Source organism: Gilliamella sp. B2923, assembly GCF_026536565.1.
Classification (GTDB): domain Bacteria; phylum Pseudomonadota; class Gammaproteobacteria; order Enterobacterales; family Orbaceae; genus Gilliamella.
This window is the reverse complement of record NZ_JAFNNZ010000001.1, coordinates 461,372-576,714: the sequence shown is the minus strand read 5'-3', so window position 1 is coordinate 576,714 and position 115,343 is coordinate 461,372. Positions and strand designations below refer to the sequence as shown.

Annotated in this window: 89 protein-coding genes and 2 pseudogenes (2 of these 91 running past the window's edge); 51 read left to right on the top strand and 40 right to left on the bottom strand. The window is 36.9% G+C overall.

Annotated features, from left to right (window positions below; all coding sequences use genetic code 11):
- The 6 genes from gapA to J3U42_RS02445 all read right to left on the bottom strand — a co-directional run.
- Positions 1–717 carry the 5' portion of a glyceraldehyde-3-phosphate dehydrogenase gene (gene gapA / locus J3U42_RS02470; protein ID WP_220217714.1) on the bottom strand. The gene continues 279 nt to the left of window position 1, outside the view, so the window shows 717 of its 996 coding nt (coding positions 1–717); the start codon lies at positions 715–717; the stop codon falls past the left edge of the window.
- A gap of 621 nt (positions 718–1,338) precedes the next feature.
- Positions 1,339–2,724 (bottom strand): hypothetical protein, encoded by a 1,386-nt coding sequence (locus tag J3U42_RS02465; protein WP_220217715.1) that lies wholly within the window; start codon positions 2,722–2,724, stop codon positions 1,339–1,341.
- A gap of 747 nt (positions 2,725–3,471) precedes the next feature.
- A complete protein-coding gene (locus J3U42_RS02460; protein WP_267335332.1) occupies positions 3,472–3,882 on the bottom strand; it encodes a hypothetical protein in 411 nt (136 codons plus the stop codon).
- Between the two features lie 505 nt (positions 3,883–4,387).
- Entirely contained in the window at positions 4,388–5,050 is a 663-nt protein-coding gene (locus tag J3U42_RS02455; RefSeq protein WP_267335330.1) for a hypothetical protein, read from the bottom strand.
- Positions 5,007–11,312, bottom strand: coding sequence for a hypothetical protein (locus J3U42_RS02450; RefSeq protein WP_267335328.1), 6,306 nt, complete (start codon positions 11,310–11,312; stop codon positions 5,007–5,009). Before J3U42_RS02450 ends, J3U42_RS02455 begins: the two co-directional genes overlap by 44 nt.
- Positions 11,313–11,442: 130 nt before the next feature.
- Entirely contained in the window at positions 11,443–12,015 is a 573-nt protein-coding gene (locus tag J3U42_RS02445) for a hypothetical protein (RefSeq protein ID WP_267335326.1), read from the bottom strand.
- A 217-nt stretch (positions 12,016–12,232) separates the two neighbouring features.
- Between J3U42_RS02445 and mutS the strand changes: the two genes are divergently transcribed.
- The gene (gene mutS / locus J3U42_RS02440; protein WP_267335324.1) at positions 12,233–14,791 is read left to right on the top strand and encodes a DNA mismatch repair protein MutS; all 2,559 of its coding nucleotides are present in this window, start codon (positions 12,233–12,235) and stop codon (positions 14,789–14,791) included.
- A gap of 98 nt (positions 14,792–14,889) precedes the next feature.
- Here the strand turns inward: mutS and dld are convergent, their stop codons facing one another.
- From dld to proP, 3 genes are all read right to left on the bottom strand, one after another.
- A complete protein-coding gene (gene dld / locus J3U42_RS02435; RefSeq protein WP_267335322.1) occupies positions 14,890–16,584 on the bottom strand; it encodes a D-lactate dehydrogenase in 1,695 nt (564 codons plus the stop codon).
- A gap of 1,194 nt (positions 16,585–17,778) precedes the next feature.
- Positions 17,779–18,744, bottom strand: coding sequence for a 23S rRNA (adenine(1618)-N(6))-methyltransferase RlmF (gene rlmF, locus J3U42_RS02430; RefSeq protein ID WP_267335320.1), 966 nt, complete (start codon positions 18,742–18,744; stop codon positions 17,779–17,781).
- A 242-nt stretch (positions 18,745–18,986) separates the two neighbouring features.
- Positions 18,987–20,492 carry a glycine betaine/L-proline transporter ProP gene (gene proP / locus J3U42_RS02425; protein ID WP_267335318.1) on the bottom strand — a complete coding sequence of 502 codons (1,506 nt, stop codon included), beginning with the start codon at positions 20,490–20,492 and terminating at the stop codon, positions 18,987–18,989.
- A 534-nt stretch (positions 20,493–21,026) separates the two neighbouring features.
- Between proP and J3U42_RS02420 the strand changes: the two genes are divergently transcribed.
- Positions 21,027–21,893, top strand: a complete 867-nt coding sequence (locus J3U42_RS02420; RefSeq protein ID WP_267335316.1) for a neutral zinc metallopeptidase — start codon at positions 21,027–21,029, stop codon at positions 21,891–21,893.
- Positions 21,894–21,904: 11 nt separating this feature from the next.
- Complete coding sequence (gene surE / locus J3U42_RS02415; RefSeq protein WP_267335314.1) at positions 21,905–22,687, top strand: 5'/3'-nucleotidase SurE; 783 nt, start codon at positions 21,905–21,907, stop codon at positions 22,685–22,687.
- 43 nt (positions 22,688–22,730) lie between these two features.
- Here the strand turns inward: surE and J3U42_RS02410 are convergent, their stop codons facing one another.
- Complete coding sequence (locus J3U42_RS02410; RefSeq protein WP_267335312.1) at positions 22,731–23,939, bottom strand: MFS transporter; 1,209 nt, start codon at positions 23,937–23,939, stop codon at positions 22,731–22,733.
- A gap of 142 nt (positions 23,940–24,081) precedes the next feature.
- Here J3U42_RS02410 and J3U42_RS02405 point away from each other — a divergent pair, with 142 nt between their 5' ends.
- Positions 24,082–26,409 (top strand): zinc/cadmium/mercury/lead-transporting ATPase, encoded by a 2,328-nt coding sequence (locus tag J3U42_RS02405; protein ID WP_267335310.1) that lies wholly within the window; start codon positions 24,082–24,084, stop codon positions 26,407–26,409.
- An 859-nt stretch (positions 26,410–27,268) separates the two neighbouring features.
- On the opposite strand, the gene J3U42_RS02400 is transcribed toward J3U42_RS02405, so the two are convergent.
- Positions 27,269–27,571 carry an addiction module antidote protein gene (locus J3U42_RS02400; protein ID WP_267335308.1) on the bottom strand — a complete coding sequence of 101 codons (303 nt, stop codon included), beginning with the start codon at positions 27,569–27,571 and terminating at the stop codon, positions 27,269–27,271.
- Positions 27,568–27,867 (bottom strand): annotated as a pseudogene (locus J3U42_RS02395) (type II toxin-antitoxin system RelE/ParE family toxin). Before J3U42_RS02395 ends, J3U42_RS02400 begins: the two are co-directional and overlap by 4 nt.
- Before the next feature lie 331 nt (positions 27,868–28,198).
- Between J3U42_RS02395 and J3U42_RS02390 the strand changes: the two are divergent.
- Genes J3U42_RS02390 through J3U42_RS02370 form a run of 5 tightly spaced genes read left to right on the top strand, consistent with a single transcriptional unit; the run spans position 28,199 to position 33,692 of the window.
- Positions 28,199–28,693, top strand: coding sequence for a MarR family transcriptional regulator (locus J3U42_RS02390; protein WP_267335304.1), 495 nt, complete (start codon positions 28,199–28,201; stop codon positions 28,691–28,693).
- 17 nt (positions 28,694–28,710) lie between these two features.
- Positions 28,711–29,700 carry a secretion protein HlyD gene (gene hlyD / locus J3U42_RS02385; RefSeq protein ID WP_267335302.1) on the top strand — a complete coding sequence of 330 codons (990 nt, stop codon included), beginning with the start codon at positions 28,711–28,713 and terminating at the stop codon, positions 29,698–29,700.
- A gap of 11 nt (positions 29,701–29,711) precedes the next feature.
- Entirely contained in the window at positions 29,712–31,442 is a 1,731-nt protein-coding gene (locus J3U42_RS02380; RefSeq protein WP_267335300.1) for an ATP-binding cassette domain-containing protein, read from the top strand.
- A complete protein-coding gene (locus J3U42_RS02375; RefSeq protein ID WP_267335298.1) occupies positions 31,439–32,557 on the top strand; it encodes an ABC transporter permease in 1,119 nt (372 codons plus the stop codon). The genes J3U42_RS02380 and J3U42_RS02375 overlap by 4 nt, the downstream gene beginning before the upstream one ends.
- Before the next feature lie 19 nt (positions 32,558–32,576).
- Entirely contained in the window at positions 32,577–33,692 is a 1,116-nt protein-coding gene (locus J3U42_RS02370; protein WP_267335296.1) for an ABC transporter permease, read from the top strand.
- Between the two features lie 75 nt (positions 33,693–33,767).
- Here the strand turns inward: J3U42_RS02370 and birA are convergent, their stop codons facing one another.
- From birA to murB, 3 genes are read right to left on the bottom strand one after another with little or no spacing between them, the layout of a single operon-like run.
- Complete coding sequence (gene birA, locus J3U42_RS02365; protein ID WP_267335294.1) at positions 33,768–34,721, bottom strand: bifunctional biotin--[acetyl-CoA-carboxylase] ligase/biotin operon repressor BirA; 954 nt, start codon at positions 34,719–34,721, stop codon at positions 33,768–33,770.
- Positions 34,714–35,838: an MFS transporter gene (locus J3U42_RS02360; RefSeq protein WP_267335292.1), complete on the bottom strand. Its 1,125-nt coding sequence runs from the start codon at positions 35,836–35,838 to the stop codon at positions 34,714–34,716. The genes birA and J3U42_RS02360 overlap by 8 nt, the downstream gene beginning before the upstream one ends.
- Before the next feature lie 30 nt (positions 35,839–35,868).
- Positions 35,869–36,879, bottom strand: a complete 1,011-nt coding sequence (gene murB, locus J3U42_RS02355; RefSeq protein ID WP_267335290.1) for a UDP-N-acetylmuramate dehydrogenase — start codon at positions 36,877–36,879, stop codon at positions 35,869–35,871.
- 586 nt (positions 36,880–37,465) lie between these two features.
- Here murB and J3U42_RS02350 point away from each other — a divergent pair.
- From J3U42_RS02350 to J3U42_RS02305, 10 genes are all read left to right on the top strand, one after another.
- On the top strand, positions 37,466–38,695 hold the full coding sequence (locus J3U42_RS02350) for a phosphopentomutase (protein WP_267335288.1): 1,230 nt from the start codon (positions 37,466–37,468) through the stop codon (positions 38,693–38,695).
- A 55-nt stretch (positions 38,696–38,750) separates the two neighbouring features.
- Entirely contained in the window at positions 38,751–39,467 is a 717-nt protein-coding gene (gene deoD, locus J3U42_RS02345) for a purine-nucleoside phosphorylase (protein WP_220217735.1), read from the top strand.
- A 239-nt stretch (positions 39,468–39,706) separates the two neighbouring features.
- A complete protein-coding gene (locus J3U42_RS02340) occupies positions 39,707–40,951 on the top strand; it encodes a nucleoside permease (protein WP_220217736.1) in 1,245 nt (414 codons plus the stop codon).
- A gap of 365 nt (positions 40,952–41,316) precedes the next feature.
- Positions 41,317–42,486: an adenosine deaminase gene (gene add, locus J3U42_RS02335; RefSeq protein WP_267335286.1), complete on the top strand. Its 1,170-nt coding sequence runs from the start codon at positions 41,317–41,319 to the stop codon at positions 42,484–42,486.
- 24 nt (positions 42,487–42,510) lie between these two features.
- Positions 42,511–44,487 (top strand): bifunctional 2',3'-cyclic-nucleotide 2'-phosphodiesterase/3'-nucleotidase, encoded by a 1,977-nt coding sequence (locus J3U42_RS02330; RefSeq protein WP_267335284.1) that lies wholly within the window; start codon positions 42,511–42,513, stop codon positions 44,485–44,487.
- Positions 44,488–44,516: 29 nt separating this feature from the next.
- Positions 44,517–44,912: a cytidine deaminase gene (locus J3U42_RS02325; protein WP_267335282.1), complete on the top strand. Its 396-nt coding sequence runs from the start codon at positions 44,517–44,519 to the stop codon at positions 44,910–44,912.
- Positions 44,913–45,079: 167 nt separating this feature from the next.
- Positions 45,080–46,381 carry a pyrimidine-nucleoside phosphorylase gene (locus tag J3U42_RS02320; RefSeq protein ID WP_267335280.1) on the top strand — a complete coding sequence of 434 codons (1,302 nt, stop codon included), beginning with the start codon at positions 45,080–45,082 and terminating at the stop codon, positions 46,379–46,381.
- Positions 46,382–46,412: 31 nt separating this feature from the next.
- Entirely contained in the window at positions 46,413–48,098 is a 1,686-nt protein-coding gene (ushA, locus tag J3U42_RS02315) for a bifunctional UDP-sugar hydrolase/5'-nucleotidase UshA (protein WP_267335278.1), read from the top strand.
- A gap of 144 nt (positions 48,099–48,242) precedes the next feature.
- Positions 48,243–49,790, top strand: coding sequence for a YjjI family glycine radical enzyme (locus tag J3U42_RS02310; protein WP_416380427.1), 1,548 nt, complete (start codon positions 48,243–48,245; stop codon positions 49,788–49,790).
- Positions 49,765–50,634, top strand: a complete 870-nt coding sequence (locus J3U42_RS02305) for a YjjW family glycine radical enzyme activase (RefSeq protein ID WP_267335274.1) — start codon at positions 49,765–49,767, stop codon at positions 50,632–50,634. The genes J3U42_RS02310 and J3U42_RS02305 overlap by 26 nt, the downstream gene beginning before the upstream one ends.
- A 217-nt stretch (positions 50,635–50,851) precedes the next feature.
- Here the strand turns inward: J3U42_RS02305 and J3U42_RS02300 are convergent, their stop codons facing one another.
- Positions 50,852–52,321 carry a hypothetical protein gene (locus J3U42_RS02300; protein ID WP_267335272.1) on the bottom strand — a complete coding sequence of 490 codons (1,470 nt, stop codon included), beginning with the start codon at positions 52,319–52,321 and terminating at the stop codon, positions 50,852–50,854.
- 702 nt (positions 52,322–53,023) lie between these two features.
- Positions 53,024–55,192, bottom strand: a pseudogene (locus J3U42_RS02295) (Tex family protein); the annotation flags it as partial.
- Between the two features lie 44 nt (positions 55,193–55,236).
- Between J3U42_RS02295 and greB the strand changes: the two are divergent.
- From greB to J3U42_RS02280, 3 genes are all read left to right on the top strand, one after another.
- On the top strand, positions 55,237–55,719 hold the full coding sequence (gene greB, locus J3U42_RS02290; RefSeq protein ID WP_267335269.1) for a transcription elongation factor GreB: 483 nt from the start codon (positions 55,237–55,239) through the stop codon (positions 55,717–55,719).
- Between the two features lie 156 nt (positions 55,720–55,875).
- Positions 55,876–56,967: a YcbX family protein gene (locus tag J3U42_RS02285; RefSeq protein ID WP_267335267.1), complete on the top strand. Its 1,092-nt coding sequence runs from the start codon at positions 55,876–55,878 to the stop codon at positions 56,965–56,967.
- A 12-nt stretch (positions 56,968–56,979) separates the two neighbouring features.
- Positions 56,980–57,138, top strand: a complete 159-nt coding sequence (locus J3U42_RS02280; protein ID WP_267329823.1) for a hypothetical protein — start codon at positions 56,980–56,982, stop codon at positions 57,136–57,138.
- A gap of 63 nt (positions 57,139–57,201) precedes the next feature.
- On the opposite strand, the gene J3U42_RS02275 is transcribed toward J3U42_RS02280, so the two are convergent.
- The gene (locus J3U42_RS02275; RefSeq protein WP_220217749.1) at positions 57,202–57,783 is read right to left on the bottom strand and encodes a cell division protein ZapC; all 582 of its coding nucleotides are present in this window, start codon (positions 57,781–57,783) and stop codon (positions 57,202–57,204) included.
- Between the two features lie 295 nt (positions 57,784–58,078).
- Entirely contained in the window at positions 58,079–59,557 is a 1,479-nt protein-coding gene (ilvC, locus tag J3U42_RS02270; protein ID WP_220217750.1) for a ketol-acid reductoisomerase, read from the bottom strand.
- 177 nt (positions 59,558–59,734) lie between these two features.
- Here ilvC and J3U42_RS02265 point away from each other — a divergent pair, with 177 nt between their 5' ends.
- Genes J3U42_RS02265 through fis form a run of 5 tightly spaced genes read left to right on the top strand, consistent with a single transcriptional unit; the run spans position 59,735 to position 63,619 of the window.
- Complete coding sequence (locus J3U42_RS02265; protein WP_220217751.1) at positions 59,735–59,971, top strand: YhdT family protein; 237 nt, start codon at positions 59,735–59,737, stop codon at positions 59,969–59,971.
- A gap of 7 nt (positions 59,972–59,978) precedes the next feature.
- Positions 59,979–61,430 carry a sodium/pantothenate symporter gene (panF, locus tag J3U42_RS02260; RefSeq protein WP_267335263.1) on the top strand — a complete coding sequence of 484 codons (1,452 nt, stop codon included), beginning with the start codon at positions 59,979–59,981 and terminating at the stop codon, positions 61,428–61,430.
- Complete coding sequence (gene prmA / locus J3U42_RS02255; protein WP_220217753.1) at positions 61,405–62,271, top strand: 50S ribosomal protein L11 methyltransferase; 867 nt, start codon at positions 61,405–61,407, stop codon at positions 62,269–62,271. Before panF ends, prmA begins: the two co-directional genes overlap by 26 nt.
- Before the next feature lie 36 nt (positions 62,272–62,307).
- Entirely contained in the window at positions 62,308–63,315 is a 1,008-nt protein-coding gene (gene dusB / locus J3U42_RS02250; RefSeq protein ID WP_220217754.1) for a tRNA dihydrouridine synthase DusB, read from the top strand.
- 7 nt (positions 63,316–63,322) lie between these two features.
- Complete coding sequence (gene fis, locus J3U42_RS02245; RefSeq protein ID WP_034883623.1) at positions 63,323–63,619, top strand: DNA-binding transcriptional regulator Fis; 297 nt, start codon at positions 63,323–63,325, stop codon at positions 63,617–63,619.
- Between the two features lie 122 nt (positions 63,620–63,741).
- Here the strand turns inward: fis and rbsR are convergent, their stop codons facing one another.
- From rbsR to rbsD, 6 genes are read right to left on the bottom strand one after another with little or no spacing between them, the layout of a single operon-like run.
- Positions 63,742–64,725 carry a ribose operon transcriptional repressor RbsR gene (gene rbsR, locus J3U42_RS02240; protein ID WP_220217755.1) on the bottom strand — a complete coding sequence of 328 codons (984 nt, stop codon included), beginning with the start codon at positions 64,723–64,725 and terminating at the stop codon, positions 63,742–63,744.
- 26 nt (positions 64,726–64,751) lie between these two features.
- Positions 64,752–65,681, bottom strand: a complete 930-nt coding sequence (gene rbsK / locus J3U42_RS02235) for a ribokinase (protein ID WP_267335259.1) — start codon at positions 65,679–65,681, stop codon at positions 64,752–64,754.
- Between the two features lie 46 nt (positions 65,682–65,727).
- Positions 65,728–66,624 (bottom strand): ribose ABC transporter substrate-binding protein RbsB, encoded by an 897-nt coding sequence (rbsB, locus tag J3U42_RS02230; RefSeq protein WP_267335257.1) that lies wholly within the window; start codon positions 66,622–66,624, stop codon positions 65,728–65,730.
- A gap of 35 nt (positions 66,625–66,659) precedes the next feature.
- Positions 66,660–67,610: a ribose ABC transporter permease gene (rbsC, locus tag J3U42_RS02225; RefSeq protein ID WP_220217758.1), complete on the bottom strand. Its 951-nt coding sequence runs from the start codon at positions 67,608–67,610 to the stop codon at positions 66,660–66,662.
- On the bottom strand, positions 67,610–69,112 hold the full coding sequence (rbsA, locus tag J3U42_RS02220; RefSeq protein ID WP_267335256.1) for a ribose ABC transporter ATP-binding protein RbsA: 1,503 nt from the start codon (positions 69,110–69,112) through the stop codon (positions 67,610–67,612). The genes rbsC and rbsA overlap by 1 nt, the downstream gene beginning before the upstream one ends.
- 31 nt (positions 69,113–69,143) lie before the next feature.
- The gene (gene rbsD / locus J3U42_RS02215) at positions 69,144–69,563 is read right to left on the bottom strand and encodes a D-ribose pyranase (RefSeq protein WP_267335255.1); all 420 of its coding nucleotides are present in this window, start codon (positions 69,561–69,563) and stop codon (positions 69,144–69,146) included.
- Positions 69,564–69,931: 368 nt separating this feature from the next.
- On the opposite strand from rbsD, the gene J3U42_RS02210 reads away from it, so the two are divergent.
- Positions 69,932–70,675, top strand: a complete 744-nt coding sequence (locus J3U42_RS02210; RefSeq protein ID WP_220217761.1) for a YebC/PmpR family DNA-binding transcriptional regulator — start codon at positions 69,932–69,934, stop codon at positions 70,673–70,675.
- The gene (gene ruvC, locus J3U42_RS02205) at positions 70,675–71,163 is read left to right on the top strand and encodes a crossover junction endodeoxyribonuclease RuvC (RefSeq protein ID WP_220217762.1); all 489 of its coding nucleotides are present in this window, start codon (positions 70,675–70,677) and stop codon (positions 71,161–71,163) included. The genes J3U42_RS02210 and ruvC overlap by 1 nt, the downstream gene beginning before the upstream one ends.
- 299 nt (positions 71,164–71,462) lie before the next feature.
- Here the strand turns inward: ruvC and J3U42_RS02200 are convergent, their stop codons facing one another.
- Together J3U42_RS02200 and J3U42_RS02195 are read right to left on the bottom strand one after the other, a co-directional pair.
- Positions 71,463–74,678, bottom strand: a complete 3,216-nt coding sequence (locus J3U42_RS02200) for an efflux RND transporter permease subunit (protein ID WP_267335254.1) — start codon at positions 74,676–74,678, stop codon at positions 71,463–71,465.
- Positions 74,679–74,697: 19 nt separating this feature from the next.
- Positions 74,698–75,894 (bottom strand): efflux RND transporter periplasmic adaptor subunit, encoded by a 1,197-nt coding sequence (locus J3U42_RS02195; RefSeq protein WP_220217764.1) that lies wholly within the window; start codon positions 75,892–75,894, stop codon positions 74,698–74,700.
- 404 nt (positions 75,895–76,298) lie between these two features.
- Here J3U42_RS02195 and zipA point away from each other — a divergent pair, with 404 nt between their 5' ends.
- The 4 genes from zipA (at position 76,299) to J3U42_RS02175 (ending at position 80,272) form a co-directional block, all read left to right on the top strand.
- Positions 76,299–77,216, top strand: coding sequence for a cell division protein ZipA (gene zipA / locus J3U42_RS02190; protein WP_416380433.1), 918 nt, complete (start codon positions 76,299–76,301; stop codon positions 77,214–77,216).
- Positions 77,217–77,407: 191 nt separating this feature from the next.
- Positions 77,408–79,492, top strand: coding sequence for an NAD-dependent DNA ligase LigA (ligA, locus tag J3U42_RS02185; protein WP_267335251.1), 2,085 nt, complete (start codon positions 77,408–77,410; stop codon positions 79,490–79,492).
- A 66-nt stretch (positions 79,493–79,558) separates the two neighbouring features.
- Entirely contained in the window at positions 79,559–80,074 is a 516-nt protein-coding gene (gene luxS, locus J3U42_RS02180) for an S-ribosylhomocysteine lyase (RefSeq protein WP_267335249.1), read from the top strand.
- Between the two features lie 9 nt (positions 80,075–80,083).
- Positions 80,084–80,272: a 4-oxalocrotonate tautomerase gene (locus J3U42_RS02175; RefSeq protein WP_220217768.1), complete on the top strand. Its 189-nt coding sequence runs from the start codon at positions 80,084–80,086 to the stop codon at positions 80,270–80,272.
- 190 nt (positions 80,273–80,462) lie between these two features.
- Here the strand turns inward: J3U42_RS02175 and ribA are convergent, their stop codons facing one another.
- Positions 80,463–81,068 (bottom strand): GTP cyclohydrolase II, encoded by a 606-nt coding sequence (gene ribA / locus J3U42_RS02170; RefSeq protein ID WP_267335247.1) that lies wholly within the window; start codon positions 81,066–81,068, stop codon positions 80,463–80,465.
- A 98-nt stretch (positions 81,069–81,166) separates the two neighbouring features.
- On the opposite strand from ribA, the gene pgpB reads away from it, so the two are divergent.
- The 6 genes from pgpB (at position 81,167) to J3U42_RS02140 (ending at position 86,898) form a co-directional block, all read left to right on the top strand.
- Positions 81,167–81,886 (top strand): phosphatidylglycerophosphatase B, encoded by a 720-nt coding sequence (gene pgpB, locus J3U42_RS02165; RefSeq protein ID WP_267335245.1) that lies wholly within the window; start codon positions 81,167–81,169, stop codon positions 81,884–81,886.
- 82 nt (positions 81,887–81,968) lie between these two features.
- A complete protein-coding gene (locus J3U42_RS02160) occupies positions 81,969–82,274 on the top strand; it encodes a LapA family protein (protein ID WP_220217771.1) in 306 nt (101 codons plus the stop codon).
- An 11-nt stretch (positions 82,275–82,285) separates the two neighbouring features.
- Positions 82,286–83,464: a lipopolysaccharide assembly protein LapB gene (gene lapB, locus J3U42_RS02155; RefSeq protein WP_220217772.1), complete on the top strand. Its 1,179-nt coding sequence runs from the start codon at positions 82,286–82,288 to the stop codon at positions 83,462–83,464.
- Positions 83,465–83,476: 12 nt separating this feature from the next.
- On the top strand, positions 83,477–84,259 hold the full coding sequence (locus J3U42_RS02150) for a YchF/TatD family DNA exonuclease (RefSeq protein WP_267329809.1): 783 nt from the start codon (positions 83,477–83,479) through the stop codon (positions 84,257–84,259).
- Positions 84,252–85,367, top strand: a complete 1,116-nt coding sequence (locus J3U42_RS02145; protein WP_220217774.1) for a cupin domain-containing protein — start codon at positions 84,252–84,254, stop codon at positions 85,365–85,367. The genes J3U42_RS02150 and J3U42_RS02145 overlap by 8 nt, the downstream gene beginning before the upstream one ends.
- A gap of 289 nt (positions 85,368–85,656) precedes the next feature.
- Positions 85,657–86,898 (top strand): MFS transporter, encoded by a 1,242-nt coding sequence (locus J3U42_RS02140; RefSeq protein ID WP_267335244.1) that lies wholly within the window; start codon positions 85,657–85,659, stop codon positions 86,896–86,898.
- A gap of 104 nt (positions 86,899–87,002) precedes the next feature.
- Here the strand turns inward: J3U42_RS02140 and J3U42_RS02135 are convergent, their stop codons facing one another.
- The 4 genes from J3U42_RS02135 to J3U42_RS02120 form a co-directional block, all read right to left on the bottom strand.
- Positions 87,003–87,401: a hypothetical protein gene (locus tag J3U42_RS02135; protein WP_267329807.1), complete on the bottom strand. Its 399-nt coding sequence runs from the start codon at positions 87,399–87,401 to the stop codon at positions 87,003–87,005.
- 396 nt (positions 87,402–87,797) lie between these two features.
- Entirely contained in the window at positions 87,798–88,325 is a 528-nt protein-coding gene (locus J3U42_RS02130) for a hypothetical protein (protein ID WP_267335242.1), read from the bottom strand.
- Positions 88,326–88,462: 137 nt separating this feature from the next.
- The gene (locus J3U42_RS02125; RefSeq protein ID WP_220217778.1) at positions 88,463–89,350 is read right to left on the bottom strand and encodes an SDR family oxidoreductase; all 888 of its coding nucleotides are present in this window, start codon (positions 89,348–89,350) and stop codon (positions 88,463–88,465) included.
- A 367-nt stretch (positions 89,351–89,717) separates the two neighbouring features.
- Positions 89,718–90,149 carry a hypothetical protein gene (locus J3U42_RS02120; RefSeq protein WP_267335240.1) on the bottom strand — a complete coding sequence of 144 codons (432 nt, stop codon included), beginning with the start codon at positions 90,147–90,149 and terminating at the stop codon, positions 89,718–89,720.
- A gap of 485 nt (positions 90,150–90,634) precedes the next feature.
- Here J3U42_RS02120 and ilvG point away from each other — a divergent pair, with 485 nt between their 5' ends.
- The 6 genes from ilvG (at position 90,635) to J3U42_RS02090 (ending at position 98,245) form a co-directional block, all read left to right on the top strand.
- Positions 90,635–92,311 carry an acetolactate synthase 2 catalytic subunit gene (gene ilvG, locus J3U42_RS02115; RefSeq protein ID WP_267329850.1) on the top strand — a complete coding sequence of 559 codons (1,677 nt, stop codon included), beginning with the start codon at positions 90,635–90,637 and terminating at the stop codon, positions 92,309–92,311.
- A gap of 3 nt (positions 92,312–92,314) precedes the next feature.
- Positions 92,315–92,545, top strand: a complete 231-nt coding sequence (gene ilvM / locus J3U42_RS02110) for an acetolactate synthase 2 small subunit (protein WP_220217780.1) — start codon at positions 92,315–92,317, stop codon at positions 92,543–92,545.
- Positions 92,546–92,711: 166 nt separating this feature from the next.
- Positions 92,712–93,641 (top strand): branched-chain amino acid transaminase, encoded by a 930-nt coding sequence (locus J3U42_RS02105; protein ID WP_220217781.1) that lies wholly within the window; start codon positions 92,712–92,714, stop codon positions 93,639–93,641.
- 122 nt (positions 93,642–93,763) lie between these two features.
- Positions 93,764–95,614: a dihydroxy-acid dehydratase gene (gene ilvD, locus J3U42_RS02100; protein WP_267335237.1), complete on the top strand. Its 1,851-nt coding sequence runs from the start codon at positions 93,764–93,766 to the stop codon at positions 95,612–95,614.
- A gap of 1 nt (position 95,615) precedes the next feature.
- Positions 95,616–97,151 (top strand): threonine ammonia-lyase, biosynthetic, encoded by a 1,536-nt coding sequence (gene ilvA, locus J3U42_RS02095; protein ID WP_267335235.1) that lies wholly within the window; start codon positions 95,616–95,618, stop codon positions 97,149–97,151.
- A gap of 104 nt (positions 97,152–97,255) precedes the next feature.
- Positions 97,256–98,245, top strand: coding sequence for a Gfo/Idh/MocA family protein (locus J3U42_RS02090; protein WP_267335233.1), 990 nt, complete (start codon positions 97,256–97,258; stop codon positions 98,243–98,245).
- A gap of 292 nt (positions 98,246–98,537) precedes the next feature.
- Here the strand turns inward: J3U42_RS02090 and J3U42_RS02085 are convergent, their stop codons facing one another.
- Positions 98,538–99,458: an L-lactate dehydrogenase gene (locus J3U42_RS02085; RefSeq protein WP_267335231.1), complete on the bottom strand. Its 921-nt coding sequence runs from the start codon at positions 99,456–99,458 to the stop codon at positions 98,538–98,540.
- Between the two features lie 215 nt (positions 99,459–99,673).
- On the opposite strand from J3U42_RS02085, the gene J3U42_RS02080 reads away from it, so the two are divergent.
- The 5 genes from J3U42_RS02080 (at position 99,674) to J3U42_RS02060 (ending at position 105,683) form a co-directional block, all read left to right on the top strand.
- Positions 99,674–101,800: an autotransporter outer membrane beta-barrel domain-containing protein gene (locus J3U42_RS02080; protein WP_267335229.1), complete on the top strand. Its 2,127-nt coding sequence runs from the start codon at positions 99,674–99,676 to the stop codon at positions 101,798–101,800.
- Positions 101,801–102,205: 405 nt separating this feature from the next.
- Complete coding sequence (locus J3U42_RS02075; protein ID WP_255556233.1) at positions 102,206–103,084, top strand: metal ABC transporter substrate-binding protein; 879 nt, start codon at positions 102,206–102,208, stop codon at positions 103,082–103,084.
- A complete protein-coding gene (locus J3U42_RS02070; RefSeq protein WP_267329799.1) occupies positions 103,084–103,980 on the top strand; it encodes a manganese/iron ABC transporter ATP-binding protein in 897 nt (298 codons plus the stop codon). Before J3U42_RS02075 ends, J3U42_RS02070 begins: the two co-directional genes overlap by 1 nt.
- A complete protein-coding gene (locus tag J3U42_RS02065; RefSeq protein WP_267335227.1) occupies positions 103,981–104,847 on the top strand; it encodes a metal ABC transporter permease in 867 nt (288 codons plus the stop codon).
- Entirely contained in the window at positions 104,844–105,683 is an 840-nt protein-coding gene (locus J3U42_RS02060) for a metal ABC transporter permease (protein ID WP_267335225.1), read from the top strand. The genes J3U42_RS02065 and J3U42_RS02060 overlap by 4 nt, the downstream gene beginning before the upstream one ends.
- 72 nt (positions 105,684–105,755) lie before the next feature.
- On the opposite strand, the gene dnaB is transcribed toward J3U42_RS02060, so the two are convergent.
- The 3 genes from dnaB to J3U42_RS02045 are packed head-to-tail and all read right to left on the bottom strand — an operon-like array spanning position 105,756 to position 109,025.
- On the bottom strand, positions 105,756–107,180 hold the full coding sequence (gene dnaB / locus J3U42_RS02055) for a replicative DNA helicase (RefSeq protein ID WP_267329797.1): 1,425 nt from the start codon (positions 107,178–107,180) through the stop codon (positions 105,756–105,758).
- A 47-nt stretch (positions 107,181–107,227) separates the two neighbouring features.
- Positions 107,228–108,019: a tRNA pseudouridine(38-40) synthase TruA gene (gene truA, locus J3U42_RS02050; protein ID WP_267329796.1), complete on the bottom strand. Its 792-nt coding sequence runs from the start codon at positions 108,017–108,019 to the stop codon at positions 107,228–107,230.
- Positions 108,006–109,025, bottom strand: coding sequence for an aspartate-semialdehyde dehydrogenase (locus tag J3U42_RS02045; protein ID WP_220217793.1), 1,020 nt, complete (start codon positions 109,023–109,025; stop codon positions 108,006–108,008). The genes truA and J3U42_RS02045 overlap by 14 nt, the downstream gene beginning before the upstream one ends.
- A gap of 187 nt (positions 109,026–109,212) precedes the next feature.
- Between J3U42_RS02045 and J3U42_RS02040 the strand changes: the two genes are divergently transcribed.
- Positions 109,213–110,262, top strand: a complete 1,050-nt coding sequence (locus J3U42_RS02040) for a LacI family DNA-binding transcriptional regulator (RefSeq protein ID WP_267335223.1) — start codon at positions 109,213–109,215, stop codon at positions 110,260–110,262.
- 40 nt (positions 110,263–110,302) lie between these two features.
- On the opposite strand, the gene truB is transcribed toward J3U42_RS02040, so the two are convergent.
- From truB to nusA, 4 genes are all read right to left on the bottom strand, one after another.
- Entirely contained in the window at positions 110,303–111,205 is a 903-nt protein-coding gene (gene truB, locus J3U42_RS02035) for a tRNA pseudouridine(55) synthase TruB (RefSeq protein ID WP_267329794.1), read from the bottom strand.
- 71 nt (positions 111,206–111,276) lie between these two features.
- Positions 111,277–111,654 carry a 30S ribosome-binding factor RbfA gene (rbfA, locus tag J3U42_RS02030; protein WP_220217796.1) on the bottom strand — a complete coding sequence of 126 codons (378 nt, stop codon included), beginning with the start codon at positions 111,652–111,654 and terminating at the stop codon, positions 111,277–111,279.
- 66 nt (positions 111,655–111,720) lie between these two features.
- Complete coding sequence (gene infB / locus J3U42_RS02025) at positions 111,721–114,381, bottom strand: translation initiation factor IF-2 (RefSeq protein WP_220217797.1); 2,661 nt, start codon at positions 114,379–114,381, stop codon at positions 111,721–111,723.
- A gap of 17 nt (positions 114,382–114,398) precedes the next feature.
- Positions 114,399–115,343, bottom strand: the 3' portion of a protein-coding gene (nusA, locus tag J3U42_RS02020; RefSeq protein ID WP_267329793.1) for a transcription termination factor NusA. 531 nt of this gene lie beyond the right edge of the window; only the last 945 of its 1,476 coding nucleotides appear in the window; its start codon lies off the right edge, out of view — the gene reads right to left on this strand; the stop codon is at positions 114,399–114,401.

Sequence of the window (115,343 nt, the reverse complement as noted above, 5' to 3'; positions counted from 1 at the left end):
TGAAACGTCTGGAGTTGGTACACGGAAAGCCATACCCGTTAATTTACCGTTTAATTCAGGGATAACTTTACCTACAGCTTTAGCCGCACCAGTTGATGAAGGGATGATGTTTTGAGCAGCACCACGACCACCACGCCAATCTTTGTGAGAAGGACCGTCAACAGTTTTTTGAGTAGCTGTTGTTGCGTGAACAGTTGTCATTAAACCTTCAACAATACCGAAGTTATCGTTGATAACTTTAGCTAAAGGCGCTAAACAGTTAGTTGTACATGAAGCGTTAGATACGATATCTTGACCAGCGTAATCTTTATCATTAACACCCATTACAAACATTGGGGTACTATCTTTTGAAGGACCAGTTAAAACAACTTTTTTAGCACCAGCTTGAATGTGTTTACGTGCAGTTGCGTCATCAAGGAATAAACCTGTAGCTTCAGCAACAACATCAACACCAACTTCGTTCCATTTTAAATTTGCAGGATCTCTTTCAGCAGTAACACGGATTGTTTTACCGTTAACGACTAATTTGCCATCTTTAACTTCAACTGTACCGTCAAAACGACCGTGAGTTGAATCATATTTAAGCATATAAGCCATGTACTCAACGTCTAATAAATCATTGATAGCAACGATTTCGATGTCAGAACGTTGTTGTGCAGCACGGAATACAATACGACCAATACGGCCAAAACCATTAATACCTACTTTGATTGTCATAACAATTACCTTCTTTATTTGTGTTAAATGATAAAATAATTAGCAGTTAAACTACCAAATTTTTAAGGTTTATTCAAGCTGATTCAGAATAATTGGTAAGAATAAATTAAACAGAAAATTATCTTAATAATCATACGATATAGGTTACTGATATTTTAGATAAGATTGCGATTGGATTGGACAATAACTATGATAATTCTTAACGAAATTGCGCGATTTTAATTCATCATAATCAGACAACTTAACATCCCCTACCCGATTATGAGATAGTCAGGCTAATTTGTGATATACATCTACATAAACTTATGTTTTTATGGTTTGGCTAAATTTTGCAAATTCACATTGGTATTAATCTCTGACACTCAATTCAACGATATAAAAAGATTAAACCGTCATGCTTTAAGCTATATATAAGATATATTCGCCACGCATAATCAACCAGATAAAAGCGAAAGTTAAGATAATGGCAGTTATTATCACCATAACACCATTAGATTTGATAAGTTAAGAGCGTTTGAAAGAGCCTTTAATGATCTTTTGCTTACCCTTAGGCGATTACAATCAACAATCCCACAAGCTTCAATTTATGGGATTGTATTTAAAATAATTGTTGTGAAGTGATTATATCGAAGAAAGTCTGTCAACAAATCGACTTAAAAACTGTCTAATATCCGCACCTTGTTCACTCTCTGCTTCGTATTTTAATGTTGATTTAGATTTCGATTCACCCTCAGAGGAGTTACGATATTTGCTTGGCACATTTCCCGAATAGATATAATCGGTTTTTGTAGAAATTGCCTCACTACTAAATCGACTGGAATAATTTATATCACCACTTATATCAACTCGAGTGGTTATAGAATATTTCTTAGCATAGGTTATGGTCTTTAAATTGAAATGTTGCTCTTTATAAACCGGCACTTTAACCTTATTACCTTTATCATCGGTTTTTTCGGTCATTCGCTCTACGTACCTTTCTGTTTTAGCTTCATTGGTTTCATACGGTTTCATATGAATATAGTCAGATGTGGCATTAATATCTATGATGACATTAGCTTGAGAACTACGATCAACAAAGTATATATAATCCTCTTTAAAAACTTGTTTTACCCAATAAAGATAATCGGAATCTTTAACATACACATTAACACGTCCCTGTAATTTACAACGACTCGCTCTAGCACTGGCATCACGATATTGGCCAAAATGTTGATATGCCAAATTGGCTGCCTCATAATTTTTAGCCGCTTCACGATAAGTCTCTCGTTTATAGGCTGTTTTTTCCAGTAGCGACGCTCTTTCATAGTACTCTTTTGCTAGCGCAGTAACATGTTTTCTTTTATTATCCTCATAGAGTTTATAACTATCTTTATATTCGCCTAATGGCTTATAAACCTCCCAAGCTTTAAGATATTCTAAGGATGCTTCATTATAATTTCCTTGTTGCGAAAACGTTTTACCTAAATCATAGTGATGTTTTGCTTCAATATCTAATTGTTGCTTTTTAGCATTTTTATATAAAGTAAAAATATCTTTGTATTTATACCGTTCTGACCCTTTTAAATATAGGTTAGCTTTTATTTTGTAACTGTCACTATCGGTACCTTTTATCGAATTACCATAATCGTAATACTCTTTAGCGATAAGTTGATCTAATTTACTCGCTGCATATTTATCGTTAAAGAAAGCGACGGTTTGACTATAAAATCGATTAACTAACAATAAATTAATTTTTCTTAAAGATTCATAACTATCAATTCGTGCTTGATAATCGGTACTCACACTACTATTAATGATTGTTTCGTAATGTGCCATTACATTACTAACCAAAACGCGTAACTTTTCGGCACTTTCATCATTAAATTTTGCTTCACCTTTTTCATTAATGTTCGATGTTAATAAACTAATACTTTCTACATATTGCCCTTGTTGGTAAGCTTTATCAGCCGTACGAACATGACAAGCGTTTAAACAAAATACTAACAAAATCGCTAAAACTATCCGCATATTAATTCCTTTCAAATTTAATTAATTATCAATCAAACATTTAGACTAGAAATCGTTTGATTGAGCGATTGTATGAAATCACACCCCGTTGTTTTTTTCATTTAATGCTAAATTTTTAAAGTGGATTTTTGGATTAGGGGGGATATATGGTTTCGTATATAAATGAATTAAAAATAAATAAAGGATTTTCTGCGCAGAAACATGAAGTTTTGCGATATTGGCATAAGTTGTATTAACTATACATCATTTTATGTAAGAATAAATATCTTAATAATTTTAACCAGATATTTTGACATTAAAAAAATTTCTATTTATTTAGTTATGCTTAATAAATTGTATGAACAGCACTATGCAATATAGTTAATGCCAAATAGGAATAAAATTTTACCATTCACTCCACATTCAATTTCCACTATAACTCGCTACTCCAAAATCCTGTAAATGCCAGCTACCACAAATTAGCCTCTATTGAATGATAGCGCTTAGTGGCTTTTGGTTATTGTTATCACTAAAAGGAAGCGTAATTACACTATTGTTAATCGATAATTATCTTTATTTAATTCATTGAAAATAAAAGTTGAAATATCACCATGATCGATCAAGAAAATTTAACCGACCACACGCCAATGATGCGTTTGTGTGGTTGAATTGATTTTTAATGATTTTTATTTAATTAAAATTGTTTGTTATATTTTTTGTTACACTAGCTAATTAATACTTATACGGTTACTTTAAATTTGATAATGATTACCAAGTAATATCAATAGGTTCTTTTCCCTTTACTTTTGCTTTTTTAAAAGCCCCAACTATACAGTTTTTTAATTCTCGAGTTAGTTCATTATGTATTTTATAAGTCATATAGTTATCTTTATTATCACCAACTACAAGATAAAACACAAAGTTATTAATTAAAAACATACAACTTTCATTTTTAAGTGGTACTACAAACATCAAGCTATAGCACAAATCAAAGATAGGTATAATAATGATATGAAAAGATTGTGGTTTTTTCTGTGGAACTATAAGATATTCTTTCATTTCCTTAATAACCTTTTCAGGGAATTCTATTTTTTTAGCTTCATTCCATTTAAATGATGAGCGCCAGAAAATGCTAACAATAAAATAATGTAACAAGTCGTTATCTATATTAGCAAGCATATTGCTAGCACTTAAATCATTATTCGTTTTATAAAATTCCTCAAATGACTTTAATAAAATAGGTTGGGTCTTATCTAATAGTTTGTAAGCTTCAGAATATTTAAAGGCTATTTTTGTTATTTCTTCATCCGAGATATCTTCTTTTTTTAGTTCAGGATTGGAATTTAAAATAACTTTATAAAGTTTTTCTATATTTTCTTGATGCTTTTTTTATTATTAAGATTCGATATTTCAAGAAAATAATCCTCTCCACGCTTAAGTCTATTCTCACATGTTTTACAGAGCAAATATTGTTTTAACTGAACTGATAATTTTCGTTTAGTATTCTCTTTAACAAGAACTATACCCGAATCGTTTTAGCTAGTGAATTATATTTTTTATAAATTGCTTTTGGAAAATAGTGACTTTCTTGAAGTTCAACATTTGATTCGTCACACATTAGAACCCCTTCTTAGTTTAATAAAAATACCATTATGCATATTGTAATAAAATATTCATTTAATGATCATATATCATAAGATTTCTTTAAGATTTTTAACTCTTCATCTAATTTTTCTCTCACAGGCAAGCATAATTCTTCAAAGAACTTCAATTGATTAATCCTATTTTCTAATTTCTGCATTCTTTCTTTTTTTTCATTAGTTTCTTTAGAATGAATATGGCTAAAAATGATTTCTAGCTCAATAGACTTAACAGTACCTGAAACTGCTTCAAGCCATTCTTTTGTTTCTTCATTTGTTATATCTTCAATAGCTCGTTCAAACATAAACGTGATTAATGTTCTTGTAGCTGAGTCAAGATTTTTGATCAATTCAAGCCAACCCACTGACTCATCTAGTTTTTTATCACTTTCGTCATCATATAAATTTTTAAAATAGCGAGGTATGACTGATTCAGGATTAAGTGATTCTAGCGCTTGAAATATAGGCTCAAAACTTTCAAATGGTCGAGTACCATCTGGCAGTAACTTGCGATTCTCCCAAAGCTTTAGAATGGTATTAAAACAGTTGGTTTTATCAGCCTCATTGCCACTCTCAGCTTTAATCATCAGTTCTGCAATATAGTTGACCATCCAAGCTGTAATTTCATCAGCATTGTTGTCTTTTAAGTTAGAAAGCAGCTTTTTACCTAAGTTGATAACTTTTTCTTGTATCTCTAAGTTTTCCATCTCCAGACAAGATGAAGGTTTTACTGTATCTAGGGATGTATCCGAGTTCATCTTCATTTTTCCTCACTCTGTAAGTATCTTTAAGCGTTCGACTAATATTTACTTGAATTGCTATATCGACATTCAAAACATTGCAAACTAATTTTAAAAAATCGAGTGATGCTAGTGCCAAATGACCAGAACTGATGTATGATTCCGAGTTATTAGGCTTATCTTCACTCCAGTACATATTTTTGAAGCATTGGCTATCATTAGACAACAAGCTATAGGTTTTATAATTCTTGCTATGCTTGACTTTGATTTGCTCCGCTATAAATTGTTTTAACTTATATGGCTGAGCAGATATTATGCCAACAAAAGGATCTTTTGATTCAATATAATTGTTTTCACCTTCTTTCATCAACCATGCTTCACATTTAAAATCATTTCTCTTTTCATCGTCATAATCGTCATCGCAAAAATTAGTTAAATAACATTCATATAAATGATTTTCAAAATTTACTATAGTGTACATTAGTGATTTACTTAGATGCTTGGGTACTAAAACACTTGAAAATGAAATATGTTCATTCTTTGAATTTTTATAATTATCAAAACCTCCGCTAACTTTTAGCCAGGTAGAAAAATCATCATTAGTAATTAACTGGTCAATAAAGTCTGTTTCAATAATCTGCCATTGCCAATTCTCATCGTTTTTAATGTTTAACCATTTTGGCATTTCAAGTGGCATAGGATCTCTAAGTTCTGCTAGTAGGGTATCATTTTTATTGAGAATTAGATGACCACTTAGCCAATCCTCCCAACAATCAATATCATAATCGTCATTTTTAATAACTGGCATTGAACTTAATAACATTGATGCGACTTCAAGCATTAGATGATAAGAAATGTAAAAAGCATAGTTATCAATCTGAGGGTAACTTGAATGCGAATGAAATGTATCTCTAAAGTTTCTTCTTTGTCTCCAAAGTTCAGATCTTGAATCTGTTATATATGATGACTCAACACTCATCTGCCATCGATTCTGTAAGACATATTTTGCAAGATCTTCAACCTGCTGTCCTGAGACACCAAATACTCGACCTAATGGTTTAAACCAATATCTATCAAAATCATAACCAAAGTTAATTTTGGGCAACTTACCTAAAGTATTTGCTTTATGCCAAGGAGTATCAATATGATATCGATACTTATCTCTATTTATAGTTGGATACGGAGTTGTACATGCCTGTGTGATTTTTACCCATAAAATATCATCAAAAATGTCTGAACAGTAACTTTTTAATATTAAACATATTTGTTTGGCATAATATTGAAACAATATTCCTTGTTCGTTATTAATGGCTATTGTTGAAAATAAGTCCTTATTTCCCATTAATAACACAGGGGATTTATGAACACATCGTGTCAAAGCCACAAGCAAATACAATTTGGCATGTAAATCATAAAATTCATATTTTGTTGGGATGTATGACTGGGGTAGTCCTTTTGTATAACAATCTAACAGTAAATTGACCTCATTTAGGCAATTAAGATCATATAATCTCGTTACTGCATGAATAGCTCTCCACCGTTCTTCTGCATGAGGTGAACCTAAATTTGCATATATATAACAAATAACTGCATGAGGAAGGCTGATTGGTAATTTTTTATGTTCATTCCAACAACCATCGGCATAATCAGCATCAAGAAATGATTCAAGTCTTGCAAGCCCAAAATCAATCATTTTTTGAGCTTGTTCCACTGTTAGCTTGTTAGCACTGTAATGTGCGAAACTGAATAAAGCGCTAGGTGATTCTATATCGACCGAATTTGAAAGCCCTATATTAACGCCATTTTCTATAGCTCCATTGGTTGCTTCATTCAATAAAAAAGATTCTAATATATATTGTCTTTCATATATCTCTGTAAATCTACTTGGAAATCGAGAAGCAATATGTTTTATAGCAGTATTCCATTGTTTTTGAACAGAAGCTTTGTTTTTCCAATCGATAGGTATTTGTTCAAATGCCCATTTAATATTCCAAAAATCCAATTTTTCTGAATAAGCAATAATATTTAAGAACGCACCTAATCCCCTAGAGGTGACTTTCTGAAAGCAGCCTTTCCAAAACTCATCCGTGTTTCTTGGATAACCTTGATTTTCAAAACATTGATAGGCATTCATAAAACCATTATCAGTTAATAAATCAAATTGCCCATAAAGCGTACTCCAAGGATACGTTTTCTTTTCAGTTTCTCCTGTATGGTTTATTGAATAACTTGAGTTATCTTGCTTATCATTAACTCTTAAGTACTTGAGTTCTTTTTCAGGTAAACAGTTAAGAGAATATTTATTAGCCAGCGCTTCAAGTTTTACCCATTCATCACCAAAATATCCACTTATTCTCAAATCACGAATGTAGTGATTAAGCATTCGTTGCTGGTTTGCCTTTTTCGGTTCATTTGCAATACACTTTTCCAAGAACTCCTCTAGACCATATTCCCAAGAAAATGCCGACAATGACCACAAGACACTTGATGAAGCAAGTTTTGAATCGATTGCACTATATGCGAGAGCATTCATTTGCCTCCCATGCCAGCCAACGTCTCTATCTTTCCAACGATGTAGGATAGGAAAAGCTGACTCTGCTGATAATTGGAAACAGGTTGAAACCGCATCATTTCTATCCCAGTATTTTTCTTGAGCGACAGAATCTCCTATCATTTCTGCACATCTCATATATCGATGGGAGAGTTCGGGGTTGCCTATATTAGTCTGTGAACTTTGTTTAGCAATTGAGGTTAAGGCTTCCCAACGTATAATACCTTCTTCACCAAATTCAGAGGCTTTACTTAGTGCTTGATCAAAGTAGACCGCTGCATCATCTTTACCCGCAGCAAGCACTGCTCTAGATAATTTAATAAAATTTTCCGAGCGTGTTTCAGGTGATTCATCGTAGTCGTAATTATTTAAGCGTGAACGACAACCCTCTTCAATAAAATCGCTTAGATCAAAAAACTTATCACTTCGACAACTTACTCGAAGAAAATAAAAATCATCAAGAAAAGATATCTTCAAATGATTACTTTGATATTTTTCAGAAAATAATTTCAGTTCGGTCAAATAGTCTGATGTACAAAATAAAATATTTTGGAATTTTGCCTTGGTAATTTCAAAGGATAATGGATCATATTCACGGTATGAGCTATGTCCTACTTTTGACGATAATAATTCCGCATTTTTATGTTCTTCTTTTAAATCGACTTTCATTCCGGATAAAACTTTAGCTCTTACCATATACCAAGGCAAAAGCTTACCAACTAACTCTTTTAATTTTTCGAGCTCTTGCCTTCCCTCGTATGTATCATTTTTGTTTTGCCAATCATTGGGAATGAAATCATCAAGGCGAAGATTAAAATTGCTTTTCAATGCTGCTTGAAGTGACAAATAACGTAAAAAGCTCTCCCTTGCATTACCAAATTGGTGATCATTTGTTATTCGATAAAGAGAAAGAGAGTTATAGTAATAATTTAATCCTCTTCTAACATTCGCTATAGGCAAACGATGAATAACACAGGCTTCAAAAAATGATAAATAAGCGTCATTTGAAAATCCAGTATTATGAATATCATCGCCCGCTTTATCTAACCTAGCTTTAGGTTGAATAATTTGGTTAAGACAACGGATTAAACAGCCCCTCGGGGGCGTATTTCCTACCTTCATTAACTCCGAGGTAATAGCTATGATAAAACTTGGATTATCTTTTCCATAACTGGCCATTAATTCAATGTCTTCAAAATTACCAATATCTATTAATCTTTCAATTAAGTCAGATGTAACTCTGTAGATACAGCAGGGAGGTTTCCATGAAAGAAGGAAATCAACACATTTTTTATAGCCATTCATTCGATATAAAGTAAAGGCTAATTCTAAAATTTCGATATCTTCCAGCTTCTCATCGAAGTGTTCATGTTCATCTTTAGCTTTAACTTCTTCTCGTTTTTGGAAGTAGCGGTAAAGCCAATGATGAGCAGACCGAAAATAGTTGTGCGCTTCACCTTTTAATAAAGGGATAGTGGACAATAATGACGCAGCGTACACCATTTCTGAACCCTCCCAGTTACCTCTAAGTACTTTTCTATGCGCTAACTCTTGTATGCGTTCTGTTGTCAAAAAAATTGCTACTAAATCTATATTGTGAGCCAATATACTTATTTGACGCTTATTGCCAGCAATTTCTTCACCAGCTAGCAGTGCCAATTTTATTGCTTCGTAGATTTTATTCGCCTTAAGTGCAGCCTTAAAAGCGTATTGTAATCTTTGTACTTTAACCAAATTATCATCGTATTTACTGATCGAAGGCAGATAATCATCAGATAATGCCAGTCCTACAAGTTCATCTAACTGGTTGGCTTTAAGCAATAAAAAGGGGAGCACTTCTGAGACATAAGTGAATTGTGGAGCCAATGGTTTAATAGCTTGAATAAAAGAATAGATTTTTTCAGGTGTTGGAGAATAATTATCCTGAAACCACTTTTCGGTTGGCTCATCCCTGAATTGAACCATATCATCTATTTGCCATAAAGGTCGCCCCAAATCAGCAATAAAGCTTGTGACAGAATCCTTTGATACATTAGCGGCGCTTGCCAAAACACTTATTGGAACAAATGGTGGTAGTGCTGCAAGTCCTGTACAAATATTATCTATACTATTTCTATAGTTTCTGGGAAATTCATCTTTTATTCTTTCGATCGATTGCTCTAATTGTCTTTCAATCAAATCTTCAACAGTAACTATTTGAGAACCAAAAGACAATAGCAATTCGCTTAACGAAGATGCTTTCAGTGACAGTGCATTAGCCTGAACGCGAGGATTTCCACCAGTCAGCCGATTAAATTCAATCGCTTGTTCTTGGCTTGCCTCAGGGAACTTTGTATGTAGGTTCGACAAGGTTTCTTCATCAGAAAAAGTAGACAACTGTAATCTATTAATTGTGCTGGGAGGATCAAGAAGGCTTAATCTCTCAGGTCGACAAGTAAATACTAATCTACAATTTTCAGGCACAATTTCCCTTATAAGACTGCTTACAAAACATGTAGAACCTTGTTCTTCAGCAGCCATTTCAGCATTATCTGCCGCATCAAAAATTATGACTAAAAGAGCATTCAAATCTTGTGACTTAAGTAAGTTACAGGCTTCGCGAAGCCTACCTAAAAAGATTTTTGTCCAATATTCATCTGGTTCATTTCTTGTAGGTATAACCTGATCACACAATCCATCTTTAGCCAAAGTATTTATTATTTGAGTATAGGCATGTTTAGTCTCATGACGTTTCGCACTAGTTCTTCGATAACTACCATTTCCATAACAGTCATATGCAATAACCACTGACGTTTCGTCAAATTCTTTAGAAATATTATTGCTTAATATTGATTTTCCAACACCCCCGCTTGCGGTAATGATAGTATGAGTTATTGCTTCTTTTATTGATTTAACAATGTTAGTTTGTTGCTCTCTTGGAATATAGTTTTCAATGGGTTCAAATAACGGAGGAGCAGGAAAAAAATCATCCATACTAATAGCATCGAATGCTTCCAATATGTCCTCTCGTTTTATCACATTAGATTTACCTGGTTCAATTTTTTCCCAAATTTTAGCCACTAACAGTTTTTCACGGTCATGAATATTTCTTGAAACAGTTAATTTATATAGTTCTTTATGAATATCAAATTTTTGCTCGTCATAGTTACCTTCCGAATCATCTAGGCTTAAACATTGACAGAACTGTTTTAATTTAACATCTTTGAGATTCGTATATTTTTCGATAGTAGCTATGAAACTTTTAGGTACTTTTCCGCTGTTAGCCAACTTCTTAATATTCGTCTTAAAGGAATCTGAAATTAAACGATTCGTTAGAATTGTTAACTTTATACTGATGAATTTACTTTCAGATTGTTCTAGATCTATAAAACGCTTTGCAAAGCCTTCTATAGTTTCCCTTAAATCAGATAAACTAAAACTATCACTTGCCCTTACAGTTGAGTGTTTTAACTGAAAATACTCTACAGATTTGCTTCCATCATCAGATTGGCGATATTCAGCTAAATCTATAACACACTCCCCAGCTAATTTAGACTCTTTAGAGCCTTCAATCGTTATTTGGATTAGGTCGGTATTGAAGTCTAAAAGCTTGAGACAGCGTTTAACAGCCCATCTATAATGGAAAATATCACCTGCTCTAGAAAAATTAATTGATGTGTTGTTGCTATAATTTTTCATAATATAATGTTTCTGGTTAATGAATCAGTTAAGAATATTACTTTGATATAACATATAGATTTCTTTTTATTTGTACACATAAGCATAAAAATTAATCACTAATTTAGGCTTAATCTTGAGTTAAATAATGCTATAAGCTATATTTTATTTCATGTTTCAATTTAATCTTCAAATAAGGATGCACCCACTTAATAGGCTCACTTGATACTAATCCATCATGCTCTATTGAACCGCAGACACTCGGATTATTCAAAATTGTGTCATAAATAGCTCTACTTTCGATACCCTGAATCATGTGAGCTAATATTTTCCCTTTACTCTTAATAGTTACTTTTGAATCTCTAATCAAATAGGTATGTTTAACTGCATTACGAATAGAAATACCACAATCTAGCCTTTTTGTTGCTCTAGAGATGTAAATATCAACCAATTGATTGAGTGAGTCCTTAATTGGTCTCACATATTTTTTCCATTTTTTAAGTAATCTTACTATATCTCTATAAGTATAGTACTTTGATAGCCCTTTAAAAACTTCACTTTTTCTCGTTAAACGAACACGCCCCATAGAGAAAATCAAGGAATATATCAATATTTTTGCTACTTTATCACTAATATTAAATCGCTCCATAACCTTTTTTTTGGTTATTGCTTTTAGTCGTTTACATTTAATATTATTCTCTTTAAATTCATGTTTTAAAATCATTAATTGACTACTGCCATAAAATAGCCCTCTGCTATGAACTAATAATCAGTTATAATAAACGAATAGTGATTAATATTTTACAACTGAATTATAACATACATAATAGTTATACTAATGATTAAGAATTAGCGATATTTTATGGGTCCAAGTGGTACTTAATGAGACTAATAAAAACAACTAATAAATTGAAATATAAACATAAATAAAAAATAAAGCCATGAATGAAAATGAAAATTTAACCGACCACACGCCAATGATGCGGCAATACCTTAGACTGAAAGCGGAAAATCCTGATATTTTGCTGTTTTATCGAATGGGTGATTTTTATGAGATGTTTTATGATGATGCTAAGCGTGCTTCGCAGTTGTTAGATATCTCGTTGACTAAACGTGGTTCGTCCAATGGTCAGCCTATTCCTATGGCGGGTGTTCCTTATCATGCGGTTGAAAGTTATCTTGCTAAACTTATTTCACTCGGCGAGTCGGTTGCCATTTGTGAGCAAATTGGTGATCCGGCGACGTCGAAAGGTCCGGTTGAACGTAAAATTGTGCGAATTGTTACGCCAGGCACCGTAAGTGATGAATTGCTTCTTGAAGATCGCAAAGATAATCTGCTGGCTGCCATTTGGCAAAAACAAGCGCATTACGGTTATGCCACGCTGGATATTAGTTCGGGGCGATTTTTTATTTTTGAATGTGATAATCTTGAAGCGATGCAAGCGGAGTTACAGCGCACAAGTCCGGTTGAGTTACTTTATCCGGAAGATTTCGCCACCATGTCTTTAATCGAAAATCGAACGGGGTTAAGGCGTCGTCCGATTTGGGACTTTGATCTTGAGACCGCTAAACAGCAACTCAATTTGCAGTTTGGTACAAATGATTTGATCGGTTTTGGCGTTAATGATTGCTGTTATGCCCTTTGTGCGGCGGGTTGTTTACTTCAATATGTTAAAGATACCCAACGCACTGCCCTGCCGCATATTCGTTCTATTATTAAAGAGTCTGCCCTTGATTTTGTGGTGCTTGATGCTGCAACGCGTCGTAATCTTGAAATCACTGAAAATCTTTCCGGTGGTACCCAACATACTGTTGCCGACATTCTGGATAAAACCCAAACGCCAATGGGTAGCCGGATGCTCAAGCGTTGGCTTCATTCGCCTATTCGTAATGTCACGATTTTAGAAAATCGCCAAACTGCAATTAGTCAATTGCAAGATGATTTTGATCAGATTCAACCGGTATTGAAGCAAATTGGCGATCTTGAACGTATTTTAGCTAGACTGGCTTTGCGCACTGCTCGCCCTCGTGACTTTGCTCGCTTGCGAGATGCTTACAATCTTTTGCCAGAATTACAAGCATTGCTGTCTCATCATAGCTCACCTTATGTTGTTGCTTTGCGCGCCAAAATTAATCAGTTTGATCAAATTGCCGATTTATTAAATCGAGCAGTTGTCGATGCGCCGCCGGTTATTATTCGGGACGGTGGTGTGATTGCCAGTGGTTACAGTGCAGAGCTCGACGAGTTACGAGCGCTTGCTGACGGTGCAACTAACTATCTTGAACAATTAGAGATTCGAGAACGTGAAACGCTAGGCATTGATACCCTAAAAGTAGGATTTAATGCGGTGCATGGTTACTATATCCAAATTAGTCGAGGGCAAAGCCACTTAGCGCCGATCCATTATACTCGCCGGCAAACACTGAAAAATGTTGAGCGCTATATTATTCCTGAACTCAAAGAGTATGAAGATAAAGTATTAACCTCAAAAGGGCGTGCCTTAGCGCTGGAAAAACAGCTTTATGAACAGCTTTTTGATCAGTTAATGCCCGATCTTGCCAATATGCAAATGAGCGCTGATGCGTTGGCCGAACTCGATGTACTAACCAATTTAGCGGAAAGAGCGTTAACACTCAATTATCATCGTCCAACGATTTCGGATAAAACCGGAATTGAGATCAATCAGGGTCGCCATGTGGTTATTGAGCAGGTGATACAAAATCCTTTTATAGCTAACTCACTAACGCTATCACCTGATAGAAGACTATTAATTATTACCGGTCCGAATATGGGCGGTAAAAGTACCTATATGCGACAAGCAGCATTAATTGTTCTGCTCACTTATATTGGTAGTTTTGTGCCGGCATCAAAAGCAGTTATCGGGCCAGTGGATCGAATTTTTACCCGTATTGGAGCGTCAGATGATTTAGCCTCCGGACGTTCAACGTTTATGGTTGAAATGACCGAAACCGCCAATATTATGCACAACGCAACTAAGCAGAGTTTAGTGTTAATGGATGAGATTGGACGAGGCACATCGACCTATGATGGTCTGTCATTAGCTTGGGCATGTGCTGAAAATCTGGCTAACGAAATCAAATCCATGACGCTATTTGCCACCCACTACTTTGAGTTAACCCAACTGCCGGAACATATGCAAGGCGTGTACAATATCCATTTTGATGCCATTGAACATGACAATACCGTCGCTTTTATTCACGAAGTGTCCGAAGGCGCTGCCAGTAAAAGTTTTGGTCTTGCGGTTGCCGGATTAGCCGGCGTGCCTAAAGTGATATTAAAACGAGCGAAGCAGAAGTTGAAAGAGTTAGAAATGATTTCCAAACAAACGGCGCATAGTCATGTTGATCAATCTCAACTCTCTTTTGTCACCGAACCGGAATCATCAGAAGTTGAACTAGCGCTGGTAAAAATCGATCCGGATGCGTTGTCCCCTAAACAAGCCTTAGAGGTTTTATATCAACTTAAAAAATTACTTTAAACACTTTACCTTGATTAAACGTTTATCAAGGTAGGATGATTAAAATTAGCAGATTGCAAATAATTATCGCCTAATTAAGTTTAATTAGGCGGTTAATTTTATTGCCAGTTTTTCTTTTTAGAGGTTTTACCAATACCCGGATTAAAGCTATTGGTAGGATCGAGCTGATGATAAAAGTTTTTCAGATCATCATTTGCATGGTAAAGATGACCAACATTATGTTCAGCTGGATACTGCGCTCCACGCTGATCGAGTATGGCTAACATCTCTTGTTCAATCTGATTGCAATCTGTGCCTTTTTTCGCCAGATAGTCTTGATGAAATACTGAACAGAAGAAATGACCATAATACAATTTATGGATAAAGTGTTGGCTGATACTCTCCGGCAGGGTTTCGAACCACTGTTTATCATTACGGCGCAAAGCGATATCTAAGGCAACTAAATCTTCGACCGTTTTAGTATGCACATTTCGATAAATGGTTGCTGCACCGGCTGTGGCAAAACGATGAAGCATGGCAGCTTCGGCCTCTTTTTTATTACAGGTGAAATAACTACCGTTTCTGTTTTGGAAATATTGTTGTAAAAAAGCGGCGGCTTCAGCAATGCCGTTATCTGACATTTTTAATATCAAATGATGTTCATATTTATCACGATAAGCACGAATCGATTTCGGTAAATGATTAGGCAGAATTTTACAAACCGTCACAGCAAAGCGATCGGTAAAATTATTCGGGAAGAAAGGAATTTTACTGGTGATACGATCCACCCAATTTTTAAAAGCGTATAAGCGAGGAATAGTATCGGTACCCAATTTTTGTATCGCCAGAAAAATATGTTTACCGTAGACAGCGGCAATATCAAAGGCATCACGATGAATATACTCGCCTGAAACCGGTAAATTTTCAAAATTGCCTAAGATATGGCGTCGAATATCATCAAGCTCATTGGTGTCGTTGGTGCCAATATAAAAGACGGCGGTATCGTCTTCTAGTGGGAAGGTATCTAATCGCACAGCGAAAACCATTAATCGGCCTGCACTACCAGAGGCTTCGTAATGACGAGCCGGATCAGCATTAAAACGAGCTGGAGTATCGGCATCAATTTGGCGCACATGTTCTCGATAATCGTGATCATGTCCTGCGCCGGCATTATGTTCAATATCATCAGCGCTGTAGTTATGATTTTGCAGATTTTGTAAAATCGTTTCCGGATCATCGCCCAATTTAATACCTAAATGGTTGACCAAATGCAATTGGCCATTTTCATCCAATTGAGCAAAGACAGCCATTTGCGTATAGGCCGGACCGTGCTGAATTAAAGCGCCACCGGAGTTATTACACACGCCGCCCATTACCGAAGCACCAATACAAGATGAGCCAATAACAGAATGCGGGCCCCGATGATATTTTTTTAACTCTTTTTCTAACCGGAACAAAGTACTACCAGGCAAGCACACCACTTGTTCACCGTTTTCAATTACTTGAATACCGTCCAAACGACGTGTACTGACAATCACTATCGGTCTATCATAATCGTTTCCATCCGGGGTTGATCCACCGGTTAAACCGGTATTAGCTGATTGAGTAATAACAATGACATCGGCTTGAACACAAGCTTTTAAAACTTGCCATTGTTCAACTAGCGTTCCGGGCAACACAACGGCAATGGCATCGCCTTCACCAAAACGAATACCTTTGCGATAGGGTAAGGTGCGAGCGGGTTCGGTTAAGGTATGTTTTTCACCAACAATACGTTTTAACTGATCGATAAGGGCTGATGTATTTTGACTCATTTTTTTTATCCTTTTAAGTTGCAATATCACATCAAATATAGTTGTCTATATTATAACCATTAATAATGAAAGCAAAGCTATTTTGTGCGTTAACAAGCATAATTTACACTTCACAAAATTTTTATATTAATCATATATTTAATCCTTAAAATTAGTGTGGGATTATCTGTCAAAATTCAAAGAACAATAAGCTTTTGTTTGCTTAAATCAAGGTGTAACAAAGCACAAAAAATGGGTGAGCAAATATCCTTAGTTAATTTTAAAAGATGACATAATTAGCGTTTTACGCTAAGTACACTTGTCAGTTATTTTATACTTAAACGTATATATTTTCTGAAACTTCTTGACAGAAATAGGCAACTGGTTAAACGCTAAAAATTGGAATGAAGTATCCTTACTTCATCTTAAAAATAACTGATTCTGCGTTTCTCGCTTAATACACTAATCAGTTATTTTTATACTTAAACATATATATTTTCTGAAACTTCTTGACAAAAATAAGCAACATATTAAACGCTAAAAGTTGAAATGAAGTATCCTTACTTCATCTTAAAAATAACTGATTCTGCGTTTCTCGCTTAATACACTAATCAGTTATTTTTATACTTAAACGTATATATTTTCTGAAACTTCTTGACAGAAATGGGCAACTGGTTAAACGCTAAAAATTGGAATGAAGTATCCTTATTTCATCTTAAAATAACTGATTCTGCGTTTCTCGCTTAATACACTAATCAGTTATTTTTATACTTAAACATATATATTTTCTGAAACTTATTGACAAAAATAAGCAACAGACTAAACGCTAAAAATTGAAGTGAAGTATCCTTATTTCATTTTGAAAATAACAGAATCGGTGTTTTTCGCTTAATATACTTGGCAGTTATTTTATACTAAAACGTATATATTTTCTGAAACTTCTTGACAAAAATGGGCAACTGGTTAAACGCTAAAAATTGGAATGAAGTATCCTTATTTCATCTTAAAATAACTGATTCTGCGTTTCTCGCTTAATACACTAATCAGTTATTTTTATACTAAAACGTATATATTTTCTGAAACTTCTTGACAAAAATGGGCAACAAATTAAACCCTAAAAATTGAAATGAAGTATCCTTATTTCATCTTGAAAATAACAGAATCGGTGTTTTTCGCTTAATACACTAGTCAGTTACTTTTATACTAAAACATAGGTTATTTCTGAAACTTCTTAACAAGCTGCTGCCGTTCTGTTGGGGTGTAAAAAGTCCATGCGACAAAGCGACTCACTTTTTGACCTTGTGCCATAGGGACAATTTTGCTATCAATTGCGCCAACTTGCTTTAAATGTTTTTTGATTATCGGCAATGACTCTTTTTTGGATACCAAAGAAGTAAACCATAAACACTGTTTTTTATAGTGCACACTTTCTTGAATCATTTTAGTAATAAAAGCCGCTTCGCCACCTTGGCAGTAAAGTTCAGCATGTTGACCACCAAAATTAAGTATCGTTTTTTGCTTCGGATCGGTAAGTTTACCTAAATTTTTAAGCTTGCGTTGCGTTGCAGCTAATGCTGCTTGTGCCGAGGCATGGAATGGCGGGTTACAGAGCGTTAATAGATAAAATTCGTTCGGTTTAATGATTTGCTTAAACATCGCCGATCGGTCTTTTTGCAATCGGCACGCTACTGCACCGTTTAGAATAGGATTAGCTTTGACAATAAGTGATGCCACTTTAATCGCAGTAGGATTAATATCACTTGCCACAAACGACCAACCATACTCCGCACAGCCAATAATCGGATAAATGACATTAGCACCCGTACCAATATCGAGCACATGCACCTGATGACCAGTTGGAATATGGTTAGCATTATCGCTAGCTAATAGATCCGCCAAATAGTGAATATAATCGGCTCGACCGGGGATCGGCGGGCAAAGGAATTGATCCGGAATATCCCAATAACTTAAATGATAATATTGCATTAATAACGCTTTATTTAGCATTTTAACGGCTATCGGATCGGCAAAATCAATCGATAAATTGCCATATTGATTGGGTTTGACAAAAGGGGCAAATTCCGGCAATTTTTGGATCAGCGTTTTAAAATCATAACCATGATTATGCTTATTTCGATGATGTAAAGGTGATGATTTAGGTGATGTAGATGATTTTTGCATGTCAAATCCAATGATAAAAAACACGCTATTATATCGGCTTTCAACCGAATAAGTAAAAAAAGTAATGCAATAATTATTTGCCGGTAACAAAAAAGCATAACGCCCAGCAAATCAATCTCTATTTGTCGGCGAGATTGGCTGCTCAGAGCAAAAGCCGGAAAATGCGCTTAGCCTGTCAGCAGCCGATAAAGGTCACTTTTCCGCTAAGATAACTCACTATTAACGGAAAAGGTTAATGCGCCCTAATCTAATTTAGGATGCTGATCAACTAGATCCTGACGTTGCTCTTGTAGGTTTTCAATCTGTTCATCAATATCTTCAACTTTTTGTTCAATGGAATCAAAGTGGTCAGATAAGATCGCTTTTGCCTCACTGCGATCTGATGCCGCCGGTGTGGCGCCTCGTAGGGGTTGATTGGCCGTTTCATTCATTTTTAATCCGGTTATCAATCCAATAATAGCCACCACCATTAAATAGTAAGCAGGCATATATAAGTTGCCACTTTCTTCAACCAACCAAGCGGCAACAGTTGGCGTCGCCCCGGCGATAAGTACGGAAATATTAAATGCGATTGCCAGTGCACTGTAACGAATGCTGGTAGGGAAAATGGCCGGCAAAATTGAAGCCATTACCCCGGTAAAACAGTTTAATAGCACAGCTAAAATCAATAATCCCAAAAAGATAAGACCGATGATATCACTGTTTATCATGGCAAAAGCCGGATAGGCCAATATAAGTAAGCCTAAACTTCCACCGACAATAAAAGGTTTGCGTCCAATTTTATCGCTGATTAAACCAATCATCGGTTGGACAAATAGCATGCCTATCATGATAGCAATAATAATCAATACCCCATGATCGGTGTGATAATTTAAATTGTGCGATAAATAACTCGGCATATAGGTTAAAAGCATATAATAAGTCACATTTGTCACCATGACTAATCCTACACAGACTAAAAGACTCTTCCAGTACTGTTTAATGATTGTTTTTAGTGTCATTTTTGGAGGATTGGCAATGTGATTTTGAGCGTTGTTATCCATTTTATCGGTATGCTGTTGAAACGCCGGTGTTTCTTCGAGGGCGTGGCGTAGATAGAGACCAATTAAGCCAAGCGGCAGCGCAAATAAAAATGGAATGCGCCAGCCCCACGCTTGAAATTTGGCATCACCCATAATTGAGGAGAGCAGTACAACTAAACCTGCACCAACTAAGAAGCCGGCAATCGATCCAAAATCAAGCCAGCTTCCCATAAAACCCCGTTTGCGATCCGGCGAGTATTCCGCAACAAAGATAGCTGCCCCCGAATATTCACCGCCAATTGAAAATCCTTGTGCTAATTTCGCCAAAAGTAGTAACAGTGGCGCAAAAATACCGATCGAAGCATAAGAAGGAATCAGTCCAATACAAAAAGTACTTAATGACATAATGATGATTGTGACCGATAAGACTTTTTGCCGACCAAATTTATCACCAAGAATACCAAAGACTAATCCGCCTAATGGGCGCACCAAAAACGGTACCGAAAACGTTGCTAAAGCAGCCACAACTTGTACGCTAGGTGAAGCGTCGGGAAAAAACACCTGACCTAAAACATAAGCCAAAAAGCCGTAAACACCAAAATCAAACCACTCCATAGCGTTACCCAGCGCAGCAGCGGTTATTGCTTTTTTTAATTTACTGTCGTCAATAATGGTAATATCGTTAATATTTAAGGGTTTATTTTTTGAACTTCGTATGCTTTTCATAAATACCGCCTGTTTTGATGCAAATAAAAGAAAATTTATGCAATAAGGTGAATCGGTTACTTAATGATACAAACCAGTACAATATAAATTCACATTGTTCATGTGTTTTCAGACATTAAATTGGGAAAATTCCCAAAAATAAAAAGAGGAAAATAACTAGCAAAACGACGGTTTTATCATCACTATTCGATAATTTATCGAATGATAAAACGTGACGTTTAAGGGAAATTAGCCGTTGATTATAGCGACTTAATCCCATTTTGTAAAATTCATGCACAGCAAAAAAGTGGGCAATTTTGGTTTTGTGGCGGTAAGCTTTTACAGAAGTGAAATATCACTTATTCCCCCATTTCGCCAGTCATGATCGTGCAAACCCGGCAAGTTATTGATAGATTTAGTTGTCACTATCGGTCATTTTTAGCCATTCACTGCGCCCTTTTCTAAGCTTGCGTCGTTTAATAATATTATCTTAATGTAGAATCCTTGTTAGTTATCCTTTACAATGATTTCACTTAAACTGATGAGGTAATCCCTATGCGTTGGAGAGACCAAAGAGAGAGTGATAATATTGAAGATCGCCGCTCACAGTCAGGAAGTGGAACGGGAATTAATATCCCAATTGGAGGTAAAGGTAAAATCGTACTGTTTTTGGTTGTTATCGTTGCCGGTTATTATGGCATCGATTTATCCGGTTTACTCAATTCCGGTATCATTGATATTAACGACAACCAACAGTCCTCAGCTGCATATATGCAACCCGATCCCGATGCCGCAAAATTTACATCGGTTATTCTAGCCAGTACAGAAGATTATTGGCGACAAGAGTTTCAACATTTAGGTAAAACGTATATCCCACCGAAACTTGTTCTTTATACCGGCTCGACCCAAACTTCATGTGGCGCCGGCCAAACCTTAATGGGGCCTTTTTATTGTAGTTTAGATAAAACCGTCTATTTAGATCTCTCTTTTTATCAAGAGATGAAACAGCGTCTTGGCGGTGGTGGCGACTTTGCTCAAGGTTATGTCATCGCTCACGAAATTGGGCATCATGTGCAAAATCTGCTTGGTACCTTTAATAAAGTTGAACAATTAAAGCAGTCACAATCTGAAATTACCAGAAATCAATTATCAGTTAAACTTGAACTACAAGCCGATTGTTATGCCGGTTTATGGGGTAATTCGATTAAACAACAAAATCTGTTAGAAGTAGGCGATATTGAGCAAGCATTACAGACAGCACAAGCGATTGGCGATGATCGGCTTGAGCAACAAAGTACCGGCTATGTAGTACCTGATAGCTTTACTCACGGCACATCGCAACAACGTTATACATGGTTTAAACGAGGATTTGATAGTGGTTTGATTAATCAGTGTAATACCTTCACACTGCAAGGAAATTAAAAGGAAAGAAGATGTTTAATAAATTAGTAAATCGTATTTTATTAGTCAACGATGACGGTATCGATGCCAAAGGCATTAATATTTTAAAAGAAGCTGCCGAAAAAATTGCCCATGAAGTTTGGGTAGTTGCGCCGGCGCTTGATCAAAGCGGTGTTTCATGTGCCGTTAGCTTAAAATCACCCTTTCGGGTTGCTCAGCGGGGTGATAGAGAGTATGCCGTTTATGGTACGCCCGCAGATTGTGCTTTGTATGCGCTTAAATATTTAATGGTAGACAATCTGCCCGATTTAGTTTTGTCGGGAATCAATAATGGCACTAATGTCGGGTTTGAAACCATTTTATCCGGCACAGTCGGTGCCGCCATGATGTCAATGACACTCGGTGTGCCGGCAATGGCATTAAGCCAATCAACCACCGAAGATAATCAGCCAACCGATTGGGATTGTGCAATACATCATACCGAATCAGTTATTCGGCAACTGTTGGCGTTATCGGCACCTAAAAATATCTGCTTTAATATCAATTTTCCAGCTTGTAAAGCTGACAATATAAATGGCGTGAAGATAACCAAACAAGGGGCAGCAGATGTAAGCAAATTTATTGTTGCGCCAACAACCGATCCTGAAGGAAACGATTATTTTTGGTTTAGAGCAAAACGTAATCAACAAATTATTGACGAAAGTAAAGAGCTCGATGCCACCAATGGCGGCTTTATTGCAATTACGCCTTTAAGTTATGAGCGAACAGATAATGCATTTTATGAAGTCTTAAAGGAAAATTTTGTGGCGAAATAGCGTATTGTTACGTCTTCCTTTTAGGAAGACGTATTATTCAGTATTAATCGACTTTTGTTCTCACCTCTTTTACCAGCGCACAAAATATCAATGATATAGCGACCATAATTAAGGCGATCGAATAGATAATTTCATGCCCGTAAGATTCAGATACAAACCCTTGAAGCATACCGGCTATAATAATGCTACAGATGATACCATTATTAAACAAGGTTGATGCAACGCCCATTCGGGTTGGTAGCAGATCTTGAAAGTAGATAATTCCAATATTTGCCACAATGCCAATAAAAAGTGCATTAAATAGCTGTAACACAAATAAGATCCACTCATCGGTAAATAAAATCATACCGATATAAAAGATCAATCCGCAGATAATAGCGATAAAAAATAGATTTCTTTTGCCTAACATCGGCACTAAGTAGCCCGCAATGATCATAACCGGTATTTCAATCCCGGCAGCCAATCCCATTAGATATCCCGGTAAAGAATCAGAAAGATGTAATACCGATTGTACGTACAGAGGCATATCAATGATATACATCATATTTGCTGTCCACATAAAGACCGTTGATAGCAATAAAAACACTACATTTTTATTTTTAAATAAAGGTTGATTTGCCGCTTGTAAATCAACGTTATTAGGTAGCTCTGATGTCGGATTTTTTTCAACGGAAGGTAAAAAAATGGCAACAAAGATCATCGCGACAATAAACATCGACATGGCGCTCAGATACATGGTGGTAAAACCATACTCAATCGCTAATCCGAACGATAAAGGTGGTCCAATGACCCAAGCAAGTGACAGTTGTGCCCGTATCAACGAATTGAAGGCGACAACATTTCGTCCGCTTTTCACGGCATATTCACGAGCTAAAGCAAAAATTTGCGGCATCGCAGCGGACGAGAGCGCAGCAAATAGTACGCCGAGCGTAATTAAAAGGTAATAGTTACGGGAAAAGGCAAAAATAAGGCTATTGGTAACCCCCATTAAACAACAAAATATGACAATATTGCGCCTGTCGCCCCTTTTATCAGAATATTTTGCCAATAAAAAGCTACCAATAATGCTGGCAAAAGCATTTACCGAGAAAAAGAGACCGACTAAGCGAGGATCAACATTAACGTCAACCGATAAAAATCGACTTAAGGTTGGTGACTGTAATGCACCGGCTACCCCAATGACAAAGGTTGCAAATAAAAAAGCCGAAAAAATAACGCCTTGCCGTTGGCGAAACGAAGGAATACTAGACATATCTTATCTCAATCATGAAAGTGTCATTAATTATATACTTAAAACATACGCTTAGGTATTGAAAAAATAATAGCTTAAAAAATGATTTATTTTTCTACAATTAAGCGTACAATCAAAATCATCAACAAGACGAGGTAACGTTATGTTATATAATAACAAATCTACGCAGCAACATCATGATAGTCATCATCATTGCCAAGGTGAATGTCATAATATTGCGCATAATCATCATCAACAATCAGCACAGAGTGCCGATACTCATCAAACGCAAAACAGCGTGGCGAGTGTTGGGCGACAAGAACAAGATAGTAGCGCCAAAAATGACATTAGTGATCCACCCGAAGATCCCGAAAGGCAAAGCCAAGACATTAAGCTTATCTGGAAAATTCAAGGTATGGATTGCGCCCATTGCGCTAAAAAAATTGAAAATGGCATTAAAACTCTTCCGAATATTACTCACTCAAAAATCACATTTTCAACTGAAAAGTTGGTTGTGTTAGTTCCGCAAAAAGATCAAAAAATAATTAAACAGATTGAAGATAAAGTTGTCGAACTAGGCTATACCCCTATTTTCCAATCATCGGACAATCATGCTGATCAACATGAACACTCCCATATAATCGATAAAAAAGCGTTATTACCTTTAGCCATATTGGGCGTGTTAATTGTTATCAGTTATCTTATTACGCTGTTTAATCATCAAGCCGGTCAATACGCCTTTATTGCCACCGCTATTATCGGGCTGATACCGATATTAAAAGAGGCGATTTTATTGACTCGCAGTGGCACACCCTTTGCGATTGAATCGTTAATGAGTATATCGGCAATTGGCGCACTATTTATTGGCGCAGCCGAAGAAGCCACTATGGTGATTTTTCTGTTTATGATAGGTGAAATGCTTGAAGGGATCGCAACAAATAAAGCCAAGAAAGGCATTTCATCCCTTGCTAAGCTCATGCCTGAAGAGACTGTTATTATTATCGACGGTAAGCGTAAAACCGTTGCCAGCCACAGTTTGAAACCAGACGATATTATCGAAATTTCATCCGGCGGACGATTACCGGCTGATGTTATCTTAGTGAGTGAACAAGCCAATATTGACGAAAGCGCCTTAACCGGCGAATCGATCCCGGTCAACTACTTATATGGCGATAAGATTTTAGCCGGATCACTGGTGGTTGATAATACCATTCAACTCAAAGTGATTTCGCAAGCAGGGCAAAACGCTGTTGATCGGATCTTGCAATTGATCGAAGATGCCGAAGAGCGCAAAGCGCCAATTGAGCGTTTTATCGATAAATTTAGCCGTTATTATACGCCGGCTATTGCGCTGTTTGCTTTGTTGGTTATCCTTATACCACCACTGCTTTTGGGCGAAGATTGGTATACGTGGATCTATCGAGGATTAACACTATTATTAATTGGCTGCCCTTGTGCGTTGGTGATCTCAACCCCTGCCGTCATCACTTCAGCATTATCGAGTGCCGCCAAATTAGGAGTATTGATTAAAGGTGGCGCCGCGCTGGAACACATTGGATCGCTAAAAATGATTGCCTTTGATAAAACCGGCACACTAACGGAAGGAAAACCGCAAGTGACCGATATTATCAATCGAGGCTTAGCGGTCAATGACTTGCTTGCTATAGTTGCATCAATTGAAAGCGGCTCACATCATCCTTTAGCTATAGCTATTGTGGATTACACCAAACAACAAGATATCACGTTTAGTGAAGCGACAAATCGTAAAGCCATTGCTGGTATTGGTATTCAAGGCGAGTTAAACCAAAAAATCTATTATGTTGTTTCACCCAATAAAATTGACACTGTCTCAGTCCCTTTGTTAAACGACGATGCCAAGCTCATCGAACGACTGGAAAATGCCGGCAAAACCGTCGTGGTCGCCGTCACAGATCAAGCATTACTGGGGATTATCGCGCTGCAAGATGTCTTGCGAACAGATGCAAAACCAGCCATTAAGGCACTCCACCAACTCGGTCTTAAAACCTTGATGCTCACAGGTGACAATCAACGAGCCGCTAAAGCGATTGCCGGACAATTAGGGATGGATTACCGTGCTCAGTTATTACCTGCTGACAAACTGGTCGAGATTGAAAAAATCGGCAAAACTACCACCATTGCCATGGTCGGGGACGGAATCAATGATTCACCGGCAATGAAAGCCGCAACAATCGGCATTGCAATGGGAAGCGGTACCGATGTTGCCCTTGAAACAGCCGAGGTCGCCCTCAGCAAAAATAGTCTATCGAGTTTACCAACGTTAATTCGCTTAGCACGTTTTGCCAATCGAAATATTAAACAAAATATCACCATAGCATTAGGGATAAAGTTGATATTTTTAATTACCAGTCTATTTGGCTTAACCGGGCTTTGGTTGGCGGTATTAGCTGATTCGGGTACCACAGCGATTGTGACAGCCAATGCTTTAAGATTGCTAAAGGTTAAAAAATAAGGGTGAACAGCGAATTTTAACTTTTTTAAAGGATAAGTTTTCGACTTTACATAATGGCATAATCTATCTTTTATTGTTACACCTATTAAAGAAGGGATATTGTATGCAATCCCTTCTAGTAACTTATTCTTTAAACGGAACTATTTTAAGTTAGCCTCTGCCGTTCATATATAAACAGGTTATCAATGTATCGGCAAGTTTTCACGATTATAAAAACAGTAAAAAAGCTGATTTACCCGCCTTTTTATTTATCTTATTATTTGTAATTCGTCGGAGTTTTTGGGCTTGTGATAAAACAATGGGTAAGTATGAATAACAGATTTTCCATTTTCTATCATTTCACCTTTTAAACATGTCACCTTTTAAACATGATTTACCATTACTATCTTCAAATCTAACCAATTTGTCATAGAGCCTCATTTCACAATTCGTAAATGGTAATATCTTTTCTTTTTCTTTCGAGAACGCGGTTATATGTTCATCTTGCTTTTCATATAATAACTGTACTTTCGCCTAAAAGGATAAATTAATTTGAGTATAATATTAATTAAGTTTATCTGTTTATAATGTTGGTTTTATGCTTGTGAATACTGAGAACTCTTTCTTCTGCTTTTTCGTTTTACTATCTCGATTTCCTTCTATCCTCATCTTTTTTGTTTATATGTAAAACGTTTATCGCTGCTTATAGAGAATACTCGTCTAATTTTTTACTTGCTCCATCGACGCTTTGCACATCAATTTTCAGTTTTAGCGATGTCATTTCTGCAACCATAATTTCTCCAGACATAAAAAAGCCCGCAATTGCGAGCTTTAGGTTTGATTTGATTTTGTCTATCTACATTAGATTTTCCATGCTCAGTTAACAACAATCTGCATGTTTTTGTGAGGAAAACTGCATTTGCAAACCTAATGCTTGAACAATTTTAAAGATTGTATTAAAAGTAGGATTCCCCTCACCTGATAATGCTTTATAAATACCCTCACGGCTTATACCTGTATCACGTGAAAGCTGACTGATGTTTTTAGCTCTAGCTATATCACCAAGTGCAATAAATAAAAATTTAGGGTCTCCTTCTTCTATTGCGGCATTTAAATATTCTTGCATCTCTTCATCAGTATTTAATAAATCAACTACGTCAAAAGTTTTTAGTTTTGTAGTCATAATAAACCCCATTTATTTGCTAATTCTTTAGCAATTTTAATGTCTGTTTGTTGTGTATCCTTGTCACCACCACACTATAAAATAACAATTTCATTATTGCGGTTAGCAAAATAAACCCTGTATCCTTTTCCACAGTGAATGCGCATTTCTGATACACCGCTACCTACAGATTTAACGTCACCAAAATTACCTTCTTGCATACGACGAATTCGAACTTTAATTTTAGCTGCTGCAGTTTTATCCTTAAGCGACTTCAACCATTTTTCCATTTGCGGTGTATAACTTACAGTAATCATGCTTTATTCCTGTTTTAATTTAAAACTATTTTATCTTACACAACCAACATGTCAACTGTAGTTGTCAATTTTAATTATTTATATTGTTACCAAAACTTATCTAATGCTTATATTGATGTTAATCATAAAAATAATAATGAATAAAACAATCGATGTTGAAACAGGTATACCAAACGATGTCGTGAAATAGCCACAAAAGATAAGGAAAGATTAGCACAAACGTTAGCTGAATTTTTAATTGGGTATTTAACTGATGAATCGATTAACTGGTTGCGAAATATAATTTCATTTGATATAGTTTCAAATGAAATTATATTGAAAAGGTGATATTATGGCAATTCCTATTACAACGGTTGAACAACTGATTGAAAAATTTAAATCTCGTGGAATGTCTTCAAATTATGATGAGATCTTCTTAAGTCGTTTATTGCAGTTTAGCACTGAAGCACTTTTAGAAAACCTAAATCAAGCCTACCGACAATACCAGCTGGACGATAAATTATTTGCTGTTTTATTAGTCATAAACACCTTTCACCCTGAAGGAGTCAAACCGTCGCAACTCAGTGAATTAACCCATTTTTCTCGGGTGCAAGTGACACGATGTGTAGAAACATTAGTAAAAAATGAGTTAGTTATACGACAAGCTGATCCGCATGATCGCCGCTCACACTGTTTAATTTTAAGCAACAAAGGGATCAATTTTTTTAAAAATGAAATCCCCCCTATCGAAAAAAGGGTTGTTCAAGCCTGGCAAATTATCAGCCAAGAGGAGCGTCAACAATTGCGCTCAATCTTACTGAAACTTTTAAAACACCTTGAGCAGTAAACTGAACGAGAATATCGATGACAAAAAAACGACTTATCCCGCTATTATTGTTAATAATAATTCTAATCAGCGGTGCAATTTGGTTTATTAACAAAAGCCCTTCTTCATTAGTTTTATATGGTAATGTTGATATCCGCACAGTAAACAGTAGCTTTCGTGTGTCAGGGCGTTTGATGCAATTGAATTATGAAGAAGGTGATCCTATTAAACAAGGCGATCTATTAGCCAAACTCGATGCTAAACCTTATCAAAACGCCGTTAATCAAGCTAAAGCAAATTTAATGGTTAAGCAAGCGCAACTTGATTTAATGATAAACGGATATCGCAAAGAAGAAGTGGCTCAAGCCGCTGCACAAGTTTTACAGTATCAGGCAAGTTATGATTATGCTGAAAATAACTATCAGCGTATGGCGAAATTAATCAAATCATCTTCAATATCTAAAGATCAATTCGATAACAGTTTAACTTTACGTGATCAAGCCAAAGCTAATTTACAGACCGCTAAACAAAAGCTTGAAAAGCTTACTAATGGTTATCGTAAAGAAGAGATTGAATCAGCACAAGCCACCGTGCAAGCTGCGCAAGCGGAGCTAGCCCAAGCTGAGCTTAATTTATCAGATACCGAACTTTATGCACCTTCCCAAGGCACAATTTTAACCCGAGCAGTTGAATCCGGCACCATGTTGACTGCCGGCTCTCCGATCTATGCCATTTCATTAGATCGGCCGGTTTGGGTACGAGCCTATATCGACGAAATTAATTTACATCAAGCCATACCCGGAAGAAAGGTTTATGTCTTTACCGATTCTCAGCCGGATAAACCTTATGTTGGACAAATTGGCTTTGTGTCTCCCACGGCCGAATTTACACCGAAAACAGTTGAAACCCCAGTACTTCGCACTGATTTAGTTTACCGTTTACGTATTCAAATCAATGAAACCGGTCAAGGTCAAGCTGATGATATGTTGCGCCAAGGCATGCCGGTAACAATAAAATTTGCCCAATAACGAGCGAATCTATGCAAAACCGTCAGCAAATAGTACTCGATAAGGTAACAAAACAGTTTGAGCATAAAGATCATCAAGTCAATACTGCACTAAAACCTTTATCAACCACAATTTCTGCCCATGGTGTAACAGGTTTAGTTGGACCAGACGGTGCCGGTAAAACAACGTTATTACGAATGCTAGCAGGCTTGCTTACGCCAAGTTCAGGTCAAATTAAAGTTGCGCAATACAATCCGATTGATAATCGTGATCAATTGCGAGCAATGCTAGGTTATATGCCACAAAAATTTGGGCTGTACGAAGATTTGACCGTTATTGAAAATCTTAATTTATTTGCTGATCTGCGCCATATCAAAAAAGATGAGCGTCAACAAATGTTTGACAAATTACTAACATTCACTGATTTGGCAAGGTTTACCCAGCGACTTGCGGGTAAGTTATCGGGTGGAATGAAGCAAAAACTAGGATTAGCATGTACTTTGCTCGGTGATCCACAAATATTATTACTTGATGAGCCCGGAGTTGGGGTAGATCCTATTTCACGACAGGAACTTTGGCATATGGTTCATCAATTAGCGAACGAAGGAATGTTAATTATCTGGAGCACCTCTTATCTTGATGAAGCCGAACAGTGTGAAACAATTTTACTTATGAATCAGGGAGAATTGCTTTTTCAAGGTGCACCAAAATGTTTGACTCAACGTGTTAAAGATCGGGTTTATCTACTTTCTTCGCCAATTTCACATCGTCAATTATTGCGAGCGGCATTAAAACTACCACAAATTAGTGACGGTGTGATTGAAGGTGATCGTATTCGTTTAATACTCAAACCTAATGAGTCTATTGATCAAGTTATAGCAAACCTTAAAATAGCTAATATTAGCTATCAACCCACCGCAGGGCGTTTTGAAGATGCTTTTATTGATCGTTTGGGCGGCATATCTAATAAAGAATCAATATTAACTAAAATTATGCCGAATGTTGCCGGTTTGCCTGATGATATTGTCATTGAAGCAAAGGATTTGACCCGCACTTTTGGTGATTTCATTGCAACTGATCATGTCAATTTTACTATTAAGCGTGGTGAAATTTTTGGTTTATTAGGTCCCAATGGTGCGGGCAAATCCACTACATTTAAAATGATGTGCGGTTTATTACCGATTAGTAGTGGGCAGGCATTAGTATTGGGATTTGACCTCAAAAAAAGTGCTACTCAAGTGCGAGAGCGCATTGGCTATATGGCTCAACGGTTTTCTTTATACGACAAATTAACCGTACAGCAAAATTTAAACTTCTTTTCGGGCATCTATGGCTTAATGGGTAGCGAACAAACACAGCGCATTAATGAGATGATAACGGCATTTAGCTTTGAGCCAATTTTAGACCAAACTCCGCAATCACTTCCTTTAGGATTTAAACAGCGATTAGCGTTAGCCTGCGCTTTAATGCATAAACCCGATATTGTGTTTCTCGATGAGCCAACATCAGGCGTCGACCCTATCACTCGCCGTGAATTTTGGATCCATATTAACAGTTTAGTCGAAAAAGGTGTTACGGTTATGGTCACCACACACTTTATGGATGAAGCGGAATATTGTGATCGTATTGCATTAATTAATGGCGGTAAGTTAATTGCTTTAGGCTCGCCTAACCAACTTAAGCAATCGGTCGCAAGCAATGCCACTATGGAGCAAGCTTTTATTAAATTGGTGAACGATGCTAACTTGAGGGCGTCAAAATGAGTTTTTCACTCTGCCGAACAGTAACACTTTGTCAAAAAGAGATGAAACAGATTATCCGTGACCCCAGCAGTTGGATTATGGCTATCATCATTCCATTGATATTACTGTTTTTATTTGGTTATGGCATTAGTTTAGACGCCAATAAAGTGCGTATTGGCGTGCTGGTTGAGCAAACTAGCCAACCTGCTCATGATTTTGTTCAGGTCTTAAATGGCTCCCCATATATTGAACCCATATTTTCGGATAATCGTTCGCAATTGTCAGCAAAATTAAATGCCGGGCAAATTCGAGGCATGCTGATTATTCCGGTTAATTTTGCTCAACAAGTACAAAATCGACAAGCAACAATTCAATTAATTACCGACGGCAGTGAACCGAATACCGCTAATTTTGTACAAGGTTATCTAACCGGCATTTGGCAAATTTGGTTACAGCAACAAAGTCAACAGCAATTAATTAACAGTAAGCCAATGATTGATATCACTTCCCATGTCTGGTTTAACTCAGCTGCGATTAGCAAGAATTTTATTTTACCCGGTGCAATAACCATAATTATGACTATTATTGGATCAATCTTGACTTCGTTAGTCGTTGCTCGTGAATGGGAACGTGGCACGATGGAAGCATTGCTATCAACACCGATGACCAAGTTGGAGTTTTTATTATCTAAACTGATCCCTTATTATTTCATTGGGTTACTTGCTTTAATTATCTGTTTTCTGGTAACAGTTGGTATTATGCATGTGCCTTTCCGAGGATCATTTTGGCTATTATTAATGCTAAGCAGCCTATATTTATGGGTTATTTTGCAACTGGGATTATTAATATCTACCGTTACTCGAAATCAATTTAATGCAGCGATGATAGCGTTAAATGTTGCATTTTTACCCGCGGTCATGCTTTCAGGTTTTGTATTTGAGATTAATAGTATGCCAGCTATCATCCAAATTATTACTTATATCATTCCTGCACGTTACTACGTCAACATCTTACAAACACTATTTTTAGCTGGCGATATTTTTTCAGTCATGTTGATTAATGTTGGATTTTTACTGATGTGTTTGTTGCTGTTATTTATGGTGATCTTCAAAAAAACTCATATGCAATTAGATTGAGGTTACAGGAATAAAGACCATGCTAAGATTTATCAACAATATGACTTTCTACCGAACTGTAACATTAATTAAAAAGGAGCTAGCCCTACTTTGGCAAGACAAGCAAACTCGCACTATCTTAATCATACCAGTCCTTTTGCAAATTTTTATTTTTCCATTCGCAGCGACGTTGAATGTTAATAATGCAACGATTGCAATTTATCGACCAACGGTAGATCAACCCACCACGGAGTTAATTGATCGGCTAGCTAATGCCAGTAGTTTTTCTAAAGTGATTATATTAGATTCGAAGCAAGCAGTAACCGACATCATTAATCACCAAAAAGCCTTAGTGGTTGTGCAATTACCTGTTGATTTTTCCCGTAAGTTACTCAGCGGGCAATCGCCACAAATCGAAATTATTTTAGACGGTCGTAAATCAAATAGTGCACAAATTGCTGCCAACTATATTCAGCAAATTATTATGCAATATCAACAACAAAATAATGTGCAAGATAATACCGGATTAATTGTCCGTCACCGTTATAACAGTAATTTAGACTATAAAAATTTCATCTTACCGTCACTGGTTGCCTTAATTACGACGATAGGTGTAATGATTGTCACCTCACTATCGGTGGCACGTGAACGTGAACAAGGCACACTTGACCAATTACGTATTTCCCCCTTAATGACTTGGCAAATTTTTATAGGTAAAGCGATCCCTGCAATTATCGTTGCCACATTACAAGGTACTATGGTGTTAACCGCCAGTGTTTTGATCTATCACATCCCTTTTCAAGGCTCACTGCCTTATTACTATTTATGTATGATAACTTATGGATTATCTTTGGTTGGATTTGGATTATTTATTTCAGCGCTTTGCTCAACGCAACAACAAGCTTTTATTGGCATTATTACCTTTATGGTGCCTGCGATTTTACTCTCGGGTTTTATTGCGCCAATTGAGAACATGCCACAATGTTTACAGTATTTAACTGAAATAAACCCGGTTCGTCACTTTATCGAATTAACTAAACAGATTTATTTAAAAGATGTCAGTTTTACAATCATCTGGCAAAGTTTATGGAAGCTATATGCAATCACCCTCTCATTAGGGGGAATTGCATATTATCTTTTTAAAAAGTATGTGTAGAACTAATCGGTATTGAGTCGTAAGGTGTTTAAATCGATTCAATGCTGGTCTCCCTGTAGAAACAGGCAGATCCCGTTACTCATCACTGCGTAATGAGATTTCGCCACCGATGTAGGCGTTGATTGTGCCATTTTGTTCAAGCAATAAAGCACCTTGATTGTTTATGCCTTTGGCAATACCTCGAATGATATTTTCACCTATTAATAATTTAACCGGTCGATTAATAAAATTATCCAAACGATTCCAATCAGTCATAAAAGCGGTTAATCCTTGTTGCTCAAATTTAATCAGATTCACTTTTAGCGCTTTAATCACTTTGGCAACCAGCAAATTGCGATCAACCTGCCCTAAATTAGCCCACGCTTGATTAACAATGTCGGTATCGGGATTGGTCATGTTCAGATTGACACCTATACCGATAACAGCATGAGCATAATCACCCGTTTTTCCGGCAAGTTCGATTAAAATGCCGGCGAGCTTTTGATCATTAAGATAAAGATCATTTGGCCATTTTACTTTAATATCTTGCCCGGATAATTCCCGTAACGTATCGGCTATCACTATGCCAACAACTAAACTGAGCCCCATTGCCGCTGCAATGCCCTGCTCTAATCGCCAATACATGGAAAAATAGAGGTTACTGCCAAACGGAGCAAACCATTTGCGCCCTCTTCGCCCTCGGGCTTTAGACTGAAATTCAGCCACACAGCTATGACCCGATTGTAACGTGTCAATCCTATCGAGTAGATATTGATTAGTTGAATCAATGATCGGTAAAATTTCAACATCACTATCAGCGCCATAATAGTGGTCAATTTTAGCTTTATTAAATAGATCCAATGGTGAGGTTAAACAGTAACCTTTACCTTGAATAGAGTTTAAAGTAATACCCCACTCACGCAGGAGTTTAATGTATTTATTAATTCCGGCACGAGTAATACCAAATACAGCGGCAAGCTCTTCGCCGGAATGAGACTTACCGTCTGCCAATATTTCAATTAATTTAAGCGGATTTTGTTGGCTACGCATCAGTGGCTCGCTCTCTTAGTAATAAAACGACAAAATAGAGTGAGATTATAGCAAAACTGACAAATAAATAGGTATTATTGGTCATATCCATAATAAAAGCGATAATAGCCGGTGCAATTAAACTACCAATGGTATTGGTTAATAACATCGCTTGATTCATCGTCACAATCTCTTGTTTTCGAACACACGAACATGCCCAAGCCATCGAGATTGGATAGATCGTATAAATGGTGGTGCCTAATAAAATAATTGCGAGCACAGAATAAAAATTAAACACCAACATCAAGCAAGCTACCACCGTTAGCAACGATTCAATCAGTAGTACAATTCGTCGACCATATTTATCGGCACAGTAGTTTGCTGGCATTTGCGCTATCACGCCGGATAAGATTAATAAAATCATCCAATTTGCCACTTGATTATCGCTATAGCCCAAATGAGAGTAATAAGCCGGCATTAACGAATAGAGCGAACCAATTAGCATACCGGCTATCATACAACCAATCAGACCGAGTCGAGACGGTTTATATAAAATCATCGGTATAATATTGAAACTGTTTTGCTTTCTTTTCGGTAATTTGTAATGAGTTAGTAAAATAAATAAAATCGCTAATCCCATTAACACCGCAATCACTAAACCAAAATAGAGCACATCTTGAGGAAAATACTGTAATAGCGCTTGCCCCAATACTGTTCCTAAATAGTAAGTGGTGAGATAGATAGCTAGCATTTTGCCACGTGTGCGCACTGAACCGGTCACTAATATACAGCTTTCAATGACGACCCAAGTGACAGCGCAAGCAATACCGATAAAAAATCGCCAGATCGCCCAACTGTAAAAATCCATTGAAAAACTTAGCCCAATGGTTGCTACAGCAAAAATAAGGCAACTATAGGTGTAAGTATATCTGGCATTAAATCGGCTAATAAACCAATTTGCCATAATAGTACCCACCAAATTGCCAGTAAAATAGCTTGATCCAACTAAGCCAATTTGCCCTAGCGAAAAATCTTCACGTACCAACCAAAGTGGTACTTGAGTATTTAAAGCTGATAAGGCGATGGTGACAAATAATAAACTGGTTAATAAAATAGGAAATGAATACGAATGTCTCATAATTTTATTGATTATAAATAGTTTTATTGATTATAAATAATTATCCACATCAATTTCACCTGTTGCACCAATAAATCGAATTTCTGGCGACAGGTGCACCGAAAATTTTTGATAAACTGCGTTTTTGATATAGCGAGCTAAAGCAATGACATCTTGCGCCGTTGCGTTATTTTTATTAACTAATACCAATGCTTGTTGCTGATGTACAGCTGCACCGCCAATTTGATAGCCTTTTAGACCACACTGATCAATTAACCAACCTGCGGCTAATTTAACTTGATTGTTTACCTGTGGATATATAGGCATAGTTGGGTAAATTTCAAGTAGCTTATCGGCCACCATTTTATCGACTACCGGATTTTTAAAAAAACTACCGCCATTACCTAACACTTTCGGATCGGGCAATTTGCTACGGCGAATTTCACACACTTTATCGAAGATCATTTTGGCGGTAACAGTTTGCGGATCAAAATTTCTTAATTCCCCATAACTCAATACCGGTTGCCAGTTTTTGGCAAGTTTAATGCCGACAGCAATTACCGCATAACCTACGTCATATTGGTGTTTAAAAATGCTTTCCCGATAGCCATACTGCCCGTCAGTGACAGTAATTATTTTACCTGTAGCCAGTTCCAGTAACTCTACATAATCCGCCACTTTTTGGAACTCTACCCCATATGCACCAATATTTTGAATCGGTGCGGAACCTACACAACCTGGAATTAATGCTAAATTTTCCAGCCCCGGAATATTTTTTTCAACAGTTTGCGAAACAAGATCATGCCATATCTCCCCAGCGCCAACCCGTAAAAGCCAATGTGTGTCGTTTTCGGTAATGGTGATTCCTTTAATACGGTTAACCACAATAGTGCCAGCAAAATCGGTTGTGAAAAGCGTATTACTACCCTCTCCAATTATCATGATAGGTTGATTTGGTGCATTATTTTCCCATATTTGCTTAAGCTGTAAAATGGTGGTTGCAGTTACAACATTGTCAGCACAAACATCAAGCGCAAAAGTATTAGGAATTTTTTGTTTCATTAATAATGACCTTATTTTTATCTATACACGCAAAACGTGTTAAATCTACCGATTTATATAACAACTTATATAACAACTAAGGTTAAACTTTATAAAATTAAGTGAGATAGGCTTTAGATTTTACAAGCTGTCTTAAGTTAATTTGTCAAAAGGCGTAAATTAATCTCTAGCGATAAATTTTTATCTACAATTTAGATCGACTATTTTATCACAACGAGGCAAGATATTTTATCAATTGTTAAACCATTTTCACTTGATCGGCTTATACCAATAGGTATCATAATGTTTTTTTTGAACTACGCACTATAAACTATTGAATTTAAATAATATTTATTTAAAGATTGATGTCGCCTATATATTCAATTAAACAAAGGCGCAAATCTTTTTTGTTTTTTTTTATCATGTATTATAACTATTCGAACGATCTTTTTTATAAATTAGGCTAAAATGAGCATCAATAGCTCTGAAAGTCTCGCTATGTTGGCAATGGTTTTAATAAAATAGACAAATGGGCGTTAGATCACGGTTTTAGGTGACATATTTCTTTAATATGTTACCAAGTGGTAGTTAAGATTTAGAGGAAATTATGAAAAGAGTATTTATTATGATCCTAGATTCTTTTGGGATCGGTGGCGCAGAAGATGCAAAAAAATATGGGGATGAAGGTTCAGATACATTAGGTCATATCGCTCAAGAGTGTGCCTTAGGTAATGCCGATGAAGGTCGTAAAGGTGCATTACATTTACCTAATTTAGGCAAATTAGGCTTAATTGAAGCTGCATATGAATCGACCGGATCTTATCCGCAAGGCATGGCTACCGAAGGCGAAATAATCGGATCATATGGTTATGCTAGTGAAATTTCTTCCGGTAAAGATACCCCTTCTGGCCACTGGGAAATAGCCGGTGTACCGGTACTTTTTGATTGGGGATATTTTACCAACACCACCAACAGTTTTCCGCAAGAACTATTAGATAATATTGTCACTCGTGCTAAATTGCCCGGTTACCTTGGCAATTGTCACTCTTCGGGTACCATTATTCTTGATGATCTTGGTGAAGAGCACATGAAAAGTGGCAAACCTATTTTTTACACCTCTGCCGATTCGGTATTTCAAATCGCTTGTCACGAAGAAACTTTCGGATTAGATAGACTCTATGAAATTTGTGAAATCGCTCGTGATGAACTCAATAAAGGTGATTACAACATTGGGCGTGTTATTGCCAGACCTTTTGTCGGTCAAAAAGCTGGCGAATTTGTTCGTACCGGTAACCGTCATGATTTAGCAGTAGAGCCACCTGCTCCAACCATGATAAAAAAACTGGTTGATGAAAAACAAGGTACCGTGGTTTCAATCGGTAAAATCGCCGATATTTATGCGCAAGTTGGTATCACTAAAAAAGTTAAAGCAACCGGTATCGAAGCTCTATTTGATGCCTCACTTAACGAAATTAAACAAGCCAAAGATAATACCATTGTGTTCACAAATTTTGTCGACTTTGACTCATCTTATGGGCATAGACGTGACGTTGCCGGTTATGCAGCAGCGTTAGAATATTTTGATAAACGCTTACCGGAAATGCTTGCACTCATCGAGCCGGGTGATCTATTGATTATCAGTGCTGACCACGGCTGCGATCCAACTTGGCCAGGAACGGATCACACTCGTGAGCATATTCCTGTTCTTGTTTATGGTGACAGTGTGCCAGTTGGTTCTTTAGGTCATCGCAAAACCTTTGCTGATATCGGGCAAAGTGTTGCTGATTATTTTGATTTATCACCAATGGAATATGGTGAATCATTTATCGGCAAATAAGTAACCAGTTTTATTTTATTAATACATTTTTTAGATATATCATCAGGAGAATTTGATGCCAACCCCACATATTAATGCTGCTGAAAATGATTTTGCGCAAACTGTTTTAATGCCGGGCGATCCGCTTCGTGCTAAATTTATTGCGCAAACATTTTTACAAGATGCAAAGGAAGTCACCAACGTCAGATCTATGTTAGGTTTTACCGGTTACTATAAAGGAAAAAAAGTGTCTGTTATGGGGCATGGAATGGGCATTCCGTCTTGTTCTATTTATGCTACCGAGCTGGTAAAGTTTTACGGCGTAAAAAATATCATTCGCATCGGATCTTGCGGGGCAATTAGCCCGGATGTTAAGTTGGGCGATGTTATTATCGGTATGGGCGCTTGTACTGACTCAAAAGTAAACCGATTACGTTTTAAAGATCACGATTTTGCAGCGATTGCCGATTTCGATCTCATCTGTCATGCAGTCAATGCAGCTAAAAGCTTAGATGTAAATGTTAAAATTGGTAATCTTTTTTCAGCCGACCTTTTTTATAGCGTTGAGCCGGAACTTTTTGATGTCATGGAAAAATATAATATTTTAGGTGTCGAAATGGAAGCCGCTGGTATTTATGGTGTAGCAGCAGAGTATGGCGCAAAAGCTTTGGCAATTTGCACCGTATCGGATCATATTCGTAAAGGTGAAGCCATGTCAGCTGAACAACGTCAGCTTGGCTTTAAAGAGATGATAACTGTTGCGCTCGAATCAGTATTGTTAAACCAAAATTAACAAAAATGGCAGATTTCTGCCATTTTTTTTTGATTAATTACAAGGTGTTAAAATTATCACTTTGGATACTATTGGTTAATCAACTTTTATCGAGTTAAGTGCTTATAAAATTTTAGTCACTCAAGCTTATTGTGTTATCACCAGTAAATCGGGATTGATTCTGTGGTAACAAGTTTTAAATTTATTCATTAATAGTTAATAGATAGGTTATAAAAGATCTCATTTAATAAGGAATCGAAATGAATACCAAGTTACAACTTAAAGTTATATTTTTCTTTCAATTTTTCATCTGGGGGAGCTGGTTAATTACTTTAGGCTCTTATATGATGCGTAAATTGGAATTTACCGGCATTGAAGTTGGCTCTGTATATGGGACTATGGGAATTGCCTCATTATTTATGCCAAGTTTACTCGGCATAGTAGCCGACCGCTGGATCCCGGCTAACCGCCTTTATGTTTTATGCCACTTAATCGGCGCGATAACACTATTTTTAGCTGCTTCAATCACTTCACCATTTTTAATGATGATTGTGATGCTTATTCACTGCTTAGCATTTATGCCAACTATCGCTATTTCAAATTCGATTTCTTACTCTTGTTTAGAGTCTCAAGGACTGGATGTTATTACACAATTTCCGGGTATAAGAATTTATGGAACAATAGGCTTTATTGTCGCCATGTGGTTAGTTAGCTTCTTACAATTAGAATTGAGCAACATGCAACTTTATATTGCTGCTGGCAGCTCTATTTTACTTAGCCTTTACTCATTAACATTGCCTTTAATCCAAACCACCAAAAATGAGACCAAAGAAAAATCATTATTAAGTTCTTTGGGGCTAGATGCTTTTGTATTATTTAAACAACCTAAAATGGCGATCTTTTTTCTGTTCGCCGTACTCCTTGGTGGCATTTTACAAATAACCAATACTTTCGGTAATCCATTTTTACACGATTTTGAGAAGATCCCTGAATATGCTGATAGTTTAGTGGTCAAGTATCCTTCAGTACTGCTCTCTATTTCGCAAATTTCTGAAGTGGTATTTATCTTATTTGTCCCGTTTTTTATGAAACGTTTAGGCATTAAATATGTGATGCTAATTAGTATGTTAGCTTGGGTTGCACGATTTGGCTTATTTGCCTACGGTGATCCGTCGCCATTTGGCTTTATTTTATTGCTTTTATCGATGATAGTTTATGGTTGTGCTTTCGATTTTTATAATATTTCTGGCTCAATGTATGTTGAAAAAACCGTTTCAACCAGTATCCGCAATAGTGCGCAAGGCTTATTTATGACCATGACCAATGGTTTAGGCGCTTATTTAGGTTCGATGATTAGTGGTATTGTTGTTGACCGTTTTACGTCAAGTGAAAATATCATCGATTGGCATAATGTGTGGTTAGTATTTGCTGGCTATTCTTTAGTTTTAGCCATTATATTTATGTTAATATTTAAAAATGACAGTGCAGAGCAAAAAACCGCTTAAGCTGCTAATTAATATAGTGAGGTAAGCCTAAAAACTTACGTATGCTTATACAGCGTTAGCCATTTCATTGTTAAACCAATGTAACAAAAAAAATGGCTAGCTAATGTATAAAATATTGAGATACAACTAAACTTAGTACCAATATGCTGGCAGCAATCATGATTGTTGCCAGCTCTCAAAAAAACCAACCTGCTTCACAAAAATAGCGTTAAGTCACACAAAATGTATGGAAAAGATACCCCATATCAAGGTAAAATATCACAAGATTGCAATTAGCGATTAATCGTGACAAAAGCCACTTAGTTAGTACTTAATTTTCACTATTCTAAGTACTTAAGAAGTTTACTTAAATAGATAAATACTCGATGAATAAGCAAATAGTTCCTAAAGTCATACTCCACGAACATGTCGAAGGTAGCATTACCCCTTTTATGGCTAAAAAATTAGCCGATAAAAATCATCTCCCTTTTCCCCAATCTTTATGTTATCAACCCGGCCAATACGATAAAAATGAATATACAAATGGTCGCTATCAATATGATGAAACTGATTTTGTTCAATTTATTCAAACCTACGACACTGTTTCAAATTTCGTCAAAACGCCCGAAGATTACTACCTCATTACTTATGATTTTCTAAGCAGAAATGCTAAACAAGGTCTAATATACTGCGAACTGTTTTTGTCACCCTATCATATCTGCGCAACGCACACCGATAATCAAGTCATTTGGAATCAACAAAGATTTCATCAAACACTAAAACAAATGGATAAGGCGATTATTGATGTTCAAAAAGAACATAATATCACTGTCAGATACCATGTAATTGGCGTACGTCATCTAGGTGTTGATGTGGTGTACGATACACTACAATTTATTGAAAATAATCCTCATCCATTTATTACCGGATTTAATATCGCTGGTAATGAGAAAGCCGGCCATTTTGATGATTTTGAAAAGGCTCATCAACTTGCGTCTAAATTGAATTTAAAAAAATCTTATCATGCTGGTGAGATTGATTGTGCTGAAAGTATTATTCAAGCGCTTAAACATGGTGCAGACCGAATCGGGCATGGTATTCGTGCCATTGAAGATCAAAAGCTCATTGATGAGTTAGTCAGCAAAAAAATCACACTCGAAATCGCCCTTACCAGTAACCGAATTTTAGTCAATGAATTACATGGTGATATCCACAATCATCCGGTACGACAACTTTATGATAAAGGCGTGCCCATTACCTTAAATACTGATGATGCCGGCATTTTTGGTACTGATATTGAAAAAGAGTACCATTTGGCGCAATCGATTTTTAACTTTACTCGATTGGAATTACTCGATATTACGCTATGCGGTATCGATGCCGCTTTTGTTGAAGATGCGGAAAAAATGCGATTAACCGATTTAGCACTGTCATTTTTTACCGAAAATGATAAGCATTGTTTACAATTGGCAATCAACAATCATCAATATCACCCTGCCATAATTGAGCGATTTATCAAATATCAAAATAGATTATTAGTACTTGTTAATGAATAACAATATTGCGAAAAGGAGATGTACATGACCAAAAACAAATTAACTTTAACCTTACTAACACTATTCGTTTCTGGCGCTCTCCATGCCGCAACGGTTGATTTAAGAATTATTGAAACAACCGATCTGCACGGCAACATGATGAATTATGATTATTTTAAAGACCAATCTATTGATACCTTTGGATTAGCTAAAACCGCTAATTTGATTCATCAAGCTCGAAGTGAAGTAAAAAACAGCGTATTGGTTGATAACGGTGATTTAATTCAAGGCAGTCCTATGGCTGATTATGCAGTCAAAAAAGGACTGAAAGACGGCGAGATACACCCAGTTTATAAAGCGATGAACACGCTGGATTATGTTGTTGGAAACATTGGTAATCACGAGTTTAATTTCGGCTTAGATTTTTTACAAAAAAGCCTAGCCGGCGCTAAATTCCCTTATATTAACGCCAATGTCTATGATGCCAAAACCGGTAAACCGTTTTTTAAACAATATATCATTATCCCAACGTCTGTTATTGACAGAGAAGGGAATAAACATACCGTCAACATTGGATATATTGGCTTTGTTCCGCCCCAAATTATACAGTGGGATAAGTTAAATTTAGAAGGTAAAGTCGAGGTTAAAGATATTACCGAAACGGCTAAAAAATTAGTTCCTGAAATGAAAAAACAAGGTGCTGATGTCATTATCGCCATTCCACATTCCGGCGTTTCGTCTGAACCTTATAAAGCCTTAGCTGAAAACTCTGTATACTATTTAAGCCAAGTTGAAGGCATCAATGCAATTATGTTCGGTCATGCTCATGGCGTTTTCCCAAGCGAGGATTTTAGCTCACTGCCAAATACCGACATTAAAACAGGCAACATTAACAATGTGCCGGCAGTAATGCCCGGACAATGGGGCAGCCATTTAGGGGTCGTTGATTTAGTGCTTGAAGGTGATCAAGCAAAATGGCAAGTCACGGCTGGTCAATCTCAAGCCCGTCCAATTTATGATGTCAAAACTAAACAAGCGCTGGTTGATGTTGATACAACAATTATCAATGCACTTAAAGAAGATCATCAAGGTACCCGTGAATTTGTCGGCAAACCGATTGGTAAAGTATCAACTGATATCAATAGCTATCTAGCTTTAGTTGAAGATACCTCAGCACTACAAATTATTAGTGATGCGCAAATTGCTTATGTAAAACAATTTATTCAAGGTGATCCGGATCTGGATAATCTCCCTGTTTTATCTGCTATTGCACCGTTTAAAGCTGGAGGGCGAAAAAACGATCCAACTGCCTTTGTGGATGTTAAAAAAGGCGATCTGACGTTTAGAAATGCCGCTGATATTTATCTCTATCCTAATTTATTGTCAGCGGTAAAAATTACCGGCCAAGAGGTGAAAGAGTGGCTTGAGTGTTCAGCTGGCGTTTATAATCAAATTGACACTGAATCGACCAAACCACAATACTTAATAAATTGGGATCATTTCAGAACTTATAATTTCGATACGATCGATGGCGTTAGTTACGAAATCGACATTACTAAACCCGCTCGTTATGACGGTAATTGTCAGTTAATTAATGCCGATTCTGAGCGAATCAAAAACTTGACTTATAAGCAAAAACCGATTGATCCTAAACAAGCATTTTTGATTGCGACCAATAATTATCGAGCCTATACCGGTGCATTCCCGGGCACTGGCGGTAAAAATGTTAAATTTAATTCACCTGATGACTTAAGAGTTATTCTTTCTGCTTATATTAGCAACACCACCAAAAAAGACGGGGTGGTTAATGTGACAGTTGATAATAATTGGCGAATTTCTCCAATAAAGAGTAAAACCAAATTGGATATTCGTTTCGAGTCGTCCCCAACTGATGAAGCTAAAGCCTTTATTGAAAAAAATTCACTGTATAAAATTAATTATCTGGAAAAAGATAAATTAGGTTTTGGGGTATACCAATTAGACTTGCAATCAGCGGTTAGTCATCAACCACAAAATAAATAGCACAATTTAAGATTCAAAGGATTATTACTATGCAAATTGAAAAACTGATTGAACTGGCTAAAACCGCACGTTCTAAAGCTTATGTGCCCTACTCTAAGTTTCAAGTAGGCGCTGTACTGATTACTGAAGATGATGAAGCTATTTTAGGTTGTAATATTGAGAATGCTTCATACGGATTAGCTAACTGTGCTGAGCGTACAGCGATTTTTAAAGCGGTTTCAGAAGGTAAGCGTAAGTTTAAAAAACTGGTGGTTATAGGTGACACGGCGGGACCAATTTCACCTTGTGGCGCATGTCGTCAAGTAATTAGTGAATTTAGCGCCAAAGATATGCCGGTTATTTTGACTAATATGCAGGGCAAAATACAAGAAACAACGGTCGGCGAATTATTACCTTGGTCTTTTTCACCGAGTGATTTAGATTAGTTTTTACCAAACAAGACACTACGATATTTAAGGTTTTAGCGATTACCTGTGTTTATTGTCGTTGCTACTATTAAGCCGATGTTTTTCGGCTTATCCAAAGTAATTAACACGTTATATAAACCAAACAAATAGCTAATTAGTTTTATTGTTATAAAGAGAGAATATTAATGAGATTTGTAGATATTATTGAAAAAAAACGTGATGGTAACCCTCTTACTACTGAAGAGATCCAATTTTTCATCACCAATTATACCAACGGTACCATTCCCGATTATCAAGTCAGTGCCTTACTTATGGCTATCTACTATCAAGGTATGACATCAAAAGAGTGTGCAGACCTTACCAGTGCAATGATGTATTCTGGTGAAACTGTTGATCTATCTTCAATCAAAGGTATCAAAGTTGATAAACATTCAACTGGAGGCGTTGGCGATACTACCACTTTAGTACTTGCCCCATTAGTTGCTGCATTAGGTGTACCGGTAGCGAAAATGTCGGGACGAGGCCTTGGTCATACCGGCGGTACAAATGACAAATTTGAATCGATTGCAGGATTTCAAATTGAATTAGGTAAACAAGAATTTATTAATCAAGTTAATGAAAAAGGTGTAGCTGTTATTGGACAATCAGGTAACTTAACTCCAGCAGATAAAAAGCTTTATTCATTACGTGATGTAACAGCAACTGTTAACTCTATTCCACTCATTGCCAGCTCCATTATGAGTAAAAAACTAGCCGCTGGCGCTGATGCCATTGTGCTAGATGTTAAAACCGGTGACGGCGCACTTATGAAGAGCATGGAGGATTCAGAAAAATTAGCCCGTGAAATGGTCAGCATCGGTAACCAAATTGGTCGTAGAACTATGGCAATCATTTCCGATATGTCACAACCTTTAGGATTTGCTATTGGTAATGCTTTAGAAGTTAAAGAAGCAATTGATACCTTAAAAGGACAAGGTCCAGCAGATTTAACGGAGTTAGTGTTAACACTAGGTAGTCAAATGGTTGTGCTTGCCGATAAAGCAAAAACGTTAGATGAAGCCAGAGAAAAACTTCAAGCTGTGATCCAAAACGGTCAAGCGATTGAAAAATTCAAAACCTTGATTGAAGCACAAGGTGGCGACAGTTCTGTGGTTGATCACCCTGAAAAATTAGCTAGTGCACCATACCAAATTGCTTTACCGGCACTAAAATCCGGGTATGTTTCACGTATTATTGCCGATCAAATCGGTATTGCAGCTATGCAATTAGGTGCTGGACGTGCCACTAAGGATGATGTTATCGATCCTGCTGTTGGCATTGTGTTGCATAAAAAAGTGGGAGATAAAGTTGAGCAAGGCGAGGCGTTACTCACTATCCACGCTAACACAGATAAACTTGATGCAATTAAACAAAAATTGTATGACAACATTACAATCAGTGATAGCGCTAAAGAACCACAACTAATTTATAAAATAATAACAGAATAATCATTTTATAAAAGGATTTAGGAACACTACCATGAATGGTTTAAAATTAAATAAAAAATTAACACTACTGTTTATCTTAGGGCTTTTTTCAGTCAATGCGATTGCAGCTGTAGCAACCAAACAATCAATCGCGCCTACTTGGGAAAAAAACAAGCCTTACTCGTTTACAATTTTGCATACTAACGATCATCATGGTCGTTTTTGGCAAAATGATATTGGCGAATATGGGCTTGCAGCTCAAAAAACAGTAGTGGATGAAATTCGAAAAGAGGTGACCGCCAAAGGAGGCAAATTATTGCTGCTATCCGGTGGTGACATTAATACTGGTGTTCCTGAATCAGATGTGCTTCAAGCTAAACCTGATTTTATTGGCATGAATGAAATTGGTTATGATGCCATGGCAGTGGGTAATCATGAATTTGATCACCCTTTATCGATTATTCGTGAGCAACAAAAATGGGCACATTTCCCTTTTTTATCAGCCAATACTTACTTTAAAGGCACAAACAATCGTGTGTTTGATGCCTATAAAATGTTTGACTTAAATGGTATTAAAGTGGCAGTTTTTGGTTTAACCACTGATGATACGATTTACTTAGCGTCGCCAAAAAATACCGACGGTGTCGAATTTCGCCAAACGTTACCCGAGGCGCAAAAAATTATCGCTCAGATCAAAAAAACTGAACGGCCGGATATGATTATTGCCGTAACCCATATGGGACACTTTGAAAATGGTGAACACGGCACAATGGCTCCGGGTGATGTTGAATTAGCCAGAGGCTTAGAAACCGGCGATCTTGATATGATTGTTGGCGGTCATTCTCAAAATCCTGTTTGTATGGCAAGTAGCAATAAGCGTATTACCGAATATGTTCCGGGGACACCATGTTCACCGGATCAACAAAATGGTACATGGATTGTGCAAGCACATGAGTGGGGTAAATATGTCGGTCGAGCAGATTTTGTCTTTTTAAACGGCAAAATTACATTACAAAATTATCAACTCATACCAATTAATTTAAAAAAAGAAGTCGATAATGGCAACGACACGAAAAAGCTTGAGTACTATACTAAGCAGATAGCGCAAGATGAACAGCTATTTGAAAAACTAAAACCTTATCAAGAACAAGGTAAACAACAGTTATTAGTTAAAAGTGGCGAGTTAATTGGTCGACTCGAAGGCGAACGCAGTGTTGTTCGATATCAACAAAGCAATCTAGGACAATTATTACTTAGCGCTTTTATTGAAAAAACACATGCTGATGTTGGCATTATGGCTGGCGGTATGATTCGTGATTCACTCATTGAAGGTGACATAACTTATCGTGATATCTTGAAAGTTGAGCCGTTTGGTAATAGTGTTGTCTATTTCGAACTAACAGGAAGTGAATTAATTGATTACTTGAAAGTGGCGTTAAGCAAAAAACAGGGATCTGGCGGTTTTACCCACTTAAAAAATATTACCTTAACGCGTTCAGGCAATAATATAGAAGAGGTAAAAATCAATAATGAGCCGATTGACTTGCAGAAAATGTATCGGGTTGCAACATTAGATTTTCTAGCAGCAGGTGGTGATGGTTATCCGATCATGAATAAACTACCAACGTTTGTTGATACCGGTTATCGTGAGGCTGATGCGGTGCGTCAATATTTTGAAGAACATTCGCCAATTAATGCAGCCGATTACGAGCCAACACAATTTATTATTGATAAATAAATTTTTAGATTTAACGCTCCTTGATAGTCAAACTTGCAGATAGGTTGTTGGTTGATTTTACTCAATAACTAACATGGCTGATTGCTATCAAGGATTGAATATTAACAAGATTTTAATATACTTGCTTTGTGCACTGAGGTAATTATGCAAATGAATGAATTTCAACAAAACTGTTATGATATTGTCACCGACCCCAATTTATCACCTAAACAAAAAGCCAATTTACTGGCATTAGCGGCGGAAAATAATTTACCTTATGTTGATTTAGATAGCGAAACACAAAATGCCCTTAATGAGCGAGTGATTTGTGATATGTACGAAGGCCATGCGCCTTACAAACCTCGTTATGTCCTGCCGGATTATGCAAAATTTCTTAAACAAGGGTCTGAGTATTTAGAACTTGAGCCGGCCAAAAACTTTGATGATGCAATAAATATGCTGACCATTGCTTATCATCATGTACCGTCTGTCACCGGTATGCCCGTTTATCTGGGTTGTTTAGATCAAGTATTACTCCCTTATGTGGGTGATTTAACCGAAGATGAACTTTATCAACGATTAAGACATTTCTGGATAATGTTAGATCGTAATTTGCCCGATGCCTTTATGCATGCAAATATTGGTCCTTATGATAATATCATCTGCCGTTTGATCTTAAGAATTGATCGAGAACTTAAACAAGTTGCGCCTAATTTAACTTTTATTTATGACGAAGATATCACGCCGGAAGCATTATTATCCGTTGCGATTGAAAACATTTGTGAAACGGCTAAACCACATATAGCCAATAATAAGATGATCAAAAAAGATTTTGACGAAAAAGGCTATGGCGTTGTCAGCTGTTATAACTCTCTACCAATTGCCGGAGGGGGCAGTACCCTTTCAAGAATTAACTTAAAAGAAGTTGCGCAACGCAGTAAAAATATTGAGGACTTTTTACAAAATAGTTTACCTTTGTACTGCCAATTACAGCTAAACTTAATCAAAGCCCGTTCAGCATTTTTGTTTGAAAAATCGAACTTCTTTCAAAATAGCTTCTTAATCAAAGAAGGGCTGATTGATGCTAACCGATTTGCGCCAATGTTTGGCATTTACGCCATGGCAGAAGCAGTTAATATTCTTCAGGAAAAATCGGGCTTTAGCGGTCGCTATGGTCAGGATGAAGATGCCAATGAATTAGCGACCACAATATCAAAACAGCTTGCTGATTTTGTCGAGACTCATGATATTAAATACGCATGGAAAGGCAAAGCAATGCTCCATGCCCAATCCGGTATTAGTACTGATAGAGGCGCCACACCGGGATTACGTATTCCTTATGGTCATGAGCCAGATCCGGTTACTCATATTATGGCGCTTTTTAAACATCACCATTACTATACTTCTGGCATTAGTGATATTTTAACGATCGACGAAACGATTAAAAATAATCCTTCAGCGTTATTACAGATTTGTAAAGCAGCATTTAAGTTTGGTTTTCGTGAATTTACTGCCAATATCAGTGGTAACGATCTTGTTCGGGTAACAGGCTACATGGTGAGATTATCTGATATTAAAAAATATAAAGAAGAAGGTTCCCGTATCAATACCACGTTTTTAGGTAGCGAGGCTGCACAAGATACAGTGAATAACAGTTATTTATGCCGCACACCACGGGTTATAAGTCATGAACAAGTCATGGGCAATCGTTAATAAACTTTTACCCTTTTCATGTGTTGACGGGCCAGGAAACCGATTAGTTATATTTTTACAAGGATGCAATTTTAAATGCTTAAATTGCCACAATCCCTATACCATATCATTTTGTCGGGATTGTGGCGATTGTGTGACTACATGTCCACACCAAGCGCTAACATTCAGTAATAATAAAGTTATCTGGCAAAGCTCCGCTTGCCAACAATGCGATACTTGTATAAATACTTGTTTATACCATTCAACGCCGATGACTTATCGTTACAGTGTTGAAGAGATTTTAATCATCATTCGCAAGTATCTGCCCTTTTTAAATGGCATAACCCTCAGTGGTGGTGAAGCAACGCTACAATTACCCTTTATTGAAAAGCTCTTCACAGCGATTAAACAAGCCGATGATTTAAAACACCTTAGCTGTTTTGTTGACAGTAATGGCTATCTTCCCCAACTGGGCTGGCAAAAAATAGCCAATGTCATGGACGGCGCCATGATTGATCTTAAAGCATGGGATAATCAAGTACATGTTGCTTTAACCGGTAGAGATAATGTAAGAGTTAAACAGTCGATTGAATATCTTGCAAAAATCAATAAATTGTATGAAGTTCGATTTCTCATCATTCCCAAACACACCGACTTACAGGACAATGCCAAACATTTAGCCAATTTTTTAAAGCAGTTCGATGCTAATATAAAAATTAGAATTAATGCATTTCATAATCATGGTGTTAGTGGTGTAGCCAAAACATGGCAAAGCGCATCAAAACAGCATATCGAAAATTTTGCTATGGAGTTAAAACAATTTGGTCTAGAAAATATTGTTTTGCCAGCGGTTTATTTATCATAATAGCGTTTTTTTAATGAGTGTGTGCCTAATAAACCATTAACAGACTTATTATAAAAATTCCAAAATAATGGCTTAAATTTTTTACCCCATGATATTATTGAAATAAAAATGAGCAGGTTGAAAACCTGCTCATTTGATTAACAGCAAAATCAAAGATTAATATAAATCATTAATATCTGTTTTGATTTTTTAAAAAATAGCAAATTGTATATCAACGTTAATATTTAACACATAAGGTATATGCTATATCTGGTTCAACAATAATATTACCTTCTACCATCCCTACACTGTAATATCGATAATTACCTAATCCATCTTTTAGCGATGATAGTTCACTGGTAAAATAGAAATCATAATTGATTAAACTTCTTAAATTTGGCGCACCAGACATCATATCTCGCCCAATATAATCAAGTGGCGAATAAAAGTAGACTTTACCCCATTCTGGCAATAATCCTTCACCGATTGCTCTTCTATATCCATTATTTTTTACATAATAGAAATCATTATTTGTTGGAACGGTAGCTAAAGGAGAATTTGATAACTCAGCTCGTATTGGTAATCTATCATTATTATTTTGACAATATGTATTTGCGCTTTGCCAATTGCCCACCAAGTTATTTGTAAAATATAACCAATGTTTTATAGAGAAAGTGTAATAAAACTGTGCTAACGTTCGATTATTGGTAACTAATATTACAAATTTATCATCTTTAGCTGGTACATTTTCGGTAAATTTAAATTCACTTTTAGAATCAGCGTTTGAAGCACGAGAAGTACTAATTAGTGAATTATTCGGATTTTTAACCAAGGTATAACTATAATCTGAAATTGGATTTACCGGCACAATTCTAAAACGTGCATCCGGGAAACCATATGTTGGGAAGTAATTGCCGTTTTGATCTTTAGCGGTGGCCTTAAAACCTTTATGCATAGTAAATTGGTCTACGTTATAAGGAACATCAAGATCTATCGTATCAGCACCATAAGGAGCATAGTTATCCCCTTCATCCCAGCCATTGTGCATAATCAGGGCCAATACACCAGGCCTAATATAACAGATACCATCATCAGCACTGACTTGAAATGTTTTAGAGACTTCTCTAGGTTCTGATTGGTTAGGATCACCGTACTGGGTTTTAGCAATAAATTGAACCGTTATTTTTAGCGATAATTTAGCATTAGCCGTAGATGAAGTGCACACATCACTACCCAGCGGTGCGGTGGAATCAGAAGGAATAACATTATTATTTTGATCTCGCCATTCTGCATTGATATTTTGTATGATAAAACTATCGACAGCAGCAAGTTTATCGCCATCCACATCATCGATATCACTATCATTTAATTTTGAAGTATCGATACTAAATGAATAAAGACTCGGTGAACTACTGTAGGCAACAGAGATCTTATCATCAGCACCCGGTGAGACAATCGCCGGATCAAGGCCGTCAATTTTTAGTTGGAATTGAATTCCGTTTAAAACTTTTGTATCAGCACTAGGAAGCACATCAGGTGGATTACCGTGAATATATTGCTCAGTAGTGGCGGCAACAGATAATCCCGCAAAAGAGCTATGGCAAAAAAAAACTAAAAAAGAACAGACGGCAATATTTAATATTAATTGCATCGAATAAAATTTTTTCGAAACAGAGATATCACTATTCATGCTAATTCCTCTACTCATAAACTTCTCCGTAAGTTGGAATAAGATTATTGACTTGAAGCTTTAGTGAACAACACAATTTTCAAGGGATTAATAAAAATTGTTACCGATTACATTTATAATTTGTTAAAAATAGCTTATAAGCAATTAAACTATGACAAACTCGCTAAATTTCATCCATATAAAGGCTTGATCTTATTGAATATTTTCAACAACCGTTAGGTCGTGTTAAAACAGTGTAATATTCCAGTGTCGTAAAAAACTAATTTAAGAATATCAAAAATAAGGCGTGCTAAATAAAGAAGATTAGGTTGAGTTGGTTTAACTAAAATCACCAACTTTTTATAGTATATAATAATATGAGTAATATGGAATAGTTAAATAGAGATTTATTCAAATTTTATTGGATTAATATAAATATTGGTTAATAAAACCGCCAATAAACTAGACAAGATTATTTAACGGGCTTTATTTTTAATCATCACATTGTTAGTTAGCAATTTCGTTCAAATATTATCAAATTCACGCTGAACCATAAGGCGGTTAATACCGCCCTGTGGTTTTACAGAGTAAATTTTAGCGTCTTTATTTTCCTTTTCTAAAGGCAGCAGCAAAAGCATTACCCATTGCACTATTTGTCATCGACGTAGATTGTGCGCTTTTGGTATTGTTAGCCGATTTGTTCATTTTAGGTTTAACCCCTTCAGATTTTGACGCTGTTGGATCATCAAGTCGCATCGATAAAGCAATACGTTTGCGGGCAATATCGACTTCAATCACTTTCACTTTAACAATATCACCGGCTTTAACAACTGTTCTTGGATCATCAACAAATTTATCCGATAGCGCCGAGATATGAACTAAACCGTCTTGATGTACGCCAATATCAACAAATGCACCAAAGTTTGTGACATTGGTGACAGCGCCTTCCATAATCATACCAATTTTTAAATCTTCCATGGTTTGAATATCATCGGCAAACTGAGCTGTCTTAAATTCAGGTCGTGGATCGCGACCCGGTTTATCAAGCTCTTTAATAATATCGGTGACGGTCGGTACACCAAAATGGTCATCGACATAATCAATAGCATTTAAAGATTTAAGGTAATGAGTATCGCCCAGAATCTCTTTTAAAGATTTATGGTTTTTTTCTAAAATTCGCTCAACCACCGGGTAGGCCTCAGGGTGAACAGCTGATGCATCAAGAGGATTCTTACCGTCCATAATTCGCAAGAAACCGGCACATTGTTCAAACGCTTTAGGACCTAAGCGGGAAACTTTTAATAGCTGTTTACGATCGTCAAATTGACCATTTTCATCACGCCATTGAACAATATTTTGCGCAATGACTTTATTTAATCCGGCAATACGTGCAAGTAACATAACCGATGCCGTATTCAAATTCACCCCAACAGCATTAACACAATCTTCGACCACTGCATCCAGTTTTTTCGCTAATTGAGTTTGACTAACATCATGTTGATACTGCCCTACGCCTATAGATTTTGGATCAATTTTAACCAGTTCAGCAAGTGGGTCTTGTAAACGACGAGCAATCGATACTGCACCACGAAGCGATACATCCAGATCAGGAAACTCTTGCGCAGCAAGTTCGGATGCAGAATAAACCGAAGCGCCAGCTTCACTGACTATGACTTTTTGCCCTTTGACTTCAGGGTATTTTTTTTGCACATCAAGATAAAAGCGTTCTGTTTCGCGCGATGCAGTACCATTACCTATTGCCACTAATTCTACTTGATATTTGATACAGAGCGCTGCAACAACCATTGCGGCTTTATCCGCTTGTCCGGTATGAGGATAGATAGTTTCAGTGGCAATTAATTTACCAGTTGCATCAACAACCGCAATTTTCACCCCGGTACGCAGTCCCGGATCCATGCCCATGGTCACCTTCATACCCGCTGGTGCCGCCATTAACATATCATGTAAATTGGCAGCAAAGACATTGATAGCTTCTTCCTCAGCATTTTCACGTAAGGTAGTCATTAATTCTGTTTCCATGTGCATCAAAATTTTAATACGCCATGTCCAGTTTATGACAGCTTTACGCCATTTATCTGCTGGTTGATCATTGAAATGGATCCCTAAATGCTCAGTAATAATTTGTTCGCAGTAGCTCTCTTTTGGCGTTTCTTCAAATTGCGGATCGGCATTAAGTGAAAGTTGTAAAAAGCCTTCATTACGCCCTCTAAACATCGCTAAAGCACGATGAGAAGGCACTTTTGAAATCAATTCACTTTGGGCAAAATAGTCACGGAATTTTGCCCCTTCTTCTTCTTTACCAGCGACGACTTGTGAAACCAAATGTGCATTATTCCATAGATAATGCCGCACTTTAGCAAGCAGCGCTGCATCTTCGGCAAAGCGTTCCATAAGAATATAACGAGCACCGTCTAAGGCCGCTTTCGTGTCAGCGATTCCTTTATCCGTATTTAAAAAGTTTACCGCTTCACTATCAGGATCAAGTGACGGATTTTCCCATAAAGTATTTGCTAAAGGTTCAAGTCCCGCTTCAATTGCAATTTGCCCACGTGTTCGGCGTTTAGGCTTATAAGGTAAATAAAGATCTTCAAGTTCAGTTTTACTCAGTGTTTGGGTAATTTTTTGACTCAGTTCTGGGGTGAGTTTTCCTTGCTCCTCAATTGACTTTAATATGGTTTGTTTACGATCTTCAAGCTCTCGCAAATAACCTAACCGACTGTCTAAAGTACGTAATTGGGTATCATCTAACCCACCGGTTACTTCTTTACGATAACGTGCAATAAAAGGAACAGTGCTTCCCTCATCTAATAATTGAATGGCTGATAAAACTTGTTCTGGTTTTACAGTCAGTTCACCCGCTATAATATGACTTATTTGATTATTTATCATGGTATCTCTATTTATTTTGTCGATTAACGGAATGTAATCTTATTATGCAAAAAGCTAATTATATAACAAGAGAGGGCTACTTGGCACTCGATCGTGAATTGAAATATTTATGGAAAGAAGAAAGACCGCGTGTTACTCAAGCTGTTTCTGATGCGGCAGCACTAGGCGATCGTAGCGAAAATGCCGAATATATTTATGGAAAACGACGATTACGTGAAATTGACAGACGAGTAAGATTTTTAACTAAGCGTTTAGAGATATTGACTATTGTCGATCCGGATCCAAGACAAGAAGGCAAAGTCTTTTTTGGTGCATGGGTAAAGTTGGAAGATGAATCGGGTAACACGCAAATTTACCGTATTGTGGGAGCCGATGAATTTGATCCTAAAAAAAATTGGATTTCAATTAATAGTCCTGTTGCCAGAGCGTTAATTGGTCATAAAGTTGATGATGAAATATCAGTAATGACACCTAATGGCAAAGCTTATTTTTTTATTTTAGAAATTAGCTATACTCAAATACTTTAATATATTAACCATTTAATCGATGAAAATTAGGGATAAGTTTTAGACGATCTTGCTAGGTAGTTATTCAATTATTTATGGGCGTATTATCTACTGCCTATAAATTAAAATGAATTCGGTTTACAATTAAGATCATCGTTACTCATCACTTTATTTATTATGAGCGCTGTCAGTCAACTATTTATCTATCCTATTAAATCGCTTGCAGGTATTCCCCTAAATACATCGAATGTCGTTGAAGGGGGATTTAACTTCGATCGTGTATTGATGATTAGTGAACCTGACGGAACATTTATTACTGCAAGACAATTTCCTGAGCTTTTAAAACTAAAAACAGCTATTGTTAATAACAATATCGTTGTTTCAACACCGTACGATGAATCAATCACGATTAATTTCGATGAATTTTCTAAAAGCAATGAACCTACAGAAGTTTGGGGTAATCATTTCACTTCACATATAGCACCAATTAGTGTAAATCAATTTTTTAGCCAATTGCTACACAAAGATGTACAACTTCGTTGGGTTGGGCGACAATTATCACGCAGAACCAAGCGCTATCAAGATGTGCCGGTAAGTTTTGCTGACGGCTACCCTTATCTATTATTAAATGAAGCATCTTTTAATTATCTTCAAAAGCAGTGTCCGGAAAAATTAGATATTCGCCAATTTCGGGCAAATATCATTATCAAAGACGCACTACCTTTTGCCGAAGACGGCTGGAAAACGATCAAAATTGGCGAAGTGATTTTTGATATTGTAAAGCCCTGCACTCGCTGTGTGTTAACTACGATCAATGTCAATTCCGCTAAACCGCTTGCCAACAATGAGCCGCTTAATACTTTGCGTTATTTTCGATCTGATGATCAAGGGCAGATCGATTTTGGTATGAATATGATTGCTCGAAATCAGGGTACTGTATCGATTGGTGATAAAATTGAGGTACTTGAACGCCAACCAGCTAAAAACTATATTAAAAACTTTCCTAAAGAATCAATAAAAGACTATCAACCTTGTACAATTACTTTCCAAGATAAAAAAATTAAAGGTAATAATCAGCAAACAATTTTAGAACAACTTGAACAACATAATATTTCAATTCCTAACTCTTGTCGGGCTGGTGTATGTGGTCGTTGCTCAGTATTATTAACAAAAGGGAATGTAAAACCTTTAACTCAATCAGCGATTAAACAAAATAAACATATTTTAGCCTGTAGTTGTGTTCCAAGAGGTGATATCACTATAGAATAGAAAAATAATGATATGAATGCTCAATCCATAGTCGGTTGGATGTTTACTCAACATTTAGACTTGTGGGAAGCTGGAAGGGATTATTTACAAAAAGCAGCAGATCAAGGTCTTATTGATGCAAAAATAGGTTTACAGCTAACGTCGGATAAAAATCCTTTTATCATGTATTAAACAATAAAAGATAAGTTTTAAAGGGTAAATGGGTAGTAAACTACCCATTTTAAACTAGGTTAATTAAGAAATAGCTTTTAATTTAAACTGCTCATCATCCAAAGCTATGGCGTTTTCTGTTTTTATGAATGACTTAGCTAAAGCTAATCTATCATTCATCACCTTAATTGCTTCTGAAAAATAGAAGGTTTTGTTCATAGCAATGAACGTAGGTTGCGCAATAATGCAAAGCGATGCACTTTCTCCAGCTTCAACAACCAATAAACATACTCGTTGACCTGATTCTTGCAAGTTTACTTCAACAATATCAGCAACTTTCGGATTATACAGCATAGGTTGCTGAGAAAAATACCAACTCTTAGGCATTTGTGGTTTTAAAAAATTTGAAGCTACGATTGCATTGATTGATAATTCAATTTTTTGAGAGTCACTTAAAGCTAAAGATTGGCAACTATCATAAAATAGATAATAAGCCGTAGCATCACCTACCGAAAACGAAAATTCAGTAAAAACGTCGGGTATCAACATTTTACTGGAATAGCAGGAACGGAATAACATATCAGACGAAACTTCAAGCATCAAGCTATCATATTCGCTATCAAAAAACCAACGCCAACTATCTGTTGGTCGAAAAGTCATTTTCATTGACATGTTTCCCTGTTAAGTTGCATTAAAATTAGGCAAAAGATAACATAAATATTAAAAAAAATAAATATAAAATTAAAATAAAAAAATTTTAATTATTTAATTTATAAAAGTTTTAATTAAATTTTAACAGGATCCAAATGATCTAAGTTGGATCTAAAATTGGATCTTGGATCCAACTTAGATCATTCTTTTTTATACTTAAACACCTATATTTTCTGAAAGTTCTTGACAAGCATTTTTAGACATAAAAAAAGGCGCCATTAAGCGCCTTATACAGTGAAAAGTAAATTAATTAACTTGCAACATTAATACGTTTCATATCAGTCATATAGCTACGTAATTTGCGCCCGATGATCTCAATTGGATGGTTGCGGATCTCATCATTAACATCACGTAATAAGGCATTATCTACGCTGCCTTCCGGGATCGCTTTACCTAAATCACCAGCTTGTAAAAGTGGCATGAATTTTTCTTTCAATAACGGCACGGCTGCATTTGAAAATAGGTAGTTACCATATTCAGCAGTGTCTGAGATTACCACATTCATTTCGTATAAACGTTTACGGGCAATGGTATTTGCGATCAATGGTAACTCATGTAATGATTCATAATAAGCCGATTCTGGTAAGATACCGGATTCAAGCATAGTTTCAAAAGCAAGTTCTACACCAGCCTTAACCATTGCGACCATAACAACACCTTGATCAAAATAAGCTTGTTCATCAATTTTACCTTGATATTCAGCGGCTTTTTCAAATGCGGTTTCCCCAGTTTCTTTACGCCATTTTAATAGATTTGCATCATCATTAGCCCAGTCTTTCATCATAGTTGATGAAAATTCGCCTGAAATAATATCATCCATATGTTTACGATAAAGATCGGTCATTACAATTTTTAATTCTTTAGCCAAAACATTGGCACGTAACTTAGCAGGATTAGATAAACGATCCATCATTAGCGTGATGCCACCTTGTTTTAATGCTTCAGTTATTGTTTCCCAGCCAAATTGTAATAATTTACATGCATAAGCTGGATCAACACCTTCAGCAACAAGCTTATCAAAGCAAAGTAAAGATCCGGTTTGCAACATTCCACAAAGTATGGTTTGTTCACCCATTAGATCTGATTTAACTTCAGCAACAAAAGAAGATTGTAAAACACCAGCACGATGCCCACCGGTTGCCGCAGCCCAAGCTTTGGCGATCGCTAAACCTTCACCTTTTGGATCATTTTCCGGATGCACAGCGATCAAAGTTGGTACGCCAAAGCCACGTTTATACTCTTCACGGACTTCAGTTCCCGGGCATTTTGGTGCCACCATAACAACCGTAATATCAGAACGAATTTTTTCGCCCACTTCGACAATATTAAAACCATGCGAATAGCCTAATGCGGCACCTTGTTTCATAAGTGGTTGTACCGCTTGTACCACAGCTGAATGTTGTTTATCCGGTGTTAAATTGATAACCAGATCGGCTGTTGGAATTAACTCTTCATAACTGCCCACTTTAAAGCCATTCTCGGTCGCTTTTTTCCAAGATGCTCGTTTTTCAGCAATTGCTTCTTTACGTAATGCATAAGAGATGTCTAATCCTGAATCACGCATGTTAAGCCCTTGATTCAGACCTTGCGCACCACAACCAACAATAACAATTTTTTTGCCTTTTAAAAAATCAGCTTCTGATGCAAATTCATCACGAGCCATAAAACGACATTGACCTAATTGATCTAATTTTTCACGTAAATTTAAGGTATTAAAATAGTTTGACATTATACTCTCCATGAGTTGAATAACAGGTAATCGATTTTTTTACACTATATAGTAAATTTATAATTGCGAAAATTGATATATTTAGAATATTATGTTGCATAAGTTGCAATATACTTGCTAAGTTAAATACTTTCTTTTACTCTAAGCCACCCAAAATGAATAGGCCAAAACTTAAATATGGATACACGTTATAAGCAAGCAAATAAAGAAGCAAAACTTTCATTGCTATTAACTATTTTCTATCTTATTGCATGGAGTGTTGGCGCTTACTGCGTTAAGGATAAAATGGGCTTATTAGGTCTGCCATTATGGTTTGAATTATCGTGTATATTGGCACCTGTTGGTTTTATTTTATTGTGCTTTATTATTGTAAAATCTCAATTTAAAAATATCTCTCTGGAACAAACTAAGTGATTAAACAATGCATTTAGATATTATTCTTCCTCTGGTTATCTATCTTATTTTTGTATTTGCACTTTCAATTTATGCTTACACAAAAAGGAAAAAAGTTAATCAATTTACCGATTATTTTATTGGTAACCGAACCATGGGCGGTTTTTTGCTAGCCATGACGCTAGCGGCCACTTATATCAGTGCCAGTTCATTTATAGGTGGCCCTGGTGCGGCTTATAAATATGGTCTTGGCTGGGTGCTTTTATCCATGATTCAAGTGCCAACGGTCTTGCTTTCGCTTGGTATATTGGGCAAAAAATTTGCTATTTTAGCGCGTAAATATAATGCCATTACGTTAAGTGACATGCTCTATGCACATTATAAAAGCAAAATGATTGTTTGGTTTGCAAGTATTGCACTCGTGGTTGCATTTGTTGGCGCAATGACTGTGCAATTTGTCGGCGGAGCTCGCTTACTTCAATCCTCAGTTGGGATCCCCTACGACATTGGATTATTAATTTTCGGCATAGGTACGGTCATTTATACGGCGTTTGGTGGATTTAGAGCCAGTATCTTAAACGATGCTTTTCAAGGTTTAGTGATGATTATTGGCGCTATTTTACTGTTGATAGCCATCATCTATGCCGGCGGTGGTATCACCGCTATTGTTGAGCGTTTATATGAAATTGATCCAGCCTTATTAACGCCGGAAGGTCCAAATCATTTTATGGACTTCCCTTTTATGACCTCGTTTTGGGTATTAGTCTGTTTTGGTGTAGTTGGCTTACCGCATACCGCTGTGCGTTGTATGGCATATAAAGATAGCAAAGCAGTGCATCAAGGTATTATTATCGGCACAATTGTGGTCACTATTATTATGTTAACCATGCATCTATCCGGTGCGCTTGGGCGGGCAATTATTAGTGATTTAACCATTCCGGATCAAATTGTACCGACATTGATCATCAACGTGTTACCGCCACTTGCGGCAGGGATCTTTTTGGCTGCACCGCTTGCAGCAATAATGTCGACCATTAATGCTCAACTATTGCAAATATCTTCTGTTATTATTAAAGATCTGTTTTTAAGTATTAAACCAAATACCAACTGTAGTGATAAGGTGCTAACTCACATCTCAATTGCAATTACATTTATTTTTGGCGGACTACTGATTTTAGCAGCTTGGAAACCGCCAGAAATGATAATATGGCTAAATTTATTAGCGTTTGGTGGGCTTGAAGCCGTATTTTTATGGCCTTTAGTTTTAGGACTGTATTGGAAAAAAGCCAACGCAACCGGTGCACTTTGCTCAATGTTTGCCGGTGCGATAAGTTATACGCTACTTGCCGCTTATGATATTAAAATTTACTCTTTTCATCCAATTGTGCCATCTTTAATAATTGGATTGATAACCTTTATTATTGCCAACAAGTTTGGTAACACAGGAAAAAATTATGCCTTGGATTCAACTGAGAATTAATACTACAAACGACTTAGCAGAAAGCATTAGCGAACAATTGGAAGAATCAGGGGCTGTATCTGTCACGTTTCAAGATACTTATGACACCCCGGTATTTGAGCCGCTACCCGGTGAAACCAAACTTTGGGGAAATACCGATGTCGTTGGTTTATATGATGCGCAAACAGATATTGAAGAGTTAAAAGCAATGTTAAATCTAGCGCAATTCTCCTATAAAATTGAACAGCTAGAGGATAAAGATTGGGAACGTGAATGGATGGATAACTTTCATCCAATGCAATTTGGCAAGCGTTTATGGATTTGCCCTAGTTGGCGCGAAGTGCCCGATGTTAATGCCGTAAATGTCATGCTTGATCCCGGCTTAGCTTTTGGCACCGGCACACATCCAACTACGGCGTTATGTTTAACTTGGCTAGATAGTTTAGATCTGACCGATAAAATAGTGATTGATTATGGCTGTGGATCTGGTATTTTAGCAATTGCAGCGCTCAAATTAGGCGCCAAACGGGTAATTGGTATTGACATTGATCCACAAGCAATACAAGCAAGCCGTGACAATGCAATGCGCAATAATGTCAGTGAGCAATTGGAGCTCTATTTAGCTAAAGATATACCCGACAATTTACAAGCTGATGTCGTTGTTGCTAACATCTTAGCTGGACCGCTCAAGGAATTGGAGCCAAATATTAGCAAGCTTGTGAAATCAAGCGGAAATTTAGGTTTATCTGGTATTTTAGAATCACAATCCCAAAGCGTTTATGACCACTATCAAGCCCACTTTGAACTTGATCCGATTGTTGAACAAGAAGAGTGGTGTCGAATAACTGGTAAAAAAAAGTAAAAATTTGACATTATCCCCTTTTATCTTCGAAAAAAAATGCGTAATATAGCCCGCTTTAATTTGCTAAGTATTGGTGATGTGACATTAAAGAATAATTTAATTGCCGCACCAATGGCCGGAGTCAGCGATAGACCATTTCGTAATTTGTGTTATCGATTTGGTGCTGGCATGACCGTGTCAGAAATGTTTTTGGCAAATTCTGATGTTTGGCATACAGATAAATCTTCATTACGCATGATTTCATCGGATGATGTTGGGATAAGGGCTGTTCAAATTGTCGGTTCAGATCCTGACGAAATGGCAAGAGCAGCAGAATTTAATGTCAAACATGGCGCACAACTTATTGATATCAATATGGGGTGCCCGGCTAAAAAAGTAAATAAAAAATTAGCAGGTTCTGCATTAATGCAGAATCCGGCACTAATTAAAACGATTTTGCAAAAAGTTGTTGGTGCAGTCGATGTACCAGTAACTTTAAAAACTCGGACTGGATGGGATAAAAATCATAGAAATTGCATTGAAATCGCACAAATTGCCCAGGATTGTGGCGTAAAGGCTATTACTATTCATGGCAGAACACGTGCTTGTTTGTTCAATGGAGTGGCAGAATATGAATCTATTAAAGCAGTGAAAGAAAATGTAACGATTCCTGTCATTGCTAATGGTGATATTTGTACTCCCGAACAAGCAAAAGAAGTTTTTAAATATACGCAAGCTGATGCTATAATGATCGGCCGAGCGGCACAGGGGCGACCTTGGATATTTGAAGAAATTGCATTCTATTTAACACATGGACAGTTACAAAAAGATAAAACGATTGAAGAAGTAGAACAGATTGTATTAACACATCTTGAAGATCTTTATCAGTTTTACGGAGAATACAAAGGATTACGGATTGCCAGAAAGCATGTAAATTGGTATACCAAGAATTATGCTGATAGCGATCAATTCAGGCGCTTATTTAGTGTACTTAGCAATACAAGTGAGCAAGTAGCTACACTAAAAGCATTTTTTAGTCAAATTAGAAACAAACAAAAGAGTTAAAAATACTATGTCAGAACAACGCGTTACAGCTGCAGCACTTAAATTTACAACTGTAAACTCTCAAGACCAAATAACACAAAAACCTTTGCGAGATTCAGTAAAACAAGCTTTGAAAAACTATTTATCTCAATTAAATGGTGAAGATCCTACTGATCTATATGAATTAGTGCTAGCGGAAGTTGAACACCCATTCCTTGATATGGTTATGCAATACACACGTGGCAATCAAACCCGAGCTGCCAATATGCTTGGTATCAACCGTGGTACTTTACGTAAAAAATTGAAACAATATGGTATGAGTTAGTCGATACTTTTAGCATATTGAAATTAAACTATGAATTAAAAGCGTCTATCAAAAGGCGCTTTTTTTTAACTTATTATTTATGAGCCTTAATCCTTCTATGACTCAATATTGGAAAATAAACATCAAACCGATGAACGCAAGATTAAAGTTGGCGTCAATGTCAGTTTATGCGGAAGTTCGGTAGGGTTATGTAGCCGGTTTAATAAGGTTTCAACCGCTAATTGTCCAAGCTCTTCTTTAGGTTGATGAATGGTTGTTAATGGCGGTGTCATGTATTGGGCGATTTCAATATCATCATAACCAATAATGGCAATATCTTTACCCGCCACCAGACCATTACGATAAAGTGTTTGATAAGCCCCGATTGCCATTGCATCATTACAACAAAATACCGCCTGTGGGCGAGTAGCAAGATCTAACAAGCTTTGCATCGCAACAATGCCCGAAGCAAACTGAAAATCCCCTTGAGCTTCATACCCCGCCAATACAGCTAAGTTAGCGTCGTGCATCGCTTTTCGGTAACCTTGCAACCGTGACTGAGCTTGGGTATTATTCAAAGGACCTGTGATACAAGCAATGCGTTGATATTGCTTTGATATTAAAAACTCGGTAGCAAGAGTTGCACCATAAAAAGAGTTGTCTTGAATGGTATCGCAAATACCACTAAAAGGCGTCCAGTCCATCATAACCATAGCGAGTTTCGGATAACGTGCAAATATCTGCTGTGGAATTGAGTGGGTTTCCGTACACATCGCCAATAGACCATCAACCCGCTTTTGCAGTAAGTGTTCTATGTTATCGAGCATACGTTGATGATCGCCCTCTGTGTGGCATAATATCAAGTTGTAACCCAGTTCATAGCAACTTCGTTCAACACCTTGTACTACTTCGGAATAAAATGGGTTATTACTACTGGTCACTAACATACCAATAGTATACGTTTTATTGCTTTTCAAACTGCGAGCTATCGCACATGGCGTATAATTTAACTGTGCGATAGCCTGTTCAACTTTTTCCCGAACAGCCGGGCTTACATAGCGATCGTTATTGATAACATGAGAGACAGTTGATGTTGATACTTTCGCAAGTTTTGCGATATCTTTCATTGTTGCCAATTTTTTATTCTCATCAGTTATTTACCTTGTAATTGAAGAAACTCATCTACCTGCTTACGGGTTGGAACGGATGTTTGCGCTCCAGGTTTAGTGACAGATAATGCCGCAGCAGCATGGGCAGATATAACTGCTTCATTTAAACACTTGCCGTCTAAAAGTGCGGTCACAAGCATGCCATTAAATGTGTCGCCGGCACCAATGGTATCGACTGCATCAACCTTAAAGCCTGCGACTAATTCACCAACACCAGATGAACTGACCCAAGCCCCTTTGCTACCTAACGTAATAATAACGGTAGTAACGCCCTTATCATGCAATACATTGGCCGCATGATGAGCATCTTGCTCAGTCACAATTTTAATACCGGTTAAATGTTCTGCTTCAGTTTCATTTGGCGTAATAATATCGATGTGCTTAAGCAGATCATCAGATAATTTTTGTGCCGGAGCCGGATTTAAAATCACTTGCGTATTATGCGCCTTAGCTAGTTTAGCGGCTTGTTTAATGGTAGCTAAAGGTGTTTCAAGTTGCATTAAAATCGCATCAGCATGAATGATATCATCTTTAAATTCAAGTAAATATTCTGGCGTTACCGCAGAATTAGCACCAGCATAAATCGCTATTTGGTTTTCACCTTGTTGATTAACTAATATTAAAGCAACACCGGTATTTTCACCATTAATAGTTGAAACCGAACAAGTCTCAATATTATCCTCTTGTAACTGTTGTTTAATCTGCTTACCTAATTGGTCATTACCGACCGCGGCAATAAACTGAATGTTTGCTCCCAAGCGCCCTGCTGCTACCGCTTGATTCGCCCCTTTACCACCAAATGATATTTGGTAGTTTGAACCGGATAAAGTTTCACCCGGTTGTGGAAATGCAGGTACATTTAAGATATGGTCAACGTTAACACTACCTAAAACAATTAATTTTTTACCCTTCATTCGTATTTTCCTAATGCTATAACCAAAGGACACATTAATTTGCCTTTTAATCATTTATATGAGTAACAAGTCTGAGTTCAACCGGAACTTGAGTTGCTACTTTTTCGCCTTTTATCACTTTATCAGCAATTTCAATGCCCATAGCCCCTATCTCGTTCGGCTGTTGAGCCACCGTCGCACCGAGTTTGCCACGTGAAACTGACTTAATACCGTCTTCGGTGCCGTCAAAGCCAACAACTAAAATATCGTTTCTTCCGGCGGTTTGAATAGCACGCATCGCTCCTAAAGCCATTTCATCATTTTCAGCAAACACCGCTTGAACATTCGGATAAGCTGTTAATAGATTTTGCATGACATTCATCCCTTTAGCACGATCAAAATCTGCCGGTTGCGCTGTTAACAAAGTCAGGTTGTTTTCTTGGATTGATTGAGTGAATCCTTCCCCTCTTTCACGTGATGCTGAGGTGCCTACAATGCCTTGTAGTTGAATCACTTTTGCACTAGCGCCTAACTTTTCAAAGATAAAATTACCCGCCATTTTACCACCAGCGACATTATCAGACGCAATGTGACTAACAACTTCGCCTTTACTTGCCGTACGATCAAGCGTGATAACGGGTATTCCTGCTTTATTTGCAGCAAGAACAGCATTACCAACCGCCTCAGAATCGGTAGGATTGATTAAGATTAATTTGGTGCCTTTAACTAGGGTATCTTCTACATTTGCCAGCTCTTTTGCCGGATTATTTTGCGAATCTAACACGACTAAATCATAACCTAATTCATTCGCTTTTTGAACGGCACCCTCTTTTAAGGTAACAAAAAACGGATTATTAAGTGTTGAAACAATCAATGCTATATTTTCTTTAGCCCATACTTGAGAAACTAAACTAAAGCTCATAGCCACGCCGACAACGGTCGCCAAAATCTTTCTTAAACTCATCACATTCTCCTAAAATTTACTTCTTTTTAACACAACTACTTATTGGTTTTTTTATCCACCAAAACCGCTAATAAAATAACCACGCCTTTTACAATCATTTGATAGTAAGCATCGACGCCTAACATATTTAGTCCATTATTTAAGAAACCTAATATGAGTGCCCCAATTAATGTACCGAAAATTTTACCTCGTCCACCTGACATACTTGTCCCACCAAGTACGACAGCAGCAATAGCATCCATTTCATAACCAGTACCAGCAGTAGGCTGAGCCGAAGAGAGTCTGGATACTTCAATAGTACTGGCTAGAGCACACAATAATCCACTAAGCGCATAGACAATAATTTTCACACGATCAACATTAATGCCAGATAACCGTGTTGCCGCCTCATTGCCGCCCAATGCATATATGTAACGACCTAAACGGGTATATTTGAGTAAATACCATGCCGCAATAAATACTAATGCCATTATCAATATTGGCACAGGAATACCAAAAATGCGACCAAAAGCAATAGATTCAAATATTTCTGAATTATCATTAGTGCCGGTAGAGATTGGGCTTCCTTTGGTATAAACCTGTGTTACGCCACGTAAAATAAGCATCATGACTAATGTAGCAATAAAGGCTTGTAATTTCCCTTTAGCAATAATCACACCAGAAAAAGCACCTAATAGCGCACTAATAATTAATGATGCTGAGATAGCTATAAAGGGTGAAATATCCGAACTAATCATCGAAGCGGTTAAAGCGCCGGCTAAAGCAAAAATTGACCCGACCGCCAAATCAATACCTGAGGTTAAGATAACTAATGTCATTCCAACTGCAATAATGGCGTTGATTGATGTCTGTTGTAAAATATTAAAAAAATTGTTTAAAGTAAAAAAGTTATCACTTAAACACGACACAATCGCAATTAGCACTAGTAAAGTAATTAATGACTTTTGCTCAACTAAAAAATTCTTGAGCGTTTTATTTTGCAGCATCAGTTCTCTCCTATATTTTTTCCAACGGCAGCTGCCATAAGTTTTTCTTGTGTTGCATCACTTATTGAAAAGTCACCTGTTACTTTTCCTTCGTGGATTACTAATATACGATCGCTCATACCGAGCACTTCGGGCATATCAGATGAAACCAAAATGACACTTAATCCTTGTTGTTTAAATTGGTTAATCAGTTGGTATATCTCTTTTTTGGCGCCAACATCTACCCCACGAGTTGGTTCATCGAGAATTAATATACTTGGACGGGTCATTAGCCCTTTAGCAATGGCAACTTTCTGCTGATTACCGCCGGATAAAAAACCAATGATTTGATTAGTTGACGGGGTTTTGATGTTAAATAAGCCAACAAAATCATCTACCGCTTGTTGTTCATCTATCAATCGCAGTTTTTTAAAGGGGTTAACAAAATAGCTTAAAGCATTAAGTGACATATTGTCCTTCACCGACATACCTAAGATTAATCCATCTTTTTTACGATCTTCTGAGATATAGACAATCCCATAATTTAATCCGTCTTTAGGTGTTTGAGTCTTAATTGTTTTACCATTTAAAACAATCGTTCCCGATTTTGCCGGATTAGCGCCATAAATCATTTTCATTAACTCTGTTCGCCCGGCGCCCATAAGTCCGGAAATACCGAGTATTTCACCTTCATGCAGCGAAAAACTGACATCATTTACACCATTACCGATTAAGTTTTTAACGGATAATGTCTCTTTTCCACGTTGAATATCGATTCGAGGATACTGATCGTGAAGTTTTCGCCCAACCATCATCTCAATTAAGGTATCTTCAGTTAATTCACTCACCTTTTTTTCGCCAATAAATTGGCCGTCACGTAACACCGTTACTGCATCACAAATTTCAAAAATCTCTTGTAGCCGATGCGAAATATAGACTACACCGCAATTTTGCTGTTTTAATTTTCTGATGACTTCAAATAGCGATGCCGTTTCAGTATCCGTTAAGGCATCAGTCGGTTCATCCATGATAATAACTTTAGAATTGAAGCTTAGCACTTTGGCTATTTCAACCATTTGTTGTTCACCAATAGATAAATCACTTATCAAACGTCGACTATCATATTTTAGATGTAGCTCCGCTAATAATTTATCGGCTTGGGCGTAGGTTTTGTTCCAGTCAATACAACCAAATTTATTGGTAAATTCTCGCCCTAGAAATATATTCTCAGCAATGGTGAGTTCCGGTATTAAGTTGAGTTCTTGATGAATAATACCGATTCCGGCTTCTTGTGACGATTTTGGTCCATTAAAATTAGTTGCTTTTCCTAAATAGATAATGTCGCCAGCATCTTTTTTATATATTCCTGTTAACACTTTCATCAGTGTTGACTTACCCGCACCATTTTCACCAATCAAAGCCATAACCTGACCGGCTTTAACAGTTAAGCTCGCCCCGGATAATGCTTTAACGCCAGGAAAAGATTTATGAATATTGGTAAGCTCTAATAGGTTGTCGTTCATAACGCACTCATCAATGTTTGAATATTTAAAATTAAAAAATTACACCTGATTGTAAAACTATATTAGCGTAGGGGGTGCATTCACCTGTTCTAATAACCGCTTTACAATGATGAGTTTGTTGTTTTAGCTCTTCATGTGAGACATAAACGATCTCAACACTGCTTTCTTGACTCTGTTTGATCTTTTTTAGTTGCTTTAATATTTTGTTATGAATAGTTGGGTTTTGGGCAATAACTTCCTGCGCCAAAATGACTTTTTCAATTTGCATCTCTTTTGATAATGATTCGAAAACTTGCATAAACGTTGGTATACCATAGGTCAATGCTAAATCAATTCGTTGAACTGCGTTAGGAATGGGTAAACCCGCATCACCAATGGCTATTTGATCGGTATGCCCCATTTTGGAAAGAGCCTGAACAATTTCTGAGTTAAATAATTGCCCTTTATGCATAATATAATCCTTTAAATAATCCGTTTAGTTGCTATCGAAACGTTTCGATAACACATCATCCTTGTAAAAATTGTTTATGGCAATAGTAAAAAATTCAAACTTGTGATCTGGATCAATCTGAATGGATTCAGTTATAGAAAAAATCATGAATAAACACGATAAAATAGGTTTAGTTATGAGGGTAAACTAATAATTAGCGTCGGCTATTTAATTGTTATCCCACTAAAATATCGCGTTTTTAATTAAATTTTGATTAAAAATAGTCCTATGTTTGACTGTTAAAAAGGAATGAACATAATGATAATGAATTTTAGACAAAAGTTTGTTAAAATGTAGCGATTTTTAAATATTTTAATCTGGAGAATTTTATGGCAGGTCATAGTAAATGGGCCAATACCAAACACCGCAAAGCGGCACAAGATGCTAAGCGCGGTAAAATCTTTACAAAAATTATTCGTGAACTTGTAACCGCAGCCAAAATCGGTGGTGGCGATCCAGCGTCTAACCCTCGCTTACGTGCCGCAATGGACAAAGCACTTTCAAATAATATGACACGTGACACGATGAATCGTGCTGTTGCTCGTGGTGTAGGTGGTGAAGATGACACCAACATGGAAACCATTATTTATGAAGGTTATGGTCCAGCGGGTACAGCTGTTATGGTTGAATGTTTAAGTGACAACCGTAACCGCACGGTATCAGAAGTGCGTCATGCATTTACTAAAACAGGCGGCAATCTTGGAACTGACGGTTCAGTATCTTATCTATTTACTAAAAAAGGGGTAATTTCTTATCCTAGTGGTACTGATGAAGATCAAGTTATGGACGCAGCGCTTGAAGCTGGTGCTGATGATGTTGTAACTTATGATGATGGTGCAATTGATGTATTTACAACACCTGAATCTTTTGGTGAAGTAAAAGATGCGTTAGATGCAGCAGGATTAGTAGCTGAATCGGCAGAAGTATCAATGATTCCAGCGACTAAAGTAGATCTTGATGTCGACTCTGCGCCTAAATTACTTCGCTTAATTGATATGCTTGAAGATTGTGATGATGTTCAAGAAGTGTATCATAATGGTGAAGTATCTGACGAGGTTGCAGCTACGCTCTAATGGCCATTATTCTTGGCATCGATCCCGGCTCTCGTTTGACCGGTTACGGTGTAATCCGTCAAACGGGACGACAATTAACTTATCTTGGCAGTGGCTGTATTCGTACTGCTGTCGATGACTTACCTACTCGCTTAAAACGCGTTTATGCGGGTGTAAGCGAAATTATCCTTCAATTCCAACCGGATATGTTTGCAATCGAGCAAGTTTTTATGGCTCGCAATGCAGACTCGGCTTTAAAGTTAGGACAAGCAAGAGGCTCAGCGATTGTCGCTGCGGTAAATCATGATTTACCGGTTTTTGAATATGCGGCTCGTTTAGTCAAACAAAGTGTGGTTGGCACCGGCGCTGCCGATAAAAAGCAAGTACAACATATGGTCAAATTATTACTAAAACTACCCGCTAGCCCGCAAGCAGATGCGGCCGATGCTTTAGCAATAGCCATCACTCATGCGCATATGGGACAACACTTAATAAAATCACTCAAGTAATGCCCGATTATATATCATTTAACACTGGTGATTTTCAATTTATCTCATCACAACAATACTAGATCTTTTTCTTGTTATTCAAATCAACGCTTATTTTACATACTCTACCATTTACGCATACAATTTGTTGAACTTAGATTTTATGGCTATAACTTTTTTTCAATTTATTTGATTACTACAAAAATGAAATAAAAAAAGCACCAATATTATTGGTGCTTTGCAATTAGATTAATAAAAATAAAATCACAATTAACTTGTTAAATGCACTCCCTACTTTAAGCTGGGAATGCATTTATTGATTAATTACTTTTATCTGCTGATTTTGATAGGTTACTTGGTAATACCACCTTATTTTTATGTTTAGTAAATAGTTTGGTAATAAACAAGAAGAATAACGGAACATAGAATATTGCTAAGAATGTTGCCGTTAACATACCACCAATTACCCCGGTACCAACCGCATTTTGGCTTGCCGAACCGGCTCCGGTGTTCAATGCTAATGGTAATACACCTAAAATAAAGGCGAAAGAAGTCATTAAAATTGGTCGCAAACGTAACCGACATGCTTCAAGAGTTGCATCGATAAGCGATTTCCCTTCTTTTTCTAATGCATCTTTAGCAAATTCTACGATCAATATTGCATTTTTAGCCGATAACCCCATGGTTGTTAATAGACCAACGATGAAGTAAATATCATTATCAAGCCCTCTAAACATCGTTGCAAATACTGTACCTAAAATACCTAATGGTATAACAAATAATATTGAGATTGGTACTGTCCAACTTTCATATAATGCGGCTAATGACAAGAACACCACAATAATAGAAATAATGTAAAGAGTCGTGGTTTGTGAACCGGTTTGACGCTCTTGATAAGAGATATCAGTCCAGTCGAAAGAGAAGCCTTTTGGTAACTGTTGAGATAACTCTTCCATAATTGCCATTGCTTGACCAGAACTTAAGCCCGGCGCTGCTGATCCACTGATGCCCATTGCTGCCACACCGTCATAGCGAACTAATGAAGGTGAACCATAGCTTTTCGAGGTTGTTGCAAATGCATCATAAGGAACCATTTCACCTTTTTGATTTTTAACATGCCAATAACTAAAGTCGTCCGGCAACATACGATAAGGCGCATCTGATTGTAAGTAGACTTTTTTAACTCGGTTGTTATAAACAAAGTCATCGATATAAGCTGAACCTAAAGCCGTTGATAATACGGTATTAACACTACCTACTGAAACACCAAGCGCCTGCGCTGTTTCAAAATCAACGTTAATTTTGTATTGTGGCACATCTAACATACTGCCCGGACGGACTTGCTGTAGTTGAGGATTATGAGACGCTTGCCCTAATATTTGGTAAAAAGCTCCCATTAAAGCATCATGACCTAGTCCAGCTGAATCTTTTAGCATATAAGAAAAACCATTTGCCATACCTAAAGACGGTACCGCAGGTAGATTTGCTACAATTACACGTCCCTCAGTAATGGTAGAGGCAAATTGCCAACCACTTCCAACTAATGCATCAACTTTTTGATCCGGACGTTTACGCTCATCCCAGTCTTTTAATCGAACAAATCCGAGTCCCATATTTTGGCCACGACCAACCATACTAAAGCCCGCAACGGTAAAGATTTCTTTCACTGAATCGGCTTTTTGTTCCATATAGAATTTAGATGTTTTATTCAAAACGCCCATTGTCTGTTCTAATGTTGACCCTGGTGGTAATTCAACCATGACAATCAATACACCTTGGTCTTCGTTAGGTAAAAATCCTGTAGGTAATCGATTAAATCCGAAGAATAAACCTACAATAATTAAAATATAACAAACAAACGATACCAGCGGGAAACGAATGAATTTAATTACGCCTTTTTCATAATAGTGCAGGCTGAAACTATAAACTCGGTTGAAACGCTCAAAAAACCATTTAGTGGCAAGTGCACACCAACTAAATGGCGGGATATTTGATAATTTTTCACCGAATGTCGCTTTTTTATTCTTACTTTTATTTGGCGCTTTTAAGATTTGAGCACAAAGCGCTGGCGTTAACACAATTGCCATTAAAACAGATAACGACATTGACGTTACAATGGTAATTGAGAACTGACGGTAAATTCCCCCAGCAGCACCACCATAAAATGCCATTGGCACAAATACCGCAGATAATACGACCGCTATCCCGACTAAAGCAGACGTAATCTGTTCCATTGATTTAACCGTTGCTGCATAAGGAGAAAGTCCCTCATCATGCATAATACGTTCAACGTTTTCGATAACGACGATAGCATCATCGACCAATAGACCGATTGCCAACACCATGGCGAACATGGATAAAGTATTTATGGTAAATCCACAAATATACAAGATGGCAAAAGTACCTAACAACACAACCGGTACAGTAATTGTCGGTATCAGCGTTGAGCGAAGGTTTTGCAAAAATACATACATTACAATAACAACGAGAACTATTGCTTCGATTAATGTATGGATTACGTTACTGATAGATAACTTAACAAAAGGTGTTGTATCGTACGGATAAGCAAATTTAATATCTTCAGGGAAGATTTTCGATAATTCTTCAATTTTCTTATCAACTTGTTCAGAAGTATCTAATTGGTTCGCACCTGTTGCTAAATAGATACCTAAACCAGCAGACGGTTTACCGTCATAACGAGAAATAAAATTATAATCAGCAGCACCGATTTCAACTTTTGCCACATCTTTTAACAACACATTCGAGCCATCAGTATTAACACGAACAAGAATATTTTGGAACTGTTCAGGTGTTTTTAACCGTGATTGAGCTGTGATAGTAGCATTAAGTTCTTGACCATCAGTTGCCGGTAAAGCACCTAGCTGACCTGCTGTTACTTGCGCATTTTGCGCTTGAATAGCCGCAGTGATTTCTTCAATTGATAAATTAAAATAGGTCAATTTATTCGGATCAAGCCAAATACGCATCGCATATTCAGAGCCAAATAACTGAGTATCACCTACACCTTGTACCCGTCGTATAGGATCTTGTACGGTTGAATAAACAAAGTCTGCGATATCTGCTTGTGTTTTTTGTGGGTTGGTTGAATAAAAACCGATAACTTTTAGAAAGTTAGTATTATTTTTAGCAACTGACACACCATTTTTCTGCACACTTTCAGGTAGCCGTGATTTAATACTTTCAACTTTATTTAACACTTGCACCTGCGCAAAGTCAGGGCTAGTACCAGGCGCAAAAGTAAGGGTAGTTTGCACAACCCCTTGAGCACTACTGGTTGATTTCATATAAATTAAATTATCTAATCCCGTTAAATTCTGTTCAATTAACTGAGTAACGGTATTTTCAATTGTTTGAGCATCAGCGCCCGGATATGCAGCAGAGACAGTAACAGCTGGTGGTGCGATATCGGGATATTGTTCAACAGCTAACAGCTTTATACATAAAGCGCCGCCGAGCATCATCATGATAGCAATTACCCATGCAAAAACAGGTCTATCAATAAAAAACTTAGCCATAATTAAATCTACCCCTGTTTTATTTCACGCTGTTTTCGATGATATTATCTAACTGTTCTTGAGTGAGTGTAGCCGGCGTACCAACAACCAAACCTTGCATTGGTTTACCAGATTCAACTGCGGTTAAATTTAATAATCCGGTTGTAATGACTTGTTCACCAATATTAATTCCTTCGGTCACGATCCAGTATCCGCCGATACCGGTGTAAACTTTAATACCTTGACGGTATTCAATTGTATAATCTGGTTTTAAGATTTTAGCTGTGTACTGACCTTTAGCGTTACTGGTAATACCTTGTTGCGGTACCAGTACTGCATTTCGTATATACCCTAGCGTCATTTGTGGTTTAACAAACATGCCCGGTAAGATTTTGCCTTCACGGTTAGGGAATTGAGAACGTAACGTTACGGTACCAGTAGTTTCATTAACCGTCATGTCTGAAAATTTAATGCTTCCTGGCTCTGCATATTTAGAACCGTCATTAAAAAATAGTTCAACATTATTGCCTTTAGCCGGTTCATAGATCACGTTTTGGTCTTGAAGATATTTGTTATAACGAGTCGCCGCTTCTGTCATATCAACATAAATTGGGTCAAGTTGCTGAACTAAAGCTAACGGCGCTGATTGTCCCGCAGAAACTAAAGCCCCCTCAGTGACACTTGAACGGCCGATATAACCATCAATTGGCGAGTAAACTTTAGTATAATCTAAGTTCACTTTAGCAGCATGCTCAGCAGCTTGTGCGACCAATACACTTGCTTCTGCTTGTTGAGCATCAGCATTTGCTTTATCGTATTCTTGCTGACTGATTGACTTACTGGTCAATAGACCTGCATAACGCTTTAAAGTAAGTTGAGCAATTTTGGCATTAGCTTTTGCGCTGGCAACGTTTGCAACTGCGCTATCATAATTGGCTTGATAAATGGCAGGATCGATTTGATAAAGCGACTGTCCGGCTTTCACATTAGAACTTTCATCAAACTCACGTTTTAATACAATCCCACTGACTTGAGGTCGAATTTCAGCGATTTGAGATGCAACAACGCGTCCTGGTAAATTTATTTTTAAGGTGTAGTTTAGCGGTTCCACTTTAAAAACGGTTACCTTTGGAATTTGATTATTACCGCCCTGCGATTTACCATTATCACAACTGGTTAGTAGAAACAGACTAGTTATTGCAACTGGTACGGTTAATAATAGTTTGTTAAATCTCATATAAAAATGACCTCAGTAAACTTAATAATTATTTTTTTAATAACAATAAATCTTATTTAAAAGTAGCCGAGGATTTTACAAAAAATATGCATAGATTGTAAGTATCTTTACAAGTTAATAGCACAGAGTTCTAAAAATCAGCATCAGAAAAACAAGGAATAAAAAAATTATTTTATCTATTATCATTATTTCTAGAAATAAAGTAATATATTTATTGATTTTTCGTGCTATTAAAGTATTTTAAATAAAATGTTATACTAATAACTATAGCTGCTATAGTTTGTACGAATATAGCTTACTAATAAAAAGTAAAAAATTTAACATTGTTAAACTCTGAAATCAGTTTTATTCAATAACATTATTGAATAATTTGAGTCTATATTTAATTTAAATCTGAGATGGGTATTATGGATAATTTACGTATTGTTCTAATTGTTGTTGCGTCCTTGGTCATTATTGCTCTATTGATTCATGGATTTTGGATCAATAAAAAAGAACGTTCTTCCCTATTTAAATCGGACCAAAAGGATAAAGTCCCGCAAAATACTCAAGCACTCGAAGATATTTACAATAATGAAGAAGATGATGTGATTTTACTTAATCCGAAAAATAAAACGGTTGAAGAAACGGCTCAAGAAGAGACGCCAAAAGAAGAAAAAATCGAAAATATACCTCAGCAAGTCGATTTATTTATTGATGATATTCAAGAAGATAAAGAACAAGATGACGAGCAATCTCAATCTACAGTAAACTTTAAAGAAGAGATATTTGAAGACTCACCCGTAACTGAACCAAAAATCAATAAGCAAGCTGAACAGCGTGTTAGCAGTGAAGTAAACACGGCTAAGGCAAATGAACAAAGCTATAAACAAGAAAAACTCAATGTGGATTATACCGAAGAAAATCCAATGGAGATTATTGTATTAAACGTGACAGGTCTAAAAGGACAATTATTACAAGGCGATGTCCTACTTGCCAGTATAATGCAATCAGGATTTCAATTTGGCGATATGAAAATATTCCACCGTCACCTTGACCCGGCAGGTAATGGCCCTATCTTGTTTAGTTTAGCTAATATGGTTAGCCCGGGTTATTTAGATCCGGAAACCATGCATGAATTTACTACACCCGGTGTGTCAATTTTTATGGTTGCACCAACACACGGCAATAATCAACAAAATTTCAAGTTAATGCTACAAACAGCCCAACGTATCGCTGATGATGTCAATGGCGTGGTATTAGATGATGAACATCATATGATGACACCACAGAAAATTGATAGTTATAAAGAACGTATTAAAAAAGCCTGTAACGAAAGTTAATCGTTTAAAAAATAGCAATTCTAAAATACTACCATGCCACCAACTGATGTTGGTGCATGGAGTGAAACTTATTAATTAATCTTTTATAGAACCTTTAAAAATAAATCGTTATTGTATCTAATATTATTGATATTAATACAAATTAAATGATAATCCTTAAAACCTGCGTTTCAATTTAAGAGCCTACAATCATGTCACAATCAAATAGAACTGAACATTCATCAAATCAATCTGGATCAACACAGGATGTCGTTGCACAGTTAACATCTTTACGTAATCTGATCAGACATCATGAATACTGTTACTATGTGCTCGATGACCCTCAAATTCCTGACGTAGAATATGATAAATTATTTAAACAATTACAATCTTTAGAACAGCTGCACCCGGATTTAATTACAGCTGACTCACCAACTCAACGAGTAGGCGGCACACCGTTATCGCAGTTTGCCTCTATTAAACATGAATTACCGATGCTGTCATTGGATAATGTGTTTGACGAAGCAAGCTTTATCGCATTTAACAAAAGAGTCAAAGATCGCTTACATCTTGATGATAATCATGAAGTCGAGTATTGCTGTGAACTTAAACTTGACGGCTTGGCGGTCAGTTTGCTCTATGAAAATGGTCAATTTGTACAAGCTGCAACTCGTGGTGATGGCACTACAGGCGAAGATATTACGGCTAATGTCAAAACCATTAAAACCATTCCGCTAGTATTACTTGGTGAGAATATTCCTGCACGTTTGGAAGTGCGAGGTGAAGTATTTATGACACATAAAGGCTTTGCTAAACTCAATAACGATGCAGAAAAACGTAATGAAAAAGTCTTTGCAAACCCTCGTAATGCTGCCGCAGGTTCACTCAGACAATTAGATCCCAAAATTACAGCCAAAAGACCATTAACCTTTTTTTGTTATGGTGTTGGGATTGTTGAAGGCGCTCAGTTACCCGATACCCATTACCAACGTTTAATGCAATTAAAGGCATGGGGACTGCCTGTTAGCGATAAAGTCGAAAAACGTCTAGGCGCACAAGCGGCGTTAGACTATTTTAACCAAATCGGCGAACAACGCATGTCGTTAGGTTTTGATATTGACGGCGTTGTTATTAAAGTTAATAGTATTGCATTACAAGAAGAACTTGGCTTTGTTGCCCGAGCACCACGCTGGGCAACAGCATTTAAGTTTCCGGCTCAAGAAGAAGTAACCAGACTGAATAAAGTTGATTTTCAGGTTGGGCGAACTGGCGCAATCACCCCGGTTGCAAGGCTAGAACCGGTATCAGTTGCTGGCGTTATTGTCAGTAATGCTACACTACATAATAGTGATGAAATTGAGCGATTAGGCGTCCGTGAAGGTGACTATGTTACCGTTCGCCGTGCAGGTGATGTCATACCTAAAATAGTTGCTGTGGTTAAAGACCGTAGACCGAATGATACCAAAGCGATTGTGTTTCCAACCCACTGCCCTATCTGTGGCTCATTAATTGTGCGGGATGAAGGACAAGCCGTTTCACGATGTGCTGGTGGATTAATTTGCCCGGCACAACGCAAAGAAGCCTTAAAACATTTCGTTTCCCGTCGAGCTATGAATGTAGATGGTATGGGCGATAGACTAATCGAACAATTAGTTGATAAAGATTATGTTAAAACACCGGTAGATCTTTATAAACTCAATGTCCCAACCTTATGCAGCTTAGATAAAGTTGGGGAAAAATCTGCCAAAAATTTATTAAATGCCTTAGATGTATCAAAAGCCACAACGTTAAGCCGATTTATTTTTGCGCTTGGTATTCCAAATGTTGGGGAAGTGACGGCTGAAAATTTAGTCAATCAGCTGGGTAACTTAAAAGCGATTGAAGATGCTTCGCTGGAACAACTACAAACAGTCAACGATGTTGGAGCGATTATCGCGGAAAGTATTATCGACTTTTTTCAAGAACCTCATAACCGCAACGTCATTGAGCAATTAACCAGTGATGAGATTGGTATTCATTGGCAAGATGTTAACCCACAAGCTCAAACCGTAACCACCGATTCACCATTTTCCGGCAAAACGGTTGTGTTAACCGGTACCTTATCGGTATTAACACGTGATGAAGCGAAAGACAAATTGAAACAACTTGGGGCAAAAGTCACTGGTAGCGTATCAAAAAATACCGATTTGGTTATCGCCGGTGAGGCAGCAGGTTCTAAATTAGAAAAAGCACAAGCGCTAGGCGTTAAAGTTATTGACGAACAAGAAATGTTAAATTTATTGAATGAATCAAGATAAAATAAGCTGGAATATCTTTAGCTATTGAATCAAAATAGCTAAACAAAGTAACTCAAGGAGAAAAATATGCCTTTATTAGATAGTTTTAAAGTCGATCATACTAAAATGAAAGCACCTTTTGTACGTGTTGCTAAAGTTATGGTAACGTCTAAAGGTGACAACATTACCGTATTTGATCTTCGCTTTACTGTTCCAAACAAAGCGCTATTACCTGAAAAAGGCATCCATACTCTTGAACATCTATTTGCTGGTTTTATGCGAGATCATCTAAATAGTGACAAAGTTGAAATTATCGATATTTCACCAATGGGATGCCGTACAGGATTTTACATGAGCTTGATTGGCCAACCTGATGAATCGTTAGTAGTCGATGCATGGTTAAAATCGATGCATGATGTGTTAAACGTTGCATCGCAAGCGCAGATCCCCGAGCTTAATGAATTTCAGTGTGGTACTTATAAAATGCATTCACTAGATGAAGCCAAAGCGATAGCAGAACAGATTATTCAATCTGGTATTGGCATTTGTCACAATCAAGAAATCGCATTATCTGATGCACAACTTGCATCGTTTAATCAGTAGGAGAAAACAATGCCAAATGTCGTGATAGACTTTTTAGAAGGTCGTACAATTGAACAAAAAAGAGAAATGGTAAAACGAGTAACCGCAGCTATTGCTGAAACGTTAAATTGTAAACCCGAAGCGGTACAAATCATTATTCATGAGTTGTCAAAAGATCAATGGGCTAATGGTGGTCAGTTACGTTGCGACAATGATTAACTCAGTCAATTCCTTCGTTGATTTCCTGGTTAATTAAGTTTGCTAGTTTGCAAAGTCGTTTGGGTTTCCCTAATCACGTTGGATAATAATAACCTCAAAATTGTTTTAAAACACTTTTGAGGTATATCATTTTAAAAACATTTTGACCTTAAATTTACATTGAATTGTGATTAATCACACTGGTCAGAATTTAATGATTACAATGATGTAGATGAAGCAAATGCCCCATTTTATTGGCTTTGGTTTCTAAATAGTGTTCATTATTTGGATTTTCACCCACTTCTAACGGAACTCTCTCGGTGATTTTAATGCCAGATTGTTCAAGAACTTTAATTTTTTGCGGATTATTTGTTAATAGCCGAATCTGGGATACCCCCAGTAAAGTTAACATATCGGCACAAAGCGTAAAATCACGTTCATCAGCCGCAAAACCTAACTGCTCATTCGCTTCAACAGTATCAAGCCCTTGATCTTGTAACGCATAAGCTCTTATTTTGTTGAGTAAACCGATATTACGTCCTTCCTGACGATGATAGATTAAAATACCTTGCTCTTGTTTTGCTATTTGCTTTAAAGCAGCCTCTAACTGAAAACCACAATCACATCGTAAACTAAATAAGGCATCGCCCGTTAAACACTCGGAGTGAATTCGGGTTAAGATTGGCGTTTGGTCGGTAATATCACCAAATACTAAAGCTGCATGTTCCTTTCCGGTTGCAATTTCCTCAAATCCGATAAGCGTAAAACATCCCCATGGTGTTGGCAGTTTAGCTTGGGCAACCTTTTTTAATTGCATTATTGTCTCCGTATAAAATAAAACACAGATAAGATTTTTTAAAAAACTTACCTTCCATGCTAAAATAGATAGCAATTTATGCTTAGTTGAGTTCTTAAATGGGGTTAGTAATTAAAAAAACAATAGCAGCACTGACTATTTTCTTAATAGTTCCTTTTGCTATTATAGCCACAAATTGGCATTGGCAACCAGAGTCATTAGATAATACCTCCAAATATTTTTTTTGGATTACTGAAACTGCAAGTTATCCGTGGGCGATCATCACTTCGATTATGCTCTTTGTTATGTTTTGCTTGTTAATTCCAAGAAAAACGAAAAAAAATGTTATACTATTGTGGTTACTATTAGTCATGGCTATGTTAGGCGGTCAGATAGTTAAAACAATCATAAAATCGCAAACAGCACAAAGCAGACCTTATGTCTTATGGCTGGGTAAAGAATATAATCTGAATGATAAACAATTTTACTCATTACCAAAATCAGAGAGAAAAGCAGTTATCCAAAATTTATTAGCCAATTCACACCCCATACCAAACTGGTTAGCAAAACATTGGCAAAGTGAAACAGGTTACTCTTTTCCTTCCGGACATACGTTATTTTCAGCGACATGGGCATTTTTAGCCATTAGTCTGCTTAGCTTTAGACGCCATTACATTATTGTTTCTTTGCTGGGTATTTGGGCTTTACTCATTGAATTAAGTCGAATATTGTTAGGGATGCATTGCCCAATTGATTTGATCTGTGGATTACTACTTGCTTGGTTAATTTCATTAATCTGCTGTTTTTATGCTAGAAAATGGCATATATTAGATAGATAATTTAGAAATTATTAATTTTGTAAAGAAGTTTCAGATTCTATAGACGTTTAAGTAAAAATAAATATAAACAAAGGTCAACATTATGAAATTTATCATATCAATTATCTTGATAATTGTTATTTTCGCCTTATCTATTGCTATTGGTTCTGCCAATGATCAAGTTGTGTCATTTAACTACCTTATTGCAAAATCAGAAATGCGACTTTCTGTTTTACTCGCCATTGTATTCGGTTCTGGATTTATTGTTGGTTGGATATTAACCGGCTATTTTCTTATAAAATATAAGATAAAACATATGGCAACGAATCGAAAACTGATAAATTTACAGAAGAAATATGACGAACAGATGTCAAATTTGCAACAAACGAACTTAACTAAAATCAATTAGAATAAACGATTATGTTTGAACTGTTATTTCTATTACTACCGATTGCCGCCGCTTATGGTTGGTATATGGGAGATAGAAATGCAAAGCAAAAATTTTTAAACCAATCTAACCGATTATCGCGCGAATATGTCGATGGTCTTAATTTCCTTTTGTCTAATCAGAAAGATAAAGCCGTTGATCTCTTCCTCGATATGTTAAAAGAAGATGACGGTACGCTTGAAGCGCATCTTACTTTAGGTAATTTATTTCGTTCCAGAGGCGAAGTTGATCGAGCTATACGAATACACCAAGCATTAATGGAAAGTTCATCGCTATCATTTGATCAACGATTATTAGCCATTCAGCAATTAGGGCGTGATTATATGGTTGCCGGGCTTTATGATCGAGCAGAAGAGATGTTTTTGCAGCTGGTTGAAGAAGAAGATTTTCAGCAAAATGCCTTACAGCAACTGATAATCATCTATCAAGCTACCAGTGAATGGATTAATGCTATCAACGCCGCAACTAAACTAGTTAAATTAGGTTATACCCAATATAAAACCTATATTGCGCAGTTTTATTGTGAATTAGCTTCATTAGCGATAGCCAATGATGATCTCGATCGAGCCTATAATTTATTACAAAAATCGGCTTTAGCCGATGCCAACTGTGCACGAACGTCATTAATGCTAGGTCGGGTTTTAATGGTTCAAGATAAAACTGAGCAAGCGATCGAATCATTTAAACGTATTTTATATCAAGATAAAGCCTTTATTGGTGAAGCTTTACCTTTACTTAAAGAGTGTTATATAAATATTAATAATTTATATGAATTCCAACAGTTTTTAGAAGTTTGTGTCGAACAAGATTCCGGCAATATTGCAGAGTTAATGCTTGCAGATCTTATCGAACAGAAAAATGGCTTAGATGCTGCTCAATATTATCTGTATCGAATTTTATTAAAACACCCCAATTTAAAAGGTTTTTACCGACTGATGAATTATCATGTCGCTGATGCTGAGCAAGGTAAAGCGAAAGAAAGTTTATTACTTTTACGTAACATGGTTGGCGAACAAATTAAAGCTGTGCCTAATTATCGTTGCCAAAAATGTGGATTTACTGTCAATTCAATCTATTGGTTATGCCCTGCATGCCGCTCTTGGTCAACGATTAAACCTGTCCGTGATTTTGAACAATATTCTGATAATTAAAAGAGTTTTCTTATGTTTTTAATAGATTCGCACTGTCATTTGGACAGCTTGGACTTGAGCAACAAGTCCATTGAAGATGTTTTACAACACGCTACTGACAACGATGTTAAACACTGCTTAAGTGTAGCGACCACACTTTCTGGCTATGAATCGATGAAAAATTTATTGATGCCGTATCGGTCTCAATGCTCTTTTTCCTGTGGTATTCATCCTCTAAATTTAGATGATGAGCCCTATGATGCCAACCGATTTTTAACCTTAGCCCAACAAGACAATGTGGTGGCATTAGGTGAGACAGGATTGGATTACTACTACCAACAAGATAACATCGAATTACAGCAAGCCAACTTCAAAGCGCATATCGAACTTGGAAGAAAACTCAGTAAACCAATTATTGTCCATACCCGTAACGCTCGAGAAGATACACTGAGAATATTGAAAGATGAGCATGTCCATTCTGGTGTTCTACATTGTTTCACTGAAGATATACCAACAGCAAAACAACTATTGGACTTAGGCTTTTACATTTCGTTCTCCGGCATTATTACGTTTAAAAATGCAGAGTCACTTCGTCAAGTCGCCAAATTTGTTCCACTCGATCGCCTATTAATTGAAACCGATTCACCATATTTGGCACCTGTTCCCTATCGAGGTAAAGAAAACCAACCTGCTTATGTTCGGGAAGTTGCACAATATTTAGCAATACTTAGAGGGGTCTCTCTACAAGAAATTGCAAAGCAAACAACGCATAACTTTTGTCAATTATTTAATTTACAAGGGGCATTAAATGAGTAACAAGTTAAACATTGATTGGAATGATTTTTTAACCAACTATTGGCAAAAAAAGCCGGTTATCTTACGAGATGCTTTTAGCCACTTTGTTGATCCAATCACACCGGATGAGTTGGCCGGTTTGGCAATGGAAGAAGAAATTGACAGCCGAATTGTGACCAATAAAGACGGTAAATGGGACGCCAAATTTGGACCTTTTATTGATTTTAGCAATTTAGGCGAAGATCATTGGAGTTTATTGGTGCAAGCAGTCGATCATTGGCATGAACAAGCAGCAACCTTAGTTGAACCTTTTAAATGTATACCGCAATGGCAGTTTGAAGATTTAATGATATCTTATGCAACACAAGGCGCTGGTGTGGGTCCCCATATCGATAACTACGATGTATTTATTATTCAAGGTATGGGATGTCGCCGTTGGCAAGTTGGTGATCGTAATCCAAACTATAAACAATTTAGCGCCCATAAAGCCCTATTGCATGTAGAAAGCTATCAACCTATTATTGATGAAGAAATTACTGCTGGCGATATCTTATATATCCCGATAGGTTTTCCACATAATGGCGTATCAATCGGAGAATCGTTAAGCTATTCAGTTGGATTTAGAACGCAAACATCGCAAGAATTACTCAGTGGTTTTGCCGATTATGTTATTGATAATTTACCCAATGGAATTTTTTATCAAGACCCTGATTTGAAACTACCAAAAGATCCTTATCGAGTTCAGCCTTATGAGCTGGAAAAATTACAAAATCAGATGATTGATTTAATCAAAAATCCACAGCTATTTAACGATTGGTTTGGAAAACATATTACCATACCAATGCACGAGCTTAACATTCTACCGGTTGAACCAACTTATGACTTAGATGAGTTTAAAGCGTTACTTAAATCAGGCGCAAAACTACACCGAGTACCAAGTATACGGATAGTTAAAATTGAAAATGCCGGTTATATTCATGGCAAGAAAATCCCACTACCGATAGAAGTAATTGATCTGCTTTGTCAATCAGAAACACTGAGCTATGATCAACTGCACCATGAAGAAACGCTTAAAGTAATGCTTCATTTTGTTAATTGTGGATTCTGGTATTTTCAAGATCAGGAATAAAACCATAATTCCGCCGAATGGACTATCGGCGGAAAATATTGTTTTCCGTTATCTTAAAAAACTGACGTAAAAAAACAAAAAGAGTCTTTCTAAATTGGATTTTAATAATAATTGTACTTTTTAGTCTTTATTGTCGAATAAATATCATTATTTTCGCTTTTTAATTTGGATTTTTAAATGTTTTGAGTATATACTTGCCTCGCTTAACAACACCCTCCGTCTAAAGACGAATAGAACATCACCAAAATGCTGATATTTAGCATCTATCTTTTAATAATTAGAGGTACTCATGAAAACTCAAGCAGACATAGTCACGCAAGCTGAAAATGAAAGCATTGAAACAACGCCTTATCAAAAAAGAACACTTTTTGCATCAACTGTAGGTTACGCATTAGATGGCATGGATATGATGATATTAGGCGTCTGTTTTAGCCTAATTGGTGCTACCTTTAATTTGACAAATACCGATTTAGGTACATTGACGTCCGTTACCCTATTAGGGGCTGTGCTTGGTGGGATCTTATTTGGCGTCCTTGCAGATAAATATGGACGGGTAAGAGTATTTTCCTGGACTATTTTAATCTTCTCCTTTTTTACCGGTCTTTGCGCAATTTCACCTAATTATGAATGCTTTTTAGTTTTCCGATTTTTAAGTGGGCTAGGCCTTGGTGGCGAATTTGGTATCGGCATGACACTTGTTTCAGAAAGCTGGCCTAAAAAGAAACGTTCACGAGCAACAGCAATTGTTGCCTTAGGCTTTCAACTAGGTATTATTTTAGCCGCATTATCTGTTAATTTTGTCGGCGAAATCTATGGCTGGCGCTGGGTTTTTGCCATTGGTGTTTTGCCCGCATTATTTGTTGCTTGGACACGTAAAGGCTTAAAAGAGCCGCAAATCTGGCAAAATTTGAAAGATCAAAATAAAAATAAAATTGCCATTCATAAGCTTTTTAAAAGCCCAAAAACAACCGCAACCACAATTGGATTAACTATAGCGTGTGCCGTACAAAATTTTGGCTTTTATGGATTAATGGTTTGGATGCCAAATATGATAGCCACCGAACTTCAATTACCATTTAAAAACACGATGTTTTGGACTATTTCCACCACCATTGGTATGTCGTTAGGTATTATTATCTTTGGTTGGCTTTGCGATAAAGTCGGACGGCGTCCTTCCTATATTATATTTCTTCTCGTTTCCGCGATATCTATCTGGTTCTATTTTCAACAAACGGATATGCTGGTACTTATCATTTTCGGTGCTATTATTGGCTTTTTTGTTAATGGTATGATGGGCGGATATGGTGCTTTACTCGCTGAACATTACCCAACAGATGCCCGTTCAAGCGCTGAAAATATTATCTTTAATGTAGGACGTGGAATTGCCGGCGTCTCGCAAGTGCTTATTGCTTATTTTGCCACGGTATATTCTATTAGTTATGCTCTGGCATTACTTTCTGCCGCTTACTTATTGTCAGCTGCCGCATTTGTGTTTTTAATACCCGAAACCAAAGGTAAACAATTAGATTAATTATTTAATACAAATACAATACTGTTGCCCTGTGTTAACAGGGCTAACCTTTTATAAACAAATAATTTGCTACCAGAAAAATAAACTAACAAATTTTTGGGTCATCACTTATCGCATTCACTGGGTTTAATCGATACAGATGATACTTCTTTATTATTAAGAAAATAGCTGAACCTTAGACCGTTTGGAAAATTTTCTTTAAAAGCATTCAATTCCGAGTCAACTTTACAATACTCTACAAGTGTTTCTACACGGGTATCATCTTGAAACGCTTTTGATTTCAACGTTTCTTCATCTAATCCTTCAAAATCATACCTATAAACTAATATATCATCAATTGCGTCTACATCTGTCAGTGTTGTATGTTCGTCATATTTTATCGGCAGTTCTTTTCTTATCATTTTAATGGCTAATTGTTGTTGAGCGTTCTTTTTTTGAAAATTATCACAACTAAATAAGACCAAACTGCTAGCCATTATTATGGCTAATTTTAAATATTTCATTTCATTACCTTACAATTGAAATTAACGATTAACTTATTGTTGATTAAAACCAATGGTGCTCAATGCAATTTTAATCTTATAACATGATTTTACAATGATTAATTTGAGCACAATTAATATTGTACGCAAAAAGTACGCTTAGTATCATCTGTAGGTAAGTATAGATTGAATATCGCTATCTGTAATCACTTATACAAGGTATCAACCAATAATATTAAAATAGCGATTAACTCATCTTAAAAATGATCAATACTTTAAAGTGTTTATTCAAATCAACTTAATGAGTTTATATAAACCAGCCATGCAATAAAATGTTGGCTTTGAATAATAGTTGATGTTTCGCAAATAAAAAAAAGGGCTACTATCAGCCCTTTTTCTTCGATCAAATATTGGAAACTATCTATTATCACAATCACTTGGTTTAACATTGAGTGATAATACTTTGTCATCATTGATATAATAATTATGATTAGCGCCATTAGGGAATGCTAATTTTATCGCATTTACCGTAACATCTTTACTGCAATAGACATCAAGTAATTTATTAAATACCATTTTTTGATTACTATCTGAGTCAAATGCTTCTTTAGCTATCCCATTAACGGCATATTTATAATTAATTGTTTTATCATCTTTTGATACATCCACTAATGCCGTATTTTGATCGATCGTCAGTGGTAATTCTTGCTTAATACCTTTGATTGCTAAATCTTGCGCTAAATTATAATTACCTTCTTTTACTTTATCTAAAATATCTTGCGTTTGTGATTTGGTTTGTTGATAGAGATCTTTGGCTTTATCACTAATTTCTGCACCAGCTTGTTCCGCTTTTTGTTGAAGGTCATTAACAGTTGATTTTGAATTATCACAGTTAACTAAGAAAAGACCCAATACAGCTAAGGAGATTACTTTAAAAAGTTTCATTTTATTGCCCTTGTTTTTATTTTTGACTGTGGCGATGATGATATGACTCACTATCGCCCCTCGATTGAAATAAGTTAACTTCCTAGCACAACATAACAGCAAAATGACCATAAGTTATTTTGCTGTTAAAATGATGATTAGTTAGTATGCATACCACCAGTAACACCGTAAGTTTCAGCCGTAGTATAGCTAGATTCTTCAGAAGCTAAATGAACATAAACACCAGCAAGTTCAACCGGTTGTCCTGCACGTTTTAACGGCGTTTGCATACCAAATTCAGGGATAACATCACTTGGCTGACCACCACAGACTTGTAATGGAGTCCAAACCGGACCTGGTGCCACACAATTGACACGAATACCTTTACTACCTAACTGTTTAGCTAATCCTCGAGTAAAAGCAATGATTGCTGATTTAGTTGATGCATAATCTAATAAATTAGCACTAGGTTGGAAGGCTTGAACAGATGACGTTGTAATGATAGTCGATCCTGGTTTTAAATAGCCTAATGCCGCTTTAGTGACCCAAAATAATGAAAAGACATTGATCTCAAAAGTTTTCTTAACTTGTTCTGTAGTCAATTTCATAATATCTTCAACCGCAGTTTGTTTACCTGCAACTAAAGTTAAATTATCTAAACCACCCAGTTTAGTATGTGCTTGCTTAACCAGCTTTTTACAAAAATCTTCATCACTTAAATCACCGGGAATTAAAACTGCTTTACGTCCTACAGACTCAATAACTTTAGCAACCTCTTTCGCATCTTTTTCTTCATATGGCAAATAGTTAATTGCCACATCTGCACCCTCTTTGGCATAAGCAATTGCGGCTGCGCGTCCGATACCTGAATCTCCCCCAGTGACAAGCATTTTACGTCCAGCTAAGCGACCGTGACCATGATAGCTCTTTTCACCACAATCGGGGATTGGTTTCATTTCACATTGTAATCCCGGCGGTGTCTGTTTTTGTTTTGGGAATTTAGTATGATGATATTTTTTGGTTGGGTCATAGGTTTGTTCAGTCATAATTTTCTCCTAAGTTAGGCTTGTATTTGTTGACAAATTCAATATAACTTAAATGAAATCAATTAATAATCACAAAATCCTATTGCTAAGCATATTTTATATCTTTAAAATATTTAATTAATTCAAGTAATTATATTTATTAATAATTAAAGATCATCTATTTTTAAAGTTTAATAAAACGCTGTAAATCATAGGTAGAGATAAAGTAGAAATTCAATCCACAATAAAGACGGCTTTTCACAATTAATCCCGTAATGCTTAGGATAATTATGGTCGATCCATTGGTGTTGCTACGCGATGTAGTCAATTTAGTTTATCAAATAAAGTTTAACTAAACTAGCGATTATAAATGATAAATATATGTGCGTTAATTTAGCTGACAATCTGCCGGTGTTAGCTCGATAATCACAACTTCTTTATCATCAATAAAATAATGATAATTTGCACCTTGCGGAAAGGCTGTTTTCAAATCTTGCATATCCTTGTTATTTTCACAATATGCCTTAAGTAATTCCATACGAATTGTACTAAGTGTGGTGGTGAGTAATAAAGCTTGTTCGGGTGTATTGATGACTCGATATTGATAATTAATGGTATCTTTATCCTTATATACACCAAACAGTGTTGTAAGGCTATCAATCTCGATAGGTAATGCACTTTTTATCGGATCGATCACCGAGTCTTGTAATGCGGCATTTGGATTATTACTGGCTTTATTATCAGAAGATTGCTTAGCATTATCACAACTAAATAAAACTAAATTGATCATCAAAAAGAAAATTATTTTAATACTTTTCATACTGATATCTCTTATTCGTTATTTATTATTCATGTTATTACCAGCATTAAGAAGCAATAATTTAAAATAGCTTATTGCTCAGCTTCTTATTTTGATTAATATTTATACACCAATATTAGACAAATTACCAAAAAAACAGTAAAAATAGTTATTTTTATACTTAAACGTAGGTATTTTCTGAAACTTCTTGACAAACATTTGTGGGTACATGACAAAAGCGTTAAAAAACAGTTGCACTTTTTTTTAAATCGAGTATTTTGTTTAAAAATAATTTTAGAAAATGACAAAAAATTAATATTTAACATCATGAAATTTTCACTCAAAATCGTCCTCATCAACATTATTGTCAGCGTGGTCATTATTCCAGCGCGGGGGCGTTTTTTGAATTAAAATATGTTCATACATTAAATCAAAAACCCCCGCCCCTAAAAGCGGGGGTTTTTTTATGAACAATGGATGAGCAAAATATGACAAGTGAGGAAGAAATGTTAGGAACACAGTGGATAGTAAAAACCTTAAAAGAAAAAGGCGTGACCACCGTTTTTGGTTATCCCGGTGGGCAAATTATGCCGCTATATGATGCGCTTTATGACGGCGGTATTGAACATGTGTTATGCCGTCACGAACAAGGTGCCGCAATGGCCGCAATTGGTTATGCACGTTCTACCGGTAAAATTGGCGTATGTATTGCCACATCGGGCCCCGGAGCGACCAATATTATTACCGGACTTGCCGATGCACTTATTGATTCTGTCCCAGTGATTGCAATAACCGGTCAAGTTCCTACAAATTTAATTGGCACCGACGCCTTTCAGGAAGTTGATGTTTTGGGTTTATCGCTTGCCTGCACTAAACATAGTTATTTAATCGATAATCCGCAAAATTTACCCAATATTTTGCAGGAGGCTTTCACTTTAGCCAACTCAGGCAGGCCGGGACCAATATTAATCGATGTTCCGAAAGATATCCAGCTTGCCGACCTTGACTATCAACACTATTTAACGCCTGCCAATAAAAATTCTTCTGTTAATAATGCTCAATTATTCCCAATTTCTCAAGATGAGATAAAACTTGCTAAACAAATGATCACCGACGCCAAAAAACCTATGTTATATATTGGTGGCGGCGTGGGGCTTTCTGGCGCAATAACCGAGTTAAGAGACTTTATGTCACTGACACAAATACCGAGTGTCTCAACCTTAAAAGGGCTTGGCGTTGCTGATCTCACTAATCCTTACTATTTAGGGTTGGTCGGCATGCATGGAGCTAAAGCCGCTAATTTAGCGGTACAAGAGTGCGATTTATTAATTGCGTTGGGAGTACGCTTTGATGACAGAGTGACAGGCAAATTAAATGAATTTGCTCGCCATGCTAAAGTGATCCATGTTGATATTGACCAGTCTGAAATAAACAAATTACGCCAAACACATTTAGGATTACAAGGCGATATCAAACAAGTTTTACCTCAACTCGATGTTACCGTATCAATAGCCAATTGGCATAAAAGAGTTGAAGAATTAAAAACATTACACCCTACTCGCTATGATCATCCCGGTGAGGCAATTTATGCGCCTGCATTATTAAAAAGGATTTCAGAACGTAAACCGCAAAACACCATTATCACCACCGATGTTGGACAACATCAAATGTGGACTGCACAGCACATGCGTTTTACTCACCCGCAAAACTTTATTACGTCAAGTGGGCTTGGGACAATGGGATTTGGTTTGCCGGCAGCTGTCGGCGCACAAATGGCTAGACCTGATGACTTAGTTATCTGTATATCGGGCGACGGATCTTTTATGATGAATGTTCAAGAGTTGACCACGATTAAACGCAAAAAGTTACCCGTTAAAATTGTACTAATTGATAATCAACGCTTAGGTATGGTTCGTCAATGGCAAGAGCTATTTTTTAATGAAAGATACAGTGAAACGAATCTTTCAGACAATCCGGACTTTTTAATGCTGGCTAAAGCGTTTGATATTCCCGGTCAAACGATCAGTAAAAAATCTGAAATTGAGCCTGCGCTCGATACCATGTTTAATGCGCCGGGCGCTTACCTTTTACATGTTTGCATTGATGAACTGGAAAACGTTTGGCCGTTAGTTCCACCGGGCGCTGCTAATGAAAATATGCTTGAAAAAAGTGCTAAGGAGTAAGTGATGAACACAAAAACACAGTATCAAGTCACCATAAAAGCTTATGATAAATTAGGCTCACTTGAACGTATTTTACGCGTAGTTCGTCATCGAGGTGGACATATTGAAAAAATGCAGATGCAGACAGTTGAAAATGAGCAGTTAATTCTATCTTTACTATTAACAACCGAACGTTCACTTTCAACTTTACAAAATCAAGTTGCAAAATTAGCCGATGTCATTGCGGTTGAATAACAATTTTTAGTGATTTGTTTCGTTGAAACAAGTAGTTAAATTAACATTATTAACAATTTTATATAGTTAAACGTAATTGAAAGTATTGTATAATGCTTAACCGTTGAAAGATAAAACATTAAGCAGTACATAGACTTAATATAGTAAAATTTAAGAGGAAAACAAAATGGGTTCTACAGCAAAATCTGAGTTTATTTGGTTAAATGGTGAAATGGTTCCATGGGCGGAAGCGAAAATACATGTCATGTCCCACGCTTTACATTATGGTACATCGGTATTTGAAGGTGTTCGTTGTTATAACACGCATAAAGGACCAGCTATTTTCCGTCACAAAGAGCATGCACAAAGACTATTAAATTCAGCCAAAATCTACCGTTTTCCTGTCCCTTACACGCTTGAAGAGATCATGGAAGCGACTCGTCAAACTATCAAGAAAAACAAACTGGAAAGTGCTTATATCCGCCCATTGGTGTTTATCGGCGATGTTGGTATGGGCGTCAACCCGCCAGCCGGTTATAAAACCGATGTGATGATTGCTGCCTTCCCGTGGGGAGCTTATCTTGGCGAAGATGCTTTAGATCAAGGTATCGATGCAATGGTCTCATCATGGAATCGCGTTGCCTCAAATACAATCCCGGCAGCGGCAAAAGCAGGCGGTAACTATTTATCATCATTATTAATTGGTTCTGAAGCACGTGCTAATGGTTTTCAAGAAGGCATTGCTTTAGATGTGCATGGTCACCTATCTGAAGGTGCCGGTGAAAATCTCTTTATTATTAAAGACGGCGTTTTATTTACCCCAGTTTTATCATCATCGGCACTTCCGGGTATTACTCGTGATGCGGTGTTAACGCTTGCTCGTGATTTAGGTATTGAAGTACGTGAACAAACCTTATCCCGTGAAGCTCTCTATCTTGCTGACGAAGTATTTATGACCGGTACTGCTGCTGAAATTACCCCAGTGCGCAGTGTTGACCGTATTCAAGTAGGTATTGGTCGTTGTGGTCCTATAACTAAACAGATCCAACAAGCATTCTTTGGTTTATTCAATGGCAAAACTGAAGATAAATACGGTTGGTTAGATCCAATTAATTAAGATGTGCTTGTTTAAAATCCGCTGGTAAAGTCAGCGGATGACATAAAGAGTTAGATTAAATATACAAAATTAAGTACCGTTAAAAATCGGTCGCTTGCGTAATAAAAACTTGGGAGCAAGAAATGCCTAAATATCGTTCAGCAACCTCCGTCGAAGGGCGGAATATGGCAGGAGCCCGCGCTTTATGGCGTGCAACGGGCGTAAAAAATGAAGACTTTGGTAAACCCATTATTGCAGTGGTTAACTCGTTTACTCAATTTGTACCGGGACATGTTCATTTAAAAGATATTGGACAGTTAGTTGCAAAACAGATTCAAGAGTCCGGTGGGATTGCCAAAGAATTTAATACTATCGCTGTTGATGATGGCATTGCCATGGGGCATGGTGGTATGCTCTACTCACTACCGTCACGTGAACTGATCGCTGATTCGGTCGAATATATGGTCAATGCACATTGTGCTGACGCTATGATCTGTATCTCCAATTGTGACAAAATCACCCCCGGTATGCTAATGGCATCACTTCGATTAAATATCCCAACCGTGTTTGTTTCTGGCGGCCCAATGGAAGCGGGTAAAACCAAACTTTCTGATCAAATTATCAAATTAGATCTTGTCGATGCCATGATTCAAAGCGCTAATCCAAATGTAAGTGATGCTGACAGTGAGGCGATTGAAGAGTCTGCTTGCCCAACCTGTGGTTCGTGCTCCGGAATGTTTACCGCAAACTCGATGAACTGTTTGACTGAAGCATTAGGGCTTTCACTTCCGGGTAATGGCTCATTAGTTGCCACCCATAAACAACGTGAACAGCTATTTTTAAATGCCGCTAAACGAATAGTTGAGATCACTAAACGCTACTATGAACATGACGATGAATCTTATCTTCCTCGTTCAATTGCCACAAAAGCGGCTTATGAAAATGCCATGTCACTAGATATTGCAATGGGCGGTTCAACCAATACCGTATTGCATTTACTAGCAACGGCACAAGAAGGCGAAATTGATTTTACTATGTCCGATATTGACAGATTATCTCGCAAAGTTCCTCATTTATGTAAAGTGGCACCAAGTACTGCCAAATATCATATGGAAGATGTGCATAGAGCTGGTGGGGTTGTGTCAATCATGTCTGAACTTGACAAAGCAGGACTACTAAATCGCAATGTACACAATGTGCTGGGTCTTAACTTGCAAGAAACTTTTGCAAAATACGATATTACTCAAACGGCAGATGAATCAGTTAAAAAAATGTACCGCAGTGGCCCGGCAGGGATTCGCACAACCAAAGCATTTTCACAAGACTGTTATTGGGATACGCTTGATGATGACCGTGAAAATGGCTGTATTCGTGACAAAGCTCATGCCTATAGTCAAGACGGCGGACTTGCTACTTTATATGGCAATGTCGCACAAGATGGCGCCATTGTTAAAACCGCTAGCGTTGCAGCTGAAAATCTTGTATTTAGAGGCCCCGCCAAAGTGTTTGAAAGTCAAGAAGACGCAGTTGATGCAATCTTAGGTGGACAAGTGGTTGCCGGCGATGTGGTTGTGATTATTTATGAAGGACCTAAAGGTGGACCCGGTATGCAAGAGATGCTCTACCCTACAAGTTATCTAAAATCAATGGGATTAGGAAAAGCTTGTGCTCTCATCACCGACGGTCGCTTTTCCGGTGGCTCTTCGGGCTTATCGATTGGACATATTTCCCCCGAAGCGGCTAATGGTGGGGTTATCGGATTGGTACGCAATGGCGATATTATTGATATTGATATTCCAAACCGTAAATTAGTGTTAGATGTCCCGGCAGATGAGCTTGAGCGTCGCCGTGTTGCCGAACTTGCAAGGGGTGATAAAGCATTTACACCACATCAACGAGACCGATACGTATCTTATGCACTTAAAGCTTATGCCAGTTTAGCAACCAGTGCAGATAAAGGGGCAGTTCGAGATAAAAGTAAATTAGGTGGTTAATGTGAAACAACATAATACTCAACTTTCTGGCGCTGATTACTTAAAAGCAACACTTTGTAGCGCTGTCTATGATGTGGCTCAAGTCACACCATTAGAAAAAATGGATAAAATATCATCGAGATTAAACAATCAAATTTACGTTAAACGTGAAGACAGACAGCTCGTGCATAGCTTTAAAATACGTGGTGCACAAGCCATGATTGCCAGCCTTAGCCCGGAAGAACGTCAATGCGGGGTTATTGCGGCATCCGCAGGTAACCATGCTCAAGGCGTTGCCTATTGTGCCAACAAATTAGGGATAAAATCACTGATTGTAATGCCACTAACGACGGCTGATATCAAAGTTGACGCGGTAAAAGGATTTGGTGGCGATGTACTGCTTTACGGTGCTAACTTTGATGAAGCAAAAGCAAAAGCACTCGAATTAGCAAAAGAGCAAAAACGCATTTTTATTCCCCCGTTTGATCATCCACTGGTTATTGCCGGACAAGGCAGTATTGCTATGGAACTGTTACAACAAAATGCCAAACTCGATCGCATTTTTGTGCCAGTCGGTGGCGGTGGTCTGGCAGCTGGGGTGGCTGTATTAATCAAACAAATTATGCCGTCAATTAAAGTGATCGCAGTTGAACCAGCCGATGCAGCTTGCTTAAAAGCCGCATTAGATGCTGGCAAACCCGTTGATTTAAATCGAGTGGGTCTGTTTGCTGAAGGGGTTGCGGTAAAACGTATTGGTGATGAAACATTCAGACTTTGCCAACAATATATCGATGATATTGTCACTGTTGATAGTGATGAGATTTGCGCTGCGGTAAAAGATTTGTTTGATGATGTGCGGGCGATAGCTGAACCGTCCGGCGCTGTTGCGCTTGCCGGAATGAAAAAATACATCGAGCAACACAATATTAGCGGTGAAAATCTTGCTCATATTTTATCCGGAGCAAATTTGAATTTTCACAGCTTACGCTATGTATCTGAACGCTGTGAACTTGGCGAGAAACGTGAAGTGTTGTTAGCAGTGACGATTCCGGAACAAAAAGGCAGTTTCTTGAAATTTTGCCAGCTTTTAGGCGGACGCTCAGTCACCGAATTTAACTATCGCTACCATGATGATAATTTAGCCTGCGTTTTCGTTGGTGTGAAAATTTCAAAAACCAATGAAAAAGACGAAATTATGCAAGAGTTAGCTGCTGCTGGTTATCAAGTGGTTGATCTTACCGAAGATGAAATGGCTAAGTTACATGTTCGTTATATGATTGGCGGTAAACCATGTAAGCCAATTGCAGAACAAGTTTACAGCTTTGAATTTCCCGAATCGCAAGGTGCGTTACTAAAATTCTTACAAACACTCGGTACCAACTGGAATATTTCAATGTTCCATTATCGCAGCCATGGCACTGATTATGGTCGAGTTCTTGCTGCATTTGAAATTGACCAAACCAATAGTCATGATTTCGATAAACATCTTACCGACTTAGGCTACGGTTACCATAATGAAACGGCAAACCCGTCGTTAAAACTGTTTTTAACCAATTAGCGTTAAATCAGGATGACTATTCACTTTAACTGATAATAATTAAAGTGAATAGTCACTAAAAAGTCGGATATTTTAAACGATTAAAAAGAATAGATAGATTAACTATGATTAGATTAGCAACGATTGGCACCAATTGGATCACTGAAAAATTTATCGATGCGGCATTACAAACTCAACAATACCAATTAACCGCTATCTATTCCCGCGATATCCATAAAGCCGATGCACTGGCAAAAAAATATCAAGTAAAGACGGTTTTTGATCAACTAACTCAACTTGCCCAATATTCAAATGTCGATGTCGTTTATATTGCAAGCCCTAATTCGCTTCATTTTGAACAAGCTAAACTGATGTTAGAAAACAATAAAGATGTAATTTGTGAAAAACCATTAACCTCTAACTTGTCCCAAACTGAGCTCTTAATTGAAATAGCGCAACAAAACCAACAACTGATTTTTGAAGCCCTCAAAACCATTTATTTACCCAATTATCAATTAATTGCGCATTACCTGCCAAAATTAGGCAGAATTCGCAAAGCACTATTGAATTATTGCCAATACTCCAGTCGTTATGACAGTTATTTAAATGGCAACAATCCAAATACGTTTAACCCCAACTTCTCAAATGGCTCCATAATGGATATTGGTGTTTACCCACTCAATTTTGGGCTTGGATTATGGGGAAGCCCAAATAGAATATGTGCCAGTGCGGTAAAACTCGAATCAGGCGTCGATGCGCATGGTAGTGTTTTACTTAATTATGACGATTTTGATGTCATCATTTGGCATTCAAAAGTGAGCAACTCTTACCTTCCGAGTGAGATTCAAGGTGAAAAGGGATCGCTCATTATTAAAAACCTTTCCTGTTGTGAAAATATTATTTATCAACCAAGAATAGGTGAAAAAAAGGAAATCACACTAAAACAACACAGTAATGATATGTATTATGAAGCGGAAGAATTCGCTAAACTCTACCGACAACGAAAATTAGATCATAACGGTTTAGTCTACTCATTACTATCATCAAAAATTTTGACCGAAATAAGAAAACAAACGGGAGTGGTGTTCCCTGCTGATCAAGATTTACTCATTTAATAAAATTAAAAAATTAAAAAATTAAAAATACCGTTTCTAGTCACAATTTTGCTTATATTGATCTGTTACAATTCAAATTACTTTTAAGTTCAAAAACAAACTGATCGACAGAAACTCAACAACGAAAGTACTACATTATGTGATGAACTTTACCTGAGCCTGCCCACATTGACGATACCTTTTACGACTGAAACGTTACCACAAGTTTATTTTAAAGAACGCTAAATGTTATTAGCGTTCTTAGCAAGTAAGCCGTTTACTTAGTATAAAATAGACAATGCCTCAATCACGACTATTTAATATGCGCAATATAGCCTTTAATAATCTCGACACTATTTTTAAATAGCTGCTTTTCATTATCTGAAAAATCTAATTCGATAATTTTTTTGATACCATGCTGATCTAAAATAGCCGGCACACCAATTGCCACATCTTTGTAACCATACTCACCATTCAATATACAACTTAGCGCTAACGCTCTATGACTATTGGTAAAAATATGTTGGCAAATTTCAGTAATCGTGCTGGCTATACCATATTCGGTACAATGTTTAAATTTGGCAATTTCAAAACCTTTATTTTTTGCTTTACTGCCAATATCATTAAAATCGATTCGGTTTTTTTCTACATGATTAAGGTTAATGCCATAAACAGATGAATGTGACCAAACGGGAAATTGTGAATCACCATGCTCGCCCACAATAAAAGCATCAATACTTTGTGGACCAATATCCATTTGTTCGCCTAACAAACGGCGTAACCTCACTGTATCAAGCCAAACACCCGTACCAATAACCCGATGACGTGGCAACCCCGATAATTGCCAAACTTGGTAAGTGATCGCATCACAAGGATTAGTCGCCACTAAAAAAATACCTTTAAAACCATTTTTCATCATATTCGGTACTATTGTTGCAACAATTTTAGATGTACCAGCTAACTCTTCAGCTCGGCTTTTTTGCGCTAAACCTGATGTTACAGTAATTATAGCGATATCAATATCCGCACAATCAGTTGACTCACGTAAACTAACTTTAATCATATTTTGTCGATAAGCTGCTGCATCCAACAAATCTTGCGCATGGCCATAAGTTCTCTCTTTATTTATATCAACCAGTACAATTTCTTCACAAATACCACGGTTAACTAATGTATATGCGGTGGTTGAACCTACATTACCAACGCCAATAATCATGACTTTACGTAGTTTCATGCTAACCTCCAAGGAGTTAAGAAAAAAATTGAAATGCAAATGACTAAATTATCGACTAATACTGATTTAAAATGGATATTTTTGATATGACAAACGATAGAAAATAACTAATTTATAATGATCTATTATAAATAATTAATTCATCATACATCATATTTTTGTAAATTATTTGATCATTTGTTAATATTTATCCGATTTACAAAAAGGATGAAACAATGAAATATAAATTATTAGCAGGATTAGCTATAACCCTACCAGTCACGTCTACGGCTTTAACTTTGCAAGGAACTCAAACCTTTTCTGAAAATGTAAATATTCCCATTACGCATAATTACGATGTAACCAATTATGGTACTCATATAGGTATTAATATAATCAAAAATAGTAACACTATTTTTGAAAAAGATGTAACCATCAAAAAAACGGAGCAAGATGATCTATCTGGTCAATCTATTTTTGTAGGCATAGGTTCAGATTCTCCCGATGGAATCAGTTCAACTTTAATTAAAGGTAATCTTTTAATCGATATGCAAGGGGAGGAAAGCATACCATTATATTTGCAAGGAGATGACTTAACCGTTAATGAGAATTTAACAATGAACTCATCCAATGAAGGTATTGGAACAATTTATTTGAATCGTCAAGCTTCGCTGACTGTTAATGGCAAAACAAATATAAGTTTTAGCAATAACCATGAAGACCATACTGCAATGTATATTAGTAACGCTTTTTTAACATTAAATGACGATTCAGTTATTGATGGTAGCATTTACGTCATTGGTTCTGGTTTAGCAAAAATAAATAATAAATCAATAATAAACGGCACTATTCTTGCGGGATATGGCGGAACTATCATCTTAGATTTAGCCAAAGGGTCAAAAATTACCGGCACCGTTTTAAGTTTTGGCGATCCAGATGATGATGAACCGGAGGAAGGTGAAGATAGAACCGGAATCATAAAAATGAATCTAGCCAAAGGCGCCTTTTGGGAGATTAATGACAAGATTTCTGAAATAACAGAATTATCCGGTCGCGGTGATGTAAAATTTATCAATAATGATAGTGCAGATGATCGTTATGGTGAGCTAAAAATTGAGAGCTTAAAAGGGGAAACAACTTTTCATTTACGTACCGATATTGTGGCACAAAAAGGTGACAAAATTATCATTACAAAATTCCCTGAAGCCGTATCTCGCAACACATCAGCCGAAGGTGTGCACACCTTAATCTTAACGAATAATGGTGCAAGTGAAACAACCGGAAAGGAAAAATTAACCTTAGTTGAAATAGATAATCATGCCGTAACCAATACTGCGACTTTTAAAACCAATCACGCAATTGAATTGGGTGGTTACGTTTATCAGTTAAATAAACAAGAAAATGAGTGGATCTTAGCCAGCACGGGCAAAAAAGATGATAAAAACATAAATCAAAAACCGCAAATTAGCTCAAGTGCTGATGCGAGTGCAAATTTTCTTAATGCAAATTATTTAATGAGTTATGTAGAAAACCAAACCTTACTTAAACGTTTAGGGGATATGCGTAATAGTGGCGAATTTGGTGATGTGTGGTTAAGAGCTTTTTCAGGTAAATTAGACTCTTTCGCTGGTGGTAATTTAAGTAAATTTGATATGAATTATCATGGATTCCAATTTGGTATTGATAAACAATTATCTGAACAATCTCCTTTTGTAATTGGTGCTTTTGTTGGTCAGACTTACGGCGATCCAGATTATCGTAAAGGCGATGGCTCTTTAAGATCGTTTAACACCGGTTTGTATGCAACTTATTTAGATAATAACGGCTGGTATATTGATGGTATTGCAAAATATGCTCGTCAAAAGAATCATTTTAAAGTAAAAGATACTGCCAATGATGTGATACAAGGTTCAGGTCGTACCAATGGATTAAGTGCATCGATTGAGTTTGGTAAGAAATTTAGATTCAACAATTTTTATATTGAACCACAGTCACAACTATCATATAGTCATCAAAATGGTAAATTAATTCATGCATCAAATGGACTTAATGTTAAGTTGGGCAACTATAACTCTTTAATGGGCAGAGCATCGGCACTTTTTGGTTATGAAATTAATACTGATAATAGTAAAATCAATCTCTATGCCAAAACAGGTATAATCCGTGAATTCGATGGTGATACTTACTATAAACTCAATACCAGTAAACAGAGCCACTCTTTTAAAGGAAACTGGTGGAATAATAGTGTCGGTATGAGTGCGCAACTCAATCAACAACACACTATTTATTTTGATTTAGAAAGTTCAAAAGGAAATCGATTCGATCTTTTACAAATTAACGGTGGGTATCGTTACTCTTTCTAAATAAAACCACTGTTATAATCATCAATCACATTCCCATTTATCGGGAATGTGATTAAATAAATCAAAGCATTATCTATCATTAAAATAGACATAACTATCTCTCTTTTTTTAAAACATTAATTTATAATAAGTAACAGAAGTAATTTATTAAGCGCTTCACACATTTAGTCAAAATAAATTGACTTTTATATCTTAAATGATAATAATTCTCATTAGCATTTAAAGCAATTGCTTTAACTTTCTAAAATAGTTATGTTGGAGTAGTAATGAAAAGGATTTCACTTTACCTATTCCTTCAATTCAATTACTGTTTTTTTGTATCTTGATTAACCTCAAGAATATATTATAAAAAAGGAGTCGCTAATGAAATTCAATTTTCTAAGAAGCCGTGCATCTTTATTAAAGATGCTACTTAGCTCTTTAATCATCCTTACAGGGTTCACGGGTTCAGCCACCGCAGAAGAAAGAAAGTTTAAAGTTGTTACCACATTTACCGTTATTCAAGATATTGCACAAAACGTGGCTGGCGATGCAGCGGATGTCGAATCAATTACCAAAGTCGGCGCTGAAATTCATGAATACGATCCAACACCTCAAGATATTACTAAGGTGCTTTCTGCCGACCTCGTTTTATGGAACGGGCTTAATTTAGAACTTTGGTTTAAACGATTTTATGTCGATATCAAAGATGTTCCATCGGTTGTTGTAACTGAAGGTATCGAGCCAATGCCGATCCAAGAAGGTAGCTATAAAGGCAATCCCAACCCACATGCATGGATGTCGCCAACTTTAGCGCTAACTTATATCGAAAATATTCGTGCAGCTTTGGTTAAATATGATCCAAAAAATGCCGAAACTTACAATAAAAATGCCGCAGAATATATTGCAAAAATAAAAGCTCTTGATGCGCCACTGCGTGAACGTTTAGCCAAAATTCCGGAATCACAACGTTGGTTAGTTACCAGTGAAGGGGCATTTAGTTATTTGGCAAGGGATTATAATCTTAAAGAAGCCTATTTATGGCCAATCAATGCAGAACAACAAGGCACACCAAAACAAGTAAAAAATTTAATTGATCTCGTTAGAGCAAATCAGATTCCGGTTGTATTTAGTGAAAGCACTATCTCAGATAAACCTGCCAAACAAGTTAGTAAAGAAACCGGTGCCAAATATGGTGGCGTATTATATGTTGATTCGCTTTCAACTCAAGACGGTCCGGTACCCACATATATTGATTTACTGAAAGTTACAGTTGAAACTATTGCTAAGGGGTTTGAAAACTAATGACGCCAATCAGCCTAAACGTTCAAGACATAACTGTGACATATAACAATGGTCACACAGCGATACATGATGCTAGTTTTAGCTTAACTGGCGGTACCATATGCGCTTTAGTGGGCGTCAATGGTAGCGGAAAATCAACACTGTTTAAAAGCATCATGGGAATGATACGACCAACTAAAGGAAAAGTAACATTTAATGATATCCCGGTCAAACAGGCTTTAAAACAAAATATTATTGCTTACGTGCCGCAAACAGAAGAAGTTGATTGGGATTTTCCGGTATTAGTTTCCGATGTGGTTATGATGGGACGCTATGGGCACATGTCTTTTTTACGCATCGCCAGTCAAGAAGACAAAAAACAGGTCGATCTTGCCCTTGATCGTGTCAATATGTTGGATTTTAAGCATCGCCAAATTGGTGAGCTTTCCGGTGGGCAAAAAAAGCGAGTATTTTTAGCCAGAGCATTAGCTCAACAAGGAAAAGTCTTATTATTAGATGAGCCGTTTACCGGTGTAGATGTGAAAACTGAAAACGCAATTATCGACTTACTAAAAGATCTTCGCAACGATGGGCATTTAATATTAGTTTCAACGCACAATTTAGGCAGTGTGCCGGAATTTTGTGATCAAGTGGTATTGATCAACCAAACTGTACTTGCATTTGGATCAACAGAATCAACTTTCACGCCACAAAATTTAATGACAACCTTTGGTGGTGCCTTACGTTATTTAAGTTTATCGGGAGATAAATTACATGATGATCAAGACCCGCGCAAGGTATCAATATTAACAGATGATGAACGAGCGGCAATCTTCTATGGTGAAGGAAAAAATGATTCACCTCATCAAGATTTACTTATCGAACATCACGGTCATGAACCTAAAGGACAACAATAAATGGAACTACTCCTTGAACCATTCACCTACGGTTTTATGTTGAAAGCCATTTGGGTTAGTAGTATTGTTGGTGGTGCTTGTGCATTTTTGTCGGCCTTTTTAATGTTAAAAGGTTGGTCACTTATGGGGGATGCACTTTCACACTCGGTAGTACCTGGGGTTGCCGGAGCTTATGCACTAGGTTTACCCTACTCTGTTGGTGCATTTTTTACGGGCTTACTGGCAGCGTTATCTATAACCATTGTAAGAGCAATTACCCGATTAAAAGAAGATGCCATTATTGGTTTTATCTTTTCGACGTTTTTTGCAATCGGTTTATTAATTATTTCGTTAAATCCTACTTCAGTGAATGCTCAAACCATTATCTTTGGTAATATTTTAGGTATTGATGATAACGATATGTGGCAAGTTCAGATTATTATCCTAGTATCATTTACCTTGCTTCTATTTTGCTGGAAAGACTTATTAGTCGTTTTTTTTGATGAAACGCATGCCAGATCTATCGGCCTCAAACCATTGCCACTTAAAATCCTTTTTTTCACTATTTTAAGCGCTTGTACTGTAGCGGCTTTACAAACTGTAGGAGCCATTTTAGTTATTGCAATGGTTGTCACTCCCGGCGCAACCGCATATCTACTAACTAATCGATTTTCACATTTATTGGTAATTGCGGTTGTTATTGGAACATTAACCAGTGCAATTGGTGCTTATATCAGTTACTTTTTAGACGGTGAAACAGGTGGGGTAATTGTTACTCTACAAACATTAATCTTTATCACCGCATTTTTATTCGCACCGCAACAAGGATTAATTTCAAACCGTCGAAAAATCAGACAAAGTAAACTAAATAGTGGGGTGAAAATATGACAGATCTATTATGGCAATTTTTTTGTCACCCTTTAACTATTCCGCTTATTCAACGAGCAATCTTAGCTGCTATGGCTACCGGCATTGTTTGTGCACTTCTGTCTTGCTTTTTAGTTTTGAAAGGTTGGTCATTAATGGGCGATGCAATTTCACATGCGGTTTTACCCGGTATTGTTCTTGCATTTTTGGCTGGTATTCCGATTATTATTGGAGCATTTTTGTCGGGTCTTTTTTGTTCAGTTGCAACCGGTTATATTAAACAAAACAGCCGAATCAAAGAAGATACTGTAATGGGAATAGTGTTTTCCGGTATGTTTGCATTTGGCTTAGTCCTATTTTCTAAAGTCGATACCTCACAACACTTAAACCACATTCTATTTGGTAGTGTACTAGGTACAAGTTATGATGAGCTTAAGCAAATTATTTTAATTTCTGCAATTGTTTCAATAATCATTATTGTCAAGCGCCGTGATCTTATGCTCTACTGCTTCGATCCGGTGCAAGCCAGAGTCGTTGGCTTACCGGTGAGGCTTTTACATTATGGGCTTTTGAGTATTTTAGCCTTAACCATTGTCGGATCGCTAAAAGCGGCTGGGGTTATCTTGGTTATTGCTATGCTGATTGCACCGGGTATTACGGCATTTTTAATGACTAAACGTTTTGAAAAAATGTTAATTATCGCATTGTTGGTTTCCGTTTTTTCAACGGTTGTCGGGACATTAATTAGTTATCATTTAGATGCTTCAACCAGTGCTTGTATCGTCATTTTACAAGCGGCAATTTTTGTCATTGCTCAGTGCTACTCGTTAATGGTTAATCGCAAATCCAAATCATAAGAAAATTGCGTAAAGGTAAAAGGTTACCTTATTTTTACCTTTACGCAGCACGTATTAAGTTAGTATTAAAAATTATTCATCATCCATATATTTACTGGAGTCAGCATAATTATCAAAACGTGAAAATTGCCCTTGGAATTTCAAGCGAACTTTACCTATCGGACCATTACGCTGTTTTCCTAAAATAATTTCGGCAATGCCTTTATGTTCGGAAGCTTCATTATAAACTTCATCACGATAGATAAACATAATAACATCGGCATCTTGCTCTATAGAGCCTGATTCACGTAAATCAGAGTTAACCGGCCTTTTATCTGCACGCTGTTCAAGGCTACGATTAAGCTGAGAAAGTGCAACGACAGGAATTTGTAACTCTTTAGCTAATGCTTTTAATGAACGTGATATTTCAGCAATTTCTAACGTTCGATTTTCTGACATGTTCGGTACTCGCATTAACTGCAAATAATCGACCATAATCATACTCAAACCTTTATGCTCACGATAAATACGTCTTGCCCGGGAACGTAACTCCATTGGCGTTAATCCGGATGAATCATCGATATAGATATTTTTTTTCTCAAGCAGTAGTCCCATCGTACTTGAAATTCTAGCCCAATCATCATCTTGCAATTGACCGGTACGGATGCGGGTTTGATCAACGCGAGAAAGCGAAGCCAACATACGCATCATAATTTGTTCTGAAGGCATCTCTAAACTAAATATTAACACTGGCTTTTCTTGCATCATTGCCGCATTTTCGCATAAATTCATCGCAAAGGTTGTTTTCCCCATTGACGGTCTTGCGGCAATAATAATTAAGTCAGAACGTTGTAAACCAGCCGTTTTTTTATCCAAATCTAAGAAACCGGTTGAAACCCCTGTCACACCGTCATGAGGACGTTGAAACAGCTCTTCAATTTTGGCAACGGTGGCCTCTAGCACTTCTGTAATACTTTTAGGGCCTTCGCCTTGTTTAGTTCGACTTTCCGCTATTTGGAATATCTTACTTTCAGCCAAATCTAAAATTTCAGTACTATCACGCCCTTCAGTTGCATAACAGTTGTCAGCAATATCATTCGAAGCGCTTATTAATTCCCGTAAAATAGCTTGCTGACGAATAATGTCACTATAAGCAATGACATTAATTGCACTCGGTGTATTTTTCGAAAGTTCAGCTAAATAAGCAAAACCACCCACATCAGCCAGTAAATCTTTACTTTCCAAACTTTCAGAAAGGGTAATTAAATCAATCGGTGTACCTTTACCGACTAAAGTATGCATTTCGGAAAAAATCAACTGGTGATGACGAGAATAAAAATCCCGTTCAGTAATCATTTCAGCAACTAAATCCCAACGCTGGTTATCGAGCATTAAGCTACCAAGCACAGCTTGTTCTGCCTCAATAGAATGAGGCGGTAATTTTATATTATGTAGCTTAGATTTCTTTGCTTCTTGATTTTTCGAATCTTTACTGGAAATTGTTTCATCAGTATTCATTGCATTCATCTTTTTGTTTAAATTTAATTCGTATTAAGCCAGTAAGCTTACTGTAAAAATAACGGTCCTAAATCACATTTCGGTATTTGATATTCTAATGGATAGTCCACTTGTACTAAATACAACCCTTCGGGTTTAGCCGTAGCAGCTGCTTGCGTTCGATCTTTTGCTTTTAATAAATCATCAATCCATTGTGGAGGTTGATTACCCGCCCCTACTTCTAACAAACTACCAACGATATTTCGCACCATATGATGCACAAAAGCATTAGCTTTAATGTCGACAATTACATATTCGCCTTGTCGACTAACTTCGATATGATGAATATTACGCCAAGGTGTTAAAGATTGACACTGAGCAGCTCTAAACGATGAAAAATCATTTTCACCCAGTAAATATTGAGCCGCCTGATGCATTAAATTTTCATTCAACGGTAAATGGTAATGCGATATACCTTTAGCCAAAATCGCTGGTCGGTAACGATGATTATAAATCACGTACCGATAACGTCGGGCTGTCGCACTAAAACGCGCATGAAAACTTGCTTCAACAGGTAGTGCCCAACGTACTGCAATATTGGCGGGTAAATGAGAATTTACCCCCATTGTCCATGCACTATCTGAACGCTGCGCTTGTGTTTCAAAGTGAATAACTTGCCCGGTAGCATGAACACCGGCGTCAGTTCGTCCAGCACAAAAAACCGAGATAGGTTCATTAGCGACAACAGATAAAGCCGACTCCAATCTTGCTTGAACTGAATCTACAGACTGCTGACGTTGCCAACCAAAATAGTGACTTCCGTCGTACTGTATACCAAGTGCAATTTTAGAGATAGTCATTAATCAGTATCTCAAGCGTCTCAATTAGCATTAATGCACCTAAATAACGTACATTATCGGCCACAGACCAAAATTGAATTTGTTCATAATGACCGTAGCTATGCCTTAAGTTTGCAATTTTAATCGCCAAATGATCTTCAGATTCCGGACTGACCTCAGTTACTGGCGTAGGTAAATTATCTTCTTGCACTTCTACGCCAAACTCATTAAAACGAGCGACATCTAACTCAATAGGTAAACTGCTTGAAACGTTAATCGCTTGTGCTAATCCATAAAACACTGGCACGATAACTGACTCAATCGAAACAGGTAAATCATAGTTACTCAGTACTTTACGAATTTGATCAACTTGTGTTTTCTCACCTAACATTAAATCCTGATGCTCATGCGATACAGGCAATAAATTGAAAGCGAGTTGCTTGTCAAATAACTCATTATCGACCGGCATACCGTTTAACAAACGAGCACTTTGTCCGGCAAGTTCATCGACACCTGGTTTACCATAAAGCGAAGCAGGAATAAAACTGGTCGCATGTAGATTGGTCAATAATTCAATCTCAGTTAGCGATGCTACGCAGCGTAAAAGTTGGCATACTGTTGCACTGGCAACAGCAACAATATTTTCATTACGGTATTCAGTTAGCACACTATTATTAACTTTAGGTACCACTAATGGAATATGATCTTGCTGAGCAAAATAACCACTGGCATCAATAACTATACAGCCTGACTCTGCTGCAATTTGTGCATATTTTTCACTGGTTTTACTACCAGCCACAAAAAAGGCAAAATGGCATTGGCTAAAGTCCATTTGCGCACTATCAATAACCGTTAGATTTTTACCCGCAAAACGGATAATTTCGCCAGCGCTATTATCGCTACCGACGACATAAAGATTTTCAATTTCAAAACTATTGTTTTGGCTACTACGTTGTTGTAGTAACGCTATTAGCGCAGAACCAACTTGTCCTGTCGCCCCAACAATGGCAATGTTCCATGCAGACATAATCAAACCTAAATTAAAAAAAATTTGTGGTAATTATACCACTATATTACTAAAGATAATGGAAAAAAGATGTGCCAATATTTTGGAACAAAGATCGAAAAAATAATTTTCCAAACATTACAAAAAAACAAATCATTATTAAAGTAATAGGTATAAAAAACAATCTAAACAATCTAAACAATCTATCATGTCCAAAGTCACTTTATCGGCTATTGCTAAAAAAGCGAGTCTATCGATTGCTTCTGTTTCTCGAGTTTTAAGAACGCCGAGCATCACATCAGCTCAGACACAATCACGAGTTTACCAAGCAATAGCAGAGTTAAATATTGATGCATCTAACCGCATTACCGCTCAAACAACTGAGATTAAAAGTAATAAAATACTCATACTTGATAACCAGCTTATCAGTAAAAGTTTAATAAATTTTGGCTTAGAAAGCCTATTACAAAAAGAAAATTACCAACTTGAGTATTTAAGATTTTCTTATTATGGTAAGGCAGATATTTATCACTTAGTACAATATATAACTCAACACGCGTTTGCCGGGATTATCATTATTAATGATGCACCCTATTTAGAAAATCTATATCCCTTTAAAAAAGCGTTACCACCTATCATTTTCATTAACCACTTTGTCCGTGATTTTTCATGTGTTTACTTTGATCATTTAATGATAGGTTATCAGCTCACCCAATATTTGATTAATCATTATCATAAAAAAATCGCTATTTTAGTTAATGATAAAAACAAATTTAATACAAGTTTACTTTTACAAGGCTATCAACAGGCTTTATATCGGGGTAATATCTCATTTGATCCTAATTATCTGATTCAAGACTGTTTTACCTATGAACACGGCCGATTAGCGATAAAGTCATTGCTTAACAGTACCAATCCGCCTACTGCTATTATTTGTGATGATATGCTCAGTCTGAACTATCTGGATAAAAAATATATTCATAACCAAAATTATCTATCAAATTATCGTGCCGTTTTTGGCGCATTACATCAAGCAAAGGAGAGCCAATCTCAATTGGCAAAACCTTTGACTATAACTTATATAAGTCATTTTAAAGAGTTGCAATATAATGAATTAGATACTTTAAGTAGAATCAATAAACCATTATTGAAAATGGGCGAAAAAGCTGCGTTGCTAATGTGTGAAACTATCAAAAAAAATATAGCATCACCGCAGCAATGCCATATTATTGATACCGAAAAAATATTTATACACTAAATAAATATGCAAATAGCAAGATAATAAACAGCTTAAGAAGCTAAGATGTCGATATTAACCGTTTTGGAGACAATTTATTAAACTGCCAAATACCGGCACCAATAAAATGATTGTCTTGATAAATCCTCACCAATGTTTCAACTGACGTATTATTATCTATAATAATAGTTCGACCGAGTAATATATCACTCCCTTGCGCAGCGTTTAATGTAATCTTAGGGCGATCTTGCAATGGGCTATCAACTGGCAAGAGTAATTGATCTTTGTCGACTATATTTTCCAGTGCCTCGAGTGTCACCATTTTATCAAGAGGGTAATTAGAAACTTGTAATCGTCTTAAATAAATCACATGTGCACCACAGCCGAGTAATTCACCTAAATCATCAATAATCGTTCGAATATAAGTCCCTTTAGAGCAATGTATTTCTAACGTTAACTGGTTAGTCGTTGCGTCAAATTCAATAAATTGATTTTCATAAACCGTAATAGGCCTTGCTTCACGTTCAATCACAATGCCTTGGCGAGCATATTCATAAAGCGGTTTACCTTGATACTTCAAAGCTGAAAACATCGTCGGAACTTGTAGAATATCACCACGAAAATGAGTCAGCGCCTGTTCGATTTGTGCTTGATCGATTAACACCGGTTTAGTACAAATAATCTGCCCGTCAGCATCAGATGTATCAGTTCGTTCACCTAATTTAGCAATGACTTTATAACGTTTATCTGAATCTAATAGATATTGAGAAAATTTAGTTGCTTCACCAAAACAGATCGGCAACATGCCAGTTGCTAAAGGATCGAGTGCACCAGTATGCCCGGCTTTTTTAGCATTCAACAGTCGTTTCACTTTTTGCAAAGCATCGTTCGATGTCATACCTTGCGATTTGTCTAACAATAAAACGCCGTGAAGATCACGGCGAGTGTTTTTTATATTTTTCATGTTATTTTTATACTGAAACGTATAGTAAATCTGAAATCTTTTGACAAAATTCAGATTCTATACTTTAACGGTTAATCTTTATGACGTTCATTGTCTTGTTTGATCACATCAGATACCAAATTCGACATCTGCATACCTTTAACAAGTGATTCATCATAAAAAAACTTAATCTCAGGAATAATTCGTAAACGCATCGCTTTGCCAATTAATGACCGAATGTATCCTTTAGCATCATTTAGAACCTTTAAACCTTGCTCAATAACCTGCGGATCGTCATCATTCAAAAAAGTCACAAAAATCTTAGCATAGGAGAGATCACGAGAGATATCTACGCCAGATACAGTTACCATACCTAAACGAGGATCTTTGATTTCTCGTTGAAGAATAATTGCAATCTCTTTTTGCAATTCATGTCCTACCCGAGATGAGCGATTAAAAGTTTTTGCCATATCTATATTCCTTAAAATATGAATAAGCAAGGCGTAAACCTTGCTTATAACATGATAGCGTAATGATTAAATCGTACGCTTGATTTCGATAGTTTCAAATACTTCGATAGTATCGCCAACACGAACATCGTTATAGTTACGTACCCCAATACCACATTCCATACCATTACGGACTTCATTGACATCATCTTTAAAGCGACGTAGTGACTCAAGTTCGCCTTCATAGATAACCACGTTGTCACGTAATACACGAATAGGGTTATGACGTTTAACGACACCTTCAGTTACCATACAACCAGCAATCGCACCAAATTTAGGTGATTTAAACACATCACGCACTTCAGCAAGACCAATAATTTCTTGTTTGTATTCTGGCGCAAGCATACCGCTCATTGCTTGTTTCACTTCGTCAATCAAATCATAAATAACAGAGTAATAACGAAGATCCAAGTTTTCAGATTCAACAACTTTACGTGCTGATGCATCGGCACGAACGTTAAATCCTAAAATAATGGCGTTTGATGCAGCAGCAAGTGATGCGTCGGTTTCGGTGATCCCACCTACGCCTGAACCAATAATTTTAACTTTAACTTCATCGGTTGAAAGTTTAAGTAATGAATCAGAAATCGCTTCAACTGAGCCTTGAACGTCGGCTTTAAGTACGATGTTAAGCTCAGAAACGTCACCTTCGGTCATGTTAGTAAACATGTTTTCCAGTTTCGCTTTTTGTTGGCGAGCTAATTTAACATCACGGAATTTACCTTGACGATAAAGAGCTACTTCACGTGCTTTTTTCTCATCACGAACAACAGTTGCTTCATCACCGGCAGACGGTACACCAGATAGACCTAGTATTTCAACAGGAATAGATGGTCCAGCTTCGGTAACTTCTTTACCTAGTTCATTACGCATTGCACGAATACGTCCATATTCAAATCCACAAAGAACAATATCACCTTTGCGTAACGTACCGGATTGAACAAGCACCGTTGCCACAGAACCACGACCTTTATCAAGGAAAGATTCGATTACAACACCACTTGCCATACCTGATTCATATGCAGTTAGCTCAAGAACTTCGGCTTGCAATAAGATGGCTTCAAGTAACTGGTCAATACCTGTTCCAGCTTTAGCCGAAACATGGACAAATTGCGTATCGCCGCCCCAATCTTCTGACATAACGCCATATTGAGCAAGTTCGCCTTTTACTCTTTCGGGATCAGCTTCAGGCTTATCAATTTTGTTTACAGCAACAACGATAGGTACATTGGCAGCTTTCGCATGTTGAATAGCCTCAATAGTTTGTGGCATCACACCATCGTCAGCAGCGACAACTAATACCACAATATCGGTTGCTTTTGCACCACGAGCACGCATTGAAGTAAATGCGGCATGGCCTGGTGTATCTAAAAAGGTAATTTCGCCATTGGCTGTTTTAACATGATAAGCACCAATGTGCTGGGTAATACCACCAGCTTCACCAGATGCCACTTTAGCTTTTCGGATATAGTCAAGCAATGAAGTCTTACCATGGTCAACGTGACCCATAATTGTCACAACCGGCGCACGAGATACTTTTTCAGCACCTGTATCACGATCGCTCATCAATGATTCTTCAAGCTCATTTTCACGACGCAGAACCACTTTATGTCCCATTTCTTCCGCAACTAATTGTGCGGTTTCTTGATCAATAACTTGATTGATAGTTGCCATAGCACCCATTTTCATCATAGTTTTGATCACTTCTGAACCTTTTACGGCCATTTTGTTAGCAAGTTCAGCAACGGTAATGGTTTCACCAATAATGACATCACGATTGACAGCTTGAACGGGTTTATTAAAGCCTTGTTGTAAAGTGCTTTTCCCTTTCTTTTTATTATTACCACGAGTAACCGCACGAGCTTCTTCACGCTCAGCTTTGCCTTCAGATAATTTACTGCCTTTTTTCTGTTTAGTTTGCTTGGTATTGCGACCACGGCCACGAGCACTTTCAACTTCGCGATCGGTATCATCTTCTGCCGCACGTGCATATTTAGAAGTGGTGACATGATAATCTTCTTCATCACCATTATCACTTTCCTCAACATCGCTATATTGCTCAGCTAATTTACGTGCTTCTTCAGCCATACGTTTAGCTTCTTCTTCGAGCTTACGACGATTTTCTTCCTCTGCTTTACGTTTGATTTCGTTCGCTTCGGCTTCTAAACGTGCTTTTTCTTCTTGTGCTTTTTTCACTTTCGGATCAATTGGCTGTTCTTGTGCTACTTTCGCCTTTTGTTCCTGGCTGCGTTTTTTAGCTTCTGCTTCTTCACGCTTTTTCGCCTCTTGTGCGGCTAGCTTTTCTTTTTCTTCAGCTTCTTTGCGTGCTTTTAATTCCGCTTCTTGTTTTGCTTTTTGTTCAGCTTCAAGGCGAGCCTTTTCTTGCTCGGCGGCAAGTTCAGCAGGGTCACGTTTAACAAAAGTGCGTTTTTTACGGACTTCTACTTTAATTTCTTTACTCTTTCCACCGCCACTTGACACATTCAAAGTGGAATGCGTTTTACGTTGCAACGTTAATTTAGTTGGGCCTTGCTGAGGATTTAAGTGCGCAAGCAAAGCCTCTTTTTCCTTTTGAGTAACAGTATCAGATGCAGTTTTTTTCATCCCTGCATCGGCAAACTGTTGCAAAAGTGTTTGCACTGGAGTATTTATTTCTTGAGCCAGTGTTTCGATTGATACTTTGGTCATGTATTACTTTCCCTCAATTATTCATTTGCAAACCAACAAATATTACGTGCAGCCATAATAAAATCGCCAGCTTGTTTGCTTGTTAAACCTTCAATATCAGCAAGATCATCTGTACCTTGTTCAGCTAAATCTTCCAACGTAATAACATCATGTTGGGCTAATTGATAGGCTAATTCTTGTGTCATACCTGGTAGATCTAATAAATCTTGAGCAGGTCTTTTATCACCACTATGAGCAAGCGCAATAGTTGTTAGTGCATCTTTTGCTCGGTTTCTTAATGCTTCAACCAGCTCTTCATCAAGTTCTTCAATTTCAAGTAACTCATCAACTGGCACATAAGCAAGTTCTTCTAACGAGGTAAAGCCTTCTTCTACTAAAAGTTGGGCTAAACCTTCGTCAATATCTAAATGTTTCATTAAATTACTGATTGCGGCAAACGATTCTGCATGATGTTTTTCTTGCAAATCTTCGGTGCTCATCACATTTAATGTCCAACCGGTAAGTTGTGAAGCTAAACGAATGTTTTGACCATTACGACCAATGGCTTGAGGTAATGTATCAGCATTAACTGCAACATCCATGGTATGTTTATCTTCATCAACAACGATAGACACAACATCAGCAGGTGCCATAGCATTAATGACATACTGTGCCGGGTTATCATCCCATAAAACAATATCGATACGCTCACCACCAAACTCATTTGATACCGCTTGAACACGTGCACCACGCATCCCAACACAAGCACCAACCGGGTCGATACGGCGATCATTGCTGCTAACAGCGATTTTAGCGCGCGAACCAGGATCACGTGCCACACCTTTAATATCGATCATCTCTTCGCCAATTTCTGGCACTTCAATGCGGAAAAGTTCTTCCATCATTTGAGGATTAGAACGGCTCACACAAAGTTGGGCTGGCTTATTATCTTGTTCAACAAGATATAAAATACCTCGAACACG

Excerpts from the sequence above, each read along its gene's own strand:
- J3U42_RS02125 (WP_220217778.1), bottom strand. The coding sequence starts at position 89,350 with ATGACTGAACAAACCTATGACCCAACCAAAAAATATCATCATACTAAA.
- J3U42_RS02400 (WP_267335308.1), bottom strand. The coding sequence starts at position 27,571 with ATGACTACAAAACTAAAAACTTTTGACGTAGTTGATTTATTAAATACT.
- J3U42_RS02460 (WP_267335332.1), bottom strand. The coding sequence starts at position 3,882 with ATGCTTGCTAATATAGATAACGACTTGTTACATTATTTTATTGTTAGC.
- J3U42_RS02275 (WP_220217749.1), bottom strand. The coding sequence starts at position 57,783 with ATGAAAATGACTTTTCGACCAACAGATAGTTGGCGTTGGTTTTTTGAT.
- J3U42_RS02145 (WP_220217774.1), top strand. The coding sequence starts at position 84,252 with ATGAGTAACAAGTTAAACATTGATTGGAATGATTTTTTAACCAACTAT.
- proP (WP_267335318.1), bottom strand. The coding sequence starts at position 20,492 with ATGAAAAGCATACGAAGTTCAAAAAATAAACCCTTAAATATTAACGAT.
- J3U42_RS02195 (WP_220217764.1), bottom strand. The coding sequence starts at position 75,894 with ATGAGATTTAACAAACTATTATTAACCGTACCAGTTGCAATAACTAGT.
- J3U42_RS02350 (WP_267335288.1), top strand. The coding sequence starts at position 37,466 with ATGAAAAGAGTATTTATTATGATCCTAGATTCTTTTGGGATCGGTGGC.
- J3U42_RS02370 (WP_267335296.1), top strand. The coding sequence starts at position 32,577 with ATGCTAAGATTTATCAACAATATGACTTTCTACCGAACTGTAACATTA.
- panF (WP_267335263.1), top strand. The coding sequence starts at position 59,979 with ATGCATTTAGATATTATTCTTCCTCTGGTTATCTATCTTATTTTTGTA.
- ilvM (WP_220217780.1), top strand. The coding sequence starts at position 92,315 with ATGAACACAAAAACACAGTATCAAGTCACCATAAAAGCTTATGATAAA.
- J3U42_RS02450 (WP_267335328.1), bottom strand. The coding sequence starts at position 11,312 with ATGAAAAATTATAGCAACAACACATCAATTAATTTTTCTAGAGCAGGT.
- ribA (WP_267335247.1), bottom strand. The coding sequence starts at position 81,068 with ATGCAATTAAAAAAGGTTGCCCAAGCTAAACTGCCAACACCATGGGGA.
- dusB (WP_220217754.1), top strand. The coding sequence starts at position 62,308 with ATGCGTAATATAGCCCGCTTTAATTTGCTAAGTATTGGTGATGTGACA.
- luxS (WP_267335249.1), top strand. The coding sequence starts at position 79,559 with ATGCCTTTATTAGATAGTTTTAAAGTCGATCATACTAAAATGAAAGCA.
- ilvC (WP_220217750.1), bottom strand. The coding sequence starts at position 59,557 with ATGTCAAACTATTTTAATACCTTAAATTTACGTGAAAAATTAGATCAA.
- birA (WP_267335294.1), bottom strand. The coding sequence starts at position 34,721 with ATGCGTAGCCAACAAAATCCGCTTAAATTAATTGAAATATTGGCAGAC.
- J3U42_RS02320 (WP_267335280.1), top strand. The coding sequence starts at position 45,080 with ATGAGATTTGTAGATATTATTGAAAAAAAACGTGATGGTAACCCTCTT.
- ushA (WP_267335278.1), top strand. The coding sequence starts at position 46,413 with ATGAATGGTTTAAAATTAAATAAAAAATTAACACTACTGTTTATCTTA.
- truB (WP_267329794.1), bottom strand. The coding sequence starts at position 111,205 with ATGAAAAATATAAAAAACACTCGCCGTGATCTTCACGGCGTTTTATTG.
- rbsR (WP_220217755.1), bottom strand. The coding sequence starts at position 64,725 with ATGAAAGATATCGCAAAACTTGCGAAAGTATCAACATCAACTGTCTCT.
- J3U42_RS02310 (WP_416380427.1), top strand. The coding sequence starts at position 48,243 with ATGCAAATGAATGAATTTCAACAAAACTGTTATGATATTGTCACCGAC.
- J3U42_RS02300 (WP_267335272.1), bottom strand. The coding sequence starts at position 52,321 with ATGAGTAGAGGAATTAGCATGAATAGTGATATCTCTGTTTCGAAAAAA.
- rbsA (WP_267335256.1), bottom strand. The coding sequence starts at position 69,112 with ATGAACGACAACCTATTAGAGCTTACCAATATTCATAAATCTTTTCCT.
- ruvC (WP_220217762.1), top strand. The coding sequence starts at position 70,675 with ATGGCCATTATTCTTGGCATCGATCCCGGCTCTCGTTTGACCGGTTAC.
- mutS (WP_267335324.1), top strand. The coding sequence starts at position 12,233 with ATGAATGAAAATGAAAATTTAACCGACCACACGCCAATGATGCGGCAA.
- ilvG (WP_267329850.1), top strand. The coding sequence starts at position 90,635 with ATGTTAGGAACACAGTGGATAGTAAAAACCTTAAAAGAAAAAGGCGTG.
- J3U42_RS02090 (WP_267335233.1), top strand. The coding sequence starts at position 97,256 with ATGATTAGATTAGCAACGATTGGCACCAATTGGATCACTGAAAAATTT.
- lapB (WP_220217772.1), top strand. The coding sequence starts at position 82,286 with ATGTTTGAACTGTTATTTCTATTACTACCGATTGCCGCCGCTTATGGT.
- J3U42_RS02040 (WP_267335223.1), top strand. The coding sequence starts at position 109,213 with ATGTCCAAAGTCACTTTATCGGCTATTGCTAAAAAAGCGAGTCTATCG.
- J3U42_RS02120 (WP_267335240.1), bottom strand. The coding sequence starts at position 90,149 with ATGAAAAGTATTAAAATAATTTTCTTTTTGATGATCAATTTAGTTTTA.
- J3U42_RS02070 (WP_267329799.1), top strand. The coding sequence starts at position 103,084 with ATGACGCCAATCAGCCTAAACGTTCAAGACATAACTGTGACATATAAC.
- rbsB (WP_267335257.1), bottom strand. The coding sequence starts at position 66,624 with ATGAGTTTAAGAAAGATTTTGGCGACCGTTGTCGGCGTGGCTATGAGC.
- J3U42_RS02160 (WP_220217771.1), top strand. The coding sequence starts at position 81,969 with ATGAAATTTATCATATCAATTATCTTGATAATTGTTATTTTCGCCTTA.
- rbsD (WP_267335255.1), bottom strand. The coding sequence starts at position 69,563 with ATGCATAAAGGGCAATTATTTAACTCAGAAATTGTTCAGGCTCTTTCC.
- J3U42_RS02405 (WP_267335310.1), top strand. The coding sequence starts at position 24,082 with ATGTTATATAATAACAAATCTACGCAGCAACATCATGATAGTCATCAT.
- J3U42_RS02325 (WP_267335282.1), top strand. The coding sequence starts at position 44,517 with ATGCAAATTGAAAAACTGATTGAACTGGCTAAAACCGCACGTTCTAAA.
- J3U42_RS02080 (WP_267335229.1), top strand. The coding sequence starts at position 99,674 with ATGAAATATAAATTATTAGCAGGATTAGCTATAACCCTACCAGTCACG.
- J3U42_RS02305 (WP_267335274.1), top strand. The coding sequence starts at position 49,765 with ATGAACAAGTCATGGGCAATCGTTAATAAACTTTTACCCTTTTCATGT.
- fis (WP_034883623.1), top strand. The coding sequence starts at position 63,323 with ATGTCAGAACAACGCGTTACAGCTGCAGCACTTAAATTTACAACTGTA.
- truA (WP_267329796.1), bottom strand. The coding sequence starts at position 108,019 with ATGACTATCTCTAAAATTGCACTTGGTATACAGTACGACGGAAGTCAC.
- J3U42_RS02375 (WP_267335298.1), top strand. The coding sequence starts at position 31,439 with ATGAGTTTTTCACTCTGCCGAACAGTAACACTTTGTCAAAAAGAGATG.
- J3U42_RS02105 (WP_220217781.1), top strand. The coding sequence starts at position 92,712 with ATGGGTTCTACAGCAAAATCTGAGTTTATTTGGTTAAATGGTGAAATG.
- rbsK (WP_267335259.1), bottom strand. The coding sequence starts at position 65,681 with ATGAAGGGTAAAAAATTAATTGTTTTAGGTAGTGTTAACGTTGACCAT.
- J3U42_RS02265 (WP_220217751.1), top strand. The coding sequence starts at position 59,735 with ATGGATACACGTTATAAGCAAGCAAATAAAGAAGCAAAACTTTCATTG.
- J3U42_RS02140 (WP_267335244.1), top strand. The coding sequence starts at position 85,657 with ATGAAAACTCAAGCAGACATAGTCACGCAAGCTGAAAATGAAAGCATT.
- J3U42_RS02280 (WP_267329823.1), top strand. The coding sequence starts at position 56,980 with ATGAATGCTCAATCCATAGTCGGTTGGATGTTTACTCAACATTTAGAC.
- J3U42_RS02200 (WP_267335254.1), bottom strand. The coding sequence starts at position 74,678 with ATGGCTAAGTTTTTTATTGATAGACCTGTTTTTGCATGGGTAATTGCT.
- J3U42_RS02360 (WP_267335292.1), bottom strand. The coding sequence starts at position 35,838 with ATGAGACATTCGTATTCATTTCCTATTTTATTAACCAGTTTATTATTT.
- J3U42_RS02380 (WP_267335300.1), top strand. The coding sequence starts at position 29,712 with ATGCAAAACCGTCAGCAAATAGTACTCGATAAGGTAACAAAACAGTTT.
- J3U42_RS02065 (WP_267335227.1), top strand. The coding sequence starts at position 103,981 with ATGGAACTACTCCTTGAACCATTCACCTACGGTTTTATGTTGAAAGCC.
- J3U42_RS02445 (WP_267335326.1), bottom strand. The coding sequence starts at position 12,015 with ATGATTTTAAAACATGAATTTAAAGAGAATAATATTAAATGTAAACGA.
- prmA (WP_220217753.1), top strand. The coding sequence starts at position 61,405 with ATGCCTTGGATTCAACTGAGAATTAATACTACAAACGACTTAGCAGAA.
- add (WP_267335286.1), top strand. The coding sequence starts at position 41,317 with ATGAATAAGCAAATAGTTCCTAAAGTCATACTCCACGAACATGTCGAA.
- murB (WP_267335290.1), bottom strand. The coding sequence starts at position 36,879 with ATGAAACAAAAAATTCCTAATACTTTTGCGCTTGATGTTTGTGCTGAC.
- deoD (WP_220217735.1), top strand. The coding sequence starts at position 38,751 with ATGCCAACCCCACATATTAATGCTGCTGAAAATGATTTTGCGCAAACT.
- J3U42_RS02130 (WP_267335242.1), bottom strand. The coding sequence starts at position 88,325 with ATGAAACTTTTTAAAGTAATCTCCTTAGCTGTATTGGGTCTTTTCTTA.
- J3U42_RS02075 (WP_255556233.1), top strand. The coding sequence starts at position 102,206 with ATGCTACTTAGCTCTTTAATCATCCTTACAGGGTTCACGGGTTCAGCC.
- hlyD (WP_267335302.1), top strand. The coding sequence starts at position 28,711 with ATGACAAAAAAACGACTTATCCCGCTATTATTGTTAATAATAATTCTA.
- J3U42_RS02410 (WP_267335312.1), bottom strand. The coding sequence starts at position 23,939 with ATGTCTAGTATTCCTTCGTTTCGCCAACGGCAAGGCGTTATTTTTTCG.
- greB (WP_267335269.1), top strand. The coding sequence starts at position 55,237 with ATGCAAAAAGCTAATTATATAACAAGAGAGGGCTACTTGGCACTCGAT.
- J3U42_RS02085 (WP_267335231.1), bottom strand. The coding sequence starts at position 99,458 with ATGAAACTACGTAAAGTCATGATTATTGGCGTTGGTAATGTAGGTTCA.
- J3U42_RS02420 (WP_267335316.1), top strand. The coding sequence starts at position 21,027 with ATGCGTTGGAGAGACCAAAGAGAGAGTGATAATATTGAAGATCGCCGC.
- J3U42_RS02175 (WP_220217768.1), top strand. The coding sequence starts at position 80,084 with ATGCCAAATGTCGTGATAGACTTTTTAGAAGGTCGTACAATTGAACAA.
- rbsC (WP_220217758.1), bottom strand. The coding sequence starts at position 67,610 with ATGCTGCAAAATAAAACGCTCAAGAATTTTTTAGTTGAGCAAAAGTCA.
- J3U42_RS02390 (WP_267335304.1), top strand. The coding sequence starts at position 28,199 with ATGGCAATTCCTATTACAACGGTTGAACAACTGATTGAAAAATTTAAA.
- J3U42_RS02330 (WP_267335284.1), top strand. The coding sequence starts at position 42,511 with ATGACCAAAAACAAATTAACTTTAACCTTACTAACACTATTCGTTTCT.
- J3U42_RS02060 (WP_267335225.1), top strand. The coding sequence starts at position 104,844 with ATGACAGATCTATTATGGCAATTTTTTTGTCACCCTTTAACTATTCCG.
- J3U42_RS02210 (WP_220217761.1), top strand. The coding sequence starts at position 69,932 with ATGGCAGGTCATAGTAAATGGGCCAATACCAAACACCGCAAAGCGGCA.
- J3U42_RS02285 (WP_267335267.1), top strand. The coding sequence starts at position 55,876 with ATGAGCGCTGTCAGTCAACTATTTATCTATCCTATTAAATCGCTTGCA.
- J3U42_RS02150 (WP_267329809.1), top strand. The coding sequence starts at position 83,477 with ATGTTTTTAATAGATTCGCACTGTCATTTGGACAGCTTGGACTTGAGC.
- dnaB (WP_267329797.1), bottom strand. The coding sequence starts at position 107,180 with ATGAATACTGATGAAACAATTTCCAGTAAAGATTCGAAAAATCAAGAA.
- rbfA (WP_220217796.1), bottom strand. The coding sequence starts at position 111,654 with ATGGCAAAAACTTTTAATCGCTCATCTCGGGTAGGACATGAATTGCAA.
- ligA (WP_267335251.1), top strand. The coding sequence starts at position 77,408 with ATGTCACAATCAAATAGAACTGAACATTCATCAAATCAATCTGGATCA.
- dld (WP_267335322.1), bottom strand. The coding sequence starts at position 16,584 with ATGAGTCAAAATACATCAGCCCTTATCGATCAGTTAAAACGTATTGTT.
- pgpB (WP_267335245.1), top strand. The coding sequence starts at position 81,167 with ATGGGGTTAGTAATTAAAAAAACAATAGCAGCACTGACTATTTTCTTA.
- surE (WP_267335314.1), top strand. The coding sequence starts at position 21,905 with ATGTTTAATAAATTAGTAAATCGTATTTTATTAGTCAACGATGACGGT.
- J3U42_RS02135 (WP_267329807.1), bottom strand. The coding sequence starts at position 87,401 with ATGAAATATTTAAAATTAGCCATAATAATGGCTAGCAGTTTGGTCTTA.
- J3U42_RS02465 (WP_220217715.1), bottom strand. The coding sequence starts at position 2,724 with ATGCGGATAGTTTTAGCGATTTTGTTAGTATTTTGTTTAAACGCTTGT.
- J3U42_RS02340 (WP_220217736.1), top strand. The coding sequence starts at position 39,707 with ATGAATACCAAGTTACAACTTAAAGTTATATTTTTCTTTCAATTTTTC.
- J3U42_RS02045 (WP_220217793.1), bottom strand. The coding sequence starts at position 109,025 with ATGTCTGCATGGAACATTGCCATTGTTGGGGCGACAGGACAAGTTGGT.
- infB (WP_220217797.1), bottom strand. The coding sequence starts at position 114,381 with ATGACCAAAGTATCAATCGAAACACTGGCTCAAGAAATAAATACTCCA.
- J3U42_RS02455 (WP_267335330.1), bottom strand. The coding sequence starts at position 5,050 with ATGGAAAACTTAGAGATACAAGAAAAAGTTATCAACTTAGGTAAAAAG.
- rlmF (WP_267335320.1), bottom strand. The coding sequence starts at position 18,744 with ATGCAAAAATCATCTACATCACCTAAATCATCACCTTTACATCATCGA.
- ilvD (WP_267335237.1), top strand. The coding sequence starts at position 93,764 with ATGCCTAAATATCGTTCAGCAACCTCCGTCGAAGGGCGGAATATGGCA.